This window comes from Mesorhizobium kamtschaticum (assembly GCF_056174585.1).
Genome location: NZ_CM149691.1, coordinates 1,410,461 through 1,523,029, shown reverse-complemented (window position 1 = coordinate 1,523,029; position 112,569 = coordinate 1,410,461). Strand labels below are relative to the sequence as shown.

The 112,569-nt window shown below is 63.7% G+C and carries 108 protein-coding genes, 1 tRNA gene and 4 pseudogenes (2 of these 113 only partly in view); 61 read left to right on the top strand and 52 right to left on the bottom strand.

Features of this window, described 5'->3' with window-relative positions:
- Positions 1–3, bottom strand: the start of a protein-coding gene (leuS, locus tag AC0V7N_RS07415) for a leucine--tRNA ligase (protein ID WP_496627775.1). The gene continues 2,637 nt to the left of window position 1, outside the view; 3 of the gene's 2,640 nt are visible here — the first part of the coding sequence; the start codon lies at positions 1–3; the stop codon falls past the left edge of the window.
- Positions 4–159: 156 nt separating this feature from the next.
- On the opposite strand from leuS, the gene AC0V7N_RS07410 reads away from it, so the two are divergent.
- A complete protein-coding gene (locus tag AC0V7N_RS07410; protein WP_496627774.1) occupies positions 160–822 on the top strand; it encodes a YggS family pyridoxal phosphate-dependent enzyme in 663 nt (220 codons plus the stop codon).
- A 6-nt stretch (positions 823–828) separates the two neighbouring features.
- Here AC0V7N_RS07410 and AC0V7N_RS07405 read toward each other — a convergent pair whose 3' ends face one another.
- Entirely contained in the window at positions 829–1,983 is a 1,155-nt protein-coding gene (locus AC0V7N_RS07405) for an NAD(P)/FAD-dependent oxidoreductase (RefSeq protein WP_475456085.1), read from the bottom strand.
- A 109-nt stretch (positions 1,984–2,092) separates the two neighbouring features.
- On the opposite strand from AC0V7N_RS07405, the gene AC0V7N_RS07400 reads away from it, so the two are divergent.
- The 5 genes and pseudogenes from AC0V7N_RS07400 (at position 2,093) to AC0V7N_RS07380 (ending at position 4,915) form a co-directional block, all read left to right on the top strand.
- A complete protein-coding gene (locus tag AC0V7N_RS07400) occupies positions 2,093–2,479 on the top strand; it encodes a winged helix-turn-helix transcriptional regulator (protein WP_475456083.1) in 387 nt (128 codons plus the stop codon).
- A 108-nt stretch (positions 2,480–2,587) separates the two neighbouring features.
- Positions 2,588–2,842: a type II toxin-antitoxin system Phd/YefM family antitoxin gene (locus AC0V7N_RS07395; RefSeq protein ID WP_475460235.1), complete on the top strand. Its 255-nt coding sequence runs from the start codon at positions 2,588–2,590 to the stop codon at positions 2,840–2,842.
- Positions 2,842–3,244: pseudogene (locus tag AC0V7N_RS07390) on the top strand (type II toxin-antitoxin system VapC family toxin). Before AC0V7N_RS07395 ends, AC0V7N_RS07390 begins: the two are co-directional and overlap by 1 nt.
- Before the next feature lie 148 nt (positions 3,245–3,392).
- Entirely contained in the window at positions 3,393–4,442 is a 1,050-nt protein-coding gene (locus AC0V7N_RS07385) for an aldo/keto reductase (RefSeq protein WP_475456081.1), read from the top strand.
- Positions 4,443–4,570: 128 nt separating this feature from the next.
- Complete coding sequence (locus AC0V7N_RS07380; RefSeq protein ID WP_475456079.1) at positions 4,571–4,915, top strand: hypothetical protein; 345 nt, start codon at positions 4,571–4,573, stop codon at positions 4,913–4,915.
- A gap of 28 nt (positions 4,916–4,943) precedes the next feature.
- On the opposite strand, the gene AC0V7N_RS07375 is transcribed toward AC0V7N_RS07380, so the two are convergent.
- Positions 4,944–5,669, bottom strand: coding sequence for a neutral zinc metallopeptidase (locus tag AC0V7N_RS07375; RefSeq protein WP_475456077.1), 726 nt, complete (start codon positions 5,667–5,669; stop codon positions 4,944–4,946).
- A 123-nt stretch (positions 5,670–5,792) separates the two neighbouring features.
- Complete coding sequence (locus AC0V7N_RS07370; RefSeq protein WP_475456075.1) at positions 5,793–6,698, bottom strand: LysR family transcriptional regulator; 906 nt, start codon at positions 6,696–6,698, stop codon at positions 5,793–5,795.
- Positions 6,699–6,835: 137 nt separating this feature from the next.
- Here AC0V7N_RS07370 and AC0V7N_RS07365 point away from each other — a divergent pair, with 137 nt between their 5' ends.
- The 3 genes from AC0V7N_RS07365 to AC0V7N_RS07355 are packed head-to-tail and all read left to right on the top strand — an operon-like array spanning position 6,836 to position 10,447.
- On the top strand, positions 6,836–8,029 hold the full coding sequence (locus tag AC0V7N_RS07365) for an MFS transporter (protein ID WP_475456073.1): 1,194 nt from the start codon (positions 6,836–6,838) through the stop codon (positions 8,027–8,029).
- 57 nt (positions 8,030–8,086) lie between these two features.
- Entirely contained in the window at positions 8,087–9,367 is a 1,281-nt protein-coding gene (locus AC0V7N_RS07360) for an SGNH/GDSL hydrolase family protein (protein WP_475456071.1), read from the top strand.
- Between the two features lie 45 nt (positions 9,368–9,412).
- Positions 9,413–10,447 carry an aldo/keto reductase gene (locus AC0V7N_RS07355; RefSeq protein WP_475456069.1) on the top strand — a complete coding sequence of 345 codons (1,035 nt, stop codon included), beginning with the start codon at positions 9,413–9,415 and terminating at the stop codon, positions 10,445–10,447.
- Positions 10,448–10,495: 48 nt separating this feature from the next.
- On the opposite strand, the gene AC0V7N_RS07350 is transcribed toward AC0V7N_RS07355, so the two are convergent.
- Together AC0V7N_RS07350 and AC0V7N_RS07345 are read right to left on the bottom strand one after the other, a co-directional pair.
- Positions 10,496–10,888 (bottom strand): DoxX family protein, encoded by a 393-nt coding sequence (locus tag AC0V7N_RS07350; protein WP_475456067.1) that lies wholly within the window; start codon positions 10,886–10,888, stop codon positions 10,496–10,498.
- A gap of 124 nt (positions 10,889–11,012) precedes the next feature.
- Positions 11,013–11,285: an usg protein gene (locus tag AC0V7N_RS07345; protein ID WP_258588715.1), complete on the bottom strand. Its 273-nt coding sequence runs from the start codon at positions 11,283–11,285 to the stop codon at positions 11,013–11,015.
- A 380-nt stretch (positions 11,286–11,665) separates the two neighbouring features.
- Here AC0V7N_RS07345 and acs point away from each other — a divergent pair, with 380 nt between their 5' ends.
- From acs to AC0V7N_RS07330, 3 genes are all read left to right on the top strand, one after another.
- A complete protein-coding gene (gene acs / locus AC0V7N_RS07340; RefSeq protein WP_496627773.1) occupies positions 11,666–13,543 on the top strand; it encodes an acetate--CoA ligase in 1,878 nt (625 codons plus the stop codon).
- Complete coding sequence (locus AC0V7N_RS07335; protein ID WP_475456063.1) at positions 13,543–14,292, top strand: MOSC domain-containing protein; 750 nt, start codon at positions 13,543–13,545, stop codon at positions 14,290–14,292. The genes acs and AC0V7N_RS07335 overlap by 1 nt, the downstream gene beginning before the upstream one ends.
- 163 nt (positions 14,293–14,455) lie before the next feature.
- Positions 14,456–15,274, top strand: coding sequence for a sugar phosphate isomerase/epimerase family protein (locus AC0V7N_RS07330; RefSeq protein ID WP_475456061.1), 819 nt, complete (start codon positions 14,456–14,458; stop codon positions 15,272–15,274).
- Positions 15,275–15,291: 17 nt separating this feature from the next.
- On the opposite strand, the gene AC0V7N_RS07325 is transcribed toward AC0V7N_RS07330, so the two are convergent.
- The 4 genes from AC0V7N_RS07325 to AC0V7N_RS07310 all read right to left on the bottom strand — a co-directional run bounded on the left by AC0V7N_RS07325 (position 15,292) and on the right by AC0V7N_RS07310 (position 19,542).
- Entirely contained in the window at positions 15,292–16,554 is a 1,263-nt protein-coding gene (locus tag AC0V7N_RS07325; RefSeq protein ID WP_475456059.1) for a class I SAM-dependent methyltransferase, read from the bottom strand.
- Between the two features lie 383 nt (positions 16,555–16,937).
- Complete coding sequence (locus tag AC0V7N_RS07320; RefSeq protein WP_496627772.1) at positions 16,938–17,267, bottom strand: hypothetical protein; 330 nt, start codon at positions 17,265–17,267, stop codon at positions 16,938–16,940.
- Complete coding sequence (locus AC0V7N_RS07315) at positions 17,267–18,361, bottom strand: pilus assembly protein TadG-related protein (protein ID WP_496627771.1); 1,095 nt, start codon at positions 18,359–18,361, stop codon at positions 17,267–17,269. Before AC0V7N_RS07315 ends, AC0V7N_RS07320 begins: the two co-directional genes overlap by 1 nt.
- Before the next feature lie 311 nt (positions 18,362–18,672).
- On the bottom strand, positions 18,673–19,542 hold the full coding sequence (locus AC0V7N_RS07310) for a transglutaminase-like domain-containing protein (RefSeq protein WP_475456055.1): 870 nt from the start codon (positions 19,540–19,542) through the stop codon (positions 18,673–18,675).
- Positions 19,543–19,708: 166 nt separating this feature from the next.
- Between AC0V7N_RS07310 and AC0V7N_RS07305 the strand changes: the two genes are divergently transcribed.
- Positions 19,709–20,374: an HAD-IA family hydrolase gene (locus tag AC0V7N_RS07305; protein ID WP_475456053.1), complete on the top strand. Its 666-nt coding sequence runs from the start codon at positions 19,709–19,711 to the stop codon at positions 20,372–20,374.
- 154 nt (positions 20,375–20,528) lie between these two features.
- Here the strand turns inward: AC0V7N_RS07305 and AC0V7N_RS07300 are convergent, their stop codons facing one another.
- A complete protein-coding gene (locus AC0V7N_RS07300; protein ID WP_475456051.1) occupies positions 20,529–20,750 on the bottom strand; it encodes a DUF1674 domain-containing protein in 222 nt (73 codons plus the stop codon).
- 105 nt (positions 20,751–20,855) lie between these two features.
- Here AC0V7N_RS07300 and htpX point away from each other — a divergent pair, with 105 nt between their 5' ends.
- The 4 genes from htpX (at position 20,856) to purH (ending at position 26,816) form a co-directional block, all read left to right on the top strand.
- Entirely contained in the window at positions 20,856–21,875 is a 1,020-nt protein-coding gene (htpX, locus tag AC0V7N_RS07295; protein WP_475456049.1) for a zinc metalloprotease HtpX, read from the top strand.
- Entirely contained in the window at positions 21,872–23,254 is a 1,383-nt protein-coding gene (locus AC0V7N_RS07290; RefSeq protein ID WP_475456047.1) for an RsmB/NOP family class I SAM-dependent RNA methyltransferase, read from the top strand. Before htpX ends, AC0V7N_RS07290 begins: the two co-directional genes overlap by 4 nt.
- A gap of 136 nt (positions 23,255–23,390) precedes the next feature.
- Positions 23,391–25,115, top strand: coding sequence for a heparinase II/III family protein (locus tag AC0V7N_RS07285; RefSeq protein WP_475456045.1), 1,725 nt, complete (start codon positions 23,391–23,393; stop codon positions 25,113–25,115).
- Between the two features lie 84 nt (positions 25,116–25,199).
- Positions 25,200–26,816, top strand: coding sequence for a bifunctional phosphoribosylaminoimidazolecarboxamide formyltransferase/IMP cyclohydrolase (gene purH, locus AC0V7N_RS07280; RefSeq protein ID WP_475456043.1), 1,617 nt, complete (start codon positions 25,200–25,202; stop codon positions 26,814–26,816).
- A gap of 152 nt (positions 26,817–26,968) precedes the next feature.
- Here purH and AC0V7N_RS07275 read toward each other — a convergent pair whose 3' ends face one another.
- On the bottom strand, positions 26,969–28,345 hold the full coding sequence (locus AC0V7N_RS07275; protein ID WP_496627770.1) for an MFS transporter: 1,377 nt from the start codon (positions 28,343–28,345) through the stop codon (positions 26,969–26,971).
- Between the two features lie 280 nt (positions 28,346–28,625).
- The gene (locus AC0V7N_RS07270) at positions 28,626–33,416 is read right to left on the bottom strand and encodes an NAD-glutamate dehydrogenase domain-containing protein (protein ID WP_496627769.1); all 4,791 of its coding nucleotides are present in this window, start codon (positions 33,414–33,416) and stop codon (positions 28,626–28,628) included.
- 136 nt (positions 33,417–33,552) lie between these two features.
- Here AC0V7N_RS07270 and AC0V7N_RS07265 point away from each other — a divergent pair, with 136 nt between their 5' ends.
- A complete protein-coding gene (locus tag AC0V7N_RS07265) occupies positions 33,553–34,116 on the top strand; it encodes a peroxidase-related enzyme (protein ID WP_475456041.1) in 564 nt (187 codons plus the stop codon).
- 136 nt (positions 34,117–34,252) lie between these two features.
- Complete coding sequence (locus AC0V7N_RS07260) at positions 34,253–34,579, top strand: YciI family protein (RefSeq protein ID WP_475456039.1); 327 nt, start codon at positions 34,253–34,255, stop codon at positions 34,577–34,579.
- A 9-nt stretch (positions 34,580–34,588) separates the two neighbouring features.
- On the opposite strand, the gene AC0V7N_RS07255 is transcribed toward AC0V7N_RS07260, so the two are convergent.
- Positions 34,589–35,203, bottom strand: a complete 615-nt coding sequence (locus tag AC0V7N_RS07255; protein WP_475456037.1) for a LysE family translocator — start codon at positions 35,201–35,203, stop codon at positions 34,589–34,591.
- A gap of 171 nt (positions 35,204–35,374) precedes the next feature.
- Here AC0V7N_RS07255 and AC0V7N_RS07250 point away from each other — a divergent pair, with 171 nt between their 5' ends.
- Together AC0V7N_RS07250 and AC0V7N_RS07245 are read left to right on the top strand one after the other, a co-directional pair.
- Positions 35,375–36,202, top strand: coding sequence for an alkaline phosphatase family protein (locus AC0V7N_RS07250; protein ID WP_475456035.1), 828 nt, complete (start codon positions 35,375–35,377; stop codon positions 36,200–36,202).
- A 429-nt stretch (positions 36,203–36,631) separates the two neighbouring features.
- Positions 36,632–37,258: a DUF1062 domain-containing protein gene (locus AC0V7N_RS07245; RefSeq protein ID WP_475456033.1), complete on the top strand. Its 627-nt coding sequence runs from the start codon at positions 36,632–36,634 to the stop codon at positions 37,256–37,258.
- Positions 37,259–37,320: 62 nt separating this feature from the next.
- Here AC0V7N_RS07245 and typA read toward each other — a convergent pair whose 3' ends face one another.
- Positions 37,321–39,150 (bottom strand): translational GTPase TypA, encoded by a 1,830-nt coding sequence (typA, locus tag AC0V7N_RS07240; RefSeq protein WP_258588694.1) that lies wholly within the window; start codon positions 39,148–39,150, stop codon positions 37,321–37,323.
- 196 nt (positions 39,151–39,346) lie between these two features.
- Here typA and AC0V7N_RS07235 point away from each other — a divergent pair, with 196 nt between their 5' ends.
- Positions 39,347–39,631, top strand: coding sequence for a hypothetical protein (locus AC0V7N_RS07235; RefSeq protein ID WP_475456030.1), 285 nt, complete (start codon positions 39,347–39,349; stop codon positions 39,629–39,631).
- A 57-nt stretch (positions 39,632–39,688) separates the two neighbouring features.
- On the opposite strand, the gene AC0V7N_RS07230 is transcribed toward AC0V7N_RS07235, so the two are convergent.
- On the bottom strand, positions 39,689–41,263 hold the full coding sequence (locus AC0V7N_RS07230) for an alkaline phosphatase D family protein (protein ID WP_475456028.1): 1,575 nt from the start codon (positions 41,261–41,263) through the stop codon (positions 39,689–39,691).
- A 135-nt stretch (positions 41,264–41,398) separates the two neighbouring features.
- Entirely contained in the window at positions 41,399–42,682 is a 1,284-nt protein-coding gene (locus tag AC0V7N_RS07225; protein WP_475456026.1) for an MFS transporter, read from the bottom strand.
- 73 nt (positions 42,683–42,755) lie between these two features.
- Here AC0V7N_RS07225 and AC0V7N_RS07220 point away from each other — a divergent pair, with 73 nt between their 5' ends.
- The 3 genes from AC0V7N_RS07220 (at position 42,756) to AC0V7N_RS07210 (ending at position 44,535) form a co-directional block, all read left to right on the top strand.
- The gene (locus AC0V7N_RS07220; RefSeq protein ID WP_475456024.1) at positions 42,756–43,373 is read left to right on the top strand and encodes a TetR/AcrR family transcriptional regulator; all 618 of its coding nucleotides are present in this window, start codon (positions 42,756–42,758) and stop codon (positions 43,371–43,373) included.
- A 97-nt stretch (positions 43,374–43,470) separates the two neighbouring features.
- Positions 43,471–43,914: a hypothetical protein gene (locus AC0V7N_RS07215; protein WP_475456022.1), complete on the top strand. Its 444-nt coding sequence runs from the start codon at positions 43,471–43,473 to the stop codon at positions 43,912–43,914.
- 27 nt (positions 43,915–43,941) lie between these two features.
- Positions 43,942–44,535, top strand: a complete 594-nt coding sequence (locus AC0V7N_RS07210) for a hypothetical protein (RefSeq protein ID WP_475456020.1) — start codon at positions 43,942–43,944, stop codon at positions 44,533–44,535.
- A 265-nt stretch (positions 44,536–44,800) separates the two neighbouring features.
- Here AC0V7N_RS07210 and ppa read toward each other — a convergent pair.
- The 6 genes and pseudogenes from ppa to AC0V7N_RS07180 all read right to left on the bottom strand — a co-directional run bounded on the left by ppa (position 44,801) and on the right by AC0V7N_RS07180 (position 49,384).
- A pseudogene (ppa, locus tag AC0V7N_RS07205) lies at positions 44,801–45,333 on the bottom strand (inorganic diphosphatase).
- A 200-nt stretch (positions 45,334–45,533) separates the two neighbouring features.
- Positions 45,534–46,040 carry a GNAT family N-acetyltransferase gene (locus tag AC0V7N_RS07200; RefSeq protein WP_010912199.1) on the bottom strand — a complete coding sequence of 169 codons (507 nt, stop codon included), beginning with the start codon at positions 46,038–46,040 and terminating at the stop codon, positions 45,534–45,536.
- Positions 46,041–46,184: 144 nt separating this feature from the next.
- Positions 46,185–46,823, bottom strand: coding sequence for a TPM domain-containing protein (locus AC0V7N_RS07195; protein WP_475456016.1), 639 nt, complete (start codon positions 46,821–46,823; stop codon positions 46,185–46,187).
- A 4-nt stretch (positions 46,824–46,827) separates the two neighbouring features.
- Entirely contained in the window at positions 46,828–47,667 is an 840-nt protein-coding gene (locus AC0V7N_RS07190; protein ID WP_475460233.1) for a TPM domain-containing protein, read from the bottom strand.
- A gap of 55 nt (positions 47,668–47,722) precedes the next feature.
- Entirely contained in the window at positions 47,723–48,568 is an 846-nt protein-coding gene (locus AC0V7N_RS07185; protein ID WP_475456014.1) for a TPM domain-containing protein, read from the bottom strand.
- 177 nt (positions 48,569–48,745) lie between these two features.
- Positions 48,746–49,384 (bottom strand): LemA family protein, encoded by a 639-nt coding sequence (locus AC0V7N_RS07180; RefSeq protein WP_172222459.1) that lies wholly within the window; start codon positions 49,382–49,384, stop codon positions 48,746–48,748.
- Positions 49,385–49,546: 162 nt separating this feature from the next.
- Here AC0V7N_RS07180 and AC0V7N_RS07175 point away from each other — a divergent pair, with 162 nt between their 5' ends.
- From AC0V7N_RS07175 to AC0V7N_RS07150, 6 genes are all read left to right on the top strand, one after another.
- On the top strand, positions 49,547–49,798 hold the full coding sequence (locus tag AC0V7N_RS07175; RefSeq protein ID WP_475456011.1) for a hypothetical protein: 252 nt from the start codon (positions 49,547–49,549) through the stop codon (positions 49,796–49,798).
- A gap of 13 nt (positions 49,799–49,811) precedes the next feature.
- On the top strand, positions 49,812–50,696 hold the full coding sequence (gene pdxY / locus AC0V7N_RS07170; RefSeq protein WP_475456009.1) for a pyridoxal kinase PdxY: 885 nt from the start codon (positions 49,812–49,814) through the stop codon (positions 50,694–50,696).
- Positions 50,693–51,463 (top strand): DUF429 domain-containing protein, encoded by a 771-nt coding sequence (locus AC0V7N_RS07165; RefSeq protein ID WP_496627767.1) that lies wholly within the window; start codon positions 50,693–50,695, stop codon positions 51,461–51,463. The genes pdxY and AC0V7N_RS07165 overlap by 4 nt, the downstream gene beginning before the upstream one ends.
- 147 nt (positions 51,464–51,610) lie before the next feature.
- On the top strand, positions 51,611–52,255 hold the full coding sequence (locus AC0V7N_RS07160; RefSeq protein ID WP_027060457.1) for a carbonic anhydrase: 645 nt from the start codon (positions 51,611–51,613) through the stop codon (positions 52,253–52,255).
- A complete protein-coding gene (locus AC0V7N_RS07155; RefSeq protein WP_475456007.1) occupies positions 52,252–52,686 on the top strand; it encodes a nuclear transport factor 2 family protein in 435 nt (144 codons plus the stop codon). The genes AC0V7N_RS07160 and AC0V7N_RS07155 overlap by 4 nt, the downstream gene beginning before the upstream one ends.
- 100 nt (positions 52,687–52,786) lie before the next feature.
- Positions 52,787–54,841: a M3 family metallopeptidase gene (locus AC0V7N_RS07150; RefSeq protein ID WP_475456005.1), complete on the top strand. Its 2,055-nt coding sequence runs from the start codon at positions 52,787–52,789 to the stop codon at positions 54,839–54,841.
- 161 nt (positions 54,842–55,002) lie between these two features.
- On the opposite strand, the gene AC0V7N_RS07145 is transcribed toward AC0V7N_RS07150, so the two are convergent.
- The 4 genes from AC0V7N_RS07145 to AC0V7N_RS07130 form a co-directional block, all read right to left on the bottom strand.
- Entirely contained in the window at positions 55,003–56,475 is a 1,473-nt protein-coding gene (locus AC0V7N_RS07145; RefSeq protein ID WP_475456003.1) for a M81 family metallopeptidase, read from the bottom strand.
- 81 nt (positions 56,476–56,556) lie between these two features.
- Positions 56,557–57,381 carry a carbohydrate ABC transporter permease gene (locus AC0V7N_RS07140; RefSeq protein WP_032932166.1) on the bottom strand — a complete coding sequence of 275 codons (825 nt, stop codon included), beginning with the start codon at positions 57,379–57,381 and terminating at the stop codon, positions 56,557–56,559.
- Positions 57,378–58,247 carry a carbohydrate ABC transporter permease gene (locus AC0V7N_RS07135; protein WP_475456000.1) on the bottom strand — a complete coding sequence of 290 codons (870 nt, stop codon included), beginning with the start codon at positions 58,245–58,247 and terminating at the stop codon, positions 57,378–57,380. The genes AC0V7N_RS07140 and AC0V7N_RS07135 overlap by 4 nt, the downstream gene beginning before the upstream one ends.
- A gap of 155 nt (positions 58,248–58,402) precedes the next feature.
- On the bottom strand, positions 58,403–59,635 hold the full coding sequence (locus AC0V7N_RS07130) for an ABC transporter substrate-binding protein (RefSeq protein WP_475455998.1): 1,233 nt from the start codon (positions 59,633–59,635) through the stop codon (positions 58,403–58,405).
- Positions 59,636–59,817: 182 nt separating this feature from the next.
- Here AC0V7N_RS07130 and AC0V7N_RS07125 point away from each other — a divergent pair, with 182 nt between their 5' ends.
- From AC0V7N_RS07125 to AC0V7N_RS07115, 3 genes are all read left to right on the top strand, one after another.
- A complete protein-coding gene (locus tag AC0V7N_RS07125; protein WP_475455996.1) occupies positions 59,818–60,588 on the top strand; it encodes an SDR family NAD(P)-dependent oxidoreductase in 771 nt (256 codons plus the stop codon).
- A 2-nt stretch (positions 60,589–60,590) separates the two neighbouring features.
- Complete coding sequence (locus tag AC0V7N_RS07120; protein ID WP_475455994.1) at positions 60,591–61,658, top strand: ABC transporter ATP-binding protein; 1,068 nt, start codon at positions 60,591–60,593, stop codon at positions 61,656–61,658.
- Between the two features lie 65 nt (positions 61,659–61,723).
- The gene (locus AC0V7N_RS07115) at positions 61,724–62,605 is read left to right on the top strand and encodes a MurR/RpiR family transcriptional regulator (RefSeq protein WP_475455992.1); all 882 of its coding nucleotides are present in this window, start codon (positions 61,724–61,726) and stop codon (positions 62,603–62,605) included.
- Between the two features lie 199 nt (positions 62,606–62,804).
- Here AC0V7N_RS07115 and AC0V7N_RS07110 read toward each other — a convergent pair whose 3' ends face one another.
- Both AC0V7N_RS07110 and AC0V7N_RS07105 read right to left on the bottom strand, forming a co-directional pair.
- Positions 62,805–63,116 (bottom strand): DUF167 domain-containing protein, encoded by a 312-nt coding sequence (locus AC0V7N_RS07110; protein WP_475455990.1) that lies wholly within the window; start codon positions 63,114–63,116, stop codon positions 62,805–62,807.
- A 7-nt stretch (positions 63,117–63,123) separates the two neighbouring features.
- Positions 63,124–63,420: a YggT family protein gene (locus AC0V7N_RS07105; RefSeq protein WP_475455988.1), complete on the bottom strand. Its 297-nt coding sequence runs from the start codon at positions 63,418–63,420 to the stop codon at positions 63,124–63,126.
- Positions 63,421–63,566: 146 nt separating this feature from the next.
- Between AC0V7N_RS07105 and AC0V7N_RS07100 the strand changes: the two genes are divergently transcribed.
- The 5 genes from AC0V7N_RS07100 to AC0V7N_RS07080 all read left to right on the top strand — a co-directional run bounded on the left by AC0V7N_RS07100 (position 63,567) and on the right by AC0V7N_RS07080 (position 67,086).
- A tRNA-Ala gene (locus AC0V7N_RS07100) sits at positions 63,567–63,642 on the top strand.
- 318 nt (positions 63,643–63,960) lie between these two features.
- A complete protein-coding gene (locus AC0V7N_RS07095; RefSeq protein WP_475455986.1) occupies positions 63,961–64,710 on the top strand; it encodes a helix-turn-helix domain-containing protein in 750 nt (249 codons plus the stop codon).
- Positions 64,711–65,121: 411 nt separating this feature from the next.
- Complete coding sequence (locus AC0V7N_RS07090; RefSeq protein ID WP_475455984.1) at positions 65,122–66,180, top strand: SagB/ThcOx family dehydrogenase; 1,059 nt, start codon at positions 65,122–65,124, stop codon at positions 66,178–66,180.
- 67 nt (positions 66,181–66,247) lie between these two features.
- Complete coding sequence (locus AC0V7N_RS07085; protein ID WP_475455982.1) at positions 66,248–66,499, top strand: hypothetical protein; 252 nt, start codon at positions 66,248–66,250, stop codon at positions 66,497–66,499.
- Between the two features lie 269 nt (positions 66,500–66,768).
- The gene (locus tag AC0V7N_RS07080; protein WP_475455978.1) at positions 66,769–67,086 is read left to right on the top strand and encodes a hypothetical protein; all 318 of its coding nucleotides are present in this window, start codon (positions 66,769–66,771) and stop codon (positions 67,084–67,086) included.
- Positions 67,087–67,092: 6 nt separating this feature from the next.
- Here the strand turns inward: AC0V7N_RS07080 and AC0V7N_RS07075 are convergent, their stop codons facing one another.
- From AC0V7N_RS07075 to AC0V7N_RS07060, 4 genes are read right to left on the bottom strand one after another with little or no spacing between them, the layout of a single operon-like run.
- Positions 67,093–68,040 carry a TonB family protein gene (locus AC0V7N_RS07075; RefSeq protein WP_496627765.1) on the bottom strand — a complete coding sequence of 316 codons (948 nt, stop codon included), beginning with the start codon at positions 68,038–68,040 and terminating at the stop codon, positions 67,093–67,095.
- On the bottom strand, positions 68,037–68,504 hold the full coding sequence (gene exbD / locus AC0V7N_RS07070) for a TonB system transport protein ExbD (RefSeq protein ID WP_475455974.1): 468 nt from the start codon (positions 68,502–68,504) through the stop codon (positions 68,037–68,039). Before exbD ends, AC0V7N_RS07075 begins: the two co-directional genes overlap by 4 nt.
- Before the next feature lie 7 nt (positions 68,505–68,511).
- Positions 68,512–69,498 (bottom strand): tonB-system energizer ExbB, encoded by a 987-nt coding sequence (gene exbB / locus AC0V7N_RS07065; RefSeq protein WP_475455972.1) that lies wholly within the window; start codon positions 69,496–69,498, stop codon positions 68,512–68,514.
- Between the two features lie 57 nt (positions 69,499–69,555).
- Complete coding sequence (locus tag AC0V7N_RS07060) at positions 69,556–70,341, bottom strand: ATP-binding cassette domain-containing protein (RefSeq protein WP_475455970.1); 786 nt, start codon at positions 70,339–70,341, stop codon at positions 69,556–69,558.
- Positions 70,342–70,514: 173 nt separating this feature from the next.
- On the opposite strand from AC0V7N_RS07060, the gene AC0V7N_RS07055 reads away from it, so the two are divergent.
- From AC0V7N_RS07055 to AC0V7N_RS07030, 6 genes are all read left to right on the top strand, one after another.
- Positions 70,515–72,725, top strand: coding sequence for a TonB-dependent siderophore receptor (locus AC0V7N_RS07055; RefSeq protein WP_475455968.1), 2,211 nt, complete (start codon positions 70,515–70,517; stop codon positions 72,723–72,725).
- 25 nt (positions 72,726–72,750) lie between these two features.
- Positions 72,751–73,617, top strand: coding sequence for an ABC transporter substrate-binding protein (locus AC0V7N_RS07050; RefSeq protein WP_475455966.1), 867 nt, complete (start codon positions 72,751–72,753; stop codon positions 73,615–73,617).
- Positions 73,614–74,687, top strand: a complete 1,074-nt coding sequence (locus AC0V7N_RS07045) for an iron chelate uptake ABC transporter family permease subunit (protein ID WP_475455964.1) — start codon at positions 73,614–73,616, stop codon at positions 74,685–74,687. The genes AC0V7N_RS07050 and AC0V7N_RS07045 overlap by 4 nt, the downstream gene beginning before the upstream one ends.
- Complete coding sequence (locus tag AC0V7N_RS07040; RefSeq protein WP_475455962.1) at positions 74,648–75,616, top strand: iron chelate uptake ABC transporter family permease subunit; 969 nt, start codon at positions 74,648–74,650, stop codon at positions 75,614–75,616. Before AC0V7N_RS07045 ends, AC0V7N_RS07040 begins: the two co-directional genes overlap by 40 nt.
- A gap of 100 nt (positions 75,617–75,716) precedes the next feature.
- On the top strand, positions 75,717–77,441 hold the full coding sequence (locus AC0V7N_RS07035; protein WP_496627764.1) for an ABC transporter transmembrane domain-containing protein: 1,725 nt from the start codon (positions 75,717–75,719) through the stop codon (positions 77,439–77,441).
- A 34-nt stretch (positions 77,442–77,475) separates the two neighbouring features.
- Positions 77,476–78,147: a cysteine hydrolase family protein gene (locus AC0V7N_RS07030; protein ID WP_475455958.1), complete on the top strand. Its 672-nt coding sequence runs from the start codon at positions 77,476–77,478 to the stop codon at positions 78,145–78,147.
- 21 nt (positions 78,148–78,168) lie between these two features.
- Here the strand turns inward: AC0V7N_RS07030 and AC0V7N_RS07025 are convergent, their stop codons facing one another.
- Together AC0V7N_RS07025 and AC0V7N_RS07020 are read right to left on the bottom strand one after the other, a co-directional pair.
- A complete protein-coding gene (locus AC0V7N_RS07025) occupies positions 78,169–79,110 on the bottom strand; it encodes an LLM class flavin-dependent oxidoreductase (protein WP_475455956.1) in 942 nt (313 codons plus the stop codon).
- Between the two features lie 137 nt (positions 79,111–79,247).
- Positions 79,248–79,403, bottom strand: coding sequence for a hypothetical protein (locus AC0V7N_RS07020; protein ID WP_010912229.1), 156 nt, complete (start codon positions 79,401–79,403; stop codon positions 79,248–79,250).
- A 288-nt stretch (positions 79,404–79,691) separates the two neighbouring features.
- Between AC0V7N_RS07020 and AC0V7N_RS07015 the strand changes: the two genes are divergently transcribed.
- Positions 79,692–80,459, top strand: a complete 768-nt coding sequence (locus AC0V7N_RS07015; protein ID WP_475455954.1) for an SDR family NAD(P)-dependent oxidoreductase — start codon at positions 79,692–79,694, stop codon at positions 80,457–80,459.
- A gap of 16 nt (positions 80,460–80,475) precedes the next feature.
- Here the strand turns inward: AC0V7N_RS07015 and AC0V7N_RS07010 are convergent, their stop codons facing one another.
- The 7 genes and pseudogenes from AC0V7N_RS07010 to AC0V7N_RS06980 all read right to left on the bottom strand — a co-directional run bounded on the left by AC0V7N_RS07010 (position 80,476) and on the right by AC0V7N_RS06980 (position 88,272).
- The gene (locus AC0V7N_RS07010) at positions 80,476–81,420 is read right to left on the bottom strand and encodes an ABC transporter permease (RefSeq protein ID WP_475455952.1); all 945 of its coding nucleotides are present in this window, start codon (positions 81,418–81,420) and stop codon (positions 80,476–80,478) included.
- Positions 81,417–82,473 (bottom strand): annotated as a pseudogene (locus AC0V7N_RS07005) (ABC transporter permease). Before AC0V7N_RS07005 ends, AC0V7N_RS07010 begins: the two are co-directional and overlap by 4 nt.
- Entirely contained in the window at positions 82,473–83,963 is a 1,491-nt protein-coding gene (locus tag AC0V7N_RS07000; RefSeq protein ID WP_475460231.1) for an ABC transporter ATP-binding protein, read from the bottom strand. The pseudogene AC0V7N_RS07005 and the gene AC0V7N_RS07000 overlap by 1 nt, the downstream one beginning before the upstream one ends.
- Positions 83,964–84,225: 262 nt before the next feature.
- Complete coding sequence (locus tag AC0V7N_RS06995; RefSeq protein WP_475455948.1) at positions 84,226–85,257, bottom strand: BMP family protein; 1,032 nt, start codon at positions 85,255–85,257, stop codon at positions 84,226–84,228.
- A 153-nt stretch (positions 85,258–85,410) separates the two neighbouring features.
- A complete protein-coding gene (gene pcaF, locus AC0V7N_RS06990) occupies positions 85,411–86,616 on the bottom strand; it encodes a 3-oxoadipyl-CoA thiolase (RefSeq protein WP_475455946.1) in 1,206 nt (401 codons plus the stop codon).
- A 1-nt stretch (position 86,617) separates the two neighbouring features.
- Entirely contained in the window at positions 86,618–87,418 is an 801-nt protein-coding gene (locus tag AC0V7N_RS06985) for a CoA-transferase subunit beta (protein WP_475455944.1), read from the bottom strand.
- Complete coding sequence (locus AC0V7N_RS06980) at positions 87,415–88,272, bottom strand: CoA transferase subunit A (RefSeq protein WP_475455942.1); 858 nt, start codon at positions 88,270–88,272, stop codon at positions 87,415–87,417. Before AC0V7N_RS06980 ends, AC0V7N_RS06985 begins: the two co-directional genes overlap by 4 nt.
- 120 nt (positions 88,273–88,392) lie before the next feature.
- Between AC0V7N_RS06980 and AC0V7N_RS06975 the strand changes: the two genes are divergently transcribed.
- On the top strand, positions 88,393–89,163 hold the full coding sequence (locus AC0V7N_RS06975; RefSeq protein WP_475455940.1) for an IclR family transcriptional regulator: 771 nt from the start codon (positions 88,393–88,395) through the stop codon (positions 89,161–89,163).
- A 7-nt stretch (positions 89,164–89,170) separates the two neighbouring features.
- On the opposite strand, the gene AC0V7N_RS06970 is transcribed toward AC0V7N_RS06975, so the two are convergent.
- Genes AC0V7N_RS06970 through AC0V7N_RS06955 form a run of 4 tightly spaced genes read right to left on the bottom strand, consistent with a single transcriptional unit; the run spans position 89,171 to position 94,086 of the window.
- Positions 89,171–90,469, bottom strand: coding sequence for an NAD(P)/FAD-dependent oxidoreductase (locus AC0V7N_RS06970; RefSeq protein ID WP_475455938.1), 1,299 nt, complete (start codon positions 90,467–90,469; stop codon positions 89,171–89,173).
- A 2-nt stretch (positions 90,470–90,471) separates the two neighbouring features.
- On the bottom strand, positions 90,472–91,848 hold the full coding sequence (locus tag AC0V7N_RS06965; protein WP_475455936.1) for a glutamine synthetase family protein: 1,377 nt from the start codon (positions 91,846–91,848) through the stop codon (positions 90,472–90,474).
- Positions 91,849–91,853: 5 nt separating this feature from the next.
- The gene (locus AC0V7N_RS06960; protein WP_475455934.1) at positions 91,854–93,137 is read right to left on the bottom strand and encodes a glycosyltransferase; all 1,284 of its coding nucleotides are present in this window, start codon (positions 93,135–93,137) and stop codon (positions 91,854–91,856) included.
- 10 nt (positions 93,138–93,147) lie between these two features.
- Positions 93,148–94,086 carry a GntR family transcriptional regulator gene (locus AC0V7N_RS06955; RefSeq protein ID WP_475455932.1) on the bottom strand — a complete coding sequence of 313 codons (939 nt, stop codon included), beginning with the start codon at positions 94,084–94,086 and terminating at the stop codon, positions 93,148–93,150.
- A gap of 251 nt (positions 94,087–94,337) precedes the next feature.
- On the opposite strand from AC0V7N_RS06955, the gene AC0V7N_RS06950 reads away from it, so the two are divergent.
- From AC0V7N_RS06950 to AC0V7N_RS06910, 9 genes are all read left to right on the top strand, one after another.
- Positions 94,338–95,402, top strand: a complete 1,065-nt coding sequence (locus AC0V7N_RS06950) for a polyamine ABC transporter substrate-binding protein (RefSeq protein WP_475455930.1) — start codon at positions 94,338–94,340, stop codon at positions 95,400–95,402.
- A 349-nt stretch (positions 95,403–95,751) separates the two neighbouring features.
- Positions 95,752–96,588, top strand: a complete 837-nt coding sequence (locus AC0V7N_RS06945; protein ID WP_475460229.1) for an ABC transporter permease — start codon at positions 95,752–95,754, stop codon at positions 96,586–96,588.
- A 183-nt stretch (positions 96,589–96,771) separates the two neighbouring features.
- On the top strand, positions 96,772–97,563 hold the full coding sequence (locus AC0V7N_RS06940; protein ID WP_475455928.1) for an ABC transporter permease: 792 nt from the start codon (positions 96,772–96,774) through the stop codon (positions 97,561–97,563).
- On the top strand, positions 97,560–98,633 hold the full coding sequence (locus tag AC0V7N_RS06935; RefSeq protein ID WP_475455926.1) for an ABC transporter ATP-binding protein: 1,074 nt from the start codon (positions 97,560–97,562) through the stop codon (positions 98,631–98,633). Before AC0V7N_RS06940 ends, AC0V7N_RS06935 begins: the two co-directional genes overlap by 4 nt.
- 12 nt (positions 98,634–98,645) lie before the next feature.
- Complete coding sequence (locus tag AC0V7N_RS06930; RefSeq protein WP_475455924.1) at positions 98,646–99,920, top strand: glycosyltransferase; 1,275 nt, start codon at positions 98,646–98,648, stop codon at positions 99,918–99,920.
- 238 nt (positions 99,921–100,158) lie between these two features.
- A complete protein-coding gene (locus tag AC0V7N_RS06925) occupies positions 100,159–100,509 on the top strand; it encodes a cupin domain-containing protein (protein WP_475455922.1) in 351 nt (116 codons plus the stop codon).
- A 16-nt stretch (positions 100,510–100,525) separates the two neighbouring features.
- Positions 100,526–100,867: a cupin domain-containing protein gene (locus AC0V7N_RS06920; RefSeq protein ID WP_475455920.1), complete on the top strand. Its 342-nt coding sequence runs from the start codon at positions 100,526–100,528 to the stop codon at positions 100,865–100,867.
- A gap of 21 nt (positions 100,868–100,888) precedes the next feature.
- On the top strand, positions 100,889–101,233 hold the full coding sequence (locus AC0V7N_RS06915) for a cupin domain-containing protein (protein ID WP_475455918.1): 345 nt from the start codon (positions 100,889–100,891) through the stop codon (positions 101,231–101,233).
- Positions 101,234–101,253: 20 nt separating this feature from the next.
- Positions 101,254–102,762 (top strand): aldehyde dehydrogenase family protein, encoded by a 1,509-nt coding sequence (locus AC0V7N_RS06910; protein WP_475455916.1) that lies wholly within the window; start codon positions 101,254–101,256, stop codon positions 102,760–102,762.
- On the opposite strand, the gene bla is transcribed toward AC0V7N_RS06910, so the two are convergent.
- Positions 102,674–103,693 (bottom strand): class A beta-lactamase, encoded by a 1,020-nt coding sequence (gene bla, locus AC0V7N_RS06905; RefSeq protein ID WP_475455914.1) that lies wholly within the window; start codon positions 103,691–103,693, stop codon positions 102,674–102,676. The two genes, AC0V7N_RS06910 and bla, sit on opposite strands and share 89 nt — an antisense overlap.
- Before the next feature lie 105 nt (positions 103,694–103,798).
- Between bla and AC0V7N_RS06900 the strand changes: the two genes are divergently transcribed.
- Positions 103,799–104,689: a LysR family transcriptional regulator gene (locus AC0V7N_RS06900; RefSeq protein WP_475455912.1), complete on the top strand. Its 891-nt coding sequence runs from the start codon at positions 103,799–103,801 to the stop codon at positions 104,687–104,689.
- 36 nt (positions 104,690–104,725) lie between these two features.
- Here AC0V7N_RS06900 and AC0V7N_RS06895 read toward each other — a convergent pair whose 3' ends face one another.
- From AC0V7N_RS06895 to AC0V7N_RS06875, 5 genes and pseudogenes are all read right to left on the bottom strand, one after another.
- Positions 104,726–105,487, bottom strand: coding sequence for an SDR family NAD(P)-dependent oxidoreductase (locus AC0V7N_RS06895; protein ID WP_475455910.1), 762 nt, complete (start codon positions 105,485–105,487; stop codon positions 104,726–104,728).
- A gap of 10 nt (positions 105,488–105,497) precedes the next feature.
- Positions 105,498–106,311: pseudogene (locus AC0V7N_RS06890) on the bottom strand (ABC transporter permease).
- Positions 106,311–107,174 carry an ABC transporter permease gene (locus AC0V7N_RS06885; RefSeq protein WP_475455906.1) on the bottom strand — a complete coding sequence of 288 codons (864 nt, stop codon included), beginning with the start codon at positions 107,172–107,174 and terminating at the stop codon, positions 106,311–106,313. Before AC0V7N_RS06885 ends, AC0V7N_RS06890 begins: the two are co-directional and overlap by 1 nt.
- A 64-nt stretch (positions 107,175–107,238) precedes the next feature.
- Positions 107,239–108,402 carry an ABC transporter substrate-binding protein gene (locus AC0V7N_RS06880; RefSeq protein WP_475455904.1) on the bottom strand — a complete coding sequence of 388 codons (1,164 nt, stop codon included), beginning with the start codon at positions 108,400–108,402 and terminating at the stop codon, positions 107,239–107,241.
- A gap of 6 nt (positions 108,403–108,408) precedes the next feature.
- Positions 108,409–109,518: an ABC transporter ATP-binding protein gene (locus tag AC0V7N_RS06875; RefSeq protein ID WP_475455902.1), complete on the bottom strand. Its 1,110-nt coding sequence runs from the start codon at positions 109,516–109,518 to the stop codon at positions 108,409–108,411.
- Between the two features lie 115 nt (positions 109,519–109,633).
- Here AC0V7N_RS06875 and AC0V7N_RS06870 point away from each other — a divergent pair, with 115 nt between their 5' ends.
- From AC0V7N_RS06870 to AC0V7N_RS06855, 4 genes are all read left to right on the top strand, one after another.
- The gene (locus tag AC0V7N_RS06870) at positions 109,634–110,449 is read left to right on the top strand and encodes a response regulator transcription factor (protein ID WP_475455900.1); all 816 of its coding nucleotides are present in this window, start codon (positions 109,634–109,636) and stop codon (positions 110,447–110,449) included.
- 254 nt (positions 110,450–110,703) lie between these two features.
- Positions 110,704–111,585 (top strand): metal ABC transporter solute-binding protein, Zn/Mn family, encoded by an 882-nt coding sequence (locus tag AC0V7N_RS06865; protein ID WP_475455898.1) that lies wholly within the window; start codon positions 110,704–110,706, stop codon positions 111,583–111,585.
- Positions 111,582–112,376 carry a metal ABC transporter ATP-binding protein gene (locus tag AC0V7N_RS06860; protein ID WP_475455896.1) on the top strand — a complete coding sequence of 265 codons (795 nt, stop codon included), beginning with the start codon at positions 111,582–111,584 and terminating at the stop codon, positions 112,374–112,376. Before AC0V7N_RS06865 ends, AC0V7N_RS06860 begins: the two co-directional genes overlap by 4 nt.
- Positions 112,360–112,569 carry the start of a metal ABC transporter permease gene (locus AC0V7N_RS06855; RefSeq protein WP_475455894.1) on the top strand. Its footprint extends 600 nt past the window's final position, so only the first 210 of its 810 coding nucleotides appear in the window; its start codon is at positions 112,360–112,362; the stop codon falls past the right edge of the window. The genes AC0V7N_RS06860 and AC0V7N_RS06855 overlap by 17 nt, the downstream gene beginning before the upstream one ends.

Below are 112,569 nucleotides of genomic sequence, written 5' to 3'. Positions count from 1 at the left end.
CATGGGACGTTTTTCACTTAAAAGCAGGCGCGAACCGCGCGCGACTGGCTCGGCGGTTCAGGGAATGTGGTCCGGGTGTTCACCATGGTTTGGCAAACCCGTCAACCATATGGGCATCGCGGCGGCTAAAAACGCGAGTCAAAACAGCGGGATTTGCATATGGGTGACACCGTTCAGCAGTTTTTCGCGGTCAAGGCGAAGATCGCCGCCGCCGAGCAGGAGGCCCGCGGCGCGGCTGGCGCGGTGACGCTGGTGGCCGTCTCCAAGACCTTTGACGCCGCCGACATCCAGCCGGTGATCGAGGCCGGCCAACGCGTCTTCGGCGAGAACCGCGTCCAGGAGGCGCAAGGCAAATGGCCCGCGCTGAAGCAGGCCTTTGCCGATATCGAACTGCATTTGATCGGCCCGCTGCAATCGAACAAGGCCAAGGAGGCGGTGGCGCTGTTCGACGTCATCGAGACGGTCGACCGCGAGAAGATCGCCGCCGAACTCGCCAAGGAAATCTCAAGGCAAGGCCGTGCCCCGAAACTCTATGTCCAGGTCAACACCGGTTCCGAGCCGCAGAAGGCCGGCATCGAACCCCGCGACGCCGTAGCCTTCGTCGCCCGCTGTCGCGATATCCACGGCCTCGCCATCGAAGGCCTGATGTGCATTCCGCCGGCGGATGAAAACCCCGGCCCCCACTTCGCCTTGCTGGAAAAACTTGGGCGTGAGGCCGGCGTCGCCAAACTGTCGATGGGCATGTCCGGCGACTACGAGACAGCCATCGCCTTCGGCGCCACCAGTGTGCGGGTTGGCTCGGCGATTTTTGGTAGTCGGTAGATCACGTTAGAGCGAGAATATTTTCGCATAATTCGGCACCAGCATGTGCTCGGCTTTTACTTTGCGGACAAGCCACGACCACCGCGTGTGGCCAAACAAGGGAAGTTGCGCAACGCCGGTTCGGCTACCTAGCGTTACGACCATCGTCGGATCACCGGTCCGTGGTTTGTAGGACAGAGAGGGCGCCTTGCCAGCCAGAATGGAGCGGATGTTGGCGGCTGCGACCTTGACGTGTCCCCTGATGTGAAACGCCATCTTGTTTTCAGCAAGATCGGTAACGTCGCCGAGCGCAAAGATGGTTGTTTCTCCTTTCACCCGGAGGTCCGCTGCCACCTTGACGTGGCCGTCCGGTGTGAGCCGGCTGGCAAAGTTTTGCTTCATGAAGGCAGTGTTCGGCCGCCCTCCAACGCACAGTATTGCGAGGTCGTACGCGATGACCTGACCAGCGTCGGTGGTGACCTCGCCACTGCCAGCAAACACGTCTTGCAAATTGGACAAAAGCCCATCGATGCGCTGTCCCGTCAGGATCGTCACACCTCGCTTTTCCAGAATGGCAGCGGCGCGAGCAGCCGCGGCTTCGGAAGTGCCTCGCAAGATGCGTGGCTGGGATTCGACCAATGTGACATGCTTGTGCGGCCATGCTTCGGTAATCTCACCGGCGACTTCGACACCAATAGGCCCGCCGCCGATTAGAAGAATGCGCTCGGCGCCTGCAAGGCGGTCATGGAACCGCTGATAGAACGCATGGCGGTCGGCACCGCTCCCCTCCTGGCCGCGCACCAGTTCGTTGGCGAAGCGGTTCCCCGTGGCCAGGACGGCAGCCTTCCCGGTGACGAGAAGCCTCCGGCCGGAAGCGTCTTCGACGATACCGCCCTCGCCGGTAAGCTCCGTCAGGCGAGCGGCGACATGATCGACTCGAGGAAGAGCCTTTGCAAAGGGCATGATGGACTGCCTGGAGAAGTCGGGCTTCACCAGATTGCGCGGTGCAGCCATCGACACTTCGAAATAATCGAGCGGATCGACCAAGATCACCTTGACGGTGGCGGACAATTGCCGCGCGAGGAGAGCTCCGGCAATGCCGCCCCCGTAAATGACGACCTCGCCAACCTTTCGCTCCCCGACACGCTCTTCGTTTGCCACTTCCACGCTCACGTCCTTCACCTGTTCGCTCGTTGAATGAGGACGGCAAGGCCAATCCCTTTACCGCTGCAAATTTTGTGATCTAATATTGAATTGGCAAGTAGGATGATTTTTATGGTATAGGATGAAAATGCAGACCATTGAGGAAATGACGGCTTCAGCGCCTGCCGAAGAGTGTCGCGGACAGCCAATGGAGCGCTTCCACGCCGCGATGCGGATTCTGACGGGGAAGTGGAAAGGCGAGATTCTCTGGCAACTCGTTCACGGCAGGCGGCGCTTCGGCGAGTTGCGACGAGCAATACCAGGCATCACGCAACACATGCTCACCGCGCAGTTGCGCGATCTCGAGCAAAACGGGCTTTTGATCCGCACTTGCTACGCCGAAGTGCCGCCGCGTGTGGAGTACGAACTCACATCCGTTGCACTCGCCCTTCGACCCGTTTTCGACGAGATTATTCGTTGGTCTGAAAACCATGCCGCGCGGCTGAAACTCGACGCCTTCGACACTCGATCCTAGCCAGGACGGCCATGGGCCGACATCACGGAGATGGCTTGGCAGCGTCACCGGCATTGTCGCCGAGCTGCTTCAATGCTGTATCTAGCCAAGCTAGCTAGGAAGAATTCAATGAACTGGCACCTTCAGGACGCGAAGAACAATTTTTCCAAGGTGGTTCAGCGTGCACGCAGCGAGGGACCGCAGACGGTGACGTTGCGCGGCGAACGTGCTGTCGTGATTCTCTCCGCCGAGGATTACGACCGCCTGGCTGGAAAGAAAAAGTCGTTGGCCGAGTATCTTTTGACGGGTCCGGTTTGGGACGATGATTTCGCCGAAGAGGTCAACCGCCGATCGGAGACGATGATCCGGGACGTCGATCTCTGATGTATCTGCTCGACACGAACATCGTTTCGGATGTGCAGAGGCGCCTGGCCAAGCCAACTGAGATGACTGGCTTCGGTGGATCCAACATAGGTGAGCCGCAGCATCATTACCCTTGGTGAGATCGAGCGTAGGATCATCAAGCTACGCAAGGTCGACTCCGAAAAGGCAACACGCCTCGATCTGTGGCTACGGGAGCTTCGGCGGGACAATTCCGACCGTATACTTGCTGTCACGGAAGATGTCGCGCTGGCTTGGGGCCGCATCACCGCCGGCCGTACACGAGGCAGTGCCGACACGCTCATCGCGGCCACCGCACTTGTCCATGATCTCATTCTTGTGACGCGCAACGTCGCGTATTTTGATGATACAGGCGTGACGGTGCTCAATCCCTGGGACGCCTAACCCAATTGTTTTCCGTCTCGAAGCGTCTCATCGGCGCTGATGCCTACATCGTTGGGCCAATCCAGAAGCGTCATTGCACCACCACTAGAAACGAAACGTTCCGTTCCTATTTGTTTTGTGTCATCAAAATTCTCCTGGAGCCTTCGCCATGCGTTATAACCAGCTTGGAAATACGGGGATGTTCGTCTCCGAACTCTGCCTCGGCACCATGACCTTCGGCGCCGCCGGCCAGAATGCCCAATGGGGCCTGATCGCCAGCCTTGATCAGAAGGGCGTCAACGAAATTGTCGGCCGCTCGATCGCCGCCGGGGTCAATTTCTTCGACACGGCCGACGTCTACTCCTTCGGTGAGTCCGAGCGACTGCTCGGCCAGTCCCTCAGGGACCTCGGCGTCAAACGTCCGGACGTCGTCATCGCCACCAAGGCGCACGGCGCCACGGGCGACGGGCCGAACCAGCGCGGCTCGTCGCGCGGCCATATTATGGATGCGGTCGATGCCAGCCTCGAACGGCTGCAGCTCGACCATATCGATCTCTATCAGCTGCACGGCACCGACACCGTCACGCCGATCGACGAGACGCTGCGGGCGCTCGACGATCTCGTTGCCAGCGGCAAGGTCCGTTATGTCGGCGTCTCGAACTGGGCGGCGTGGCGCATCGCCAAGGCACTCGGTATCGCCGACCGCAAGGGTTTTGCCCGCTTCGAGACCATCCAGTCCTACTATTCGATCGCCGGCCGCGACCTCGAGCGCGAGATCGTGCCTTTGATCAACGAGGAAAAGCTCGGCCTGATGGTGTGGTCACCGATGGCCGGTGGCCTGCTCTCCGGCAAATACGGCCCCGGTGCGCCCGGCAATGGCGAGGGCCGCCGCGCGTCCTTCAACTTCCCGCCAGTCAATGAAGACCGTGCCTGGGCGGCCGTCGCCGTCATGCGCGAGATTGCCGCCAAGCACGGCGTCAGCGTTGCCACGGTGGCGCTCGGCTATGTCCTGGCCAAGCCTTTCGTGATGAGCGTCATCATCGGCGCCAGCCGCATGGACCAGCTCGAACAGAACCTTGCCGCCACCGAAGTGAAGCTCGACGCGGACGATCTCGCCAAGCTCGATGAGGTCAGCGCGCTGCCGTCCGAATATCCCGGCTGGATGCTGGAGCGCCAGGCGGCTGGCCGGCGCCCGGCGCCGTTCGTGCCGAAGGCGTAATCCGTCTTCGGCTCGACGCGATTTTCCGTTTTTCCGTAAGCCGCGCGTCCCTTCGGGCGCGCGGCTTTTTCGCGCTTCATCAAGGCCGCAGGGGTCGCCTTGTACCGGACACGATTGCAGCTACCATCATGACGCCGGAGCAACATACCGGGATGTCAGGGGCGATGATGGCACCATCCGCTGAGCAATTTCGAGACAGAATTGTCGCGATCATGGCTGATCGCCAAGCCGCGGCTTCTGCCAGCCCTTACGATTGGAAAGTCTGCGTCGGCGCGGTGAGTGCCGCGCAAGCCGAATTCGAAAAGGTCGTCGTCGCCGGTACGGCGCATGACTATGGAGCCGCCGTCATTGCTCGCTTGGAGCGGCTGCGGGACGCATATTACGACCCGGATGGAGAATACACCTCCGGGCGATCGGACATCGGGACCGTCATTGAACAGATCAGGAAAGCACTGAAGACTATCGGCGAGTGATCACTCATCCGACAGGCCGGGCTCCGCATCAAAGCGGATTGCTGGAGGTGTCGCAGTCCGCGATCGTCTTTCCAGCAAGGCCCCGGCCAAACCAGCGGATACGCTGTTGCGATGTGCCGTACCTTTTTGCGTTCGGGTCTTTGGAGGCATTGGCGGGCTGATCGTCTCCGAGAGATCGAAGGAGTTCCCTGGCCTCAGTCAGATCGGTGTCTTCCAGCAGGTGCTGGTCCCAGACATAGCGGCTCCATAGGCCGGCAAAGCAGTCGGCTTGGAGCTCCACCTGTTCCGATCGGATGATGGCGGCTTGCTGGTCGCCGGCGGTGACAGCCGCGTGCGGAACACCAGAGATGTTCTGCACGTGATGCGCAACCTCCCGGGCGACAATCAACGCCTTGGCGAAATCTCCCGTCAAACTGATCTGTTGAAGCTCGGGGAACGCCGGATCGAGATAAATCTTGTGGTCTGCCGCGCAGTACAATGTCCCTGAAACAGGGCCGCATGCGGTGGCGATAGTGCCGGTATACAGCACCAGCTTGGGCTCCTCATAGGTCGATCCGCCGGCTTCGAAGGTGACGCCCCAGAAATCCTCGGTTTCAGCCAAAGCCACGGAAAGGAGCTGCTTGACGTCATCCGGTTGGGCGTTTGGAGCGGGCGTCGCAGCTGTCGAGACCTCGGCTGCCTCGGAGATCGTTGAAGCATGCAGCCATGTCGCGATGGCAAGCAGGAATGCCGTGACCAAGGACAAGCGGACCAATTCACGCCTCCTGAATTGCCAACGCTCCCGGAGCCTGAGCGCCGAGGCGCCTGCGATGACCGGACGGGAGTCCATATCCCGCCCCTGTTGGATTGTCGAACAGACCTTGAAAGCCGCGCTTCGTCAGAGCCGCGCAGTCTCGGCCAGGAAATCGAGAAAAGCCCGCACCCGCGCCGGCAGGTGCCGGCCCTGGCCGACATAGACGGCGTGGGTCGCCTCCTCGTCGCCCGGATTGAAATCCTCCAGCAGCGCCGCCAGCCGCCCGGCGGCGATATCGTCCGCCACGTGCCAGCGCGCCAGCCTGGAAATGCCGGCGCCGGCCAGCGTCATCAGCCGCATCGCCTCGCCGTCCCCAACCAGCGTATTGCCGGTGATCGGGACAATGATGGCGCGGCCCTCGGCGTCGCGGAACGGCCAGCCGTCTATATGCCTGACGAAGCCGAAGCCCATGCGGTTGTGGCTGTCGAGATCGGCCGGCGCCAACGGTATGCCATGCGTTTCGAGGTAGGAGGGTGCCGCAACCACGACCACCGGGCTCTGCCCGAGCTTGCGCGCCACCAGCCGGGATTCGCCGAGCGGCCCGGCGCGGATGGCGACATCGGCGCGTTCGGCCATCAGATCGATGACGCTGTCGGTCAGCACCAGATCGATTGATATTTCGGGGTAGCGTTCGAGGAAACGTGGCAGCAGCGGGATCAGCCGGTGCACCCCGAACGGCACATAGGTGTTGACGCGCAGCCGCCCGCGCGGTGCGGCACCCGCCGCCGCCTCACGCTCGGCCGCCGCCATATCGGCCAGGATGCGCAGCCCGCTGTCGTAGAACGCCGACCCTTCCGGCGTCAGCTGCAACTTGCGCGTCGAGCGGCTGACCAGCCGCGCGCCAAGCCGGGCTTCCAGCCGCGCGATCAGCTTGCTGACCGCCGACGGCGTCATGCGCAACGCCCGTGCCGCGGCCGAGAAGCTCCCCGCCTCGACGACCCGGACAAAAACTTCGATCTCGCCGGAGCGGTTGATGTCGGATCTCGCCATCTGTGAATCTATTTCACAGAAAATGTGCCTAGCGCAAGTCTGGTTCACAATGCATGGCGACACGATCTTTCGGGTCGGGGCGCGGGTTGGATAAGGCGCTCGTCGCCTTAACGGCCGTCTTCGAACTGGAAACCGCCATGCCTCTAGCTCTCTACGCCCTCGCCGCCGGTGCCTTCGGCATCGGTGTCACCGAATTCGTCATCATGGGTCTGCTGCTCGATGTCAGCAAAGACCTCGGCGTCTCGATCTCGGCCGCCGGCCAGCTCATTTCGGGCTATGCGCTCGGCGTCGTTATTGGCGCGCCCTTACTCACCATCGCCACCGGCAACTGGCCACGCAAGACCGTGCTGCTGGCGCTGATGGCGATCTTCACGCTGGGCAATCTCGCCTGTGCGCTGGCCCCCGACTACTGGACGCTGATGGGCGCCCGCATCATCACCGCCTTTGCCCATGGCACCTTCTTCGGTGTCGGCTCCGTGGTCGCCACCGGCCTGGTCGCGCCCAACAAGAAGGCTTCGGCGATCGCATTGATGTTCACCGGGCTTACCATCGCCAACATCCTCGGCGTGCCCTTCGGCACCTGGCTCGGCCAGGCCTTTGGCTGGCGTGCGACCTTCTGGGCAGTGACCCTGGTTGGCCTGGCGGCCTTCGCCGTCATCCTTGCTCTGGTGCCGCGCAGCCAAGAGGCACCCGAGAAGAGTGATTTGCGCGCCGATCTTGCCGTGCTGCGCCGTACGCCCGTCCTGCTCGGCCTCGCCACCACCGTGCTCGGCTATGCCGGCGTCTTCGCCGTCTTCACCTACATCGCGCCTTTGCTGACCGAGATCAGCGGCTTCAAGGAAGCGGCCGTATCGCCGATCCTGCTCGTCTTCGGCGGCGGTCTCATCGCCGGCAACCTTGCCGGTGGCAAGGTCGCCGACCGCTGGCTGGTGCCGGCTGTGCTCGGCAGCCTCGTCGTGCTGGCGCTGGTACTGGCAACCATGAGCTTTGCCATCCACAGCCAGGTCATGGCCGTCATCTATGTCGGCCTGCTCGGGGCCGCCGCCTTCGCCACCGTGGCGCCATTGCAGATGTGGGTGCTGGACAAGGCGCAAGGCGCCGGCCAGAGCCTCGCCTCATCCTTCAACATCGCCGCCTTCAATCTCGGCAACGCCGCCGGCGCCTGGCTTGGCGGCGCGGTCATCGCCCATGGAATGGGGCTCGGTTCACTCACCTGGGTCGCCGCCTTGCTGCCGGTCGCGGCCCTTGGCGTGGCGGGATTGGCACTGCGTCTCGACAGACATGAAGAGCGGCTGGTCCCGGCGGCTGCGCGCCCCGCATCCATAGAGTGACCTTCCGGAATCCGTCCCGACGGACGCCATGAGATCAAAACCAGAGAGGAGACACCTATGCCACATCTTGTCCGCCGTACCATCCTCACCCTTGCGACAAAGCGCCTGACCCTCGGCGCGTTCGCCTTGGTGGCTACGTCGATCGTCAACCCCGCGATGTCAGGAGAAAGACAGGACTGGGTCGGCACCTGGACTGCCAGCCCGCAACCGACATGGGGGCCCGACTTCGCCTTGCCGGTGAAGATAGCGCCGAAGCTTGAGAACCAGACCATACGCCAGACGGTCCGCACCAGCATTGGTGGCAAGCAATTCCGCATCGTGCTGTCGAACGAATATACCAACACGCCGATTCAGATCGGTGAAACGCATGCCGCGATTGCTGGCGAGGGTTCGAAAATCGTCGCCGGCACCGACCACGTCGTGACCTTCGGCGGCCAGACCAAGGCAATAGTTCCGGCGGGTGCGCCTCTGGTCAGCGATCCGGTGGACCTGCCCCTCGACACCTTGAGCCACCTGTCCATATCGATCTATCTGCCTCGGGCGACGCCGATATCCACCTTCCACTGGGACGGCAAGCAGACCGCCTATATCGGCGACGGCAATCAGACGGCTTCCGATACGATCGCCGCCGCGCAAACCACCGATGCGCGCATCCTGGTCAGTGAAGTTCTCATCGATGCGCCGACAAATCATGGGGCGGTGATCGCGATCGGCGATTCGATCACCGACGGCAATGGCGCCACGCTGGACGGCGACAATCGCTGGCCGGACTTCCTGGCAAAGCGTCTCGCTTCGAAGCATATTGCGGTGCTCAACGCGGGCATATCAGGCGCGCGGCTGCTCGATGACGCGATGGGTGTGAAGGCGTCGGCGCGCTTCGACCGCGACGTGCTGGCCCAGCCAGGCGCCAGGGCGGTGGTGCTGCTCATCGGCATCAACGACATCAGCTGGCCCGGCACGCCCTTTGTGTCTGGAAAGTTCCTGCCATCGCTGGCAGCACTCACCAACGGTTATCTTCAGCTCGCCGCCCAGGCGCACGCCCACAATCTCATCATCCTCGGCGGCACGCTGACACCTTTCGAGGGCACACTGAGCGGCACGCCGCTCGAGGGCTACTACACGCCGGAGAAGGAAGCGTTGCGCCAGAAGGTCAACGACTGGATCCGAACCAGTGGCGCCTTCGATGCCGTCGTCGACTTTGACCAGCTGCTTCGCGATCCCAAGCATCCGACACGGCTGCTGCCGGAATTCGATTCCGGCGACCATCTGCATCCGGGCGAGAAGGGAAACCGCGCCATGGCCGAGGCCATCGACCTTGGCCAACTGATCGGGAACTGAGCAGACCGGCACCTGACTTGGAATTGCAATTGAAAGGATAAAACCATGGATTATCGACGTCTCGGCGCATCGGGCCTGAAAGTGCCCGCACTCTCATTTGGCGCGGGAACCTTTGGCGGCTCCGGCCCACTCTTCGGCGCCTGGGGCAACAGCGACGCCGTCGAAGCGCGGCGGTTGATCGACATCTGCCTGGAGGCGGGCGTCAATCTGTTCGACACCGCCGACGTCTATTCGAACGGCGCTTCCGAAGAGGTGCTCGGCGAAGCGATAAAAGGCCGCCGCGATGCCGTTCTGATCTCGACCAAGACCTCGCTGCCGATGGGCGACGGCCCAGCCGACTACGGCTCTTCGCGCTCGCGGCTGATCAAATCCGTCGACGCCGCGCTGAAGCGCCTCGGCACCGACTACATCGACCTGTTGCAACTGCACGCCTTTGATGCGGGCACGCCGATCGAGGAGGTGCTGTCGACGCTGGACGAGCTCGTGCGTTCCGGCAAGCTACGCTATGTCGGCGTCTCCAACTTCTCCGGCTGGCAAGTGATGAAGTCGCTGGCCGAAGCCGACAAGCACGGCTACCCGCGCTACGCCGCGCATCAGGTCTACTATTCGCTGGTTGGCCGCGACTATGAGTGGGAGCTGATGCCGCTCGGCCTCGACCAGGGCGTCGGCGCGCTGGTGTGGAGCCCGCTAGGCTGGGGCCGCCTGACCGGCAAGATCCGCCGCGGCCAGCCTCTGCCGGAAAAGAGCCGGCTGCATGACACGGCAGATTTCGGTCCGCCCGTTGACGATGAACACCTCTACCGGGTCATGGATGCGCTTGACGCGGTGGCGCAGGAAACCGGCAAGACCGTGCCGCAGATCGCCATCAACTGGCTGTTGCGGCGCCCGACCGTTTCCTCGGTCATTATCGGCGCCCGCAACGAGGAACAACTGCGCCAGAACCTCGGCGCCGTCGGCTGGTCGCTGACGCCGGAGCAGGTGAAGAAACTCGACGCGGCAACCGAAGTCACCGCGCCCTACCCGTACTTCCCCTATCGCCGCCAGGAAGGTTTCGCCAGGCTCAACCCGCCGGCGGTCTGACATCTCCTGCCTGGGTCGTGTCGCGCACGGCCCAGGCCCCGGCGTGCCCTATCCCCAGATCGGCCAAAGTGCCGGCTGGCCGCTGCCGATCAGGACGATGACGATCAGGCAGACGATCCACAGCGCCGGATATTCCCAGCCACCGCCTGCATTGGTGAACCAGAAACCATTCTTGCCGTGAACGAGCACGATTGTGCCCAGCATGAGGGGAATGAGCAGGATGGCCGCCAGCCGCGTGGCCACGCCGAAGATCAGGCCAAGCCCGCCGGCCGTTTCGGCGGCGATGGCGATCAAGCCGAAATAACCGGGCACGCCGAGCGACTGGAAATAGTCGGTTGTGCCCTTGGGCGTGAAGACGAAGTATTTCAGATAGGCATGGGCAAGAAAAAGGCCGCCGACACTGAGACGAAGCAGCAGCGCGGCATAGTCGAAAGCGGTCATGTCCGTTCTCCCGATCGCGGACGCCGCCCTGGGCACCCTGCCTTGCCGCGCCGCCCACAAAGGATAGCCGACGGCCGCTTTGCTGTCGCCGCACGAGAATGGAAACAGACCGTCTGCGGCAGCGTCAGTGCAGGACGAACTCGCCGTCCACCTTGCGCCATTCATTCGGCGCGATCAGCTTCTGGTGCGTGTAGACGACCGAATGCAGCGGCCCGTCGAGCTCGGCCTTCCAGAATTCGATGAACTTGATCAGCACCGGAAACTTCGGCGCCAGGTCGTAATCCTGCCAGATGAAGCTCTGCAGCAGGTGCGGATGATCGGGAAAATGATAGAGAATCTTGGCCGTGGTCAGGCCATAGCCTTTGAGCATCAGGTCCATTTCGGAATGGTCGCGCATGGCGGTCCCCAAATTGAGTCTCCTTTCCTCCCGACGTCAGATTGTGCGCGCCGTTGCTTAACTGTCTATTGATTTTTCCTGATCGAAACAGGCTTTTCGACGCGAAAACATACAGTTAGCAGCGAACTAAGCCGAGTGCTGACAACGGATGACAATGCCCCTGCGGCATCCCGCCGCGCGAATCCAACGTCTAATGTTGCCGTCAGGGCGGAACTGGTAATAATGCCGCCGAATTCGCGGCTGCTTCGCCGCGATCCCGCCGGCGTTTCAAGCCGGCGGATTGGTTCGGGAGGAAAATCAGGAATGTCCGAGGTTCATGTCCATCGCGTCCAGCCGGCGTGGAAGAAGAATGCGCTGATCGACAACGAGACCTACCTCAAATGGTATGCCGACAGCATCAAGAACCCGGACAAGTTCTGGGCAAGCACGGCAAGCGCATCGACTGGTTCAAGCCCTTCAGCAAGGTCAAGAACACCTCCTTCGACGGCAAGGTCTCGATCAAATGGTTCGAGGACGGGCTGACCAACGTTTCCTACAACTGCATCGACCGCCACTTGAAGAAGCGCGGCGACCAGACCGCCATCATCTGGGAAGGCGACAACCCCTACGACGACAAGAAGATCACCTACAACGAGCTTTACGAGCATGTCTGCCGGCTCGCCAATGTGATGAAGAAGCACGGCGTCAAGAAGGGCGACCGCGTCACCATCTACATGCCGATGATCCCGGAAGCCGCGTATGCGATGCTCGCCTGCACGCGCATCGGCGCCATCCATTCGATCGTCTTCGGCGGCTTTTCGCCCGATGCGCTGGCTGGGCGCATCGTCGACTGTGAATCGACCTTCGTCATCACATCGGATGAGGGCCTGCGCGGCGGCAAGCCGATCCCGCTGAAGGAGAACACCGACAAGGCCATCGACATCGCCGCCAGGCAGCATGTAATGGTCAAGAACGTCATTGTCGTGCGCCGCACCGGCGGCAAGATCGGCTGGGCGCCCGGCCGCGACCTCTGGTATCACGACGAAGTCGCGACGGTGAAGGCCGAGTGCAAGCCGGAGAAGATGAAGGCCGAGGATCCGCTGTTCATCCTCTACACCTCGGGCTCGACCGGCAAGCCGAAGGGCGTGCTGCACACCACCGCCGGCTACCTCGTCTATGCCTCGATGACGCACCAATATGTCTTCGACTATCATGACGGCGATATCTACTGGTGCACCGCCGATGTCGGCTGGGTCACCGGCCACAGCTACATCGTCTATGGCCCGCTCGCCAACGGCGCCACCACGCTGATGTTCGAAGGCGTGCCGAATTACCCGTCGCAGTCGCGCTTCTGGGAAGTCATCGACAAGCACAAGGTCAACATCTTCTACACCGCGCCGACGGCGTTGCGCGCGCTGATGGGCGCCGGCAACGATCCGGTGACGAAGACCTCGCGCAAGTCGCTGCGTGTGCTCGGCTCAGTCGGCGAGCCGATCAACCCCGAAGCCTGGGAGTGGTATTTCAACGTCGTCGGCAACGGCAAGGTGCCGATCGTCGACACATGGTGGCAGACCGAGACCGGCGGCATCCTGATCACGCCGCTGCCCGGTGCCACCGATCTCAAGGCCGGCTCGGCGACGCGGCCGTTCTTCGGCGTCAAGCCGCAGCTGGTCGACGGCGAAGGCAAGGTGCTGGAGGGTGCGGCCGACGGCAACCTCTGCATCACCGATTCCTGGCCCGGCCAGATGCGCACCGTCTATGGCGACCATGACCGTTTCGTGCAGACCTATTTCTCCACCTACAAGGGCAAGTACTTCACCGGCGACGGCTGCCGGCGCGACGCCGACGGCTATTACTGGATCACCGGTCGTGTCGACGACGTCATCAACGTCTCCGGCCACCGCATGGGCACGGCCGAAGTCGAATCGGCGCTGGTCAGCCATGACAAGGTCTCGGAGGCCGCCGTCGTCGGCTATCCCCACGACATCAAGGGCCAGGGCATCTACAGCTATGTCACCTTGATGAAGGGCGTGGAGCCGACCGAGGAGTTGCGCAAGGAGCTCGTCGCCCATGTCCGCAAGGAGATCGGCGCCATCGCCTCGCCCGACAAGATCCAGTTCTCGCCCGGCCTGCCAAAGACCCGTTCCGGCAAGATCATGCGCCGCATCCTGCGCAAGATCGCCGAGGATGATTTTGCCGCCCTTGGCGACACCTCGACACTCGCCGACCCGGCCGTCGTCGACGACCTCATCGCCAACCGGCAGAACAAGAAGGGCTGATGCGGGACGAGGCGGCATTGAGCTCTGTCACCCAGTTGTGGCGCTATCCGGCGAGTTCGCTCGCCGGCGAGCGTCAGGACGCCGTCGTGGTCGGACCGGCGGGCATGGCGGGCGACCGCATGTTCGGCCTGGTCGATACCTCGGACAACGAGATCGCCCGGCCCGACCGCGAGGCGAAATGGCACAAGGTGCCGCGCATCCGCACCCGGCTGGCCAATGACCGCGACCTGGAGGTCGCCATCCCCAACGGCGACTGGCTGAGCGCACCCAGTGCGGAATGCGACCGCGCCATATCGGCCTATCTCGGCTTCGCTGCCTCGATCCGGCCGTTCGGCCGGGAGAACGCGCCGCCGGCCTATGCCGGCCCGATCACCGCGGCCCGCTATACCAAGGCACCGATCCATCTCTTGACCACGGCCTCGCTGGCGCGCCTGAATGCGCTGCATCCGGATGCCGCCGCCGACCCGCGCCGCTTCCGCCCCAACATCGTCGTCGACATGGCAGCGGTCGAAGGCTCGTTTCCGGAGACGGAATGGATCGGCCGCAAGCTGGCGATCGGCGAATTGCTGCTGACGATTTCCGAACCATGCCGCCGCTGCGGCTTCACCATCATCAGCCAGGACGGCTTCGAGCACGATCCCGGTATCCTGCGCAATTTGGTCCGCCACAACGCCCACAATCTCGGCGTCTATTGCACGGTCGACCGGCCGGCCCGCGTCGAGATCGGCGCGCCGATGCGCTTCGTCTAAATCATACCGCCAACGCCAGGCCACTTGGCGGCGGCATGATCCCTGCACCTCGCGGCAGGCTTGGCGCAGCGTGTAATACGCATGACAGAAAACGGCGTCATACAGCCTCGGCGCGATCCGTCTTGCCGCCCGACATCTTGAAATCTCACCGATCGGAGTACCGATGACTTCCCTACCCGTTCTTGGCGCTGCCATGACGCTCGCCGACCTCGAAATCCATCGCGACTGGCTCTTCGAAAAACAGCGTGACCTGGAATTGCAGAGCTTTGTCGAGGCCAGTGTTCTCAACGGCGACTGGGCACCGCTCGCCGCCCGCGCCAACAAGCTTCTCGACGGACATGAAGGGCGGCTCGGAATTCACGGGCCTTTCTGGGGCTTCACCATTGCCTCGCAGGATCCCGATATTCGCGATGTCGTCAGCAAACGTCTGGTCCAGGGCATCGAGGTCTGCGCCGCCATCGGCGCGACGCATATGGTCGTTCACAGCCCCTATACGACCTGGTCCTACAACAATCTCGACAACAATCCCGGCGAGCGCGAGAAAATCGTCGAGTATTGCCACCTCACTCTACGCGATGCCGTCAGGCAGGCCGAGAACATCGGCTGCACAATGGTCCTGGAAAACATCGAGGACAAGGATCCGCATATTCGCGTGGCGTTGGCCGACAGCTTCAACTCCCCCGCGGTCGCCGTCTCGATAGACACTGGCCACGCCTATTATGCCCATGGCTCGACCGGTGCTCCGCCGGTTGATTACTATGTGCATGCTGCCGGCAACCGCCTGCAACACATCCACCTGCAGGATGCCGACGGCTACGCCGATCGTCACTGGAGCCTCGGCGAAGGCACGCTTCCATGGCGCTCGGTCTTTGCCGCGCTGGCCAAGCTCGAAAGCAATCCGCGCCTCATCATCGAGATCAGGGACAAGTCCAAGATCCCCGCTTCGGCGGCTTACATCGCCTCTCTTGGCATCGCCGAGTAGTCTACCGCGAGTCCGCGCTATCGGTACAAATCCGCCCGCGTCGGCGGCAGACCGCTCGGGCCACGCGCGCGCTTGGTGACGACGGTCTGGAAAATCTGCGCCGAGCCGCGATCGAAGGTGATCGAACAGCCGGTCAGGTAAAGCAACCAGAGCCGCGCCTTGGGCTCGCCGACCTCGGCGATCGCCTCGTCGAAGCGGGCCTGCAGGCGCTCGGCCCACAGCCTGCAGGTACGGGCATAATGCTCGCGCAGATTCTCGACATCGGCGACGAGAAAACCGTGCGCCTCGAGATTGCCGAGCGTCATGCCGATCGTGTCGACCTCGCCGCCGGGAAAGATGTATTTGATCAGCGCCTTGTATTCCGCGCCCTTGCGCAGCGTCTTGCGCGTGCCGCCCTTGCCGCGCCTTGTGATGGCATGATGCAGGTAGACGCCGCCCGGCTTCAGCAGCCGGTGGACGGTCGAGAAATAGGTGGCGTGATTGGCGAGGCCGACGGCCTCGAACATGCCGATGGACGAGATCTTGTCATAGCTGCCGTCAAGCTCGGTGTAGGACTTGATGTCGATGGTGACCTTGTCCTCCAGCCCCTCGGCGCGGATGCGCTCGCGCGCCAGCCGGGTCTGCTCCTCCGACAGCGACACACCATGGCCGATGGCGCCATAGTGCTTCGCGGCATGGATCAGCATCGCGCCCCAGCCGCAGCCGATGTCGAGCAGCCGGTCACCCGGCTTCAGCCTCAGCTTGCGGCAGATATGGTCGAGCTTGTCCTTCTGCGCCTGGTCGATGCCATTGGCGAAATCGGTGAAATAGGCGCAAGTGTAGACCATGCGCTCGTCGAGGAAGAGCCGGTAGAAGGCGTTCGAAATGTCGTAGTGATGTTCGATCGCCTGCTTGTTCGACCCGCTGACGAAAGGATTGCGGCCGGCCAGATCGGCTCGTTTCGTCATCTGTCGTCGCGAGAACAGAACGGCGGGCAGGTCGCGCAGGATCGCCAGCTTCGGCAAAGCCTTCAACCTCAGCTTGCCCTTCGAAGGCAAGGCGTAGAGATCGAACAGCGAGCCGTCCTCGACGTCGATCGTCCCGGAAATCCACATTTCGAGCAGCGTCGAGAAATTCGGTCGGCGGGCCAACTGCCAGACGATGTCCTGATCGTTGATGGCAAGCACCGGACCACTGGCGGGACCGATCCGTTCCCCGGTCCACAACCTGACAGCAAAGCCCGGCTTAAGCGCCTCGATCACCGTTCGAACGATGCGCGCGGCTCTTTCGGTGGCGTCCATGGTCCCCTCCCGTGACCCGATAACGCCATGTTGTCTGTTTGGGCCGTGGATCGCAAGCCGAAGCGTGCGGATCTGGCTGGACGCCTTTTTCAGTCAGGCATCTTGTCATTTGCTGCAACGCACCCCATCATGAGGATGTGTTCAACAAATCGAAAGGAGGTGATCCGATGTCGAGTGATTTCGTTTTCCAGAACGTGGCCTCAGCGGATTGCACTTTCGGGAAGCAGTCTTCCCGTTAAGGCGCGAGATGCGCGGCGGGCGACCTCTCGGGTCGCCGCCATAGGCCGCGCCATGGACGGAAACACGGAAGGCCGCCGGCTTCGAAAGAAGCGGCGGCCTTTTCCTTTGGCCAACGGCGCCGAGGACCATCTGGCGTTCAAGATTCACTTGGCGATGGTCAGCCGCTCGATGTTCTGCACGATGGCATTGAACGCCTCGTTCAACTCGGAACCAGTGGCCGCCTCGTAATAATGTTTCAGGTTTGACGTGTCCGCGGTCGAGCAATCCTGAAGCACGCTCTTTGCCTGATCCCGCTCGGTCGATGTCATCGATGGATCGTCGAGGTCGAAGCCGATGGTGAAGATCTCGATGCCGTCGCGCTTCATGTTGTCGCAAATGCTTTCGGCATTGCTTCGTGACATCTGGCCGGCATTCTGCGATCGGGGGGCGCCGCGCCCGCCGGCAAAAGCCGTGTTGAACTGGCCGTCCGTCATCAGGATCGCGACCTTGCCGACTTTCCTGTTGTCGAAATTGGCGGGGCCGGCGCCAGCCTGGCGTCGACTATGGTCGAGCGCCAGGAGGGTGAAAGCATGTAATAGCCCCATTGCACGGCGATGCCGCCTGCGGTCACACCACCGGCCTTGAAACTCGCGATCGTGCTCAGCAATTTCTGCTTGTCGGCCGACAGCGGAATGAGTTCCGGCTTCGGGCAGCTTCCCATGCGATCGTCACGATTGACCTTGGCGAGATAGGTCTTGCCCTGATTGTTCAGGCGCGGCGTCGACGGCCCATCGGACGAATAATCGGCATAGCCGTCCTTGTCCTTGCGCTCGGTGGCGCAGTTGTCCGGCCGCGTGGGCGCCGATGAGCCCACCGGGATCGGTGTGTCCACTGGTGGCGGCAGATTCAAACCTCCTGCCTGCTCGACGAAAACGCTGTCCGCGAGGCCGCCTGTATTCACCGCTTCGGCATAGGGAACAATCGCCACACGCACGCGCGGGTTTTTCGGATCGATGTTGTTGTCGAGCAGGTTCTCGACAGCCGTCGAAGCGGCGGCTTGCAGGTCGCCGATCTTGTCGGTTTTTGCCCACCAGTTGGCGGCCATCGATCCGGTCACATCGAGCATCATCGCCACCTCGATGGTCTTGTCCGAATAAAGCGATGTGGTCGACGCCGTCACGCGTTTCGTGTCGCCCATGCCGAAAATCGGGAAAAACAGAGCGACATCGACATGGACGTCCGCCTGCACCGTATTGGCGGTCCTGTCGACGATAAGCTTGTCGAGCACGACCTGGTCGGGCTGCAGAATGCCCGCCGTGCTGTTGGCCACGAGAAAGTTCTGCACCGCCTTGTTGGCGTCGGCTTCCTTGATGACGCCGGTCGTCAGGTCGCGTGCCGTCGACGTCACCGCAGCGTCGACCACGCCCTGCAGGCTCGATTTCGCATTGTAGAGCTGCGAGATGTTGACCGAAAAGCCGGCGGCTAGCGCCAAGACCGAGGCAGCAAAGCCGAACAGGACCGCGAAATTTCCACCGCGATCTCTGGCGAACCCGCCGACCGCGTGAACAAGACCCCCGTAATTTCGCATCCTACAGCCTCCACATGCCTCGGCCTCGTCGCCGCAATGAGGGCGATGCAGGATTCCAGCCGGACGACGCTGGTTATGCGCCTGAACCGAGCTATCAATCTCAACACATTGTTTTTGTTGGATTTCGCCGCGTGCAAAGGTGAACGACTGGTAAACGGTAAACCGCGGTTTCCGCCGTGTTTACGGACCGCTTACCATGCTCGAATCCGGGCAATCGCGGAATGCTCCGCGACGTCCTGTTGCGGCACAGGGTCTATGTCCCGAAGCGGAGCAACTGTCCCGAAACTACAGGCGCAAAACGGTATCAAGGACTAGGCGAGCATCTGCGCGCTGGCCGTTCGGTCGATGCCGTGATGGGGCGGATTGAACAGATTGCCTTCCTGTTCATAGGTCCACACCTTGAACAGGCTGAGCCGGTGTGGGCCGAAGCTGTGCAGCAAGGGCACGTCGGTGGCGTCGCGGCCGCGCGCGATGACGACGCGGCCGGTCCGGGGCCGGTTGTGGCGTGGATCGAACGTGTACCACTTGCCGTCGAGGAAGACTTCCATCCAGGCCGAGAAATCCATCGGCGCCGGATCGACCGGCACGCCGATATCGCCGAGATAACCGTTCACATAGCGCGCCGGAATGTTCATGCAGCGGCAGAGCGTGATCGCCAGATGAGCGAAGTCGCGGCAGACGCCGACCCGTTCCTCATGCGCCTGCGCCGCCGTGCGCGTCGAACGGGCATAGCCGTAGCCGAACGACAGCCGGTTATGGACATAGTCGACGATCGCCTGCACCCGCGCCCAGCCGGAGGGAAGATGGCCAAACAGCTGCCAGGCGAGGTTGCTGAGATGATCGGTCTCGCAGTAGCGGCTGCCAAGGAGATAGCCGAGCACCTCGTCGGGCAATTCGGCCACCGGCACTTCCCTCGCCAGCGTGTTGACCGCATCCGTCTCGCCGCTGTCCTCGACCACCGCATCGTAGAGGATGCGGAAGGTGCCGGCCGGCGCGATGAAGCGGCGGCAGCCATTGCCATGCAGATCATGGTAGAGCTTGGTCGGCACCGATGGCGAGGTCAACACCCGGGTCTGCCGCTTGATGTCGGCCTGCCTGTCCTTGTGGATCTCGAGCAGCGAAATCACCGGAGTGGCCTCGATGCATTCGATGGAGATTTCGTAGCCGAGCCGGATCAGCATTGCAGGTCCCCTTCGATCGTCACGGAAAACAGTTTTGCTCAAACGTCACAAAGTGGCCGTGGTTCCCTGGATCGTCCTAAAATACGCCTCTTGCCTTTCCATGTCAGCGCCTTGACGTTACGGTTGTGTCCTCCCTCGACACACTCCCCGGATTTCAAGGAAAATCATGTTTGCTGGCAGAAAATTCGCCGCCTTCCTCTTCGACATGGACGGCACCCTCATCAATTCCATCGCCTCGGCGGAGCGGGTGTGGAGCGATTGGGCACGGCGCCATGACCTCGACGTCGCCGCCTTCCTGCCGACGATCCACGGCGTGCGGGCGATCGAGACCATCACCAACCTTGCCCTTCCAGGCGTCGACCCGGCGCATGAGGCCGACCTGCTGCTGCAGGCCGAAGCCGCCGATCTGGACGGCATTGTCCCGATCCCCGGCGCCGTGGCGTTTCTCAAGGCGCTGCCAAGCGAAAGCTGGGCGATCGTAACCTCGGCGCCACGCTCGTTGGCGCTTGCACGCATGCAGGCTGCCGGCATTCCTGTCCCTGCGGTCATCGTTGCGGCGGAAGACGTTTCCCGTGGCAAGCCGGCCCCCGACTGCTTCCGGCTGGGCGCACAACGGCTCGGCGTCGATGCGCGCGATTGCCTGGTGTTCGAGGATGCCCCGGCCGGCATCGCGGCGGCCGAGGCCGCGCAAGCCGCGGTCATGGTGATCAGCGCCACACACTCGCATCCGGTGCAAACGCCACATGCCGCGATCGCTGGCTACGACAATGTCGGCATCACCATCGACGAGCGCGGCTGGCTCGCGCTGGAGCCACAGCGCAACGCCGCTTGAGCAGCACTGGCCAGGGTGCGCTGAGATTCAGGTCAGGCCGAGCCGAAAACGGTGGCTTCCGAGAACCGGAGCGGAGAGTACTTTTTGTATGTGAGCACCGGAAGCGCAGGAAGCCGCCGTTTGCAGGCCGGCCTCACCTGAATATCAACGCACCCTAGAAGTCGCTGGTCAGGCCTTTGATCTCCCAGTCGCCGTAGCGGCCGGGCTCCTTGCCGCCACGGCCGCCGATCTCCTTCGGCAGCGCGGCTTCCTTCTCGCGATACTCGGTGCGCCGGGCTTCGGCCTCGGCCAGCGCCCGTCGCGCGGCGGGGGTCAGTTCCTTCGGCGAGGCGTCGCCATCGGTTTCAGCGGGCGTTTTACTGGCTTCGTCGGTCATGCGATATTCCCCACGGATTGAAACAGGGGCAGGCGTTTCCCATCATATAGCGATGAACCCGCAGGGATCGACCCCCTTTCACCACCGGTTGGACAGGAGCAGACGATGAACACTTTGCGCACCGCCATGCTTCTTGCCGCGATGACGGCGCTGTTCATGGGCGTCGGCTTCCTGATCGGCGGTTCAGGCGGCATGATGATCGCATTTGTGATCGCCGCTGGCACCAATCTGTTCAGCTACTGGAACGCCGACAAGATGGTGCTGTCGATGAACCGTGCCGTCGAGGTCGACGAGAAGAACGCGCCCGAATACTACGCCATCGTCCAGGCGCTGGCCAAGCAGGCCGGGCTGCCGATGCCCAAGACCTATCTGATCGACAACCCGCAGCCGAACGCCTTTGCCACCGGCCGCAACCCGCAGAACGCGGCGGTCGCCGCCTCCACCGGCCTGTTGCAGCGGCTGACCCATGAAGAGGTCGCGGCCGTCATGGCGCACGAGCTCGCCCACGTCCAGCATCGCGACACGCTGACCATGACCATCGTCGCCACCTTTGCCGGCGCCATCTCGATGCTCGGCAATTTCGCCTTCTTCCTCGGCGGCAACCGCGACAACAACCCGTTCGGCTTTGTCGGCGTGCTGGCGGCGATGATCGTGGCGCCGTTTGCCGCCATGATCGTGCAGATGGCCGTCAGCCGCACGCGCGAATACGAGGCCGACCGGCGCGGCGCCGAAATCTGTGGACACCCGCTGTGGCTGGCATCCGCGCTTGACAAGATCGCCCGTGGAGCAGAACGCATCCCCAACCCCGATGCGGAGCGCAATCCGGCGATGGCGCATCTCTTCATCATCAATCCCCTTCACGGCGAGCGCATGGACAGTCTGTTCTCCACCCACCCGAGCACCGACAACCGCATCGCCGCGTTGCAGGAGATGGCGCGACAGATGGGCGACGGTGCATCGCGGCCGGCGCCGCGCCAGGCACCCGCGCCGCGGCAGGCCGAGGAACAACAACCGTCCGGCCCGTGGGGCCAGGCAGCGCAGTCCGAGCAGCCGGCCGAACCGGCCGAACCGAGGGCCAATCCGTGGGGTCGCAACCCGACCGGGCCCAAAGGCCGGTGGTCGTGAGCGTGGGGACACCTCGGCGCACAGGCTCAGGCGATCAGGATCATAAAGACGGCGGTGAATTCGTCGCCGGTCTCGCCGCCCGCAAGGCGGCGGCGCGCCTGCTTGCCGCCGTCATCGATGCCAGGACGCCGCTCGACGGCCTGACCGACCACGAGAACGGCCACCCGCAATACAAGGCGCTCGATTTGCGCGACCGTGGCCTGGTGCGCGCCATCCTGGTCACCGCGCTGCGCTTCCGCATGACTATTACTGGGCTGCTGGCGCGGCGCCTGGAAAAGCCACTGCCGCCCAACGCCACCGCTTTGTCGCACATACTGCATGTGGCGGCGGCGCAGATCCTGTTCCTCGACATTCCCGACAGCGCCGCTGTCGACCTTGCGGTGACGCATGCCAAGTCCGATCCGCGCACGCAGCGCTTTTCCGGCCTCGTCAACGGCGTGCTGCGCACGCTGGCGCGCGCCAAGGACACGGAACTGCCCGCCGCCCTTGCCGCGACCGACGAAGCGCCAAAATGGTTTTCCGACCGGCTGAAGGCCACCTATGGTGCCGATAAGGCCAGGCAGATCCTCGAATCCCATCGCGTTGAGGCGCCGGTCGATTTCTCGGTCAAGGCCGATCCGGAATTCTGGGCCGAAAAACTCGGCGGCATCGTCTTGCCTACCGGCACGGTGCGCGTGGAAAATCTTGCCGGCGCCGTCACCGAACTGCCCGGCTTCGCGGAAGGCGCCTGGTGGGTCCAGGATGCCGCGGCCAGCCTGCCGGCTCGGCTGTTCGGCGATGTCACAGGATTGCGCGTCGCCGATCTCTGCGCCGCACCGGGCGGCAAGACCGCGCAACTCATTCTCGCCGGCGCCAAAGTCACCGCGGTCGACACCTCGAAGAACCGGCTGGCGCGGCTGGCGCAGAATCTCGAGCGCCTCGGCCTGTCGGCCGACATCGTCCAGGCCGACCTCATCAAATACGAGCCGGAAGAACTGTTCGACGCCGTGCTGCTTGATGCGCCGTGCTCGTCGACCGGCACGGTGCGCCGGCATCCCGACGTGCCATGGACCAAGACGGCCGCCGATGTCGAAAAGCTCGCCGACCTGCAAAAGCGGTTGCTCGCCCGCGCCGTCACGCTGGTCAAACCCCGCGGCCGCATCGTCTTTTCCAATTGTTCGCTCGATCCGCTCGAAGGCGAGGAGCTTTATCGCGCTTTCCTCAAAGGGACGCCGGCGGTGGTTGACGATCCGCTGCGGCAAGGCGAGATCGCCGGCATCGATTCGTTCCTCACGCAACAAGGCACGCTGCGCACCACCCCTGCCGATCTCGACCTCGGCGCGCCGGAGCGCTCGGGCCTGGATGGCTTCTTCGCGGCGCGCATACGACGAGCCGGCTAAAGGCTTAACCGACCGAATTTACTGACTTTTTTAGGGAGGGTATGGGGCACCGGCCCCCTTCCCAGGAATTCGCCTTCGCACGAGTCGTTCAATCATGTAAACTCGGCGCCGGGGTACAGGACGACCAGGAGGGCTTTTGGCACTCGTTGCCAGCAACACGACGCGTCTTTGGACGCTTGTCGCGAAGGAGTTCTGGCGCAAGACGCGCCGGCGCCTGCGTGCCGGGCCGGTCTATCGCTGGCGCTATTCCGGCCGTACGCCCGAACGTGTCCTGATCGCGCCACCGGACCTGCGCCTCGCCGACCCGCAGATCGCGCTTGAGATCTATTACGGCCGTTATCCCTTGTCGGGGCATCTGGTCGAAACCGGCGGCAAGTCGCCTTTCCAGATCAACGTGCCCAATCATGGCTGGCAGAAGACGCTGCATGGTTTTCGCTGGCTGCGCCACATGCGCGCCGCCGGCACCGAGCTTGCCGCCGCCAATGCGCGTGCGCTGGTGTCCGACTGGATCGCCATGCATGGCAACAACATTGCCGGTATCGCCTGGGAACCCGGAACGACGGCCAAGCGCATCATCGCCTGGCTGCAGCATTCCTCCGTGGTGCTGCAAGGTGCCGAATTCCCCTTCTATCGCGCCTTCCTGAAATCGCTCGCCGTCCAGATCCGCTATCTCAGGTCGATGGCGCGCGAAATGCCCGACGGCAAGGACCGGCTGCGCGCCCGCATCGCGCTGGCCTTCGCCGCGCTCTCCTTGCCGGCACCGGCTTCGGCGCTGCGCGGCGCCACCCGCAACCTGGCCGAGGAGCTTAACCGCCAGATCCTCGCCGATGGCGGTCACATCTCACGCAATCCGATGGCGGTGCTGGAAATCCTCGCTGACCTTTTGCCGCTGCGCCAGACCTATGCCAACCAGGCGGAGACCCCGCCGCAGGCGCTGATCGGCGCCATCGACCGTATGCTGCCGGCGCTGCGCTTCTTCCGCCACCAGGATGGCAGCCTCGCCCGCTTCAATGGCATGGGCGCCACCATCCATGACCGCATCGCCACAATACTGCGCCATGACGACACCGCCGGCGCACCGCTGCTGCACGCGCCGCATTCGGGTTATGAGCGGCTGTCGATGGGCGGCGTCACCGTCATCGCCGACACCGGCCTGCCGCCGCCGGTCGACGTTTCCAACGCCGCGCACGCCGGCTGCCTTGCCTTCGAACTGTCCTCCGGCCGCCAGCACTACATCGTCAATGCCGGCATCGACACCTATGGCGCCGCCGAGTTCCGGCCGCTCGCCCGCGCCACCGCCGCGCACTCGACCGCCACCATCAACGATACTTCTTCGGCACGCTTCAGCCATTCGATACGGGTCAACGACCTGCTTGGCTCGCCGCTGATCGGCGGCCCGCAGCATGTGCAGTGCAAGCGCATCGACCAGAAGGGCGTCCAGGGTTTCATTGCCCGCCATGACGGCTATGTCCCGCGTTTCGGCTTCCTGCATGAGCGCGAACTGAAACTGTCGTCGGACGGCAATGTGCTGGCCGGCAGGGACCGATTCCAGCGCCCCGGCAATGCAGCGATCCGCAACAATGGCCGCGACTTCATCACCGTGCGCTTTCACGTCCACCCCGACATCACCCTTTTGCAGGACGAGCACGACCGCCTGGTGCTGACCGCCGATCAGGCCGACAGCTGGGTGTTCACCTCTGGCGAAGTGGTGCCCGAGGTCGAGGAATCGATCTATTTCGCCGGTCTTGGTGGCCCTCGCCGCAGCCGCCAGATCGTGCTTGCCTTCAAGGCCTCCGACGTGTCCGAAGTCCACTGGCAGCTGACGCGCACCAGCATCGCCGGTTATCCCGAAAACAACTGAGGCGGCCTAGGCCGGTTTGATTTCCTGATGTCATGTGCTACGGCGCGGGCATCCACCACACCAGCCGTGAAAGGCCGCCAGCCCATGGCCGTCGCCGCCAAGAACATTCCCGCTCCGAATCTAGTTCCCGTCCGCCGTGCCTTGCTCTCCGTTTTCGACAAGACCGGCCTCATCGACTTCGCCAGGGCATTGGCCGCGGCCGGTGTCGAGCTGGTCTCGACCGGCGGCACCGCCAAGGCGATCGCCGAGGCGGGGCTGGCGGTACGCGACGTCTCCGAGCTCACCGGCTTTCCCGAGATCATGGATGGCCGCGTCAAGACGCTGCATCCTTCGGTGCATGGCGCGCTGCTTGGCGTGCGCGACGACCCCGAGCATGCGGCGGCAATGCGTAAACATCGCATCGAACCCATCGATCTCCTCGTCTCCAATCTCTATCCGTTCGAGGAAGTCCGTCGCTCCGGCGCCGACTATGCCGCGATCGTCGAGAACATCGACATTGGCGGCCCGGCAATGATCCGCGCCTCGGCCAAGAACCACGCCTATGTCGCCATCGTCACCGACCCCGGCGACTACGCCTCGGTATTGAACGCGCTGGAGATGAACATCGGCTCGCTGTCGCTGGACTTTCGCAAGAAGCTGGCGGCCAAGGCCTTTGCCCGCACAGCCAGCTACGACGCGGCGATTTCCGGCTGGTTCGCCGAGACGCTGGAGATCGAGCATCCGACCTGGCGCGCCTTCGGCGGCAGGCTGACCGAGGTGATGCGCTACGGCGAGAACCCGCACCAGAGCGCCGGCTTCTACGTCAATGGCGACAAGCGGCCGGGCGTTGCCACAGCGCGGCAGTTGCAGGGCAAGCAGCTCTCCTACAACAACATCAACGACACCGACGCCGCCTTCGAACTGGCCGGCGAGTTCGATCCTGCCCGCTCCGCCGCCGTCGCCATCATCAAGCATGCCAACCCGTGCGGCGTCGCCGAAGACACCTCGCTCAAGGTTGCCTACGCCAAGGCGCTGGCCTGCGATCCGGTCTCGGCCTTCGGCGGCATCGTCGCTCTGAATCGCACCCTCGACGCCGAGGCGGCGCAGGAGATCGTGAAAACCTTCACCGAGGTCATCATCGCGCCCGATGCGACCGACGAGGCGGCGGCAATCATCGCGGCGAAGAAGAACCTGCGTCTGCTGGTTACCGGTGGCTTGCCCGATCCGCGCTCGCCCGGCACGACGGTCAAATCCGTGTCCGGTGGCATGCTCGTCCAGGGCCGAGACAACGCCGTGGTCGACGACCTCGAACTGAAAGTGGTGACCAAGCGGGCGCCGACGCCGGCCGAAATGGCCGATCTCAAATTCGCCTTCCGCGTCGCCAAGCACGTCAAGTCGAACGCCATCGTCTACGTCAAGGACGGCGCCACCGTCGGCATCGGCGCCGGCCAGATGAGCCGGGTCGATTCCTCGCGCATCGCCGCCCGCAAGGCGCTCGACGCGGCGGAAGCGGCCGGCATGGCTGAACCGCTCACCAGGGGCTCGGTGGTCGCCTCCGATGCCTTCTTCCCCTTCGCCGACGGCCTGCTTGCCGCAGTCGCAGCCGGCGCCACCGCCGTCATCCAGCCCGGCGGCTCGATGAACGACAAGGACGTCATTGCGGCGGCCGATGAGCATGGCATTGCGATGGTGTTTACGGGCGTGAGACATTTTAGACATTAGCGCCGGCGGAGAGGCGTTCTGAGAATTCGCTCCGCTGAGTCGGATGGCGTGGGTTTCGAGAACCGGAGCGGAGCGGACATTCAAGTCCGTGAGCACCGGAAGCGCAGAAACCCGCGTCAGGCGGCCAGCGGAGTAGAATTATCGAACGTCTCTCACTCCGCCGGCTGATCCGCCGGATAGGGCGTGCGAACCAAAATCGCCATGCCGATCGCCAGGAACAGGATGATCACCGCCATGCCCAGCCGCGCAGAATCGCTGAGCGCGGTGATGGTCGCCACCAGGAACGGCGCCAGGAAGCTGGTCGCCCGGCCGGCCAGTGCATAGATACCAAAGTAACGCCCGGATTCCGCCGCCGTGACGCTGCGCGCCATGTAGGAGCGCGACGACGCCTGTACCGGGCCGAAGGCCAGCCCAATCAGCAGGCCGTACATGATGTAGGCCTTCTCGGACGCCGTGCCGAACAGGCCGCCCGAATCGGTGGTCGAGAGCTGGATCAGGCCGAGCAGCGTGAAGCCCGGGCCGGTCGAGACGACGCCGACGGTGGCGACGGACAGCATGACCAGCGAAATCATCACCACCGCCTTGGAGCCGAGCGCGGTGTCGAGCTTGGCGGCGATCCAGCAGCCGAAGATGGCGACGACATTGAGAATGATGCCGAACATGCCGATCTCGGTGATTGACCAGTGGAACATGCCCGCCGCGAATGTGCCGCCGAGCGCCAGCAGCGCGTTGACGCCGTCCTGGTAGATCATGCGGGCGACCAGGAAGCGGAAGATGCCGCCGCGCTTGCGCACCTCGGCCAGTGTCGATCTCAATTCCGACAGGCCCTCGCGCACCGCCGGCCCGATCGGAATGCCCTTGATGGCATCGGGGGTGAAAAAGAACATCGGCAGGATGAACAGGAAGTACCAGCCGGCCGACAGCGGCCCCGTGGCCCGCGCATCCTCGCCGAGCTTCGGGTCGAGCCCGAACAGCGGGTCGATGCCGATGATCGTCTTGCCGGTCTCCGGCGAGCCGGCGAGACAGGTGACGACGAAGATCAGCGCGATCATGCCGCCGAGATAGCCGAGGCCCCAGGCCGTGTTGGAGATGCGCCCGATCTCGCTCTTCGGCACCAGCCGCGGCATCATGGAGTCGTTGAACACGGTGGAGAATTCCGCCGCCACCGAGGCCAGCGAGAACAGCGCCACCACCAGGAACAGGTTCGAGCCGGGCGCCGCGAACCACAGCAGGATGAGACTGCTGATCTTGATCGCGGCGAAGAAGGCAATCCACGGCTTGCGTGGCCCGGTCTGGTCGGCGATCGAGCCAAGGATCGGCGACAGTATCGCGATGACCAGCCCGGCTGCGGCAATGCCGTAACCCCAGACGGCCTGGCCGGTGTTGGGATCGCTCGCCATGCGAGAAACGAAATAGGGACCGAAGATGAAGGTGGTGACGACCGTGAAGAACGGCTGCGCCGCCCAGTCAAAGAACATCCATCCCCAGATGCCGCGCCCGGATGCACGCTGCACTGCTACCTCGGCCATATCCCCTCCACTCGCCTCATGTCGCTGGCGGTTCGCGCCATGTCTGCATGTTTTCCGATGGTCATGCAAACGAACAAGCGTCGCGCCGCCGTTCATTGCTCTTGGGTTCCTCGCCCCCACGGGAGTGGGGGAGGGGTGGCTCGGCGAAGCCGAGACGGAGAGGGGGAATGCGCCGTCCTATCTCAAGAAAGGTCTTCACCCTACGAAGCCCCCTCTCCGACCGCTTCGCGGCCACCTCTCCCCCGCTCTGGCGGGGGCGAGGAACCCAAGCTTTCGAGCCTCACATCCCCGTCAGATCGCTCATCAGCCCGGAGGCCACCGACAGCCGCGACACGGTGATGTCGCCGCCTTCGGTCAGCGCTTGCAGCCGCTCGCGGATGCGCGCCACCCGCTCGCCACCGGCTTCCAGCCAGGCCGCGACCGGGTCCGCCGTCTTGGCATGGCCGGTGAGTGCCGCCACCGCGATGCCACGCCGTGCAGCACCAATCGTGTCGGTGGCGCGCGACAGGGCAAGCTGGTCATAGTAGTCCGACGGCGTGATCGAACGCGCCGCGTCCTCGACACGCGGGATGCGGAAGGCATCGCTCACCGCAAAGAACGCTCTTGCCGCGGCGACGATGTCGGCATTTGCCATCCGCGCGGTCAGCGCGATGTCGGGGATCAATTCCGCCACCTCGCTCAGCGCCAGCTGTTCGGCGAGTTTTTCCGGCGCGCCGGCCTTGAACAGTCCATGCCGCTTCTCCTCGATCCGCTCGCGCGAGAAGGCCGGCAGCAGCGAAGCGAGCTTCGGCTCGAGCGCCTTGCGAGCGTCCTGTAGTTCAGCAATGCGCTGCCCGAGCGGGGCCGTGCCGGCGTCGTTCTTCAGATACCAGCCGCTGGTCACATAGATCAGCCGGCTCACCATCTGGTAGAGGTCGAGCTGCACCTGGCCGTCGATCTGATTGTCGAGCGCGTCGATCTCGCGGTAGAGCGCCGGCAGCGCAAAGCCGTCGCGCACCACGGCGAAGGTGCGCACCACATCGGCGGCGGTGCGGCCAGTGGCTTCCTGCAGCCGGTTGACGAAGGACGGGCCGCCGCGGTTGACCAAATCATTGGCGATGACGCGGGCAATGATCTCGCGGCGCAACCGGTGGCCGTGGATTTCGGCGGCGTATTTCTTTGCCATCCGGTCGGGGAAATAGCCCATCAGGTCGCGGTCGAAATGCGCATCATCCGGCACGTCGCTGGCGACGATGTCGGAAAACAGCACGATCTTGGCATAGGCAAGCAGCACGCCTAGCTCGGCCCTGGTCAGCGGCTCGCCGCGCACCTCGCGCTCGGCGAGGGCGGCCGGTGACGGCAGCGTCTCGACCACACGGTCGAGCAGGCCGCGCGCTTCCAGCGCCGTCATGAAACGGCTCTGATGCGCGATGTCGGCAAGACCGCGCTTGCGGGCGATCGAAAGCGCCAGCGTCTGCTGATAGTTGTTGGACAGCACCAGCCCGCCGACCTCGTCGGTCATCTCGGCCAGCAGCTTGTTGCGGGCCGGACGCGTCAGCGATCCCTTGCGCATGGCCGAGGCCAAAGCGATCTTGATGTTGACCTCGACGTCGGAGCAATTGACGCCGCCCGAATTGTCGATGGCGTCGGAGTTGCAACGCCCGCCATTCATGCCGAACTCGATGCGCGCCCGCTGCGTCACGCCGAGATTGGCGCCCTCGCCGATCACCTTGGCGCGCACGTCGAGCGCTGTGATGCGGATGGCATCATTGGCGCGGTCGCCGACCTCGGCGTTGGTTTCGGTCGATGCCCGCAAATACGTGCCGATGCCGCCGAACCACAACAGGTCGACCGGCGCCTTGAGGATGGCGGTCATGATCTCGACCGGCGTGGCGGTCGTCTTGGCCAGGCCGATCGCTGCCGCTGCCGCGGCCGGCAAGGTGATCGACTTCTGGCTGCGTGAGACGATGACGCCGCCTTCCGACAGCTTGCTCTTGTCATAGTCCTGCCAGCTCGAACGGGCGAGCGCGAACATGCGCTCGCGCTCGGCCATCGAGGCCGCCATGTCAGGATCGGGATCGATGAAGATGTCGCGATGGTCGAAGGCGGCGATCAGCCTTGTCTGCGGCGACAACAGCATGCCGTTGCCGAACACGTCACCCGACATGTCGCCGACACCGACGACGGTGAAGGGCGAGGTCTGGATGTCACGGTTGATCTCGCGGAAATGCCGCTTGACCGCTTCCCAGGCGCCCTTGGCGGTGATGCCCATCTTCTTGTGGTCATAGCCGGCGGAGCCGCCGCTGGCGAAGGCGTCGTCGAGCCAGAAGCCATGCTTCTCCGAGATGGCGTTGGCGGTATCGGAGAAGGTCGCCGTGCCCTTGTCTGCGGCAACGACGAAATAGGGATCGTCCTGGTCGCGCCTGATGACGCCGGCCGGCGGAATGACGCCGTCCAGGCCGATATTGTCAGTGATCGACAGCAGGCTGGAGACAAAGTTCTTGTAGGCCGAGGTGCCGGCCTCGAAGATCGCATCGCGGCTGCCGCCCGCCGGCAGGCGCTTGGGGAAGAAGCCGCCCTTGGCGCCCACCGGCACGATGACCGCGTTCTTGACCTGCTGCGCCTTGACCAGGCCGAGCACCTCGGTGCGGTAGTCCTGGGCGCGGTCCGACCAGCGCAGGCCGCCACGCGCCACTGGGCCGAAGCGTAGATGCAGGCCCTCGACCTCGGAACCGTAGACGAAAATCTCGCGCCACGGCCGGGGCGCCGGCAGTCCCTCGACCGCCTGCGATTCGAGCTTGATCGCCAGCGACTGGCCTTTCTCTTTCGTATCGGCAACGAAATGATTGGTGCGCAACGAGGCCTCGATCAAATTGAGGTAGCGGCGGATGATGGTGTCGTCATCGATGTTGGGCACATCTTCCAGCGCATCCTTGATCTTGGCCTTGAGATGCTTTGCCGCCACCACGCCTTCGCCCTCGGCCGTCGGGCCAAGCCGGGCGATGAACAGCGCATGCAGGCCGCGCGCGATCTCGGGATAGCGGTTGAGCGCCGCAGCGATGAAATCCTGGCTTTGCGGAATGCCGACCTGCTGCAGGTAGCGGCCATAGGCGCGCAGGATGGTGATTTCGCCGGACCACAGGCCGGCGGTCTGGGCCAAGCCGTTATAGCCGTCATTGTCGACGTCGCCGCGCCACACCGACAGGAACGCGTCCTCGAACAGCGCGCCGCCATCGCTAAGGTCGATCGGTTTGCCGTAGCTGTTCTCCAGTTCCATGTCGTGGATGAAGACCAAGCCGGACTGCTCGTCGCCGACCTCGAAGGTGCGCTCGCTGATGACGCGGAAGCCGATGTTTTCCAGCACCGGCACACGCCGCGACAGCGCAACCGGGCTGCCATGGTGATAGATCTTCAGCGCCGCCTGATGCGGCTTCTGCTCGGCATGGCGATAATAGTCGATGGCGATCGGATTGCCGGCGCTGATCTTGGCGATGCGCCCGGCGTCAGTCAGCGCCACCGCGGCGCTGAACGAGTCGCGGTAGCTTTCCGGCAGCCTTGCGGCAATTGCCTTTAGCGCCTGATCGCCGCCACCGGCGTCCGCCGCGTCGGAAAGGGCGTCTTCCCAGGTCCGCACGATATCGCGGATCGCCGCCTCGATCGTCGCCTGCTCGACCTTCGGCGTCTTGCCGCCGGAGCGGCCGATGATGAAATGCACGCGCGCCAGCCCGCCTTCCGGGAAGGCCGGGTAATAGGCCGACAGCCGGCCCTCGAACACGGTTTTCAGATAGGCGCCGATCTTCTCGCGCACGACGCTGTCGTAGCGGTCACGCGGCACGAAGACGAGGATCGAGACGAAGCGGTCGAACTGGTCGGCGCGCACCAGCGCCCGAACGCGCGGCCGCTCGATCAGGCCGAGAATGGCCGCGGCGTGCTTGCGCAGGATCGGCACCGGCACCTGGAACAATTCGTCGCGCGGATAGCTCTCCAGCACGTTGATCAGCGCCTTGCCGGAATGGTCGTGCCGGTCGAAGCCGGACTTGGCGATGATGGTTTCGGCCTTTGACCGCAGATACGGGATCTTCATCACCGAGCGCGTGTAGGCGGTCGAGGTGAACAGGCCGACGATGCGCAATTCGCCGGATAGCACGCCCTTGGCGGTGTAGGTCTTGACGCCGATGTAATCGAGATAGATGCGGCGGTGCACGGAAGACTTGGCATTGGCCTTGGTAACGATCAGCGGCTCCGGCCCATGCAGAAAGGCGCGGATTTCGGGCGTAGTCGTCACCGCTTCGGTGCCGCGCCGCAGCACCAGCACGTCGGGATCGCTGAGGATGCCAAGGCCGGGCTTGTCGGCGCGCTCCAGATTGCCGCTTTCCTCGCCGCCGGTGTATTTGAACTCGCGCATGCCGAGGAAGGTGAAATTGTCGTCGCGCAGCCATTCCAGGAAGGCGATCGCCTCGGCGACGCTTTTTTTGTCGAGCGGCACCGCCGAATAGCGGAACTCCGAAATCGCCTGGTCGAGCCGGGCCAGCATCGGCCGCCAGTCGTTGACAGCGGCATGGACCTGCCCGAGCATCTTGCGCAGCCGCTCGGTCAAGCCGTTCGCCGCCTCCGCCGTCAGCCGCGGGATATGGACGTGGATGACGCTCAGCCGGTCATGATTGCCGTCTTCCTTGGCGAAATTGCCGTCGCCAAGGATTTCGTCGACACCGCTTTTGCCATGACGAACGGTGATGACCGGGTGGGTGACCAGGGTCGGTTCGCCTGATGTCTCGGTGATCTCGCCGAGGATGGAATCGAACAGGAACGGCATGTTGTCGTTGACGACGGTGATGACCGTGACCGGCCGGCCCTCGCGAACAACGCCCGAATCGGTCTCGACGGCGACGACGCACTCGCCCTTCTTGTGTCCGGCGACGGCCTGGCCGGCGAGTTCGGCGGCGCGTTCGAGGTCGGCCACTTCATAGGTGGCGATGTCTTCGGCCGGTGCCCGAGCAAGCAGGTAGTCGGCGAGCCTGGCTGGCCTTTCATCCGTCTTTGTCGCTGATGTGGCTTTTTTCTTCGGCTTAGCTGCGGATTTCACGCTGGCCATGACGCTATTCCCTCCCGTCGAATGCTTTTACGACTATCGTAGCAGATGACCGCTGTTTGGCGACAAAGGTTTGACGGCTTGCCAAGAATTATCGGAATTCGGCGGCAGGCCACCGCCCAAAGAGGAGAAATGCCCCATGACCGGCAAAATCACCGCGCTCGATCTGGCCTCAGGAGAGCTAAGTGACGCAACAAAAGCCTATTTCGCCAATTGCGAGGAGAAGCTCGGCCTGGTTCCCAACGTGCTCAGGGCCTACGCCTTCGACGACAAGAAGCTGCGCGCCTTCACCGACATGTACAATGATCTGATGCTGGGTGAGTCCGGCCTGTCGAAGCTGGAACGCGAGATGATCGCGGTCGCCGTCTCCTCCATCAACCACTGTTATTACTGCCTGACCGCGCATGGCGCCGCGGTGCGCCAGCTGTCCGGCGACCCGGCGCTGGGCGAGATGATGGTGATGAATTTCCGCGCCGCCGATCTGTCACCGAAGCAAGCCGCAATGCTCGAATTCGCCGTCAAGCTGACCGAAGCGCCGGCGAAGATCGTTGAAGCCGACCGGGTCGCGCTGCGAAAGGCCGGCTTCACCGACCGCGACATCTGGGACATCGCCTCGACAGCAGCGTTCTTCAACATGTCGAACCGGGTGGCCGCGGCAATCGACATGCGTCCGAACGACGAGTACCACGCCATGGCAAGGTAGCGGATCGCAGCTACCGCTCGACGCACCATATATTAGCAATCGCGCATTCTCGTTGCTTGTTTGTCGGTTTGGTCCGATGATCGGCGCGCGGCATGACCGCATGCCGGTTCGATGCCGCTCATCAAGGGAGGAGAACATGGCGAAGTTTCTCTACGTCTATCACGGCTCCGGCGAGATGCCGACGAGCGATGCCGAGCAAAAGGCGATGACCGACGCCTGGACAGGCTGGTTCGGAAAACTGGGCTCGGCTGTTGTCGACCCGGGCAATCCGGTCGGCATGTCGAAGACCGTCCTGCCCGGTGGCAAGATAGAGAACAATGGCGGCAGCAACCCGACCGGCGGCTACTCCATCATCGAGGCCAAGGATATCAACGACGCCGCCGAGAAGGCCAAAGGCTGCCCGATGCTGGCCATGCCAAACTGCAACGTCGAGATCGCGCCGATCATCAATATGATGGGCTGACGCTTCGCCTCAGGATCGTGCCGCGATCGCCGCGGCAGCGCCGGCCATCGTCGTGGCGCTGACGCGGTTGGCGATCTTCATGGCGCGCTTGCTCTTCAACAGCTTGCGCGCCTGCGAGGCGGCGAGCACCCAGGCGAGATCGATGGCGATCAGCACCACGGCCATGGTCGCCGTCAGTTCGACCCAGCCGACGATGCTGACCGACGCAAGATCGATGATCGTCGGCAACAGCGCCAGATAGAACATCATGATCTTGGGGTTGCCGAGCGTGACCGCCATGCCGGCAAAGAACAGTTTTATCGCCGAATCCTCGCGCGGCATCTCGCCTGCGTTTGCCTCGACCGGCGCGTTCCACATCTTGAAAGCAAGCCAGGCGAGATAGGCGACACCCACCCATTTCACGACGACAAAGGCGAAGTGAAAAGTCTGCGCCACGACAGCCAGTCCGAACACCGCCAGCGACAGCCAGATGCCCTCGCCGATCCACATGGCGAGCAGGAAGGGGAACACGTCACGAAAACCCTTCGAGATGACGCGCGCGACCAGTGCCGCGATCGACGGGCCGGGCGAACCGGCGGCGACGAACAGAGCGGCGGCGAAGATCAGGAGCGGGGTGAGGTGCATGGCACTGCCTTCCAAGCGGTTGAAGGGTGGACGATATCCGATCGATATCACCGCTTGCAACGTCGGTGGCAGCAGATCCCAGGCCGGCTCCACGTTCGGCCATGCCCTTGACTGCCATGCCTGACTTGCAGTCAGGTCGATCTTGCCGAGCAGGCGGGAGGAGGAGTTTTCGTGGTTGTGCAAAGTTGGCGCACGGTCGTCCGACGGTTCTTCATGCTGGCTGTCCTGGTAGCCAGCATGGCGCTGAGCGGAGCGCCTCAGGCCGTAGCATCGTCGAGGAAGCCGCCGAAATATGATCACGTCGTTGTCGTGATCATGGAGAACCACACCTTTGAGCAGATTTCTCTGGCGGGACGAGCGGCTCCCTATTTGAATAAGTTGGCAAAGGGCGGCGCGCTGTTCGATCGATCCTACGGGGTTGCTCACCCCAGCCAACCCAATTACTTCGCGCTGTTCAGCGGCTTGACACAAGGCGTCCATGATGACGGCATGCACAGCTTTGCAGCGCCGAACTTGGCCGCTCGTCTTCGGGCTCACGGCAAGACATTTACGGGCTACGTCGAAGCCGGATCGCCGCGAAAACATAATCCTTGGGAATCGTTTGCCGACGCGAAGGGATTTGAGAAGTCTCTTGCCCGCCTCCCTCGCGACTACGCGAAGCTACCATCCGTCAGTTTCGTGATCCCCAATCTCGAAAATGACATGCATGACGGCACAATAGAGACAGCTGACACCTGGTTGAAAACGCACCTTGGAGGCTACGCCGCCTGGTCGAAGAAAAACAACAGCCTTTTGATAGTGACTTTCGATGAAGACGACTACCATACGGAGAATCATATATTCACTGTATTCTACGGATCTGGAATGAAATCAGGACGCTACTCCGAAAAGATCGATCACTATTCGGTCTTGCGAACCATCGAAGACATAGAAAGCATACCCCCCTTGGGCACCAGCGTCATCAGAAGGGTGATCGCAAGTGGCTGGAGCCGACGATAATTCGCGCTGGCACCGATCGCCGGCGTCGTCGCCGGTCGCCCCCCCGTCGCCTCGACAATTGGTCGTCTCCAGACCAGTTGGAAGCCATCATTCGTCTGAAGCCACTGGCACCCTTGCAGCCCCCATTGGCTACGGCTAGAAGACCCACCGCGAAACAATTTCGAGCTTCATTTTGCCTCAGTAACCGCCGGTCTCGTCAACTCCCCGGACACCCTTGCATGGCGCCGCGTTCGTGGTGCCTGTTTTATGTTCACGTGTTCTTCTGGGCGGCGGTTCGAGACCGGTTTGGCACTGCTGAACCGCTGTCGCGCGCTTTCCGCCAGCGACACCTGACTTCAAAATCTCCGCAGCCACCCGCCACGCCGCGCCCGCATGGGCATCTCGATAGTGCCGACCTGATGAACTTCCCGACGGGAAGGGCTTACCGGCATGTCTTCTACTCTGCGTATCCACTGGGCGATCACGCCTGCAATCGCACCTCAACCGCTGATCAACTGCAATCGCTGCGGCGGCGTGAAGGCCTATCGCTGCAGCGGCAAATTCCGCGTCAACGCCAACGGCAAGCGCATCGACGTCTGGCTCATCTATCGCTGCGTCGATTGCGACAATTCCTGGAATTTCGGCATTTTCGAACGCTGCAACAGACGCGACGTCGAGCCGGCGCTGCTGCAGGCGCTCGAAAGCAATGATCCAGGGCTGGCGCGGCGCCATGCCTTCGACATCGTCGCCTTGCGCAACCAGGTGGGGCGTGTCGAGGAGTTTGCCGATGTCGCCGTGCACAAGCGGTTGCTCGGCGGTGTCGGGGAAAGCGCGGCGGCTCTGGAACTCCAGCTTGGACTGGAAATCCCGACGTCGCTCCGGCTCGACCGTCTGCTTGCCAATGAACTCGGCATTTCGCGGTCGCAGCTTCAGGCGCTGGAGGAGCGGCGCCTGCTGATCGTCGATCCGGACGGAGCCAAAGCCCTGCGCAAACCGGCCCGCGCGAAAACAACGATCCGCATCGACCTGGCCGGCGAGCCGGATCACCAAGCCATCATCCGCGCGGCCGGCGCGTGAACGAGAGAGGGGCGAAGCATCAGGTGCTCCGCCCCTCTCTCACACAATCAGAAGTCAGAAAATTACGCCGCGCCGACAACCTTGGCCGACTTCTCGAAACGCTTGCGCTCGTTCGGGTCGAGATAGAGCTTGCGCAGACGGATGGTCTTCGGCGTCACCTCGACCAGCTCGTCGTCCTGGATCCAGGCCAGCGCGCGCTCCAGCGTCATGCGGATCGGCGGGGTGAGCTTGACCGCCTCGTCCTTGCCGGCGGCGCGGATGTTGGTCAGTTTTTTCCCCTTCAGGACATTGACCTCAAGGTCATTGTCACGGGAGTGGATGCCGATGATCATGCCCTGATAGACCTTGACGCCCGGATCGATGACCATCGGGCCGCGGTCTTCCAGGTTCCACATGGCGTAGGCCACAGCCTCGCCCTGTTCGTTGGAAATCAGCACGCCATTGGTGCGGCCCGGCAATTCGCCCTTGTAGGGCTCATAGGCATGGAACAGCCGGTTCATCACGGCGGTGCCGCGCGTGTCGGTCAACAGTTCCGACTGGTAGCCGATCAGGCCGCGTGTCGGCGCGTGGAAGACGATGCGCTGGCGGTTGCCGCCGGAGGGGCGCAGTTCGACCATCTCGGCCTTACGCTCCGACATCTTCTGCACGACGATGCCGGCATGCTCTTCGTCGACGTCGATGACGACTTCCTCGACCGGCTCCAGCAATTCGCCGTTCTCGCCCTTCTGCATGACGACGCGCGGACGCGACACGGCGATTTCAAACCCTTCGCGGCGCATCGTCTCGATCAGCACGGCCAGCTGCAATTCGCCGCGGCCGGAGACGAAGAACGAATCCTTGTCGGGCGATTCCTCGATCTTCAGCGCGACATTGCCTTCGGCTTCGCGCAACAGGCGGTCGCGGATGACGCGGCTGGTCACCTTGTCGCCCTCGGTGCCGGCGAGCGGGCTGTCGTTGACGAGGAAGGACATGGTGACGGTCGGCGGATCGATCGGCTGCGCATGCAGCGCCTCGGTCACCGCCAGGTCGCAGAACGTGTCGGCGACGGTGCCCTTGGACAGGCCGGCAATGGCGACGATGTCGCCCGCCTGGGCTTCCTCGATCGGCTGGCGCTCGAGGCCACGGAAAGCCAGGATCTTCGAGATGCGGCCGGTTTCGATCTGGGTACCGTCATGGTGCAGCACCTTGACCGCCTGGTTCGACTTCAGCGTGCCGCTCTCGATGCGGCCGGTGATGATGCGGCCGAGGAACGGGTTGGCTTCCAGGATGGTGCCGATCATGCGGAACGGGCCGGGATGAACGGTCGGCTCCGGCACATGCTTGATGACGAGATCGAACAGCGGCGCCAGGCCCTGATCCTTCGGGCCCTCGGGGTTCTCGGAGACCCAGCCATCGCGGCCCGAACCGTAGAGAATTGGGAAATCAAGCTGGTCGTCGGTGGCGTCGAGCGCTGCGAACAGGTCGAACACCTCATTGACCACCTCGACATGGCGGGCGTCCGGACGGTCGATCTTGTTGATGACGACGATCGGCTTCAGGCCGACCTTGAGCGCCTTGCCGACGACGAACTTGGTCTGTGGCATCGGCCCTTCGGCGGCGTCGACCAGCACGATGGCCGAATCCACCATCGACAGGATACGCTCGACCTCGCCGCCGAAATCGGCGTGGCCGGGCGTGTCGACGATGTTGATGCGCGTGTCCTTCCAGTCGACCGAGGTCGCCTTGGCCAGGATGGTGATGCCGCGTTCTTTTTCGAGGTCGTTGGAATCCATGGCGCGTTCGGCGACGCGCTGGTTGTCGCGGAAGGAGCCGGATTGCCGCAGCAATTGGTCGACGAGGGTGGTTTTTCCATGGTCGACGTGCGCGATGATCGCGATATTACGGATTTTCATGTTCTGGTCTCGGAAGCGTTGCAGGCAGCAGGCCAAAGGCGCTGCCTCTTTCGGTTGCGCGGCTCATACAGGGTTTTTCGCAGTTGCGAAAGAGGACGCGCGACACCAAATACTCATCAAATCTTAAGCATCTGCGTGTGAGATGATTTTGTTAACCAAGGCGGGAACCTTTCAGGGCCCGGGCAGTTCGACCATCATGACCGATAAACTCAACCGATTTTGGCCACTCATCGCTTCGGTGGCCTTTGCCTTGCTGCTGGCGGCCAATGCCGCGCAGTCGGCTGCCGCGACGCAGAAGGGCGCGCGCGCTGTTACACAGTCCGACACCCAGACGGCCGAGCAGACCTTTGCCGATGCGCCTGATGGCGTTGACCCGATGGTGACGGGACCGGTCAGCACCGCCTTCAAGCAGAGACAAGCCAGCGCCAACTGCGACAGCGCCGTGTGGCCAAACATTCCGATGGTCTGCTACCCGGACTAACGACAGGCGCGCTCCCCTTGAGCGCGCAATAGTCGCTACTCCGACCAAGATGCGCGCTTACGCGGACCGGACGGGGTCAAGCGTGACCTTGTAGAGTTCGTTGTCGTCGCGATCCATCAGCCTCACCGTCATCTGCTCGGTTGCGCCGCTGATATCGACAAGGCCGAAGAACTGCAGCCCGGCGGACGGCGGCAGGTTCTGGCCCTGCTCGGCGGTCGGCGCCTTGATGAATTTCAGCTCAGGCCCAAAAGTCATGTCGAGATCGTTGGGACCGAAGGTGCCGGCATGGATCGGGCCGGAGACGAACTCCCAGAACGGATTGAAATCCTGGAACTGCGCCTTGTCGGGGTTGTAGTAATGAGCCGCCGTGTAATGCACATCGGCGGTCAGCCACACCGTGTTGGTGATGCCGGCGTTCTTGATGTAGCGCAGCACATCGGCGAATTCGAGTTCGCGGCCCTTCGGCGCGCCATTGTCGTTGTTGCTGACAGCCTCGAAGCCGACCTTCTTCGCAGCATCGTCCCAGACGACGAGGCTGAGCGGCATGTCGGCGGCGATGATCTTCCAGGTCGCCTTGGAGTTCGCCAGTTCCCGCTTCAGCCACTTGGTCTGCTGTTCGCCGATCATGCGCGACTTCGGCGTCAGCGTTTCCTCCAGATCCGGGCCGTTCGGCCCGCGATAGGAGCGCATGTCGAGGAAGAACACGTCGAGCAGCGGCCCGTAGGGGATCTTGCGATAGACGCGGCCGGGTTCGGACGGCTCGTAGCGGATTGTCGTCATCTCGTGGAAGGCGCGCGCCGCGCGGGCCGCCAACACGTGGATGGATTTTTCCGTATAACGGTTGTCGGCGCTCAGATCCTTCGAATCCGACCAGTTGTTGAGCACTTCATGGTCGTCCCACTGATAGAAGGTCGGGCATATGGCGCTGAGGCCCAGCACGTTCTTGTCCATCATGTTGTATTTCCACTGGTCGCGGTATTCGTCCAGCGTTTCGGCGACCTTACGCTTGCCGTCGATCAACACGACGTTCTTCCATTTGCCGCCGCCGGGCAGGTCGACCTCGTCCTTCATGGCTCCATCGGCATAGATGGTGTCGCCCGAATGCAGGAAGAAATCGGGTGTGTGCTTGCCGATGGTGGCGTAGGTCTTCATGCCGGTTTCATCGATGCCCCAGCCCTGGCCGGCGGTATCGCCCGACCAGGCGAACTTGACGTCGCGTTTTGAGGCCGGCGCCGTGCGAAAGCGGCCGACGATCGGCTCGGAAACGACGTTGATGTCAGCAAGATCGGCCGCAATCATCCGGTAAAAAATATCCTGGTCGGAGGCGAGGTCGGTGAGCAGCCGCTTCATCGTGTAGTCGCTTGCCGGCGACGTATCGAGCGGCGCCAGACGCGCTGCGTTGGCGAAATTCTCTGTCGACGACACTTCTAACATGACACGCGACGGGCGGTCCGTGCGCGTCCACACCATGCCGCTGGTGGCGTCGACATCGCCAGACTGGACACCATGGGTGAAGGCAGGACGCTGGCTGGCGCGGGAGTAGTAGGGTAGCGCGAGACCCGAGGCGCCGAGCAGACCGGCAGCGCTCGCGGAGCTGACAAAGGCGCGGCGGGTCAACGAGAGCTTGTTCATGGCTGTCTCCTGGATGGCTTTGAACGCAGCCATCAAGGTCCAGCCTCAATGTTTCAGGGGCATCTCGAAACCATGAAGTTTTGATAACAGCCAACGCCTTTCCTTCTCCCCTTGCGGGAGAAGGAGGCCGGCGGTCTACGCAGGCTGCGGTTCCTGATCGAAGGCCGGCCGGCTGGTGTTGATCAGCAGTGAGATGCAAGCCGCAGCGATGGCCGTCATGCCGGCGATCAGGAAGGCCAGCTCGTAATTGCCTTGCAGCTCGCGCATGGTGCCGCCGAAGGCTGCCGCGGTTGCAGCCCCCACCTGATGGCCAGCGACGATCCAGCCGAACACGATCGGGCCGCTGCGGTCGCCGAAGGCTTCATTGGCGAGCCGCAGCGTCGGCGGCACGGTGGCGATCCAGTCGAGGCCGTAGAGCACTGCGAAGATGATGAGGCTGGTCGCCGAGAAGCCGGAATAGGGCAAGTAGATCAGCGACAGGCCGCGGATGGCATAGTAGACGCCGAGCAGCTTGCGCGGGTCGAAACGGTCGGTGAGCCAGCCCGACAGCGTCGTGCCGATCAGGTCGAAAATGCCCATCATCGACAGCAGGCCGGCAGCCTGCACCTCGCCGATGCCCATGTCGCCGCAGAAGGCTATCAGATGCGTGCCGACCAGGCCGTTGGTGGTGAAGCCGCAAACGAAGAAGGTGGCGAACAGGTACCAGAACACCCTTGTGCCGGCGGCGCGGCGCAGCGTGTTGAGCGTATGCGCCAGGAAATTGCCTTGCGATGCCGGCGATGTCGGCGGCACGTCATCGGCCTCGGCGCCATAGCGCACCATGCCGATCGAGGCCGGCCGCTCCGGCACCAGCAGCCAGACGAACGGTATCATGGCCGCCGTGGCGATCGCGACCGCAATGGCAACCGGCTGCCAGCCGCCCGATTGCGCCAAAGCGGCGATCAGCGGCAGGAACACCAGCATGCCCGACGCGCTGGAGGCCGACATCAGCCCCATGACGAGACCGCGATTGGTCTTGAACCAGCGATTGACGATGGTGGCGCCAAGCACGCTGGCGACGGCGCCGGAGCCGATGCCGGAGAAGACGCCCCAGGTGATGAAGAGATGCCAGGGCTTGGTCATCAGCAGGCTGAGCGCCGTCGAGCCCGACATGATCACCAGCGAGGCAAGCAGCGTGCGGCGCAACCCGATCCTTTCCATCAGCGCGGCGGCGAACGGACCGGTCAGACCATAGAGCAGGATGCCGACGCCGGCGGCCAGCGAGATGACGTCGCGCCGCCAGCCGAAGCTGTTCTCGAGCGGCAGCATCATGACCGAGGGGGCGGAACGAAGCCCGGCCGCGACCAGCAGGCAGAGGAAGATGACGCCGACCACGACGAAAGCGTAGCGCTGGCCAAAGGGACGAGATTGAGCTATCATGTTACTGACCGGTACGTTGCAGGGTGGGAGCATGTATACGTACCGATCGGTAACACGTCAATCGAGTCACATGATGCCAACGGACAAAAATATTGAACTGACCATCAGCGAAGGTCATGCATCGGCGCCACCCAAGGCCGCCAAGAAGATCCTCGACGTCGCCTATGACCTGTTTTATCGACGGGGCATCAGGGCGATCGGCGTCGACGAGATCGTCAAGCGCGCCGGCGTCACCAAGCCCAGCCTCTATCGCAGCTTTCCCTCCAAGGACGAATTGGCCGCTTCCTATCTCCGGCAATACGATCTTGAATATTGGGAGCGTTTCGACGAGGCAGTGAACGCCCATCCCGGTGACCCGCGCGCGCAGATCGAGGCTTTCCTGACCCGCATCGGCAAGCGCACGCAAGTGACGGACTATCGCGGCTGCGGCATGACCAATGCGGCGGTCGAGTATCCCGAACACAGCCATCCGGCCCGCGTCGTCAGCGAGGCCAACAAGCAGGAACTGCGCCGCCGGCTGCGCGCCATGGCCGCCGCGATGGGGGCAGAAGATGCCAATACGCTGGGCGATGGCCTGCTGCTCCTCATCGAAGGCGCCTATATCAGCGGCCAGTTGTTCGGCCTCGGCGGACCGGCGCAGTCGGTCGCCCGCAACGCCGACCTGCTGATCGAAGCGAGCTTGAAGAAATAGGCCTCTTGCACCCCATTCCAACCGGTCGCAATATTACCGTCATGCTCGTGACCTGTTGAGAATTGGCGATAGCGACTTGAACCTTGCTCGGAAATTTTTGGACGATATCGAAAAGATGTTCCTGATCCACTATTGGAGAAAGGACCTGATCCGCTACGTGAGACAAGGCGGCCGGGGCGGCCTAGAGTCGATAGTCGAGCAGGAAAAGAGGGACATTGCGACGGTCCTCGACCTGAACGAGTACACCGTCAAGGAAGCCGTCCTACGCAGGTTGCTTTTCTTGATTCTCATCTCGTCCGTTATCGTGCATTTCATCGGCAAGGAGCCAAGATTTAGCCAAACGGCAGACATCCTGACCATATCGATATCGGCATTCGCTTTGGTGTTTTTATACTTGGATGCTTTTGTCCCCGTAGTCCTGCTTGCCGTCAGCGCGTCGCTACTCGCCATCTGCTGGATGGACTACCAAACGTTCGTTGCCTCCACATGGTTCTCTGCGTTGTGTGCCCTGTACTTTTTTGCAAGGCTCAGATCCAGATAGCTACTTGGTCAAAAGGGATTGTCAGCTATGCGTGCTCTCTTGATCCCGCTTGCCGTTGCCGGCCTTTGCCAGGCAGCTCACGCCGGCGACATTTCCAGCGCCTACACCGACCTCGACTCGAAGAAGGACTGCGTGACCTACGCGCAGGCCGGAGAGGGCGACGGCGACTGGGCCGATCTCGCCTGCTCCGGCTATCGCGGCTATCCCGTGCTGATCGCCTATGATGACGCTCGCGAGTCGCTGTTCTACGGTTTTCCGCCCGGCGGCGACATGACATCCGCCTGGGAGAGTTTTTCAGGCTTCAATTCGTCCGGCGCCAAGGTCGAATGGCGCATCGAAACCAATGGCGACAAGGCCGTGCCCTTCGCGGTCATCCACCGGCGTACGATCAGCAATGCCGAGGACGAGAACAAGTCGACGGACGTGCTGCTCGTTGCCAAGGTCGGCCAGATGGATGCGCGAGAAAGCTGCACGGTCGGCCTTGTCCTGGCCACCGGCAACCCGCAAGCCAACGACCAGGCGCGAAAACTCGCCGACGAGAAGGCGCGAACCTTCGCCTGCGGCAAGGACCGGCACACCGTCATCGGCAATGTGCCGGCCTTCGGCCGGGTCGATAACTAAGCACCTCAGCGATTGGCCGAAGCGCCCATCACTTCGTCATCCACGGGCGAAGCAAGGAGCGTAGCGACGCGGCGCAGACCCGAGGATCCATGCCGCGACATCAACACCGCCGCAACGGTGCGGAATTCTGTTCCGCCCCGCACTTCACCCGGTGTCACGGCATGGATACCAGGGTCTCCGCGACGCCGCTTCGCGGCTGCTCCGCCCTGGTATGGCGAAGCTGAGAGGCTTCGCCAAACCTACCTAGGCCGTGCGAGGCTCGGCCTTATTTGGCCGCCTTCGCCCGCGCGATCGCGTCGACGATCATCTTCTTGGCATATTTGGAATCGTGCCAGCCTTCGATCTTGACCCATTTGCCGGGTTCGAGATCCTTGTAGTGCTCGAAGAAGTGCTGCACCTGCTGACGCGTGATTTCGGGCAAATGCGTGTATTCGGTGACGTTTTCGTAGCGCAGCGTCAGCTTGGGCGACGGCACCGCGATGACCTTCTCGTCCTGGCCGGCATTGTCTTCCATCACCAGCACGCCGATCGGCCTGACATTGATGACGCAGCCCGGCACCAGCGCGCGCGTGTTGCAGACCAGCACGTCGATCGGATCGCCGTCACCTGACAGCGTGTGCGGCACGAAGCCGTAATTGCCGGGATAACGCATCGAGGTGTGCAGGAAGCGGTCGACAAACAGCGTGCCGGCCTCCTTGTCCATCTCATACTTGATCGGCTCGCCGCCGATCGGCACTTCGATGATGACGTTGATGTCCTCAGGCGGATTTTTCCGATGGCTATGGCTTCAATGCGCATGGTTTGTCCCTCTCTCGGTTGGGGAGGAGATAGCGGGCGGCGCAGAATGGCGCAATGCGGCGAATCGTATTCGCGGACGTCAGGCGAGACGCGATGCCATCCGACGCGTTCAATCATCGGCACAAGATGTTTCAGCGTCGTGATTTCACTGGGACACACGCGGCGTATCGGCTTTGGCCTCCGCGATCATCCCCAGACTGTCATTCCCAGACGAAGGCGACCTTCTTCAGCGCTTTCTGCTCGAAGATCTCGACACCCTCGGCGACATCGCGGCCGCCGGCGCCGGCATAGAAGGCCAGCGCATTCTGATTGTCTTCCAGCGCCCACACCACCATGCCCTTCAGGCCATGATCGGCGAGCCGCGCCCTGGCTGCCGAAAACAGCCGCCGGCCGAGACCGATGCCCTGATATTCCGGGCGCAGGTACAATTCGTAGATCTCGCCTTGCTGTTTGAGCTCCCGGGCGCGGTTCTTGCCGATCGTCGCATAGCCGGCGATCGTGCCGCCGATTTCGACGACCAGCACGGTGGCGGCGCGGCGAATCGCATTCGCCCACCAGTCGGCGCCGCGACGGTTGATCATCGATGTCAGCGTGCGGTGCGGAATGATGCCGGAATAGGCGCCGCGCCAGGCTTCCAGGTGCACTTCGGCAATCGCGCCAGCATCGCGCGGGTCGGCTTTTCGGATGTCGATCGTCAGCGTATTCATGATTTGTTAACCATAAACCCGCATCGCCCGATTGCAAGAGTTCCGGACGGTCAGCCGAGCGCTTTCTCACAGCCGATCCTGACATTGCTGACATCGGGCAGAGCCCGTCCGGAAGCAGGCCGGTGGCGTCTACAGACAGGCTTTTCAGATTTCGACGAGGTGGTCGTCCAACTCGTTGGTATCGCCTGTGGTGACCGGGAAATGCTCGGCCAGCACCGCCCCCACCTGCTCGATCGCCTTGACGAAACCGTCGGCAAGCAGGTCGTCGCCGGCGTGCGCCGTGAGATCGCGCACCACACCGTCCCAGACATGCTGGCCGACCTTGGCGTCGATGCCCGAATCGGCGACCACCTCGGCATAGCGTTCGGCGATCGAGACGAAGACCAGCACGCCGGTGCGCGCCGTGGTGCGGTGGACGTTGCGGGCGAGGAACTGCTTGATCGCATTGGCGTGCGCCGCCTGATAGCGTAGCCGCCGTGGCACCATATGGATGCGCAGGCCGGGCAACGCCCATAACAGGGCCAGCACGCAGGCCAGCGCCAGCAATTGAGCGATGACGAAATGCGGCAGCCGGATGGTGAGCCACCATGCCTCCAGCCCATAGGCGACGGCGAGGCTGACGACCAGCATGCCAAGCGTCGCCATCAAGGCGGCGGGGGCGAAATAGCCGTCGCTGGCATGCGCCACGACGCAGTAGATCTCGCCGTCGGTTTTGGCCTCGGCAGCACGGATCGCATCGGCGATGCGCTCATGATCCTGCGGGCTGATCGGTCGTGTTGCCATTGTCTCACCAGCTTCCTGAAGAACCGCCACCGCCGGACGAGCCGCCGCCGTCCGAAAATCCGCCGCCGCTGCTTGACCCGGACGACCAACTGCTGCCGGAGCTTCCCGACGACCAGCCGCCATCCGACGAACCTGACGTCCAGCCGCTGCTGCCAGACGATCCGCTTGGCCCGCGACCGTAACGAAACGTCATGCCCAGCCATCTATACACGCCCGGCGACAGCTTGGTGCCGAACATCGGCGGCAGGAACGCCATCGCGATGCCGCCGAAGAACATCGTGCCCCACAGGATCAGGAACACCGCGAAGATTGGGTCGATGGGGGTGCTGCTGTCGGCGGGATTGCGCTTGCCGCGCGCTTCGAGCTCTTCGGGATTGCCCTGCAGCACCATGACCATGTCGTCGACGGCCTTGGAGATACCACCGGAGAAATCGCCGGCGCGGAACGCCGGCACCATGTCGTTTTCGATGATCAGCTTGGTGTGCAGGTCGGTCAGCGTACCTTCCAGCCCATAGCCGACCTCGATGCGCATCTTGTGGTCGTTCTTGGCCACCAGCAGCAGCACGCCGTTGTTTTCACCCGCCTGGCCGAGTTTCCAGAAACGGAACAGCCGGTTGGCGTAGGGTTCGATCTCCTCGCCGTCGAGGCTGGGGATGGTGGCCACGACGATCTGGTCGGAGCCCTTCTTCTCGAAATCGGCGAGTTTTTGCGTCAGCGCCGCCTTGGTCCCGGCATCGATGATGCCGGCATTGTCGACGACCCGTCCGGTCAGGACAGGCAGTTCGGCGGCGAAAACCGAAAAGCAGGACAACAGCAGCGCCAGCGCGGCCAGGAGAGCATGCATCGCCGGGTTGAAATGGCCAGGCCTCAACAGGCTGATGGTGCGTGTCGTCATGCCGTCACCAGCTTCCCGAGGAGCCGCCACCGCCGGACGAACCGCCGCCGCCGGAAAACCCACCGCCGCCGCCACCCGAAGACCAGCCACCTCCAGAACTGCCCGAGGACCAGCCGCCGCTTGAGGAGCGCCGTCCGGGCTCGAAGGTCATGCCGAGCCAGCGATAGCGTCCGGGCCCGAGCTTCTGGCCAAAGATCGGCGGCAGGATGGAGGCGGCGATGCCTCCGAAGAAGATGATCGCCCAGATGCCGATGAACACCGCGAAGAACAGATTGTCGGTGTTGATTGGCGGCTGCTGGTTGCGTTCGCCGCGCGCTTCCAGCTCTTCCGGGTTGCCTTCCAGCACCATGACCATGTCGTCGACGGCCTTGGAGATGCCGCCGGAGAAATCGCCGGCGCGGAAGGCCGGCACCATGTCGTTTTCGATAATCAGCTTGGTGTGCAGATCGGTCAGCGTGCCTTCCAGCCCGTAACCAACCTCGATGCGCATCTTGTGGTCGTTCGGCACGACCAGCAGCAACACGCCGTTGTTCTCCTTGGCCTGCCCGAGTTTCCAGAAGCGGAACAGCCGGTTGGCATAGGGCTCGATCTCCTCGCCGCCGAGACTGGGTATTGTGGCAACGACGATCTGGTCGGAGCCCTTGGTCTCGAAGTCGGCGAGTTTTTGCGTCAGCGCAGCTCTAGTCCCGGCATCGATGATGCCGGCATTGTCGACGACGCGGCCCGTGAGCGCCGGCAGGTCGGCGGCGAAGGCGGTTAGGGGGAGGAAAAGGATGCTGGCAAGAAGGCCAAGAAGGGTGAGGTAAGCGCGAGGCCCCCCTCTCTGTCCTACCGGACATCTCCCCCTCAAGGGGGGAGATTGGCGGCTTCGTTGCCGGCTCCCACTTTGAGAGGTTGAAGATTGGCGAAGGCCTGGGCCACGGCTGATCTCCCCCCTTGAGGGGGAGATGTCCGGCAGGACAGAGGGGGGTGTTTGCACGCCAGCGGTCCGTCTTGTGGCAAAGAGACGCTCAGCCGATTTCGCGAATTACCCACCCTGCTTCGTGCCGAAATCGACCTTCGGCGGCTGCATCTTGTCTTCGTCGACGGTGAAATTGGCGTAGGGCTCGTTGCTGCGGAACCAGAAGGTCGCCCACAGCACAGACGGGAAGGTCTTCAGCGTCAGATTATAGTCCCTGACCGCCTGGATGTAGTCGCGCCGCGCCACCGCGATGCGGTTCTCAGTGCCCTCGAGCTGGGCCTGCAGCGCGAGAAAGTTCTGGTTGGCCTTGAGATCAGGATAAGCCTCCGACACAGCGATCAGCCGCGACAGCGCGCTGGTCAGCCCAGCCTGGGCATCCTGGAACTTCTTGAGCGCTTCGGGATCCTTCAGCGTTTCCGGCGTCACCGTGATCTGCGTTGCCTTGGCGCGGGCCTCGACCACCGCGTCGAGCGTGTCCTTTTCATGCGAGGCATAGCCTTTGACCGTCTCGACCAGATTGGGGATGAGGTCGGCGCGGCGCTGGTACTGGTTCAGCACCTCGCTCCATGCCGCCTTGGCGTTTTCCTCCGCCGTCGGGATCGTGTTGTAGCCGCAGCCGGCAAGCAACGGCAGCACGATTGCCATCATCAGGAAGGCGGGCAGCGTGCGGAATGTCGATGGTCGAGCAAGGCGCTGGGCAAGCATGATGGGGTCCCTCGGTAGAAGTTGCATGCGAAGCATTACCACAATCAGCGCGCAAGAAAACGGCCTCGACCTCTGGCGCAGGCCCGGCATCCATTGCCTGTCGCAAGGCCCTGTGATTGGCCGCGCGAACGCGGTAAGGTCCGGTTAAAACGGGACATCATCATGGCGGAACGCCACGACAGCGAGAGCGAATCGCGCCGCATCCTCGAACGCGTTGCGCGCGAGACGGATCCGTCCGGCACCTCGTTTGTGGCGCGGACCACGAAAGGCGTGCGCGACCACGTCTCCGCCGCCGATGCCGATCGCGACGATCCGATCGAAGTCTGGGGCACCCGCATTGGCCGAACACTCGGCCTGCTTCTGACGCTGGGCCTGATGGTCTGGCTCGTGCTTTACGTCATCCGGGGCAGTTAGGAATCAAAGAACAATGAGCGCCGAGCAAACCGACGCGCCGCGTGCGGTCATCGTCATTTCCAGCCATGTCGTGCGTGGTTCGGTCGGCAACCGTGCCGCCGTGTTTGCGCTGGAGACGCTTGGATTTCCGGTCTGGGCCGTGCCCACGGTGACGCTGCCCTGGCATCCCGGCCACGGGCGGGCGACGCGCATCGTGCCGCCACTCGACCAGTTCAAGGCGCTGATGGCCGATCTCGAGCGCGCGCCATGGCTGGGCGAGGTCGGCGCCGTGCTGTCGGGCTATCTCGGCGAAGCCGGCCAGGCCGAGGCCGTCGCCTCGCTGGTCGCCTCAGTCAAGGCCAGGACGCCGGATGCCGTCTATATCTGCGATCCGGTGATGGGCGATTCCGGCGGCCTCTATGTGCCCGAGCCCACCGCCGCCGCCATGCGCGACCGGCTGATGCCGATCGCCGACATCGCCACGCCCAACCGCTACGAGCTGGAATGGATGGCCGGCGTTCCCTTGCCCGATTTGAAATCCGTGATCTCGGCCGCACTCCACGCCGGACCGTCGACCATGCTGGTCACCTCGGCACAGTCGATGATGATTGGCGGCACCGGCAATCTGCTGCTCGACGGCACCCAGGCGCTGCTGGCCGAACACCGTCTGATCGACAAGCCGCCGAATGGCCTGGGCGATCTGACGGCGGCCGTCTACCTCGCCCGCATCCTCTCCGGCCAGCCGCCCGTCAAGGCGCTGCAATCGACCACGGCGGCGGTCTACGAGATCCTGGCACGCACCGCAAAACGCGGCGGCGACGAGCTGCAGCTCGAAACCGACGCGCAGAGCCTGTCGCACCCGATGGCCATGGTGCAGCTGCGCCACCTCACGCATCCGGGGCGGGACCGCCGGGCGTGACATCGACGAAGGTCGTGCTGGTCGGCGCCGATGGCTGCAAGGCCGGCTGGATCGCCGTGCGGCGCAATCCCGGCATGGCGCCTTCCGTCGAGGTTTTTGTCAGCTTCGCCGCGCTGCTCGCGGCAAATCCCGATGACGCCATTGTCGCCGTCGATATGCCGATCGGTCTGCCGGAGTTCTCAAGTAAGGGCGGCCGCGGACCGGAAGCGCTGGTGCGCCCGCTGCTTGGCGCACGCCAGTCCAGCGTGTTTTCCATCCCATCCCGCGCCGCGCTCTATGCAGACACCAGCGACTTCACCACGATCGAGGCCTGGTACGCCGCTCATAACAGGGCAAGTGAGGTGGCCAGGGCCACATCCGATCCGCCGCGCGGCGTTTCGATCCAGGCCTTCGGCATTTTCTCGAAAATTCGCGAGATCGACACCTTGCTGATCGCACGCCCCGATCTGCGCGGACGCGTCTTTGAATCGCATCCGGAAGTCGCCTTCTGCCGCCTGAACGGCGGCCAGGCCATGCAGCTGCCGAAGAAGATCAAGGGCAGCGTCAACCCGACCGGCATGGCGGAGCGCAAGGCGCTGCTGTGCCGGCACGGCTATGACATGGGCTTTCTCGACCAGCCGCCGCCGCGTGGCGCGGCCGCCGACGATTTCCTCGATGCGGCCGCCATGATGCTGATCGCCGGCCGCATCGCCGGCGGCACGGCCAAGCCATTTCCGGACCCGCCACTCGCCGACGGTTTTGGCATACCGGTTGCCATCTGGGCGTGACAGCGTCGGCCGACGTCGCGCTTTGGCGCACGGCATTTATGGCCAGCACCCACAATTCTGCATTGCTCGCGACAGGCTTTTACCGTTAGAGCCTTTCTCGACCGCAAAGAGCTGCCGCCTCCAACCCCGGAAAGGCCTTAGCCGCCCATGCCTCATCTTCCCGACCATCTCCTCGCCGGCTACCGCAATTTTATGAATGGCCGCTACCTCACCGAGAGCGGCCGCTATCGCGAGCTCGCCCGCGAGGGGCAGGCCCCGGAAACCATGATCGTTGCCTGCTGCGATTCGCGCTCGGCCCCCGAAGCGATCTTCGACGCCGGCCCGGGCGAACTCTTCGTGCTGCGCAATGTCGGCAATCTGGTGCCGCCCTACGAGCCGGATGGCGAGTTCCATTCGACGTCGGCCGCGCTCGAATTCGCGGTGCAGAGCCTCAAGGTCAAGAACATCGTCGTCATGGGCCACGGCCGTTGCGGCGGCATCCGCGCCGCGCTCGACCCGAATTCCGCGCCGCTGTCCCCCGGCGATTTCATCGGCAAATGGATGAGCCTGATCGCGCCAGCCGCCGAAACCGTCTCCTCCAGCACCTTCATGACGGCAACGGAGCGCCAAACCGCGCTTGAACGCATCTCGATCCGCTACTCGATCGCCAACCTCAGGACCTTTCCTTGCGTCTCGATCCTCGAGGGCAAGGGGCGGCTGTCGCTGCATGGGGCCTGGTTCGACATCTCGACCGGCGAGCTCTGGGTGATGAACAAGGAGACCGGCGATTTCGAGCGGCCGGTGCTGGAATGAACGGAAAGGCGCGCCAGGTGATGAACGTCCGGTCGGTCGTTTTCACGGCCGCCGCACTGCTGGTAGCGATCATTGCCGCCCGCGCCGATGACGGCGCCATCATCAGCCGCTGGTATTCGGCGCTGCTGGTCGCCGACCGCACCGAACTCGCCGACCTGCTCGCCGACGATGTCCGCATCAAGCTCGATGACCTCGGCGTCGTTCAAAGCAAGCAGGAGTTCATCGCCTCGCTCGACGAATGGAAAGGGGCCGTTGCAGGTGCCGCGATCCGCCACCGCATCGAGAAGAGCGAGGGCGGCGTCACCACGGTGATCGCCTGCTACGATTTCCCCGACAATGACATGCTGATGCAGGAAACCTTCGCGGTGGCAAACAACCGCATCACCGCCAGCTCGCAGGCGGCAATCGCCGAAAACTGCGAGGGCTACTGACGAAAACCTGACCGTCGGCGCGGTTGCGCGCGGCAAACCAGCGCCCTACATCGGTGGTGACCCACCCCTTCCCCTCGCCGTCATATCCGAAAGACAGCTCATGACTTCCAAAAAAGCCATCGATCTCGCCGCCCACCCGCTGACCACGTGGCAAGGGCCGCTCGGCCTGCCCGACTTTGCCCATATCGGCGACGACGATTTCTCCCCGGTCTTCGACGCGGCGCTGAAGGCGCATGAGGCCGAGATCGAGGCGATCGCCGGCAACACGGATGCAGCGACCATCGAGAACACGCTTGAGGCACTGGAACTCGGTGGCGAGGCGCTCGATCACGTCTCGTCGATCTTCTGGTGCCGCGCCGGCGCTTACACCAACGACACCATCCAGGCGCTGGAGCGCGACATCTCGCCAAAAATGTCCAGGCATTTTTCGGCGATCTCGATGAACGAGAGATTGTTTGCCCGCATCGACGACCTCTACCAGCGCCGCGAGAGCCTGGGCCTCGACGCCGAGACCTTGCGGGTGCTGGAGAAGACCTGGAAAGGTTTCGTCCGCTCCGGCGCCAAGCTCAATGCCGACGGCAAGAAGCGGTTGGCGAAGATCAGCGAAGAGCTGTCCTCTCTCGGCACGACCTTCGGCCAGAACGTGCTCGCCGACGAACGCGACTGGGCGCTGTTCCTCGACGAGACCGACCTTGCCGGCCTGCCCGGCTTCGTGAAGAGTTCGATGGCCGAAGCCGCCGAGATGCGCGGCCAGAAAGGCCGCTATGCCGTCACTTTGTCACGCTCGATCTACGAGCCGTTCACGACCTTCTCGGAACGCCGCGACCTGCGCGAGATCGCCTTCCGCGCCTTCACCATGCGCGGCCAGAATGGCGGCGCCACCGACAATACGTCAGTTGTGCGCGACATGCTGAAACTGCGCGCCGAAAAGGCAAAACTGCTCGGCTACGCCTCCTTTGCCGCGCTGAAACTCGACGACACCATGGCCAAGACGCCGAAGGCGGTGCATGCGTTGCTCGACCCGGTCTGGGAAAAGGCGCTGGAAAAGGCCGCCGCCGACCAGAAGGAGTTGGAGCGGCTGGCGGCGGAAGCCGGCAGCAATGAAAAATTCGCCGCCTGGGACTGGCGCTTCTACCAGGAGAAGCTGCGCGCGGAAAAATTCGCTTTCGACGAGGCGGAGCTGAAGCCGTATCTGCAGCTCGAGCGGGTCATCGACGCCTGCTTCGACGTGGCGACCAAACTCTTCGGCATCACCTTCGAGGAGAAAAAAGGCATTGCCGCCTGGCACCCCGACGCGCGTGTCTTCGTGGTGAAAAACGCCGACGGCAGCGAGCGCGGCCTGTTCCTCGCCGATTATTTCGCGCGGCCGTCAAAACGCTCCGGCGCCTGGATGAGCGCGCTGAAGTCCGGCTACAGACTGGGTGGCGGCTCGAAGCCGGTGATCTACAACATCATGAACTTCGCCAAGCCGCCGGCGGGCGAGCCGGCATTGCTGTCGGTCGACGAGGCGAAAACGCTGTTCCACGAGTTCGGCCATGCGCTGCACGGCATGCTGACCGACGTGACCTGGCCGTCGGTTGCCGGCACCTCCGTCAGCCGCGATTTCGTCGAACTGCCCTCGCAGCTCTACGAGCACTGGCTGACGGTGCCGGCGGTGCTGGAAAAGCACGCTTTGCACGTCAAGACCGGCAAGCCGATGCCCAAGGCGCTGCTCGACAAGATGCTGGCCACGCGCACGTTCGGCGCCGGCTTCGCCACGGTGGAATTCACGTCCTCCGCCTTGATGGACATGGCCTATCACGCGCGGCCCGACGCCCCGGCGGAGCCGCTTCGTTTCGAAGCCGAAACGTTGGCAAAACTCGATATGCCCGACACCATCGTGATGCGCCACCGCACCCCGCATTTCGGCCATGTCTTCTCCGGCGACGGCTACTCGGCCGGCTACTACTCCTACATGTGGTCGGAAGTGCTCGATGCCGATGCTTTCGCCGCCTTCGAGGAGACCGGCGATCCCTTCAACCCGGCGCTGGCCGAACGGCTGAGAAAGAACATCTATGCCGCCGGCGGCTCGAAGGACCCGGAAGAGCTCTACACCGCGTTTCGCGGCAAGATGCCTTCGCCCGAAGCGATGATGGTGAAGAGGGGGCTGGTGTAGCGCGGATAGTCTCCCCCATCGAGGGGGAGATGGCCGCGAAGCGGCCAGAGGGGGTCGGTCCGACTGGGCTCGGCCTCCTGCGGCAGATGCAGGTTGGCGCTCTACGCGAGAGGACCCCTCTGTCGCCTTCGGCGACATCTCCCCCTCTAGGGGGGAGATTATCACTTCCACGGATCCGCCACCCTAGGCCACACCGGCCGCGTCAGCTTCTTGTAATCCGTCACCGCCGGATTGCTCGGATAGGAACTCGGCGCCGTGACATAGATGATCTCGGCGGCGATCGGCTCGAAGCCGGCATAAAAATGGTTGGTCGACTTGATCAGCAAGATATCCTTGCTCATCGGATCGACGCCGATGTTGGAAAAAATGTCCGGCTCGAAGGTCTGGGTGCGGTTGGTGTTGAGGATGATGTCGACCTCGGTGCCTTCGATGCGGACCAGCGCGGTCGGCCCGAGCGTCACCCGGCTCGGCCCGAAACTCTGCCAGCCCTCCGCAACGGCCTTCAGCACCTTGACGCGGGCGTCGATCGGCTCGCCCGCCAATGGCCCGGCCTTGCCGCCGAAGCGCAGATCAATGACGGCGCCCTCGCCCGCCGCCTGACAGAAGGTCACGGCGATCGGATCCCAGATCGTCGCCACGCCGACATTGTTTAGCCGACGTTCCAGCATGGCGCGCAGCACCACCGTGCCGTCGCCGGCAACGCCGCCGCCCGGATTGTCCCAGATATCGGCGATGACCACCGGTCTGTCCTGCCTTTCCGCACGCACCGCCAGCGCCCGGTCGATGCCGTCGGCGGTGTTCAGCATCGTCATCGCCGTCTTTTCGCGCAGTGCGTAGAGCTCGCGTCCCAGCCGTTTCGCCAGCGCATCGCCCTTGGCCTTGTCATTGTCGGTGACAACCAAGATGCGTGTGCCCATTTCCGGCACGTCGGCGGCCATGAAGCCGTGGATGACCGAGACCGACAGCACGCCGTCCTTGCCGTGCAGCGCCTTGATGCGGTCGACAAAGGAGCGCATCGGCTCGCGGCTGGTCGGCAGCACCTGGATCATGCGGCAGTCGAACGTCGAGATGACGGGTTTGATCTCGCCCCGCGCCGCGGCCAGCCCAAGCTCGACGACATGTTCGCCGCGTTCGTAGAAATCGGTGTGCGGGAATTCGAGGAAGTAGGCCATGATATCGGACGCCGCCACGCGCTTCGGCGTCAGATGGCTGTGCGGATCGAACTCCGAGGCGATCACCACGCCGGGCCCGACAATTCCGCGCACACGTTCCAGCAGATCGCCCTCGCAATCGTCATAGCCCTGCGCCACCATGGCGCCATGCAGGCCGAGAATGACGGCGTCGACCGGCAGAGCCGCTTTCAACTGGTCGAGGATTTCGTCGCGCAGCGCCTCAAAGGTCTGCCGCTGTACTAGGCCGCCCGGCTCCGCCCAGGTGGCGGTGCCTTCGATGACGGTCAGGCCCTCTCTTGCCGCGCGCCGGCGCAAGGCGACGATCGGCGAGGAGCACAGCGTCGGTGTCTCCGGATGCTTGCCTGGCCCGGCATAGAACGCCATCTCGAACGAGGCCCGGTCGGTCGGCACCGGCGAGAAGGTGTTGGTTTCCGTCGCCAGCGAGGCGGTGAAGATGCGCATGAAAGCTCCGTGGTGGACTTTTTGTTTTTCGCAATTCCGGGCGGAAAACCGCTACACGCTTTCCTGGAATTGCTGGGATTGCTATTTGACCGCCCCGAGCGCCAGCCCCCGGACGAGGTAGCGCTGCAGCCAGATGAACAGGATCGCCACCGGCAGCGTCGCCAGCAGCGTCGCGGCCATGACGTGATGCCACTCGATTGTGTAGCGGCCGGCGACCAGCGAGAACACCTGGATCGGCAGCGTGTAGCTCTCCTGGCTGCGCAGCATGGTCAGCGCGACAACGAATTCGTTCCAGGCGTTGATGAAGGTGAAGATTGCGGTCACCGCGATCGCCGGCAGGCAGAGCGGCAGGAACACCTTGCGCAGCGTCAGCCAGCGGCCGGCGCCTTCCATCCAGGCCGCCTCCTCGAGATCGCGCGGAATGGTGTCGAAATAGCTCTGCAGCATCCACACCGTGAAGGCGACGTTGAAGGCCATGTAGATGAAGCCGAGCGCCGTCGTCGATTCGACCAGCCCCCAGGCGGCCATCAGCCGAAACAGGCCGAGCACCAGCACGATCGGTGAGATCATCTGCGAGATCAGCAGGAACTGGCGGAAGGCACCATAGCCGGCAAAGCGAAAGCGCGACATGGCGTAGGCTGCCGGGACCGAGATCAAGATGGCGCCGACGGTGGCGATGATCGAGACGTATAGCGAATTGGCCAGCGCCTGGCCGAAGCCGGTCGCAACCCACATGTCGGAGAAATTCGACCAGCGGAACTCGCTCGGCCACCAGGTCGGCGACAGCACCTCCTGCCTTGGCTTGACCGCAGTCAGGAACATCACCGCGAAGGGAAAGATCGTCACCACGATCAGCGGCGCCAGCAGCAGCCAGGCGATGACAGTCCGCTTCAGCTTGCTTGTCATGCGCGCTGCTCCCGCATGGCGAGGCGTACATAGATCATGGTGAAGACCAGCAATATGGCGAACATCACCAGCGACACTGCAGACGCCTCCCCCAGTTTGCCGATGCGGAAGGCGAGCTTGTAGAGGTGGGTGACCAGGATGTCGGTCGAGTTGGCCGGCCCGCCCTGCGTCATCACCCAGATGATCGGGAACGAATTGAAGACGTAGATGGTGTTGAGCACGATGGCGATGTTGATGAACGGTTTCAACAGCGGAAAGGTGATCTCGCGGAACTGCTGCAGCGGCGTGGCACCCTCAAGGGCAGCCGCCTCGTAGAGATCGTCCGGGATCGACGACAGGCCGCCGAGGAAGATCGTCGTGGTGAACGGCACCGTCACCAATATGCCGATCAGCACCTGCATCGGAAAAGCGGTACTGGCCTGCGCCAGCCACTGGATGTTGTGGTCGATGATGCCGAGGCCAAGCAGCGCCGAATTCAGCATGCCGCTTTCGCCGCTCAGCGCCCAGCGCCAGACCACCGCGGTCATGGTCAGCGACACCGCCCAGGGCAGCATGATGATGACACGGGCGATGCCACGGCCGTAAAAGTCGGTGTTGAGGATCATTGCCACCGGCACCGACAGCAGCAGCGCGCCGCCGACCACTAGCACGGTCCATAAACCGGTACGCCAGAGTGCTGCGACAAAGTCAGGATCGGCGGCGAGTGCCGCGAAATTGGCAAGGCCGCTGAACTCGCGCAACTGGCCGAAGCGGTTGACGTCATGCGTCGAGATCTGGATCAGATCCCAGACCGGCCAGAAGATGACGACCGCCGCCAGGAACAGGCTGGGCAAGGTCAGGAGATAGGGCAAGAAGCGATTTTGCATCGGCTGGCCTGCGCCTCGGCGCGTGGATCAGAAGTTTCTATGCGAATTTCGGATCCACCGCACCAGGCGGGAAACCAAGGGAGTGGCGCGCCCAGCCTGAGTCTGGGGCGCGCCACGGGCGCAGGGAGATACGCCCTATTTCTTGAGCATGACCGCTATTTCTTCAGCACTGCATTGGCCTTGGCCGCCGCCTCCTTCAGGCCTGCCTCGGGGTCGCCGCCGAGATAGATCTTCTGCATGGCGTCCGAGGTGATCTGGGCGACTTCTTCCCAGCCCGGGATGACCGGCGCGAAGCGGGCGTCGGGCAGCAGCGCGGTGAAGGCGGCCAGATCGGCATTGTTGACGTAGTAATCCATCTTGGCCTCTTCCTTGTTCACCGGCAGGAAGCCTTCGCCTTGCGTGAACTTGGCGCGCTGCTCGGTGGTGAACAGGAAGTCCATCAGCTTCCAGGCCTCATCCTTGTTCTTGGAGTTCTTGAACATGATCATGGAATCGGTGACGCCATAGGTGCCGCGCGCACCGGTCGGACCAGCCGGAATGGCGGCGACGCCATATTTCAGGCTCGGTGCCTCATCCTTGATCTGGTTGGACAGGAAGGGCGCGGTGATCATCATGCCGACCTTGCCCTGCTTGAACAGGTTCTGCACGTCCTCGCGGTTGTTGGAGGTGACGCCCGGTTCGGTCAGCCCCTCGTCGATCATCGACTTGTAGAGCTTGGCGGCTTGGAGCGCGCCCGGCGTGCCAAGGCCCGACGTGCCGTCCTTGTTGAGGATTTCGGTGCCCTGCGACCACATCGCATAGTAATAATAGACGTCGGTCTCGATCTCCTTGCCCTGCAGGCCGAAACCGAAAGTGCCGGAACCAAGCGCCTTGATCTTGCGGGCATCGTCCTGCAGCTCGGTCCAGGTCGCCGGCGGCTTGGCGATTCCGGCCTTCTCGAACAGCTCCTTGTTGTAATACATGGCGCGCGCCGAGGCGGCGATCGGCAGGCCGTAGGTCTTGCCGCTCATGATCGAAGGCGACAGGAAGGTGTCGATGAAGCGGCCCTTGAATTCGGGCGTGATGTAACCGTCGAGCGGTTCGGCGACGTCCTGCTGGACGAAGTCGATCAGCCAGCGTGTGCCGATGATCGACAGATCCGCATTGGTGCCGGCGGTGATGTCAGTGGTCAGCTTCTGCAACAGCACATCCCACGGCACGACTTCGAACTTGACTGTGATGCCGGGGTTCTTCGCCTCGAATTCCTTCTTGACCGCTTCGAAGTAGGGGCCGGTCTTGGCGCTGTATTCGGCGACGGTGACGCGCACTTCACCCGCCTCCGCCTGCGCCGCGAAGGCCAGCATGCTCATTCCGGCCATCAGGCCGGCAGTCCATTTGGCAAGGCTCATCTGATCTCTCCCATTTGTTCCCGGTATTTGCGCTCCTTGTGCCGATGGCTGACACAAGATTTATGTGACTTTCCTACATTATCGAGGAATTTACGGCATGCAAGCGGATTATCGTGTTGCTTAATTACATTCCATTCATTAGCCTGCCGACATCTGCCTGACCTGCCGGAGGAGCGAGCGCCGTGGTTTCGAAAGCCGAATTCGAGGGCCGCACTGTCGTCGTCACCGGTGCCGGCGGCGGCCTTGGCTCGGCAATCGTCGCACTTCTGGCCGGAAGGGGCGCACGGGTGGTCGGCTGCGACCAGTCGCAGGAGGCGCTGGCGAGCCCGCACCTCGCCTCGCGCCATGTCTTCAACCTTCTCGACCGGGCTTCGATCGAGGCGGGAATCGCAGCCGTGCTCGACAAAGACGGCGTTCCCGACATCCTGATCAACAATGCCGGCTGGACACGCGCCGAGACGATCTCCGCACTCAACGCCGACAAGATCGAGCACGAGCTCGACCTCAATTTGACCGGGGTGATGACTTTCGCCGACCCTATTGTGAAGGCGATGGCGGCACGCGGCTCCGGCAGCGTCGTCTTCATCTCCTCCGTCAACGCCATCGCGCATTTCGGCAACCCTGCCTATGCCGCGGCCAAGGCCGGCATCAACGCCTATGCCAAGTCGATCGCCGTCGAGCTCGGCCGCAGTGGCGTGCGCGCCAATGTGGTTTGCCCCGGATCGATCCGCACCGCCGCCTGGGACCATCGCCTGGCCAAGGACCCGGAAATCCTGGGCAAGCTCAAGCGGCTCTATCCGCTCGGCCGCATCGTCAACGCCTCGGAAGTGGCGGAAGCCGTGGCTTTCCTTGCCTCGGACCGGGCATCGGGCATAACAGGCGTGGTGATGCCCGTGGACGCCGGGTTGACCGCCGGCTGCCTGCCGTTCATCGACGACATATTGGGAGCGTGATCATGACCGACGTCCTGTTTCGCAACCTGTCGAAATCCTTCGGTCAGCACAGGATCCTGGAAAACATCAGCCTCGACATCAAAAGCGGTGAGTTCGTGGTGCTGGTCGGCCCGTCCGGCTGCGGCAAGTCGACCCTGCTGCGCATGTTGGCCGGCCTGGAGACAATCACATCGGGCGATCTGCTGATCGGCGGCGTGCGCGCCAACGACCTGCCGCCGCAGCAGCGCAACATCGCCATGGTGTTCCAGTCCTATGCACTGTTCCCGCATCTCAAGGCATCAGACAATATCGGCTTCGGCCCAAAGATCCGTGGCGAGAACCGCGCGGCGATCGACCAGAAGGTCAAGAAGGCGTCCGGCGTCCTCAACCTCTATTCCTATCTCGACCGCTATCCGCGCCAGCTCTCGGGCGGCCAGCGCCAGCGTGTCGCCATGGGCCGCGCCATCGTGCGTGAGCCTTCGGTGTTCCTGTTCGACGAGCCGCTCAGCAATCTCGACGCGCAATTGCGCGTGCAGATGCGCACCGAGATCAAGGCGCTGCACCAGCGGCTGAAATCGACCATCGTCTATGTCACCCATGACCAGATTGAAGCCATGACCATGGCCGACCGCATCGTCGTGATGGATCGTGGCCAGATCCAGCAGGTTGGAGCGCCGCTGGAACTCTATGACCGGCCGGCCAACAAGTTCGTCGCCGGCTTCCTCGGCTCGCCGTCGATGAGTTTTGTCTCAGGCGCCCTCAAGTCGACGTCTGACAAAAGCTGGTTCGAGTCGGCCGGCGGCGGCCGGCTTGCGCTTGCTAGCAAGGCGGTGCCGGCAGGCAGCGCCGTGGAGGCCGGGATCCGGCCTGAGCACTTCATCATCGGTGAGGCCACCGACGCCATGGCAATCAAGGTGGATGTCGTCGAGCCGACCGGCTCGGAAACCCATGTCTATGGCGCCATCGGCACTGACACGGTGCGCGCCGTGTTCCGCGACAGGGTGCCAGTCAGGCCGGGCGATGTGCTGCCGGTCTCGGTCGATCCCGGCAACATCCATCTGTTCGACAAGGCGACGGGGCTGCCGCTATAACGCCTACCCCTGCGAAGGCAATGGCATGAAGACGAAGCGACCAACATGAAGACGAAAACACGGGCATGAAGACGCCGGCCGACATCATCACGCGGCTGCAGCTGATGTCGCAGGACGGCACCAAGTCGGATCGCCGGCTGGCCAGCCTCGTGCTCTCAGATCTCGACTTCGCCTCCAAGGCGGCGATCTCGGAGATTGCCGCGCGCGTCGGCGTCAGCGAACCGACGGTGACCCGCTTCTGCCGCAATCTCGGCTGCGAGGGGCTGCGCGATTTCAAATTCTACCTGGCGCAGGCCATCGCCATCGGCGGCCAATATTTGTCGCCAGAGCCGCTGAGCCGCGACGCGCGTGAGCAACGTATCGCCACCGCCATCACCGAAGCGGCGATCTCGGCCATCCAGCGCGCCAGCGAGAACCTCGACATGACGACGCTGGTCGCCGTCGCCGAGCGGCTCGCGACGTCAGGCAATGTGCTGTGCATCGGCTCCGGCGGCATCTCCTCGATGATGGCGACCGAGATGCAGAACCGGCTGTTTCGGCTCGGCCTGCCGGTGCTGGCGCAGATCGACGGCCAGTTGCAGCGCATGTACGCCGCCGTCGCCACATCGGAAACCACGCTGGTCGCTTTTTCGGTGTCCGGCTATGCGCGATCGGTCATCGAGGCGGTGCAGGTCGCCCAGCAATATGGCGCCACCACGGTCGCCATCACGGCACCCGATTCGGCACTGGCCAAGGCCGCCGACACAGTCATCCACCTGCAGCCGCTCGAGGACGGCAACATCTACAAGCCGACATCGTCGCGCTATGCGCTGCTGGCGATCGTCGACATGATCGTGACATCGGTTGCCGAGACGCGCGGCCCGAGGGTGCTGGAGAATTTGCGCCGCATCAAGCAGAGCGTGAACACGCTGAAGGTCGACGATCCAAGGCTGCCGCTGGGCGATTGAAGACGAACCGGGGTGATCACGTCGGGCAAAGGCCCCCTCATCCGGATTGCCAACCGAATTGCGAAGGGCAATTCGGGACAATCCGACCTCTCCCCGAGGGGAGAGGAGTACGGGCGCCGACGCCTTTCTCTTCTCCCCTGCGGAGAGAAGGTGGCCGCGCAGCGGCCGGATGAGGGGGACGCCCTCAACAATCCGGGCGCTACCGGCCGAGCGCCTCAACGTGCTGCGCCAGCGCCTCCGGATCACCCGCTATGCTCAGTGTCTTGAGCCGGGCCGTGCCGCCGGCAACAACCGAAACAGCGGATGCCGGCACGCCGAACGCCTTAGCGACCAGCTTCTCCAGCGCTTGATTGGCGGCGCCGTTTTCCGGTAAGGCGCGGACCCGCGCCTTCAAATGGCTTCGCCCGTCCGCCAATGTTTCGACGCCTTCAAGCCTGTCCACGGAAGATTTCGGCGTCAGCCGCACGAACAGATCGATGCCGTTCTCGCGGATGCGGAACGGCGCGCTCATGCAGCCGTCAAGCGCCCAACAACAGCGGCGCTATCGTGGTGAGAATGAACTGCCTGAGGAAGAACAGGATCAAGAGCAGGATGATCGGCGAGATGTCGACGCCGCCAAGATCCGGCATAAAGCGGCGGATCGGCCGTAGCGCCGGCTCGGTCAGCCGATAGAGCATGTTGCCGATGCTGCCGACGAACTGGTTTTTCGAATTGACGACGTTGAAGGCGTAGAGCCAGGAGAAGATCGCGGAGGCGATGATGACCCACCAGTAGAGGTCGAGCGCCATGACGATGGTTTGTATGAGGGCGAGCATGCCGGTCTCCAATTGTTGCCGACATGTAGCCATTGCACGCCAAACCGGCAAGGGCCGGCAGCCGACGCGCCAGGCAACAAGGATTTCGGCAAAACGCCGCCTTGACAGAAATCCGCCGCGCCCGATAAATGCGCCATCCGTTGGACGGGGCTGTAGCTCAGCTGGGAGAGCGCGTCGTTCGCAATGACGAGGTCAGGAGTTCGATCCTCCTCAGCTCCACCATCGGAACAATCGGTTTTCCGCTTTTCTGCCAGGGCGCAAGCGCCGTTCCACGCATCGCGACGCGGCGCTCAGCGCCAATGTCCCCAAAAAAAGCCATAGGCGATTTCGCGATCTCCGGGGCAAGGCAATTGTCAATTGGACTTATGGCGATGGCCGCCCGCTGGATCCGCGCTATTTTTTTTGCAAGCGGTCCCATTAGACTGGCGCTCTCAAATCAGTTTTTTCTGTGTGTTGTGACAAGGCGTTTCGGCGGGGGCGACCGAAGGCGCTATATGGATTCCGAGTCGGAATGAAGAAGTCGCCTGCGAAAGCAAATACGTGTCCATTCGCGAGAACCTCGCTGCAAATCTCAGACGGCTCTGTAAGGACCATGCCTCCGTTAGCGCGGTATGCCGTGAGTTGGGTATCAACCGCACGCAGTTCGAGCGGTACCTGCAGGGGCAGACCGTTCCGAACAAAGCCACGGCCAAACTGATCTGCGACTACTTCCGCATCGATGAAGCCGAACTGTACCAGGACCCTGGTACCCCTGAGCCCATGGCTCCCGGCCTGCCGCCGATTTCCGAAAGCCTGTTCAACCAGATGATCCGCCCACCCGCCCCATCGATCGCGGGCGGCACCTATTTCACCTACTTTTCGATCCCGACCCGTTCCGACCTCCTGATGCGGTCGGTGACCTTCGTGCGTCGCGAGGCCGAACTGGTCACATTCCGCCGGGTCACCGGATGGTCGGAGCGCCGTGGCTCGACATGGGCGCGGGCGCGCGGCAACCACTATGGCGTGGCGATCTCGCGCCTGAACTGGATCTATTTCAGCGGCGTCAACCGTCGCCAGACCGGCGAACCTTCCCTGATCTCCGTGCAGTGGGCTCCCATCTCCGAGCCGGTGCTGACGGGCAAGGCCATGCTTCTGACCGAGGCTGGGCCGGCATTCGTGTCGGTCATCATGCGGCAGGATATGTCCGGTATCCGGCCACGGCATGCGATCCGCATGGCGCATGTCGTCAGGCTTGACGACCCGGGCATCGATCAACTCGTCGTCAGCCTCGCCCGGGACGGGCTGGGCTAGCTGATCGGTTACGCTAAATAAGAATAAGAGTATCCCGAAAAAGCGTATGCTAGCGATTGCCTACTCCATATTTGAGCAAAATCGATATTTTAGACTTTATCGACAAGAAAGATATTTTAGATCACGTTGGCTTTACTACAATTTTAACAAACCATTAACTCTTTCGACCTTACCTTTCCTCTCGCGGATCCCGGTGTGGGGATCTTTCAACAGATCCCATAGGGGGGTCGGGAAAGGGACAAAATGGCCAAGAAAGTAACCAATGCCCCGAAGCTGACGGTCGCCGCGGGCACGCAGACCGTCTTCTTCTCGCAGGGCATGCACTACAACAAGCGCTGAAGTCGTTCGGCGCCGATGGGCTTTCGCCTGTCGGCGCCTCACATTCACAAAACGGCATTCAGCATCATGAAAATGCGCTCTTCAAAAACGCTTGTCTTCTATCCCGGGACCAACAAGGTCACGGCCTGCAACTTCCTGACCAGAAGCGTCTTCGAATGCAGCCCCGAGGTGATCGGCCTTCTTGCATCGTGGGACGAATGGGCCTCCACGGCGGAAATCGCACGCGCCCACGGATGGTCGAAGTCCGACCTCAATGCCGTCGTCCCGCAATTGCTTGATTTTTCTGCCCTGGTCACCGCCGGCTCGCCGTTGGCCGAACAGGAAACAAAATTTTCCGGACAGTGGAACTGGGGCATCCCGACCGCGCTGATGCATTTCTGCGTCCAGGACGCAGAGTTCATGACCATTGAACAGGCCGAGGCACGCCAGATCGAACGCGCCGGTCACGCCGCGCAGCCCGACCTCGTGCTCAAGAATGCCACCGGCGCCATTGCGCTGCCGAATGCACTCGACGACAACGAGCTTCTGAGCCTGATGGCGCGGCGCCGCACCAACCGCACCGCGGCCGCGCCCACCATCACCGCCCAGCAGCTCTCCGACTGCCTGTTCGCCGGCATGGGCATTACCGGCGAGACCCGCAATTGCGTCGGCGCCCTGCCGCTGGGCATGACCCCTTCGGGCGGCGCCCGGAACCCCTACGAGGCCTATGTGGTTGCGCTTGGCGTCGAGGGTCTGGAGCCCGGCGTCTATCATTATTCCGCCGCCGATCACGACCTTGGCAGGATCTCGGCCAACCATCTGCCGAAGATCTCCGAACTGGTCGGCGGACAGGACTGGGCTGATGCCATGCCTTGCCTGATCCTGCTTTGCGCCAGGCTCGACCGCACCATGTGGAAATATGAGGATGCCAACGCCTATCGCGTCGTGCTGATCGAGGCCGGCCATATCGGCCAGAACATGATGCTGGCGGCGACCAGGCATGGCCTGTCGGCCTGCCCCACGGCAGCGCTCAGCCATTCGGCGATCAAGCGTCTTCTCGGCCTCGACCGCCTTACCGACGCACCCATCTATGCGTTGACACTCTCGACCCCGGAACCAAGCCCGCATTCGGCGGGTCAGTCGATTAATTAGCCATCTTATTATGTCCAGTGCAACCAGTACGCGTTCCCTGAGTTCCACTAGATGACAGGAGAAGAACGTGCCAAATCAGACCCTACGTCAGTCAGAGATCGATAGTCTTCAATATATCGCATCGATGAGCAATGAGCTGGTGCAGATGGCCGAAGCAAGCCGTTTTCCCATGATCTCCTATCTCTTGGGCATGGCCTATGCCGAAGCCTTCGATGTCCTGCGCGGCGCGCGGCCGGCAAGGCATGCGCAGCTCAGCGGCAACCCGATGCATCCCAAGCCGAATGCAAAGGAAAGCCACGCTCAGCCAAGGAGAGCGTAGCGGATGCAACCGTCAGCCTTGTGCGCGCCGGCCGGCTCGCGGCCGAACCGGTGGAGACACTGTGTGCGCTGCAAAGCCTGCTGCCCCCTCCTGAAAAAGGCCGCAGCCGACCTTGATCGCCCCAACACTGTCTACTGGTTCGAGCAGGCCGACGCAGAGCTCGCCAACATCATCAGGGGTCGGCCATCCGACACCGCCGCGATCCCTGCCTTGATCGCCAGCAGCCCGCAAAATTCACATTGAGCATAAAGACTGAGGGGGACCCGCCAATGAACATGATCGCACCCATCAGGAGCGCCGACGCCAGGGACAGCGTCTTCGGTCGGCTCCAACTCCTGATCGGCAGCCGGCCGGCATCGCCGGATGCCGCGCGCCTCGAGGCCCGGCACCTGATTTCCCTGGCGATGGCCGACACCTGGCAAGCCGACAGCCTCTGGGGCGCGGCGGACGCCTTTCATGTCCATTTCGACTTCATGATGCAGACCATCGAGATCAATGGCGCCGACGACCCGAACCTCAGGACGCTGCGTACGAAATGCCGCTTCTACCTGGAGCAGGTCGAAGCGCTGTGCCAGTCGATGAGCTGAGCCGCACTAATCCCGCAAATTGAACACGAACGGCGCCGTGCGGCTGACGCGCGACCCGAGTTCCGGCGGCGGTGCCGGCACCGTTGCGCCCTGCAGCACGGCGAGTGCAGCGCGGTCGAGGTCAGCATCGCCTGAAGAACGGGCCACGCGGGCCGATAGCACCCGGCCGGATGCATCCACCGTGAAGGTCACGTTTACATTGCCCTGCGCGTGCCTGGATTTCGCGGCGCTGGGATAGCGCTTGTGCCGATTGATCCATGCCGTCAGCCGGGATTCCCACTTGGCCGGGCTGACGCCTGAGACCCCGGCCGCCGATTTCGGCGCGGCCGCCCTGGCCGCCGGCTTTGTCTCCGCGCTTGCGGTGGCGACCGTCTTTGCCGGCTCGGCCTTTTCTTTCTTTGGCTTTGGCTTGGGCCTTTCGACCGGCTTCTTCGCCTTGGCCTGGACCGGTTTCTTATCCTTGGCCTCCTCGACCGGCTTTGGCTGCGGCAGCGGAACGGCAACCTCTGGCGTCACGGCCTCGACGACGTCGGGAATGACCTCATCCGGGGGCTGATCGACCGGTTCGGCCTCGGTTGTCTCTGTCGGCTCGGTCTCGTCGGGCGGCACCGTGTCCGGTGGCTCGACGGTCGGTTCGGCTTGTTCAATCACTTTCTCGGGCTCGGCCGCAGTGACCTTTTCGGTCTCCTCGACGGGCTCGGTCTGGTCGGGCAGCGCCGCATCCAGCATCGCGGCCTGTTCGGGCACTGCCGGCGTCACCACCATCGGCGCCATTTCGATCACTGGGGCCGGCGGCGGCCCGCCATCCGTCTCGATCGGACTGAAGCTCTGCACCGCATAGGCGACCGCGACGTGGGCGCCAAGCACCAGCACCGCTGCCCCTGTCCACAGGCCAAGATCGCGCCAGCCGAAGCGCGACAGCTGTACCGTGGGCAAGGCGGCGGACTGCGTCATGGCACGGCCGCTCCCGCTGGGGCGGGTGCCGGGGCGTCGGCCGTGGGCGCCGTCTCCAGGCCGACCAGCGCGATCTTCAGATAGCCGGCGCCGCGCAACAGGTTCATCGCCTCCATCAGGTCGCCATAGGCGACCGCCTTGTCGGCGCGCAGGAAGATGCGCGTCTGCTTGTCGCCCTTGGTCCTGCTGTCCAGCGTGGCGGCAAAAGCTGGGCGCGGCACGGTGTCATTGCCGATCGCCAGCGTGAGATCATCCTTCAAGGTCAGGAACAGCGGCGTTTCGGGCCGGGGCGCGGGTGTTGCCGTCGAGCCCGGCAGGTCGACATTGACGTCCACCGTCGCCAGCGGTGCGGCGACCATGAAGATGATCAGCAGCACCAGGATGACGTCGATGAAGGGCGTGACGTTGATCTCGTGACTCTCCTCGAGATCGTCGTCCATGGTTTGTCGGATTCTGCTTCCCATGGCGTCGCTACTCCGCCGCCAGCGCCGTCGCCGGCGCGACCGTGCGGAAATCCAGGTCGCGGCTGACCAGCCTCTCGACGCCCGCCGAGGCATCGGCGACGATCTGACGGTAGCCGGCTATCGAACGGGCGAAGACGTTGTAGATCACCACCGCCGGAATTGCCGCGACGAGGCCCATGGCGGTGGCGAGCAGCGCTTCGGCGATGCCCGGCGCGACCACGGCCAGATTGGTGGTCTGCGCCTGTGAAATGCCGATGAAGGCGTTCATGATGCCCCAGACCGTGCCGAACAGGCCGACGAAAGGCGCGGTGGAGCCGATCGTCGCCAGCACGCCGGTGCCGCGCGACATGCGCCGCGACGCCGCCGCCTCGATGCGCGACAGCCGCGAGGCGACCCTTTCCTTCAGTCCGTCACCGCCGACATGGTCGAGCGCACCGGCCGAGAGTGCAGCCTCTTCCTCCGCCGCCCGCACCAGCAGCGCGCCGGGACCGCCGCTGCGGTCGAGCGCGCGGCTGGCCTGCTTCAGCGTCGCGGCATCGCCGATCGCGCGCACGGCACGGCTGATGCGCAGCTTGCCGCCAAAGATCTCCAGCGATTTGGCCAGCCATATCGTCCAGGTGACGAGCGAGGCGAAGGCCAGTCCGATCATCACCGCCTTCACGATGATGTCGGCGGCCATGAACATGCCCCACGGCGACAAATCGTGCGGCAGGTTCAGCTCCATCGCCCCTGCAGGTCCGGCCCCAGCCGGCGCTGCCGCGGCCGGCTGGCCGCCGGGCTGGGCGGGCGCCACCGTGGCCGGTGCCGCCGCCGGTGTAGCGGGTGTAGGTGTGGTGGATACCGGTGCAACGGGCGCAGCAGGTGCCACCGCTGCCGGCGCGGCAGGGGCCTCGGCCGCCGGGGCAGCGCCGGCCGGTTGCTCCTGGGCCGTGGCGCTACCGCCCGCCAGGATCACCGATGCGACCAACGCCGCCAACAAACGAGTTCTAGACAACAGCTTCTTCCTTGTTCTCACAGCGGCCAGCCGCTTCCGTCACCGCATCAAATCTCGTCACTGCACATAGCCGACGGGTTGGCCGGTGACCGGGTGCGCGAACACGCCCATCTCCACGCCGAAAATGCCCTTGAGCACGTCGCCCCGCATGATTTCGCCTGGTGCGCCGCGGGTCAGCAGCTTGCCGTCCTTGAGCGCGATCAGCTCGTCGCAATAGCGCGCCGCCATGTTGGGATCGTGCAGCACCACGACGACGCAGAGGTCGCGTTTGCGGCTGAGCTCCTTGACCAGCCCCAGCACCTCGACCTGATGGGCGATGTCGAGCGCCGCGATCGGCTCGTCGAGCAGCATGACGCCGGCATTCTGCGCCACCAGCATGGCGAGCCAGGCGCGCTGCCGTTCGCCGCCGGACAATTCGTCCACCAGCCGGTCGGCGAAACCGTCCATATCGGTCAGCGCCAGCGCCTCCTCGACATGCCGCCGGTCTTCCGCGCTGAAGCGGCCAAGCGCGCCATGCCAGGGGTAGCGCCCGAGCGTCGCCAGTTCGCGCACGGTGAGGCCCGTTGCGGCCGGCGTCGTCTGCGGCAGATAGGCAAGCGCACGGGCGAGCTCGCGGGCGCCCCATTGCGGCAACGGTCGCTTGGCAAAAGTGATGGCACCCGAGCTTGCCGGCTGCTGACGGGCCAGCAGCTTGATCAGCGTCGACTTGCCCGAACCATTGTGGCCGATCAGCCCATAGACGCGCGAGCGCTGCAATTCGAGCGAGACCGGACCGAGCAGCGTCCGCTCGCCGACGGCAAACCGCACCGCGTCGATTTGAAAGGCAGTCTCAGCTCCAGCCATGATTTTCTCCAGGTCGGCCGGCCGCATTTCCAATTTCTGGCCTCGGCGGTCCAATGTCCGGTTGACTATGAAACATGACCTTACTAGTCAACATTGAAGATGACTGCAACAATCAACAAATCGTCGTGGCAGTCGATATCGCGGCGAAATTCGCAAAAGCAGGGGTGCAGCGGATGATCAGTGGACGGGAACCAAGCTGGCGAAATGGACTTGCGCGCAAAGGCCTGCTGATCGCAACGACAGCGCTGCCGGCCCTGTTGGGCTGCGGTCATGCGCTCGCCCAGGACGAGGCCACCACGCTTGATCCGATCAACGTCCAGGACCGAGTCGAGAGCGCCTTTGGTCCGGTCAAGGGCTATGTCGCCAGCAAGGGCTCCACTGGCACCAAGACCGACACGCCGCTGATCGAGACGCCGCAGTCGATCTCGGTGATCACCAAGGACCAGATCAAGGCGCAGGCCGTCGACAATCTCGGCGGTGTCCTGCGCTACATGCCCGGCGCCACCGGCGATCTCTACGGCACCGACAATCGCGGCCTCGGCCTGCAACTGCGCGGCATTTCGAACGCCAATGGCGTCTTCTACAGGGATGGGCTGCAGCTAAAGGAAAGCAATTTCACGCTCTTCACCGCGCTCGATTCCTACGGCGCCGAGCGTTACGAAGTGTTGCGCGGACCGGCATCCGTGCTCTACGGCCAGGCAAGCCCCGGCGGCATCATCAACTATGTCAGCAAGCGACCGACCGAAGAGACCCTGCGCGAGGTCGAATTCGGCGGCGGCGGCTTCAATCACTATGAAGGCAAGTTCGATTTAAGCGGCGCGGTCAACGCCGACAAGTCGCTGCTGTTTCGCCTGACCGGCGCTGCCCATATGGGCGACACGCAGACCGACTTCGTCAAAGGCGACCGCATCTTCATCGCCCCGGCGATCACCTGGCAGCCCGATGCCGACACCAGCCTGACCATCCTCGCCAACTATCAGCGCGACCGCTCGGGATGGGCGATGCAGTACCTGCCTGCGTATGGCACGGTCACGCCGAACAAAGAAGGCAACTTCCTGCCGAACAGCATGTTCGTCGGCGAACCAGGCTTCGACAGTTACAACAATGATCAGGCGTCGATCGGTTACGAGTTCGAGCACCGTTTCAACGAGACGTGGCAGGTCCGCCAGCATGCTCGCTATGTGTACCTGACCCATACCGAGGAAGGTGTTTTCGGCGCCGGGCTGGAGGACGAGACTGCCGAACCCGGAACTCCGCTCTATGGCAAATATTCCCGCTACGCCGATGCCGGCGGCACCAAGCTCAGCGGCGTGACCATCGACAACCAGGCGCAGGCCGATTTCGACACCGGCCCGCTCGCCCACACACTGCTCGTCGGTCTCGACTACAAACGCTACACCTACCGCGACTATGCTTCGTCAGCCGACGTCGGAACGATCGACATCTTCAACCCGGTCTATGGCAGCCCGGTCACCGGTTTGACCCCCTATAACGACACAGACACCACCCAGCAGCAGGTCGGCCTCTATGCGCAGGATCAGATCAAGCTGGGCAACTGGCGGCTGACGCTGGGCGGCCGCCAGGACTGGGCTGACGCCAAGGTCTACGACAATCTGGCCGGCGGCTACATTCCCGAGCAAAAGGACAACGCCCTCACCAGCCGGGCGGGCCTCGTCTATCTCGCTGACAATGGCCTTGCCCCTTACGTCAGCTATTCCGAATCGTTCCAGCCGGTGGCCGGCGCGGACAGCAACGGCACGCTGTTCGTGCCCGAGACCGGCAAACAGTACGAGATCGGCCTGAAATACCAGCCGGTCGGCTGGAATTCCTTTATCACCGCTTCGGCCTTCGACCTGACGCGGCAGAATGTCGTGCGCTATGGCGGCACCGGTCGCCCCGACGACATCTTCCAGACCGGCGAGATCCGCTCGCGCGGCATTGAGCTGGAAGCTGTGGCGAGCCTTGATTCCGGCGTCGACCTGAGGGCCGCCTATACCTATCTCGACACCAAGATCACCAGCCCGACCAGCATCAACGACGACGGCACAAGCAACCAGGGCAACACGCCTTTCGGCGTCCCGACGCATTCGGCTTCGCTGTGGGCCAATTACACCTTCATGAGTGGCAAATTGGAAGGTCTCGGCCTGGGTGCCGGCGTCCGCTATGTCGGCTCGACCTATGGCGACGATGCCAACACGTTCAAGGTTCCATCGGTCGTGCTCGCCGACGCGGCCGTGCATTACACCTGGCAGAACGCAACGCTGAGCTTCAACGTCAGCAATCTGTTCGACAAGCGCTATGTCGCCTCCTGTTTCTCCTCGGGCTTCGGCTGCTTCTACGGCGAAGGCCGCAGGATCAACGGTTCGGTGAAATACACATGGTAGAAGCGATGTGGCGGGCCGGGCCAAAATGGCGGCGCTGACACGGCGCCAATGTCTGGCTGGCCTGGCCACGACTGGCCTTGTCCTGCAGGGCGCCATGGCGCGTGCCGCGGCACCAACCCGCATCGTCTGCCTGGAATGGACATCTGCCGAAATGGTGGTCTCGCTCGGCGCGGCGCCGATCGCCGTCGGCGACACCAGGGGCTATGGCGACTGGGTACAGGGTCCGGCATTGCCGCAAGCCACGATCGACCTGGGGTCGCGCAGCGAACCCAATCTCGAACTGCTCCGGGAATTGCGGCCGGACATGATCGTCGGCGCCTATGGCTATGGGCTGGACGAGAGCAGCTTCACCAGGCTGGCGCCGACCTTCAACGTGCCCTTCTACAGCGGCAAGGCCGCACCCTATGAACAGGCGCGAGAGGTGACGCTGCAGCTTGGCGAATTGCTCGGTCGCGGAGCGGAGGCCAGCGGCCTTATCGAGCGCGTCGAAGCCTCGATCGCACAGGTACGCACCTCCCTGGCGCAAAAGCCGCAAAAGCCGCTCTGCGTCGTCAGCCTGTTCGACGACCGCCATGTCCGCGTCTACGGCGCCGGCAGCCTGCTGCAGGATGTTCTCGACCGGCTCGGCCTCGTCAATGCCTGGACCGGCGCCACCAATGAATGGGGGTTTTCGACCGTCGGCATCGAGCAACTCGTCGCTGTCGGCGATGCCCGGCTGATCTCGCTCGACCCGATTCCGCCGCACATAAAAATCCGGATTGCGCGCAGCTCGCTCTGGGCCAGCCTGCCTTGCGTCAGGAATGGCCACGTGCGGACCATCCCGCCGGTCTGGCCGTTTGGCGGGCTCGCCGCCGCCGGGCGTTTCGCCAGCTTCATGGCCGCGACGTCATGACATCCTCCACCTTGCCACTGACGCAGCCGAGGGATGGTCTCGGGGCGCTCGTCCTGCTGGTGATCGCGCCGGCGGCCCTGGCGCTGGTATTGACCGGTTTCGACCTCGCTCATTTGCTGCCGCGAGGTCTGTGGTTGGCCGCGCTCAATGCTCCCGATACATCCGATCCGGCACAGCTACTCTACCGCTATGCCTTCCTGCCGCGCCTTGCCGTCAGTGTGCTGGCCGGCGCGGCGCTCGGTCTTGCCGGCGTCATCATGCAGCATGTGCTGCGCAATCCGCTGGCCGAGCCAACCACGATCGGCACCAATGCCGGAGCGAGCCTCGCTCTGGCGGCCGCCACGCTCTACGCCCCATGGCTGCTGGAAGGGGGCCGCGAAGGCATCGCGCTGGCTGGCGGTGCGCTCGCCACGCTAGCCGTCTTCGCGCTGGTGCGCGGACGCAGCTTCTCGCCGGTGTCGATCATCATCGCCGGGCTCATCGTCAGCCTCACCTTCGGTTCGGCCGGCGCGCTGCTGATGGCGCTCAACCGCGAATACACCGAGGAGCTGTTCATCTGGCAGAGCGGCTCGCTGGTGCAGAATGGCGACGCCGCCGTCATCAGCCTGGCGCCGGGACTGCTTGCGGGCATCGGCATCGCCTTCTTCCTCTGGCATCCGCTCCGTCTTCTCGATCTCAGCGACGATGGCGCCACTGCGCTCGGCGCCCAGCCGGCGATCATCCGCCTTGCCGGCATGGCGGTCGCCGTCACGCTCAGCGCGCTGGTCGTCGCCGAGGTCGGCGTCATCGGTTTCGTCGCGCTGGCCGCCCCGACGCTGGCGCGGCTGGCCGGTGCGCGCACGCTTGGCCGCCGCATGTTCTGGTCACCGGCTGTCGGCGCTGCCTTGCTCTGGCTCACCGACCGGCTGGTGCAGCATCTGCCATTCACTGCCGAAATACCGGCCGGCACCGCAACTGCCTGTTCGGCGCGCCGCTGCTGCTGTTTCTGTTGCCACGGATGCGAACCGTGCCCGAGGCACAGGCGGATATCGTGTCGTCAGCGCGCCTGTCGAGAAACGGACTGCCGTTGATCATAGGTCTTCTGGTGCTGGTCCTCGCCGTCGCTGTCGCCATCGGTTTCGGCCGTGGCGCCGGCGGCTGGCACTGGATCTCGTCAGTGGATCTGATGGAGCTGCTTGCCCTGCGCGTGCCCCGCGTCGCCGTTGCCCTGTCGGCGGGCGTCCTGCTTGCCGTCGCCGGCACGCTGATGCAGCGCATGACCGGCAACCCGATGGCCGCGCCCGAAGTGCTCGGCATTTCCGGCGGCGCGTCGTTTGGTGTGCTTGCGCTGCTGTTCATGAGCGCCAGCTTCGACCGCAACGCGATGCTGGGTGCTGCCCTTGCCGGCGCGCTGCTGGCGCTGGCGATCGTCGTGCTGGTCGGGCGGCGCAATGCCTTGTCGCCGCAGCGGCTGCTGCTGGCCGGCGTCGCGGTGGCGACGATCGCCTCGGCTTTCGCCTCCCTGCTTCTGGCCAGCGGCGATCCGCGCATGGACTTCCTGCTCGCCTGGCTGTCGGGGTCGACCTATCGCGCGACATCCGCCGATGCCATCACCGCCGTAGCGGTTGCCATCCTGGTCCTGGCGCTGGCGCCGCTGACGGCGCGCTGGCTCGACATCATGCCGCTTGGCGAAACCACCGCGCGCGGCCTTGGCCTGCGTCTAGGGCGGGTTCGCGCCATCCTGCTCGCGCTCACCGCGCTTGCGACGGCAACCGCGACATTGGTGATCGGGCCGCTGAGTTTCGTCGGCCTGATGGCGCCGCACCTTGCCCGCATGATTGGCTTTCGCCGCGCCGTGCCGCAGCTTCTGGCCTCGGCGATAGCAGGCGGACTGATCCTGGTTGCCGCCGACTGGGCCGGCCGCACGCTGATCTTCCCCCGGCAGGTGCCGGCCGGCCTCATCGCCGCCTTCGTCGGCGGCCCCTATTTCATGGTGCTGATGTGGAAAGGCAGGCAATGAAGTCCGCGCTGGCATATTGCCGCCCATGCGCTGCCGATTGTAAGGAGCGCCCAGCGATGACGGCTGGCACAGCCCTCAAGACAGCCTGCGGTTCACCTCGATGATCAGACGTTTCCTATCCTACTACGCGCCCTGGAAGGGTCTGTTCGCGCTCGACTTCTCCTGCGCCGTGCTGGCCGGCCTGCTCGAGCTCGGCTTTCCCATGGCGGTGCGCACCTTCGTCGACCAGCTTCTGCCGCACCAGGACTGGACGCTGATCATCATCGCCTCGGTCGGCCTGTTGCTGATCTATCTGCTCAACACCGCGCTGATGGCTGTTGTCACCTATTGGGGCCACATGCTCGGCATCAACATCGAGACCGAGATGCGGCGCAAGAGTTTCGACCATCTGCAGAAACTGTCGTTCCGCTTCTACGACAACCACAAGACCGGCCATCTCGTCGGCCGCGTCACCAAGGATCTGGAGGAGATCGGCGAGATCGCCCATCACGGCCCCGAAGACCTGTTCATCGCCATCATGACCTTCGCCGGCGCTTTCGTGCTGATGTTCACGGTGAACATGCATCTGGCGCTGATCACGGCCGTAATCGTGCCTGTGATCGCCTGGGTGACCATGCGCTATGGCGATCGCATGGAGCGCAACTGGCAGGCGCTCTACGGCCGAGTCGGCGATTTCAACGTGCGCATCGAGGAGAATGTCGGCGGCATGCGCGTCGTCCAGGCCTTCGCCAACGAAGAGCATGAGCGCATGCTGTTCGCGCATGACAACCAGCGCTACCGCCAGACCAAGCTCGACGCCTACCGCATCATGTCGGCCTCGAATTCGCTGAACTATATGGGCATCCGGCTGATCCAGCTCGTGGTGATGATCGCCGGCAGCTATCTCGTCATCATCGGAGGGTTGAGCAATGGCGGCTTTGTCGGCTTCCTGCTGCTGGTCGGCGTCTTCGTGCGGCCGATCGAGAAGATCAATTCAGTGATCGAGACCTATCCCAAGGGCATTGCCGGTTTTCGGCGCTATACGGAACTGCTCGACACCGAACCCGACATTGCCGACCGGCCCAGCGCCGTCGCCGTCAGCGGCCTCAAGGGCGACATCGAATACCGCAATGTCAGCTTCGGCTATGGCGACGGCAAGCCGGTGTTGAAGGACGTCAACCTGACGATCCAGGCCGGCGAGACCATCGCCTTCGTCGGCCCGTCCGGCGCCGGCAAGACCACCATCTGCTCGCTGCTGCCGCGTTTCTACGAGGTCAGCGCCGGCCAGATCAGCATCGACGGCATCGATATCAGGGACATGACGCTCGCCTCGCTGCGCGGACAGATCGGCATCGTCCAGCAGGACGTGTTCCTGTTCGGCGGTTCGGTTCGCGAGAACATCGCCTATGGCCGGCTCGGCGCCTCCGACGAGGCGATCGCCGACGCCGCACGGCGGGCGCAGCTCGACGGCATGATAGCAGGCCTGCCGGCCGGCTATGACACGATCATCGGCGAGCGCGGCGTCAAGCTGTCGGGTGGCCAGAAGCAGCGGCTGGCGATCGCCCGCATGTTTTTGAAGAACCCGCCGATCCTGATCCTCGACGAGGCGACCTCGGCGCTCGATACCGAGACTGAGCGCGAGATCCAGAGGGCGCTGGCCGAGCTTGCCGAGGGCCGCACCACCCTCGTCATCGCGCACCGGCTGGCGACGATCCGTGGCGCCGACCGCATTGTCGTCGTCTCGGAATCGGGCATCGTCGAGCAAGGCTCGCACCAGGAGCTGATCCATGCCGACGGCGCCTATCGGCGCCTTCATGACGCCCAGCATCTGGTGTCGGCGCATTGAACGATTATGGTTGGTCGAGAACAGGGAGCCAATAATGATCAAGGCAACGCCCTTCGACTATCCCTATGACGGCAGGCTGGTGGCCGAAAACACCGCACTCATCGTCATCGACCTGCAGCAGGATTTCCTGTCGACGACAGGCTATTTTGCCAAACAGGGATACGACCCCTCGCCGCTTCGGGCGATCCTGCCCACCGTGAACCGGCTGATATCAGCCGCGCGCAAGGCTGGCGTCAGGGTCATCCACACCAGGCAGGGTTACCGCGCCGACATGGCCGACATGACGCCTTACGAGAAATGGCGCCGCAAGCGCTCCGGTCTCGACGGCACCGACATCCTGCTGCGCTCGGGCGCCGGATTCCAGATTGTCCCGGAGATCGATGTCGCGCCTGACGACATCATCGTCGACAAGACCTGCAACAGCGCCTTCACCTATACGGACTTCGAGCTTGTGCTGCGCGCACAAGGCATCACGCATCTGATGTTTTCCGGATGCACGACCGATGTCTGCGTCCACACCACGCTGCGCGAGGCCTGCGATCGCAATTTCCAGTGTCTGACGATCTCGGATGCCTGCGCCAGCGGCGACAGACAAGCCCACGAGGCGGCGCTTCACATGGTGACGATCGAGGACGGCGTCTTCGGCGCGTTGGCCGATTCAGCCGCCGTCATTGACGGCCTGTCGCGGCTTGGCGACGGGCGTTAGACTGCAGGAAATCGACGGGCTTCAGCCCGTCGCCCGCGTCTCCAGCCCGGCGCGAGGCGCATAGGCCCCCGGCTGGAAGGCATCATGTTCGCGCCGCGCGAGCGAATTGCGCAGCAGGGCGATCGTTTCCCGGCCGACTGTGGCGATCTCCCGCAGCGTGTCGACGCCGACGATCATGAATTCATCGATCCCCAGCCCGGCATAGGCAAGCAACGACAAGGCGACCTGAGCCGGCGGCCCCGACAGGTCGACCGCCTTTTGGCCCGTGGCGGCAGCGCCGCGGTGAATCCGCACCGGCAGCGCGAAGCGCAGCTTGCCCGCCCGGCCATGTTCGGCCGCGGCACCGCGCACGCGCTCCATCAGCTGCCGGACTTCATCGATCGAGCCCGGCGTCAGTTCGAAGACATCGGCATGCCGGCCAGCCACCTTCAGCGCCGTTCCGGACTGTCCACCCATGCGGATGGTCAGATCGGCGCCATGCGGGCCCTTGCGCGGCACATAGCCGCCCTTGATGCTGTAGAACGCGCCTTCATGATCGAAAGGCCGGTCGTTCGACCATAGCCGCTTCAAAAGCACCAGATATTCATCGATACGCTGCCAGATAACCGTGTGCCCGACCGGCCGTGACTCGGCGTCGTCATCGTTCAACGGCTCGCTGATCATCCTGAGCGCCAGCCGTCCGCCGCTTTTCGTGTCGATCGATGCCAGCTGGCGGGCCGCCACCGTGGGCTCAACCACGCCGGCCCAGTGGGTCAGCACGACCTCCAGCGATGAGGTGCGATCCAGCACCTGGGCGGCAAGATCCATATTGGTCAGCAGTCCGGCCGGATCGTCGACGACGATCTTCTGGAAGCCACCATCCTCGATCAGGCCGAGCTTGGTCGCCGTCTCGGCAAAATCATAGAAAAAGGGAGTGGCGGCAGCGGCGGTCTTGCCGGGGACATGCGTGAATTCGATCGGCATTGTCATCTCCTCCATCTCTGGAATCATGGATGCGGTGAAATTCGAACCACGGCCGCGCACAAACGCACCGGGATCCGGTTCATTCAACTCCGATTGCTTGATACAGCGGGGAAACTGACCCGTGTCGACCTGGTGCTTTAGGGAATAAGGCCCAGAACAACGGCCCCGGTGAACACAAACGCAAGGGCAAAGACGAGATAGGCGAACGCTCCGGCATAGGCCGGGCGAAAGGTCTGGGCATTGGCCAGCCTCTGGCCGCTGCTGTCAGTCTGAGCGTTCTGGATATAGGACATATCGACCTCCGTCTCGCCCGTTAATCTATAAAACTTGTAGACTTTGTCGATTGCTATTTTCTGGCATTTATTGGAACGAATTTCTCCTTGTCGGAATAGAAAGAGTATTTCTTACCGGGATTTGGCCCGTCCGGGGCTGTTCAGCTGGCGCAAAAAGCCAGCCGGATCACTGGTTTGCGGTGGTTTCGGCAAGGAATTCGCCGTCGCCGGTTGCTCGCTTGGCCATCCGGAGCGCAAGCGATAGCCTTGGGCGAAAACAAAACCACTGAAACGGGACGGGAGTAAAAAATGGGCGAAAGACTGGCCGGCAAGGTTGCCATCATTTCAGGTGGCGCGACGGGCATGGGCGGGGCGGCCTCGGAGCTGTTCGCCGCCGAAGGCGCCAAGGTGGCGATCATCGACCGCAATGGCGAAGCGGCGGCGGCCACGGCGGCAGCGATCCGCGCGCGCGGCCATGTCGCCGAGTATTTTGTCGCCGACGTGTCCGATGAGGCGCAGGTCGAGACGGCGGTGAAAGGCGCGACGGAGAAACTCGGGCCGGTCACGGTGCTGTTCAACCATGCCGGCACCATCGTGATAAAGCCGTTCCTCGAAACGACGGTTCAGGAATGGGATTGGCTGCACGCGGTCAATGTGCGTTCGATGTTCCTGATGACGCGTGCCGTGCTGCCCGGCATGATCGCGGCCGGTGGCGGCTCGATCGTCTGTACCTCGTCGATCTCGGCGGTGGCGGCGACGCCAATGGAAGTGCTCTACGACACCACCAAGGGCGCCTGCCACATGTTCGCCCGTGCCATCGCCGTCGAATTCCGCGACCGCAACATCCGCTGCAACGCCGTCTGCCCCGGCTTCATCCGCACACCGCACGGCCTGCGCGAGGTCGCCGACCTCGGCCGGCTCGGCGTCGACGTCTCCGATGCTGCGCTGGCAGCGCAGCAGGGCCGCATCGGCGAGCCGGAAGAGGTGGCCAAGGCAGCGCCTTACCTGGCCAGCGACGAGTCCAGCTTCGTCAACGGCACACATCTGTTCGTGGATAATGGTTTCACGGCGATGTGAGGCGTCCTAGGGGCAGCTACCGCTCTTCGCGTCGGAACGGCTTCAACAACGCCGATGGCGCCACCGCGTTGCGCGACATCACAGCCATGGCGACGATGGTGAAGATGAAGGGCAGCATCAGGAACGCCTCGTAGGGGATATGTCCGAGCCCGCTCGCCTGCATGCGCAGTTGCAAGGCATCGACGAAGGCAAACAGCAGCGCGGCCCCTGCCGAGCGCCACGGATCCCAGCGGCCGAACACGACCAGCGCGATCGCCACCCAACCGCGCCCGGAGACGACGCCGAAGGTGAAAGCGTTGAACTGCGCCATCGACAGGAAGGCGCCGGCGAGCCCCATCAAGGCACCGCCGAGAATGACGGCCTGAAAGCGCGTGGCAATGACGCCGACACCGGCAGAGTCGGCCGCGCGAGGGTTCTCGCCGACCATGCGCACCGACAGGCCCCACGGCGTGCGGTAGAGCACGAAGGCGGCGAGCGGTATGGCGATTATCGCCATGTAGACCAGCGCGAACTGGTTGAACACCGCCGGCCCCAGAACCGGAATGTCGGAGAGGACGGGTATCGGCAGCGTCTGAAACCCCTTGATACTTGGCGGCACAGATTGCTGGCCGAAGATCAGCCGGTAGAGGAAATAGGCGAGGCCCGACGAGAACAAAGTGACGCCGATGCCGCAGACATGCTGGCTTAAGCCCAGAGCCACAGTGAACAGCGCATGCAGCGCGCCCATCAGCATGCCGGTCAGCACCGCAACCAGCACGCCGAGCCACAAGCTGCCGCTGAGGCTGGTGGCGGTGAAGCCGGTCATCGCGCAGAGCAGCATGATGCCTTCGATGCCGAGATTTAGCACGCCGGCGCGCTCGGAAAACATTTCGCCGAGGGTGGCAAAGGCCAAAGGCGTGGCAATGCGGATGATGGCGGCCAAAAAGCCGACCTGAAAAATCTGTTCGAACACCGCGCTCATCGGGCAGCCCCGACGCGGCGAACGCGATAGGCGGTGAACAGCAGCGCCACCAGCATGGCAAGCAGCGCGGTGCCCTGGATGACGTCGCTGAGGAAGGCCGGGACGCCGGTCGCGCGCGACATCGCCTCGGCGCCGGTCATCACGGCGGCAAGGAAGATCGCGGCCGGTACGACGCCGAGCGGGTTGAGCCGCGCCAGCATGGCGACGACGATGCCGGAATAGCCGTAGCCCGGCGAGATGTCGCTCATCACCTGGAAATGCACGCCGCCGACTTCGCCGACGCCGGCGAGCCCCGCCAGCGCGCCGGACAACAGCGCGGTCGAGAGCAGCACGCGTTCAACATTGATGCCGCCATATCTTGCCGCTTCCGGGTTCTCGCCGGTGACCCTGATCTTGAAGCCGAGCGTCGTGCGCGCGATCAGGAACCAGATCAAGGGTGCGGCGATCAGCGCCACGACGACGCCGAGATGCAGGCGCGTGCCTTCGATCAGCACCGGGAAATTGGCCGAATCCTCGATCGGCGGCGAGATCGGATAGCCGCTGAAACTATCCTTCCACGGCCCTTCGATCAGCGCCATCAGCGCATAGTAGATGACCGAATTCAGCAGCAGCGAACTGACGACATCATCGACCTTGAATCTTACCCGCAGCGTCGCCGGCACCAGTGCGACGGCGGCACCCGCCGCGGCACCCGCCACGGCCATCAGCAACATGGCGAGCGGCCCCGGCATCGGGATGGCGCCGACAAAACAGCTGGCGACTGCACCGGCGAGCAACTGCCCCTCGGCGCCGATGTTCCAGAACTTTGCCCGGAAGGCGACGGCCACGGCCAGCCCGGTGAAGATCATCGGTGCCGCGCGCACCAGTGTTTTCGGTGATCGCGTAGCTGTCACCGAGGGATGCCGTGAACATCACGCCATAGGATTCGAGCACGCCGGCGCCGGCCAGCGCGATCAGGCCGCTGCATAGGACCAGCGTGGCGCCGATCGCCAGCAGGGGCAGAGCGAGATTGAACCAGGCGGGCGTTGACGTCCGGACTTCCAGGCGAAACATCAGCTATGACCCTCCGCCCCGGTCATCAACAGGCCGAGCCGCGCGATCGTCGCATCGGCGCTGTCGAGCGTGCCGACGATGCGGCCCTCATACATCACTGCGATGCGATCACAGAGCACCAGCAGTTCTTCCAGATCCTCGCCGATGACGATGATGCCGCAGCCCTTGGCCCGCATGTCGAGGAATTTTTCGTGGATGAAGCGTGCCGCCCCGATGTCGAGGCCGCGCGTCGGCTGTGACACGATCAGCACCTTCGGGTCGAAGGCGAGTTCGCGCGCCAAAAGCGCTTTTTGCAGATTGCCGCCCGACAGCGCGCCGGCGCGGGTCATCGGCCCGGGACACCTGATGTCATAGGCCTTGATCTGCGCCTCGGCGAAAGCGCGGATGGCATCCGGCTTGAGCAGGCCCTTGGCTGAAAAGGCGGCGGTGCCGATGCGCGGCAGCACCATGGAATCGGCGAGCGGCAAATTGGTGACCAGCCCTGTGGTCATGCGGTCTTCCGGGATGCGGCCAAGGCCAAGCGCCTGCACCTCACGCGGCGAGAACCGGCTGACCTTCTGGCCGGCAATCGCCATCCGGCCGGCATCGGGCGCACGCACGCCGGAGATCACCTCCGCCAGCGCCCGCTGGCCATTGCCCGAGACACCAGCGATGCCGAGGATTTCGCCGGCGCGAACGGCAAGCGACACGTCGCGCAGCACAGTGCCTGCATGGTGTGAGGTGGAAATGCCGTCGAGCGTCAGCACATCAGCACCGGGCGTCGACGGCCCCCTTGCCGGCGGCACGATTTCGTGGCCGCACATCAGTTGCGCCATTGCAGCCGATGTCGTGTTGGCCGGGTCATCGACGCGGCCGGCGACGCGGCCAAGCCGCAGCACCGTGCAGCGATGCGTCAGAGCCCGCACCTCGTTAAGCTTGTGCGAGATGAAGATGATGCCGAGACCCTGCGCCGCCATCGAACGCAACGCCGAAAACAACCCGTCGACCTCGCTCGGCGCCAGCACCGCCGTCGGCTCGTCGAGGATCAGCAGTTTTGCGCCGCGAAACAGCGCCTTGACGATTTCCAGCCGCTGCTGCTCCCCGACCGACAACGCCGAGACCGGCAGGTCGGGATCGAGCGTCAGCCCATGCTGGCGGCTGATTTCGGCGAGACGCGCCAACCCGCCGGCACGGTCTAGCCGTCCCGATTTGCCCGGGATGCCGATGAGCAGGTTTTCCAGCACCGTCAGCCGTGGCGCCAGATGAAAATGCTGGTGCACCATGCCGATGCCGGCGGCCAGCGCATCGGCCGAACTGGTGATCCGCACCGGCCTGCCCTGGATGAGGATTTCACCGGCATCCGGCGCATAGGCGCCGAACAGCACATTCATCAGCGTCGTCTTGCCGGCGCCGTTCTCGCCCAGCAGTCCGAGGATCTCGCCAGGCGCCACGCTGAGGTCGACAGCCTCGTTCGCCTTGACGGCGCCGAAGCTCTTGGTGATGCCGCGCATTTCGATGAGTGGGGCGGGCGTCGGCAAGGATACTCCTGATCGGAATTGGCTTTGCTTTGTTTGACAGGGATGCGCTGCACCCCCCTCTGGCCTGCCGGCGATCTCCCCCTCAGGGGGGAGATCGGACGTCATTTCGGCTTTCGACAGTTTTCCTAGGTCGAAAGAAAAGTGGCGTGGGTGAAGCTGCCAATCTCCCCCCTTGAGGGGGAGATGTCCGGCAGGACAGAGAGGGGCGCTTAGCACCGCCCCTAAAAACTGGCCCTCAATCCGAAACCGGCGTGTTCTCGTCGACATCCACCCGGAAATTGCCTTCCAGAATCTCGGCCTTCTTCTTCTCGACCAGATCCTTGACATCCGCCGGCAGCGTCTTGTCGAACTTGTGGTAGGGGGCGAGATAGGAACCGCCCTTGGCCATGCGCGAGAAATCGCCATAGTCCTGCGCGGTATAGACGCCGGCCTTGACCAGTTTGATCGCCTGCTCGACGGTCGGATACATGTCCCAGACCGGGCCGGTGATGACCGTATCGGGGCCGAGGCTCGACTGGTCGGACATGTTGGAGATGGCATAGATCTTCTTCTCGACCGCCGCTTCGATGACACCGAAGCGCTCGGCATAGATGACGTCGACGCCGGCGTCGATCTGCGCCACCGCCGCTTCCTTGGCCTTGGGCGGATCGAAGAAGGAGCCGATGAAAGCGACCTTCTTCTTGATGTTCGGATTGACCTCCTTGGCGCCGGCAAAGAAGGCGTTGACCAGCCGGTTCACTTCCGGAATGCCCATTGCCGCCACGGCGCCGACCGTGCCCGATTTCGACATCTTGCCGGCGATCATGCCGGAGAGATAGGCGGGCTCGTGGATCCAGTTGTCGAAGACGCCGAAATTGGGTTCAGCGGGACCAGCACCCGAACCGAACAGCCAGGCGGTCTTCGGGAACTGCTTGGCGGTGCGGCGCGACTCGCGCTCGGCGGCGAAGGCATCGCCCAGCACCAGCTGGTAGCCGCCTTGCGCATATTCGCGCATGACGCGGCTGAAGTCGGCGGTCTGCACCTTTTCAGACCATTTGTAGTCGATGCCGAGTTCCTTCTGCGCCTTCTGCAGGGCGACATGGATCTGGTTGTCCCATGGCTCCTCGATCGGCGTGGCGAAGATCGCCGCCACCTTCAGCTTCTTGTCCTTGGCGAAGGCGGCGCCAGGCAGCATCGCCGCCGCGAGACCCAGCGCGCCGAGTTCCAGCACGTTGCGCCGCGAAATCCCTTCGCGTTTTATCTGGAATTTGTTCTTCCGGTTTTCCATTGCATTCCCCTCTGTTCGACAGCCGTGTCGAGCCGGCTGTTCCTAGAAATGTCAGACGGGGAACTATGGAACGGGTGCAGACTTTTGTCCACATGGTCAAATTTGGTGGGCCTGATCAGATCTCCGATCTGGCCAACCGAGAAAGGGTCTTGCTCAGGCCCGTTCAAGCGCGATGGCGATGCCCTGGCCGACGCCGATGCACATGGTGGCCAGCGCATAGCGGCCGCCGCGTTCGCGCAGCTCCAGCGCGGCCGTGCCGGAGATGCGGGCGCCCGACATGCCCAAGGGATGGCCGAGCGCGATGGCGCCGCCATTCGGGTTTACGTGCGGCGCGTCCTCGGCAATGCCGAGCTGGCGCAGCACGGCGATGCCTTGCGAGGCAAAGGCTTCGTTGAGCTCGATGACATCGAACTGTTTCGGCATCAGGCCAAGCCGCGCGCAGAGTTTTTGCGTTGCCGGCGCAGGCCCAATGCCCATGATGCGTGGCGCAACGCCGGCGGCGGCTCCGCCGAGGATGCGAGCGATCGGCGTCAGGCCGTATTTCTTCACCGCTGCTTCGGAGGCGACGATCAGCGCCGCCGCCCCGTCATTGACGCCGGAGGCATTGCCGGCGGTCACCGTGCCGCCTTGCCGGAACGGCGTCGGCAATTTGGCCAGCGCCTCGACCGTGGTGCCCGCGCGGGGATGTTCATCCTTGCTAACAACAACCGCATCGCCCTTGCGCTGCGGGATGGTCACCGGGGTGATTTCCTTGGCCAGCCTTCCATTGGCTTGTGCCGCGACCGCCTTGTCCTGGCTGCGCACGGCAAAAGCGTCCTGGTCGGCGCGTGACACCGAAAAATCCTCAGCAACGTTCTCGCCGGTCTCCGGCATCGAATCGACGCCATATTGCTTCTTCATCAGCGGGTTGACGAAGCGCCAGCCGATCGTGGTGTCGTAAATCTCGGCATTGCGCGAAAACGCCGCGTCGGCCTTGGGCATGACGAAGGGCGCCCGGCTCATCGATTCCACACCGCCGGCGATCATCAACTCCGCCTCGCCCGCCTTGATGGCGCGCGCGGCGATGGTCAGCGCATCCATGCCCGATCCGCACAGGCGATTGACGGTCGAGCCCGGGATTTCCTTCGGCAGACCAGCCAGCAGCAGCGCCATGCGCGCCACGTTGCGATTGTCCTCGCCGGCCTGGTTGGCGCAGCCATAGACAACGTCGTCGACCGCCTGCCAGTCGATGCCGGCATTGCGCTCGGCCAGCGCCTTCAGCGGGATGGCACCGAGATCATCTGATCGTACCGAGGACAAGGAACCGCCAAAGCGGCCGATCGGCGTGCGGATGTAGTCGCAAATATAGGCCTCGGCCATGTCATGCAGCCTTTGCTTTTCCGGTACCCTCATGCGCCGCCTTGGTGCGGGCCTGCAGGTCGCGCAATGTCGTGAGTTCGAGTTCGCTTGGCGCCGGTGTTTCGTCAAGCGTATCAGTGAACTTAACCACCCAGCCACAGCTGTCCTGCACCTGCTGGCGCGAGACGCCGGGGTGCAGCGACACAACGGTGAATTCCTTGGTCACCGGGTCCGGCTTCCAGATGGCGAGGTCGGTGATCAGCAGCGTCGGGCCAGCGGTGTCGATGCCGAGGCGCTTGCGATGGTCGCCGCCCTCGCCATGGCCGAAGGAGGTGAAGAAATCGATTGTCTCCACCATGCCGCGCTTGGTCTGCGCCATGGTGATGTAGATCTCCTTCGACGACGTCGCGATCTCCGGCGCGCCGCCGCCGCCGGGCAGCCTGGTCTTCGGGTGAAAATAATCGCCGATGACCGTGGTGTTGATGTTGCCGAACTTGTCGAGCTGGGCCGCGCCGAGGAAGCCGATCGAAATGCGGCCACCCTGCAGCCAGTAGCGGAACATTTCCGGCACGGCGACGGTGGTGACGGCGGTTTCGCACAATTCGCCATCGCCGATCGACAGCGGCAGCACGTCGGGCGCGGTGCCGATCGTGCCGCTCTCATAGATCAGCGTGATATCAGGCGCATGCGTCAGCCGCGCCACGTTGCAGGCGGCCGACGGCGCGCCGATGCCGACGAAGCAGACATCGTCATTCCGCAGCGCACGGCTGGCGGCAATCGTCATCATCTCGTTGGGGGTGAAATCCAGCTGATTGTCGCTCATGCCGCTTTCCTCAGATGCTCGACGCGGCCAGCGAAATCGTCGGCGCTCTTTTCAATGACATTCGCCTGCATCCAGGCCTGGAACTTCTCGCGGTCGGCGGCGATGTCGTCCCATTCGAGGTAGGAGGCATTGTCGCGCGCGTAGTAGCCATGCGCGTAGGACGGATGCGACCCACCGGGCACGACCGAGATCGCCGCTATGGTCCAGCGCGGCAGCACGGTCAGATTGGGATGCAGGTCGTCGAAATTGTCGACCACTTCCTCGACCGTCACCACGGCACGCCTCGCCGCCAGCACCGCCTCCTTCTGGATGCCGATGATGCCCTCGACCAGCACATTGCCTTTTTTGTCGGCCTTCTGCGCATGGATGAAGGTGACGTCGGGCCGGATCGAGGGAACAGCCGCCAGCACCTCGCCGGTGAACGGACAGGTGACCGACTTGATGTTCGGATTGACCGCCGCAAGCCCGGCACCACGATAGCCACGAAACACCGCGCAAGGCAGACCGGCGGCGCCCGCCTCATAGGCGTTGGCCATCCCGGCGTGGCTATGCTCCTCGACCTCGATTGACCGGGGGAACCCGTTTTCGATGGCGTCGCGGGCGCGCCGCAGCAGGCCGACGCCGGGATTGCCGACATAGGAGAAGACGATTTTCTTCGCCATGCCCATGCCGATCATCTGGTCGTAGATCAGGTCCGGCGTCATCCTGATCAGGGTCAGGTCGCGAAATCCCTGGCGGATCGCCTCATGCGCGGCGGCTGTCGGGATCAGATGGGTGAAGCCCTCGAAGGCGACGGTATCGCCGTTGTTCAAATTCTCCGCAACGGCCTGCTTGAGCGGCAGGAACTTGACCATTGTAACGGCTCCCAGTCCAAAAGTTCGTATTGCGAACTTATGTTTTGTATGCGAAACTTTCTACGCTGAGGGAGGTCCCGGAGTCAATCCTGACGACGATGCCATTTCCGCGGAGGTGAGATGGACGAAGAGGCCGCTTCCCGTGACCATGTCGGCTCGCTCGAGCGCGGTCTTGCCGTCATGGAGATCCTCGCCCGCCATCCCACCGGCATGACTCTGACCGAAATGGCCGATGAAGCCGGCCTGACCCGCGCCGGCGCCCGTCGCTTTCTGCTGACGCTTGTCGCCACCGGCTATGCCACTCAGGACGGCCGTATGTTCTCGCTGTCGCCACGCCTGCTGACCGTTGCCCGCACATGGCTCGGTGGCGGCTCTTTGTGGAGCTTTGCCGCGCCCATCATGCGTGCTGTTGCAACGCAGCTAAACGAGGCCTGTTCGGCGGCAATCCTGTCAGGCCAGGATGTCGTCTATGTCGCCCGCATTCCCGGTCGCCGCATCCTCAGCGTGTCGCTCGATGTCGGTACCAGGCTGCCGGCCTATTGCACGTCGATGGGCCGCATGCTGCTCGCTGGCCTGACGCCAGAGGAACTCGACAAATTTCTGCACCAGGCGACCATAGAGAGGCGGACCCCGAAGACGATCACCGACATCAGGTTGCTGGCGGACGCCATCGGCAAGGCGAAAGCGGACGGCTTTGCCATCGTCGACGAAGAGCTGGAGCTCGGCCTGCGCTCGATCGCCGTGCCGATCCGCGACCGCGCCGAACGCACAGTCGCGGCCATCAACGTCTCGACCCAGTCGGCGCGATTTTCGGTCGCGCAGATGGAGCGGGAAATCCTGCCCGCGCTGCTTGAGGCCAGGCAGCGCATCGAGGATTTCTTTGTAGTCTAGGCCGACCTCAATGCTTGATCCGATCCCGCATCGCATACCACAACATGCCCAGCACATAGAGCGGACCGCGCAGCGCCGTGCCGCCGGGGAACGGCATCGGGGTCAGCGTCGAGAACAAATCGAGCCGCGAAGCGTCGCCGGTGATCGCTTCGGCGAGCAGCTTGCCAGACAGCGTCGACAGGATGACGCCCTTGCCGGAATAGCCATGCGCGAAATAGACCTCGCCATAGTGCCCGACATGCGGCAGCCTGGATGTCGTCACCGACACCAGTCCGCCCCAGGCGTGATCGATGCGGCAACCGTTGAGCTGCGGAAACGTCGCTTCCATATGCGGCCGCACGAAGCCGGCAATATCGGCCGGTGGCGACGGCGTGTAGCGCTCGCCGCCGCCGAACAGCAGGCGTCCATCCGCCGACATGCGGTAATAGTTGACGACGAAGCGTGTGTCGGACACCGCGACATTGGCCGGGATGACGTTGCGTTTGCCTTCCAGCGGCTCGGTGGCGACGATGTAGTTGCCGACCGGCATGATGCGGCTGTTGACGCGCGGCTCCAGCCCATTGAGCAGCGCATCGCCCGCCAAGACGACATGCTTGGCCCGGACCGAACCCTTTGCCGTCGAGACCCGGATCGAAGGCTCGCGCTCGAGCTTCACCGCCACCGAATTCTCATGGATGACGACGCCGGCGGCCACCGCCGCGCGGGCAAGGCCAAGCGTGTAGTTCAGCGGATGCATGTGGCCGCCCAGCGGCTCGTACATCGCCCCATGGTAAGGCGTGTCGACCTTGGCCCGGGCGTCCGCCGCCGACAGGATCTCGACATCGCGGAATTTCATCACGCTCTCGAGGCATTTGGCCTCTTCTTCCAAATCCTTGAGATCGGAGCCGTTGACCGCGCCGACCAGATGGCCGGTCAGCCTCACATCGCAATCGATGGCGTGGCGCTCGATGATGCCGAGCACCAGCCCGCGTGCTTCGAAGGCAAGGTCGAACAGCACCTTCGCCCGCTCCGGCCCGTAGAGCTTGACCAGGCCCTTGGCGCCCTTGCGCAGGCCGGGGATCATCTGGCCGCCATTGCGCCCCGAGGCACCCCAGCCGATCTTGCCGCCTTCGAGCAGCACCACCTTCAGGCCGCGCTCGGCGGCGTGAAGGGCGGCGGACAGGCCGGTGCAGCCGCCGCCGACCACCACCAGGTCGGCCTCGACATCGCCGACAAGCGCCGGATGGTCCGGCGCCGGATTGGCGGTGGCGACATAGTAGGATTTGCCGATATCGAGACCGGAATTGAAACCTGTTGAAGATGCCATGATCACACCTTCAACAGCAAATGGTCGCGTTCCCAGCTCGTCACCACGCTCTGGAACAGGTCGAGCTCGACGCTCTTGACGCGCAGATAGGTCTGGAAGAAATCCTCGCCGAGCAGTTGCCGCACCGGGCCGCAGGCCGTGAAGCGATCGAGCGCCTCCTCCATGGTTTTCGGCAGCGTGCTCTTGATCTTGTAGGCGTTGCCCGAGGCCTCGGCCGAGCGCGCCAGCTTCTGTTCGACGCCGAGATAGCCGGCCAGCAGCGAACCGGCGATCGCCAGATAGGGATTGGAATCGGCGCCCGGCAGGCGGTTTTCGACCCGTCGCGCCGCGCGGCCACCGGCCGGCACCCGCAGGCCGCAGGAGCGGTTGTCGTGCGACCACTCGATGTTGGCCGGCGCGCTGTGGTTCGGCCTTATGCGGCGGAACGAATTCACGTTCGGCGCGAACAGCGGCATGATCTCGGGCACGTACTTCTGCAGGCCGCCAATGAAATGGCCAAACATCTCGGTGTCGGCATCGTCATTGCTGGCAAACAGCGCATTGCCCGCCTCGTCGACAACAGACATGTGCAGATGCATCGAACTGCCCGCCTGCGCCGCGATCGGCTTGGCCATGAAGGTGGCGTGCATGCCGCATTGCTGTGCTGCCTGGCGCGTCAGCCGCTTGAACAGCAGCACCTGGTCGGCAAGCGGCAATGCGTCGCCATGCAGGAGATTGATCTCCAGCTGCCCCGTGCCGGATTCATGGATCAGCGTGTCGAGCGCCAGCCCGGCGGCCGCGGCATAGTCATAGACGCGGCGGATCACCGGCTCGAACTCCTCCAGCGCCGCCATGTCATAGGGATGCTGCACGCCCTCGGCACGGCCATTGCTGCCGATCGGCGCCGTCAGCGGCTTGTCCGGATCGGGGTTGGGCGCGGTGAGATAGAATTCGAGTTCCGGCGCCACCACCGCCCGCCAGCCGCGCTGACGATAGAGATCGAGCACGGCGCGCAGCACATGGCGCGGCGAGGCCATCCATGGCCTGCCGTCCATGTGGAAGGCGTCGGCGAAGACATAGGCCTTGCCAGCACCCGCACCCGGCGCCAGGCAGAGCGTCGAGACATCAGGCACCATGCGCATATCCGGGTCCGAATAGGCAAAACCCTCGTCGATCGAGCCGGAATAACGGCCATCGATGCTGACCAGGAAGGCGCTGCTCGGCAGATAAAGCGCGCGGTCTTCCAGCGCCTTGAGAAATTTGGCCGTCGGCAGCGCCTTGCCGCGCAGCACGCCGTTCATGTCGGGCACCAGGCACTCGACCTCGTTGATGCCGTGCTGTGCCAGCCAGACCTTGGGGTCGTTGGAGATCGCAACGGTATTCGTGTTCTTGTCGGGCATGTCGTTCAAGTCCGTATCAGAGAGAGTATGGCTTGCGCGGCCATTTCGGTTCCGGGTTTCAGCGCCATCTGGGCTGCATTGTCCCTCAGGCGGGCGCGCATGGCGTCATCGGCCAGCAGGCTGAGAATGGCTCTCTCCAATACTCCTTCGGTCCAGCCGTCACGGCCGATATGGTCGCCGGTGCCGGTCTCTTCGGCGCGGCGCGCATTGTCGTGCCCGTCCCAGCAATAGGGCATGATCAGCGACGGCACGCCGAAACGCAGCGCCTCGCAAAAACTGTTGTTGCCGCCGTGGTGGATGAACAGGTCGGATTTCGCCACCACGGAGGGCTGCGGAAACCAGGCGTCGAGATAGACATTGTCGGGAACCGCCCGATAGGCATCGCGCAGGCCGCCGACATTGACGATGAAGCGCGCCGGCAGCCTGTCGAACACGGCCAGCATGCGCTCGATCAACCCGACATCCATGGCGCCGAGGCTGCCGAAGGCGACATAGACCAGCGGTCCGCCATTGCGTGGAAACACCGGCACCTCGAAGGGCCCTTCCGACCGCACGCAGCCTTCAAGGTAGACGAAACGCTGCGGATCAAGTGGCTCGGCCCGCTCACGCCGCACGATCGCTGGCGTCAGCAGCAGATTGAGGTCGGGCGAGCTTTCCAGGAACAGGCCCTTGGGCAATGGCGCCAGGCCGGCATCCGCGCGAAAACGGTTGAAGCGGTCATGCGCCGGCGCCGAGGCCGAGAGATAGCGCGCCTCGAATGCCGCGCGTTGCGGGTCATCGGCGCCCATTCCCGAGAGATAGGGCGGCACTTCAGCATCCGGCAACTCCGTCTCGGCGCAGGAAACGACGCGCACCCAGGGGCAGCCGGCGGCGGCGATCGCCGGGAACATGATGACATTGTCGAGCACCACCGCGTCTGGCTTCAGCCGCGCCAGCAATTGGCGCAGCGGCGCCTCGGCATTGACGGCTGTGTCGACGATCGCTCGCCAGGTCGGCGCGACATAGGTTTCGAGCTGGTCGATTGGGCTCAGCCGGAAATGCGGCAGGTGCCGGCGCACGAAGGCCTGCCAGTAGCTCTGGCGCTCGCTGTCGCTCAGCGGCTCGTCGGTCGGCAGCTGGTATTCCTGGAAACCATAGTCGGCAAAGACGCCGGAGAAGCCGGCATGGCAGATGAAGACGGGCCGCGCACCCTTGGCACGCAGGGCCTGCGCGATGCCGACGCAATTCAACGCGGCGCCGAAGCTTGCTTCGGGAAACAGCGCGATGGTCGGGCTGGCTTTACGCGTCAATTAATCCTCGTCATTCCGGCCGGCTGATCATGCCGAACAGCGCGGGGGCGCCGCGGCTGGCCGCTTGCGGTCGCTGGTTGCGGGAGAGCCGCAGGTGGATGCGAAGCAGATCGGCAGCCACCTCATACTGCCGGCTTTCGAGATGGTCGAGTATGTTCAGGTGTTCCAGCAAGGATTGCCGCAGCCGGAAGACGTTGACGCCGGCATAGATGCCGGGCAGCCGGCGCAGCCTGAGGTGATCGGCCAGCGCGTCAGTGACGAAACGGTTGGCGGAACCCTCGGCGATCATGCCGTGAAAATCCATGTCCAGCCGCTGGAATTCGCGCGTGTCGAACGCGGCATCCGGCAGCGCCGACAGCGCATCCATGCCCTGCCGCAACGCCGCCGCCCGTGCGCCGTCCAGCCGAAAGCCAGGTGTCAGGATCGCAGCGGGTTCCAGCAGCAGACGGAACTCGTAGCTTTCGCCTTGCGCTTCCGGATCATCGGGCGTGCGGCGGAAAAGCCAGGACTGGCCCGGCGCACGGTCCAGCAGATTCTCTTCCGTCAGTTTATTAAGTGCTTTTAGTACCGTCTTTCTCTCGGCACTGTACCGCCGCATCAACCCTGCGGCGGTCACCGTCTGATCCAATCGCCGCGCCGACCGGTCGCGCAGGATCGCTTCGGCGAGCTCGTCTTCCTCCGCGGCGGGCAATTCGGCTGATAGGACCGACTGCGCGGTAAGGTCGACGGCCAGATGATAGCCGGTATCGGCCTCCCAGCGCACGACACCCCGTTCCGCCAGCAGGCTGAGTGCTGCCCGCACCGGTGTGCGCGAAACATTGCACAGCGAGGCGATCTGCTGCTCCGGGAGACGCGTGCCGGGTTCGAAACCGCGCTGGCGCGCCACATCCAGGATGCGCTGCGCCAGATCGAGATGGTTGGTGCGAGGTCGTCGGGCTACGGCTTGCATGACTCGTCTCGGCGGATGGATGGAGCCTTATTGGTTTGGCCGATCGCCGGCACAAGCGCAATCGGCCAGATTCCTCGGTCGCCCAGATTCCTGGGTCGCTCGACAAATTATGGATTGACGTACTTTTTTCTGCAATAGTACTGTCAGTGCAATCGGCAACAAAAAGACCGAGGGAACGGATCGGAGCAGCGGCATGGGTCGCGCCGGGTCCAAAGACAGAATTCGACGATCAACCGGAATGGGAGTCTGCCATGACCGCTACCAGCCCGCGGCGCCGTGCGCTCAAGCTATCTTCAATCGCTCTCGGCCTTGCCCTGGCGCTGTCGGCGCCGGCGATAGCCGCCGACCTCGTCATCTCCAACTGGGACGGCTACATGGCGCCCGATGCCATGGCCGCGTTCAAGACCGCCACCGGCGTCTCCGGCGAAGTGGTGGTGCACGCCACCAATGAGGAGATCATGGGCAAGCTGATTGCCGCCGGCGGCAAGGGTTACGACGTGGTCTTCGTCTCCTCGCCCTTCGCCGAAGTACTGAACAAGCTCGGCCTGACCGAGCCGGTGGACCACGCCAAGATCCCCAACCTCGCCAACCTTTATCCCGAAGCGACCAAGCTCCCGCACGATGTCGGCAACACCTTCTCCGTGCCCTACACCTGGGGCACGACCGGCCTCTGCTACCGCTCGGACCTGGTGAAAATAGCGCCGACGAGCTGGAGCGACCTGCTCGCGCCTTCCGACGAGTTGAAGGGCAAGACCACCATGCTGGCGACCGATCGCTGGCTGCTGGCTGCCGGTCAACTCGACAAGGGCTTTTCGGTCAACGAGACCGACCCGGCCAAGATGGCCGAGGTCAAGGACCTCTTGATCTCGGCCAAGAAGACCTTACTCGCCTATGACGACACCACCTTCTATTCCAAGCTGGTGTCGGGCGAGGCGCTGATGGTGCAGGCCTGGGATGGCTGGTGCAATTACGGCATCGCCGAGAAGCCGGAGATCAAATACGTCATCCCGAAGGAAGGTTCGGACCTCTGGGTCGACACGATGGTGGTGATGAAGGCTTCCGAGCACAAGGACGACGCCTTCAAGTTCATCAACTTCATGCTCGACGCCAAGAACCACGCCTGGGCGGCACAGAACATCGACTACAAGGTGCCGAACAAGCCGGCGATGGAAAGCTTGCCGGCCGATTTCCTGGCCAAATTCCCCAACATGGCGATGCCGGTGGCCGACCTCGTCAAGTTCGAGCAGCTGCGCGACGTCGGCGAAGCCCAGCGGGACTATTCGAAGATCGTCAGCGAGATCAAGGCCGCGCAGTAAATCGGTTCCTGGAATCAAGCTTGCGTTCCGTGTCGCCCCCCTCTGGCCTGCCGGCCATCTCCCCCTCAAGGGGGGAGATTGGCTGGATCGCGGCCTGTCGCCAATCTCCAGCGCAGCGCCCCCTCATCCGGCCGCTTCGCGGCCACCTTCTCCCCGTGGGGGAGAAGAGGAAAGCGCCGACGCTGGCCACCTCCTCTCCCCTCGGGGAGAGGTCGGATAGCCCCGAATTGCCCTTCGCAATTCGGTTGGCAATCCGGGTGAGGGGGCAGCTGCCAGGACACCATTTCGATGCAGTTGAGATGATCGGCAGGGGTGCCGCGTGACACGCCCCTCCCGTTCCTCCCTGCTGATGGCCCCGGCGCTGGTCTGGTTGACCGCGCTGATGGTGGTGCCGTGCGCGCTGGTGCTGGCGCTCGCCTTCTTTCGGCGCGGCATCTATGGCGGCATCGACTACACCTTCACGCTGGAGAATTTCGGGCTGGTCTTCGACCCGCTCTATGCCGGCATCTTCCTCAATTCGGCGCGCATCGCCGGCACCGCAACACTGATCGCGGTGGTGATCGGCTATGCCGCCGCATACGCCATCGCGGCCGCACCGCGCCGGTGGCAGCCGGTGTTCCTGTTCTTCGCTGTGCTGCCGTTCTGGTCCAACTACCTGATCCGCACCTATGCCTGGATCGTGCTGCTCAACCGCGAAGGCCTGATCACGCAGCTGCTGCGCTGGTTCGGCTACACCGGCGAGCCGCCGTCGATGCTCTATACCGAAGGCGCCGTCATCGCCGGCCTCGTCTACAACTATTTGCCCTTTGTCATCCTCGCCTGCTACGCGCCGCTGTCACGCCTCAACCCGGAACTGGCCGAAGCCTCGCGTGACCTCGGCGCCTCGGCAGCCACGACATTCCGCCGTGTCATCCTGCCGCTGACAGTGCCCGGCATCGCCGCTGGCGCGGTCTTTGTCTTCGTGCTGTCGATCGGCAATTTCGTCACCCCGGCGCTGCTCGGTGGCGGTCGCTTCCAGATGATCGGCAATCTCGTCTACGACCAGTTCCTGACCGCCAATGACTGGCCGTTCGGCGCCGCCTTCGCCATGGCGCTGATCGCCATCATGCTCCTGGTGCTGATGGCGCAGGCGATGGCAGCCAATCGCGCCTCGGGGCGGACAACATCGGGAGGCACCGATGGCTGATGGCACCTCCCTTGCCTTCTCCCAGTTCACGGGGAGAAGGTGCCCCGAAGGGGCGGATGAGGGGCGGCGCCAACCTTTGCCACCCTCAGCGCTGCCCCTCATCTGCCTGCCGGCATCTTCTCCCCGCGAACGGGGAGAAGGACGCTGCTCACCCGCTCGCCTCCAAACTATCGGGGGCCTGCGATGATGCCGTCATTTGCCCGCACCCTCAGCATGCGGACGATCCTCGTCCTCGTCTTCGCCTTTCTCTACATCCCGATTGCCGTGCTGGTGGCGCTGTCGTTCAACGAAGGCGGACTGCCGACCGCATGGTCGGGGTTTTCGCTGAAATGGTATGTCTCGCTGGCCCATAATTCGGCCATCCTGTCCGCCGCGCTCAACACGCTGATCGTGGCGCTGGTCTCGACGGCCATCGCCACCTTGCTCGGCACGCTGCTGGCGATCGGCGTCGAGATGCGCCGACAATATGGCAAAGGCCTCGAAGCGCTGATTTTCGCGCCGATGATCATTCCCGACATCGTGCTGGCGATCGCGCTGCTGTCGTTCTTCTCCATGCTCAACCTGACCATGGGCCTGCACACCATCATCCTTGCCCATGTCGTATTCAATCTTGCCTTCGTCTGCTCGGTGGTGCGCGCACGGCTGAAGAGCTTTGATTGGTCGATCGTCGAGGCCTCAGCCGACCTCGGTGCCTCCGCCATCACCACCTTCCGGCGGGTGACCTTGCCGGTCATCGCGCCGGCGGTGATGGCCGGCGCGCTGCTCGCCTTCACGCTGTCGGTCGACGAATTCATTATCGCCTTCTTCACCGCTGGCGCCGGCCGCGCCTCGACGACGCTGCCGATGCAGATCTACGCGATGATCCGCTTCGGCATCACGCCGGAGATCAATGCGCTGGCGACCATCGTCATGGCGGTCTCGATCACCGCGCTGACCCTGTCGCAACGGCTTAACCGTGGGATCATCGGCCAATGAGCGAACCTCGCACGCTGCTGGCCATCGATCACGTGTCGAAGAACTTCGGCCGCGTCACCGCCGTCGACGGCATCTCGCTCGATATCAGGGAGAACGAATTCTTCGCGTTGCTCGGCCCGTCCGGCTGCGGCAAGACCACGCTCTTGCGCATGCTCGCCGGCTTCGAGACGCCGAACGACGGCCGCATCCTGCTCGACGGCAAGGACATCGCCCGGACCCCGCCCAACAAGCGGCCGGTCAATCTGATGTTCCAGTCTTACGCGCTGTTCCCGCATATGAGCGTCCGCGCCAACGTCTCCTACGGCCTGGAGATGGAGCGCTTGCCGGCTAAAGAAATCCGGTCCCGCGTCGACGCCATTCTGGCAACGACCGAACTTGTCCCGTTCGCCGACCGCAAGCCGGAGCAATTGTCCGGTGGCCAGAAGCAGCGCGTCGCGCTCGCCCGCGCCCTGGTCAAGCGTCCCCGCCTGCTGCTGCTCGACGAGCCCCTCGGCGCCCTCGACAAGAAGCTGCGCGGCGCCATGCAATTGGAACTGAAGCGCCTGCAGCACGAGGTCGGCATCACCTTCGTCATCGTCACCCACGACCAGGAAGAGTCGCTCGTCATGGCCGACCGCATGGCGGTGTTGAAGGACGGCAAGTTGCTGCAGTGCGACACGCCGCACGCGATCTACGAACATCCCGCCGACCGTTTCGTCGCCGACTTTATCGGCGTGATGAATTTCGTCCCGGGCAGGGCGTCAGCCGATGGCGTGATAGCGGCCAACGGCGCGCGCATTGCCGGCAAGGTTCCCGCGGTGCTTTCGCCCGGTGCTTCCGCTGTCGCGTCGGTGCGGCCCGAGCGCATCCGGCTGTTCCCTTCAGCCGAGACAGCCAACCGCACCACCGGCACGGTCGAGGCACTGGCGTACCACGGGCTAGACCTGCAGTTGCATGTCCGCACGCCGCTGTCGCCAAAACCGTTCCTGGTGCGCGTCACCGCGGATGCCGCCGACCGCCGGCCGGTGTCATCGGGCGACCAGGTCGAGCTCGGCTGGGATGCCGCCGATGTCAGAATTTTTGAGGAATAGAGGAGAAGCCTGATGGCGCAGAAGACGATCGCGTTTTTTCCCGAAGCGGCCTACGGCCCGGCACTCAATTCCGTCGGCATCGCGCAGGCGATCGAGGCGCGCGGCCACAAGGCTGTGTTCCTGTCGGACCCTGGCTTCGTCGAGGTCTACAGAGGCTATGGTTTCGAGGCGCATCCGGTAAACCTGTCGGAGCCAATGCCGCCCGAACAGATGGCCAAGTTCTGGGAGGATTTCATCAACGGCCACATCCCCAACTTCCGCAAGTCGCCCTACGATCAGGTCGACAATTATGTGAAGGATTGCTGGACCGCGATCGTCGACAGCGCCAAATGGGCGCAGAAGGACCTGCCGCGCGTGCTGGCCGCCATCAAGCCTGATGTCATCTGCGTCGACAACGTCATCCTGTTCCCAGCGATCAAGCAATACGGCAAGCCCTGGGTGCGCGTCATCTCCTGCTCGGAAAACGAGATCGAGGACGAGGACATCCCGCCGCATCTCTCCGGTTGCGGCGAAAACGACCATGCCGGGCATCAGCGCTATCGCGATCACGTCAACGCGGTCATCAAGCCGATCCATGACGACTTCAACGCCTTCCTCACCGCCAACAATGAGGCGTCCTATCCGATCGGCCAATTCTTCGAGGCCTCGCCCTATCTGAATCTTCTGCTCTATCCCGAAGCGGCAAAGTTCAAGCGCCGCCATCCGCTCGATCCGGCGAAATTCCAGTATCTGGAAGGCTGCGTGCGGCAGGAGAAACCTTTCGCTGTACCGGCCTTCGCTGAGAATAATGACGGCCCGCTGCTCTATGTCTCCTTCGGCAGCCTCGGCGCCGGCGATGTCGAGCTGTTGAAGCGCATCATCGCCACTCTCGAGCAGACGCGCTACCGCGCGCTGGTCAATGTCGGCGGCTACAAGGACCAGTACACGGATGTGCCCGGCAACGTCATCGTCGAGAGCTGGTTCCCGCAGCCTTCGGTGATCCCGCAGGTCGACGCCGTCATCCACCATGGCGGCAACAACTCGTTCACCGAGTGCCTCTATTTCGGCAAGCCGGCCATCATCATGCCCTATGTCTGGGACGGCCATGACAATGCCACCCGCGTCGAGGAAACCGCCCACGGCTTGGGCATGCCGCGCTACGACTGGAACGATGGCGAGCTGGTTGCGAAAATCGAAACATGCCTGACCGATCCGAAGATGAAGGCCAAGCTGGCGAAGACATCGGCACAGATGCACGCGCAGAATGGGCCTGAGAAGGCGGCTGGGTTGTTGGAGGCTCTGCTGTGAATGCGATGTTTGAAATGCCGAGCCAAGGCACCCCCCTCTGGCCTGCCGGCCATCTCCCCCTCAAGGGGGGAGATCGGCTGTCACCCCCGCTTTCGCCAATCGCAAAGGTGGTAAGGAATGCGCCACCGCAGAAACTGCCAATCTCCCCCCTTGAGGGGGAGATGTCCGGCAGGACAGAGGGGGGCCTCGTAGAGCGGCGACGGATCGGCGTTCAGCATCATGATCGTGGAGCACGCTCATGACCTCCTCCGCCCCGCACCTATACCAGGCATCCACCCGCGCCGATCTCGTCGACTGGGGTGCCCAGCCAGACGTACTGGACGGCGCCTCACACTCCACCGGCAAGCTCGTGCACAAGGGGCCGAACAACCAGCCGGAATCCGGCATCTGGGTGTGCACGCCGGGCCGCTGGCGGCTCTCGATCCCGCGCGATGAATTGTGCCATTTCGTCGCCGGCCGTGCGACCTACCGCTCGGATGTCGGCGAAGTGATAGAAGTGTCAGCCGCGACCGTGGTCATGTTCCCCGCCGGCTGGACGGGCGAATGCACCGTGCATGAGACCATGCGCAACGTCTACATGCTGGCCTGAACAACGGAGCTACCACATGTCGACACCGCATTGGCCGCAGGCCGCGAACGTGGAACTGGAGGATTGGGGCGCGGGCAGCAACACACTTGCCGGCGCGCCGCGCGCCTCCGGCAAAATCCTGTCGCAAAACCCGGATGGGTCGAGCGAATGCGGTCTGTGGTCCTGCACGCCGGGCACGCGCAAGGTCACCTTTGCCGCCGACGAGTTCTGCCATTTCCTGTCGGGGCAAGGCAGCTATGTCCACGACAATGGCGAACAGATTCCGGTCGCGGCCGGCACGCTGGTTTTCTTTCCCGCCGGCTGGACCGGCATCTCCATCATCACGCAAACGCTGACCAAGGCCTTCATGTGCCGGTGAGCCTTTTTCAAGGAAATCGATATGACCACGCCTGTTATGAAATCCCCTCTCGCCATCACCGACCTCGTTGACTGGGGCGTCATCCCGACCATGATCGAGGGTGAGTCCCACACCTCTGGCAAGCTGCTCTACAAGGGGCCGGAAGGCCGTTCCGAATGCGGCCTGTGGGTCTGCACCCCAGGCAAATGGCACTGCCACGTCACCCGCGACGAGTTCTGCCACTTCCTTGAGGGTCGCTGCACCTATGTCCACGAATCCGGCGAGGTCATCGAGATCGAGCCGGACACGGCGGCCTTCTTTCCGCAGGACTGGAAGGGTGTCTGCACCGTCCATGAGACGATCAAGAAGGTCTACATGATCCGCTGAGCGGACCTGAAAGGACGACCATGGATTTCGCCCCTGACCGGCCGACCTTCTTCGTCAACCCGGATTACCGGCCGATGGTTGGCACGACCAAGCCGGTGATCGACCCGGCCACGCTGGAAACCGTCGGCGCCATCACCGCGGCCAGCGACAGTGAAATCGACGCCGCACTCACCGCCGCGGCCAGGGCGCAGGCTAGCTGGAAGAAACTCGACGCCAAGAGCCGGGCAAAGCATCTGCATGCCGTGGCCAACGCCATCGAGGCCGCCGACTTCACCCGTTGCGCCGAACTGATGGTGCGCGAGATGGGCAAGCCCTATCCGGAAGCGATCGGCGAGATCGCCAATTGCGCGCCGATCTTCCGCTACTATGCCGAGATGGCGCGCGACGATGCCGGCAAGATCGCCGGCACGACGCAGGCCGGTTCGTTCCAGTACGCGCGCTATGAGCCGTACGGCGTCTCGGTCCACATCATGCCCTACAACTTCCCGATCCTGCTGATGTGCTGGACCGTTGCGGCGTCGCTTGCCGCGGGAAATGCCTGCATCATCAAGCCGGCCGAGGCGACGACGCTGTCGACGTTGGACTACATGGCCGTGTTCCGCTCACTGCCGGAAGGGCTGGTTTCCTGCCTGCCCGGCGGCGCGGCGACCGCGCAGGCGCTGATCACTTCCGACCGCACCCATGCCGTTGCCTTCACCGGCTCGGTCGCCGCCGGCAAGGCGGTTGCGGTGGCCTGCGCCGAACGCATGAAGCCGTGCGTCATCGAGGCCGGTGGCAGCGATCCGCTGATCATCAGCGAGCACGCCCCGCTTGAGGTCGCCGCAGCCGGCAGCGTCACCGCCGCCTTCCACCTCACCGGCCAGGTCTGCACCTCGGCCGAGCGCTTCTTCGTCGTCGATGCCGTGCATGATCGTTTCGTCGAGCTGTTTGCCGAAAGGACGCGGGCGCTACGCATCGGCAACGGCATGGACAAGACCGAGATCGGACCGCTGGTCAGCGAGGCTGCCCGTGCGAAAGTCATGCGGCTGGTCGACGATGCGATCGCCAATGGCGCCAGGGCGATCACCGGCGGGCGGATTCCGCCGGCGCACAATGTCGGCTGGTTCTACGAGCCGACCATCCTCACCGGCGTCACCCCTGATATGGCGATCGTGCGCGAAGAATGCTTTGGCCCGGTCGCCGCCATCTGCCGGGTGAAAGATTTCGACGAGGCGATCCGGCTTGCCAATGACAGCCCGTTCGGGCTCGGCGCTTCCGTCTTCACAACCGATCTCGCCGAAGCGCATGAGGCGGCCGAACGGCTTGAGGCCGGCATGGTCTGGGTCAACAACCCGCTGATCGACAATGACGCCTTGCCCTTCGGCGGCTGGAAGGCATCGGGCCTCGGCCGTGAGCTCGGCCGCCAGGGGCTCGACGCCTTCCGCCGCTCGAAGATGGTGATCATCGACCACAAGCCCGCAATCCAGGACTGGTGGTACCCATACCCCGACAGCTGGTTCCGCGAGACCGGCGGCCGCAAGCACGTATGAGAGATGCAGCGCGGCGCAGCCGCGCCGCTCGACAAGGTTTACGCCTCGATCGCTTCGACAGCGCCCGCGAGACGGAAGCAATCACCGCGTTGCGCTTGGCCAGGCTCTGCTTGGTGCCGGTCAGGTAAACCGACATCAGGATCGGATTACCCGACGCCGGCCAGATGACGGCCGCGTCATTGGTGCTGCCATGCTCGCCTGTGCCGGTCTTGTCGCCGCATTTCCAGCCCTTCGGCAATCCTGCCCCGATGCGGTCGTCGCCGGTCTTGTTGGCCACCAGCCAGTCGACAAGCTGCGCCCGGCTCTTTTGCGACAGGCTGTCGCCAAGGGTGAGGCGTTCGTAATCGTCGACCATCGCCAGCGGCGAGGTCGTGTCGCGCGGGTCGCCCGGCACGGACTCATTCAGCTCGGGCTCGATCCGGTCGAGCCTGGTCACCGTGTCGCCGATCGAGCGCAGATAGGCGGTCAGCAGCGCCGGCCCGCCAAAGGAGTCCAGCAGCAGATTGGCGGCGCCATTGTCGCTGACCGTCACCGCGGCTTCGCAAAGCTGCGCCACCGTCATCGCGTCGCCGGCGAATTTCTTGGTCGTCGGAGAGTTCGCGACGACGGCGTCGTTCGGGACCTCTATGCTGCGATCGAGCTGTTCGATGCCGCCGTCGACGCGGTGCAGGATGAGCGCCGCCGCCAGCGTCTTGAAGGTGCTGCACATCGGAAACAGCTCATTCTCGCGATAGCCGAACTGTGTTGTCGTCCCGGCGATCCGGCATGCCACGCCGAGTCGTCCACCGCTTTTCGCCTCAAGCTGCCTTATTTTCGGCGTCAGCCCATCAAATTTTGTCGGGCTCGTCGCCGCCTTCGCCATCGCGCCAAGCGTGATGGGGACCGTCAAAACCACCGCGAGACCACCGATGAAACTGCGTCTGCTTGTCATGTCCACACTCTCTGTTGCCCCGCGCCGCAGAACTGGACCCGATCCGGCGCCATCGCAAACGAGTAAACGTCGCCTCCGCCACAAGAAAAACTAGGGCTGGGTCCGATGAAGCGATCGCACCTCCCGCTGAACGGCCTGCGCGCCTTCGAGGCCGCCGCCCGGCATCTCAGCTTCACCGGCGCCGGCCTCGAACTGCGTGTCACCCAGGCCGCCGTCAGCCACCAGGTCAAGGGCCTTGAAGAGGTGCTTGGCGTCAGGCTTTTCCGCCGGCTGCCGCACGGGCTTGCCCTGAGCGAAGAGGGCGAGGCCTTGCTGCCTGTGCTGAGCGATGCCTTCAATCGGATCAGCGTCACGCTCGACCGCTTCGAGGGCGGCCGCTTCCATGACATCGTCACCGTCGGCGTCGTCGGCACCTTCGCCTCGGGCTGGCTGATCCCTCGTCTTCCGCTGTTCCACCGGGCCTATCCGGACATCGAACTGCGCATCTCGACCAACAACAACCGGGTCAATCTCGCCGCCGATGGCCTCGACTTCGCCATCCGCTTCGGCGACGGCTCCTGGCAAGGAACCGACAACACGCCGCTGCTATCAGGCTCGTTCTCACCGGCCTGTGCGCCCGACATCGCGGTACGCCTGCGCGACCCCTCGGATCTCGGCCGCGAAACGCTGCTATGCTCGTACCGGGAAGACGAATGGCTGCGCTGGTTCGAGGCAGCGGGACGCCATTGCCCGCCGATCAAGGGCATCGTTTTCGATTCCTCCGTCACCATGGCCAACGCCGCCGTCCAGGGCGCCGGTGTGGCGCTGCTGCCGGTCTCGATGTTCAGCCGCGAGCTTGGCTCCGGCCAGCTGGTGCAGCCCTTTGGCAGCACGGTCGATGTCGGCCGCTACTGGCTGTCGGCGCGGCGCAGGCGCCAAGACTCGCAGGCGATGACGACCTTCGCCGATTGGCTGAAAGCAGAAACGGCTGGGAGCAATTCCAGGAAAAGTGTGTAGCGGTTTTCCGTCCGGAATTGCGCCAAAAAGCAGGGGTCAGCCGATGCTCTCGCCGCCGTCGATCACCAGCGCCTGGCCGGTCATGAAGGATGATCTATCGGAGACGAGGAACAGGATCGCCTCGGCGATCTCCTCCGCGCTGGCCCAGCGCCCCATCGGGATCTTGGTGCGGACATAGGTTTCGATCGCCTCGCGACCACCCATCTGCGCGATGAAGGGTTCATTGAACGGTGTGTCGACCCAGCCCGGGCAAAGCGCGTTGACGCGCACATTGTGCCGGGCATAGTCGAGCGACATCTGCCGCGTCATCGCCACCACCGCGTGTTTCGATGTGGCGTAGGCGATCATCTCGCGGTCGTAGAACACGCCCGAATTGGAAGCCGTGTTGAGGATGACGCCGCCGCCTTGCGCAACCATCGACGGCATGACGATCCGCGCCGCCAGGAACTGCGCCCGCACATTGACCCGCCACGAGGCATCCATGCCTTCGGTCCCGACCTCGGTCAGCGTGCCGCCGACCTGGATGCCGGCATGATTGTGCAGGATGTCGATGCGACCATATTTGCCGAGCGTGCCGGTAATCAGCTCGTCCACCGCCGTGTCGTCCGAGACGTCGGTGGCAATCGCCTCCGCCTGCCCACCCGTCGCGCGGATGTCGGAAGCCGCCGCCTCGCCGCTGGCCTGATCCCTGTCGGCGATGACGACCACCGCGCCTTCCCTGGCCATGATCATGGCGCCTGCGCGGCCGATGCCGGAACCGGCGCCTGTCACCACGGCGATGCGGTCTTTGAGGATCATGATGCGGCTTTCAGTTGGACGGCTTGCGCTGGCGCAATTGCCACTGGGCAAGCACCACGAGCAGGACGGAAGCGACGAGCACGATCGTCGCGATGGCGTTGATCTCCGGCGTCACGCCGCGCCGGGATCGACGCGAAGACATAGATCGGCAGCGTCGTCTGCGCGCCGGCGACGAAGAAGGCGACGATGAAATCGTCGAAGGAGAAGGTGAAGGCGAGCAAGAAGCCGGCGACCACCGCCGGCATGATCTGGGGCAGGACGATCGAGCGGAACGTCGTCAGCGGCGTCGCGTAGAGATCGCTCGACGCTTCGACCAGATTGCGGTCGAGGCTGCCAAGGCGCGTGCCGACGATCATCGTCACCAGCGCCATCGAGAACAGGCCATGCGCGGCGATGATCGAACCGTAGCCAAGCGACAGCTTGGGCGGCTGATCGTTCGGCCAGATCGAGGCGAGGAACGGATTGACCACGCCAAACAGCTGGACGAGCGCGACCAGCGTCGAGATGCCGATGACGACGCCGGGAACGACGATCGCCGCACCAAGCAGCGCGTCGAAGATTGCGCGAGTCCTGACGCCGACGCGCGCCAGGCCGAGAGCCGCTGCCGTGCCGCACACCGCCGCCAGCAAGGCGCTGGTGGTGGCGATGAACAGGCTGTTCTTCAGCGCCTCGACAAGGAACGGGTTGGACAGCGCCGTGCCGTACCATTGCGCCGAAAAGCCGGTGAACTCGCTGGCATGGCGGCCGGCATTGAACGAGAACAGCACGACCAGCGCGATCGGCAGATAGAGGAAGGCAAAGACGGCGGTGACGAAGGCGCGCATCAGATCAGGTCCACCCGGCGTGCGCCCGAGACCCGGGTCGAAATGCGGTTGGCGGCAATCAGCACCACCACCGAAACCGCCACCAGCGTGATCGCGATGGCCGATCCGAACGGCCAGTTGCGCGATTGCAGGAACAAATCGACCAGCGCATTGCCGATGAAGAACACCTTGCCGCCGCCAAGCAGCGTCGGGATCAGGTACTCGCCAAGCAGCAGGATCATCACCAGCGAGAAGCCGGTCATCACGCCCGGCAGCGACAGTTTTAAGGTCACCCCGAGAAACGTCGATAATGGCGTAGCGCCGAGATCGGCGGAGGCTTCCAAGAGCCTTCGGTCGAGCCGCTCGAGGCTGACATAGATCGGCAGGATCATCAGCGGCAGATAGCCATAGACGATGCCGAGCAGCACGGCGCCCGGCGTATTGATCAGCCTGACATCCTCGATGCCGACAAAAGCGAGCAGCGCTGGGATGCCGCGCCCGCCCAGAATGTACATCCAGGCATAGGTCCGCATCAGAAGGCTGGTCCAGAACGGAATGACGACCAGCGCGAGCAGGATCAGCCGCCAGCGCGCAGGCGCTCGCAAGGCAAGGTAGTAGGCGACCGGATAGGCGACCAGCAGACAGGCGAGCGCGCCCACCGGTGCCAGCACCATCGTGTTCCAGAACGCGGTCGCCCGCGCCGGAAGGTTGGCATATTGCGCGAAGGTGAAGGCGGCCTGATAGCCGCCCTCCGGCGCTCGCTCGCCGACGCTGAACACGGCAATCGCGATGAACGGCAGCACCAGGAACACCACCAGCCATACTGTTGCCGGAGCAAGCAGCAAGGCGGTCAGGAAATTGTGCCGAAATCTGTTGCCGTGCATTGAAAACCGCCCCGATGCCGGCGGGCATCGGCCCGCCGGTTTTGTCTCTACGTCAGGCCAGCCCTCAAGCCGACTTGAAGCGCGCCATCAGTTCGGCGCGGCCCGGATCGGTCAGCGTTGCCGCCGCGCCGAATTCCAGCGGCGTCAACAAATCCGCCGCCGGATAGAGGATCGGATTGTCGAGCACTTCCTTGGGCAGCAGCTTGTTGACCCGCGCATCGGTCGAGGGTGCGCCATTGGCCAAGTGCTCCTTCACCGCGACCTGCGGGTTCATCAGATAGTTAAGCAAGGCATAGCCCGCCGGCTTGTTCGGCGCGTCCTTCGGGATGGCATAAAAGTCGGTCCAGATCTCGCCGCCTTCCTTGCCCAGAACATAGGCGATCTCGGGAATGTCGCGATGCAGCTGCGCGCCGTCATTGGTCCAGCACATGGTCATCCAGGCGTCGCCCGCGCGCATGCCCGGCTGATAGTCCGACGAGACCGCGAACAGATGCGGCTTGACCTTCAGCAGCAGTTCCTCCGCCTTGGCGAGTTCGTCTGGCTTGAGCGAGTTGAACGAGTAGCCATAGTACTTCAGCGCATTGCCGATTGTGGTCAGCTGGTAATCGTGCACCATGGTGCGGCTGTCGCCCTCGGCCATGGCGGTGTCCCAGAATTCCTTCCAGCTCGTCATCGGCTTGGTCAGCTTCTTGGTGTTGACGGCAAAGCCTGTCGTGCCCCAGTTCTTCGGCACGGCATAGGTCACCTTGTCGATCGTGCCTTCCGAGGTGAAGCGCGGGTCTTCCTGCGTGCCGTCGAAATTCGGCAGCTTGGCCATATCGAGCGGCTCGATGATGCCGAGCTTCTTGTAGGTCGAGATCGTGTAATTGGTCGGCACGAACAGGCTCCAGCCCGAGGCGCCGGCCTGCAGCTTGGCCAGCATCTCCTCGTTGGAGCCGAAGACGTTGACCTCGACGGCGACGCCGGTGTCCTTCTTGAAATTCTCGAAGGTCTGCGGATCATGATAGTTCGGCCAGGTGGCGATCGACATGCGGTCGCCAAGGTTTTCCGCGGCAAAGGCCGGCGTCGGCATGATGCCGATCTCGCGCGCCATCACCGCCGTCGCGATGCCAAGGCCGGTGAGGCCGAGGAAATCGCGGCGGCCGATCGAGCCGCGCTTCAGGCGCATCAGCTGGTCGACGAATTTTTCGGGGCTTATCGGCAGTCCGTCACGATATGATTTCGACATGTTTGGTTACCCTCTGGTTGGTCCGTTGTTCTTGGTCTCCGAAAACGCCAGCGGCGTTCCGGTGGCATAGCCGATGGCGACGGGTTCACCCGGCTTGAAGAGGTTGCCTTGGCCGATCAGATGGTCGGTCTTGGCCAGCAGCGTTCCGATGCCCTGGACCTCGATGGCGTATTCCGCTGTCGAGCCCAGGAAAATCCGGTTGCGGACGATGCCCTTGAACGGGCCGGTTTCCGGCGCGCCAAGGCTGAGCGATTCAGGACGCAGGCTGACCGAGACAGTCTCACCTTGCTGCAAGGCGGTTCGTTTGCGCGCCGCAATGACGGTGCCGTCCGCCAGCGCCACGTCGACCAGATCGCCTGAGTGTCCGGCGACGGTGCCGCTCAACAGATTGGTTTTGCCGACGAAATCGGCGACGAACAGATCGGCCGGCTCGTCATAGATCTCGCTCGGCTGGCCGAGCTGGACGATGCGCCCGCCATTCATGACGCAGACGAAATCGCTCATCGACAGCGCTTCCTCCTGGTCGTGGGTGACCAGAACGAAGGTGATGCCGATCTCGCGTTGCAGGTTCTGCAGCTCGATCTGCATGTCGGTGCGCAGCTTCTTATCGAGCGCCGCCAGCGGCTCGTCGAGCAACAGCACCGCCGGCTTGTTGACCAGCGCGCGCGCCAGCGCGACACGCTGCTGCTGGCCGCCGGACAGTTCGTGGATCTTGCGGCGGCCATAACCGGCAAGCCGCACCATTTCGAGCGCCTCGCCGGCCCGCTGGCCGATCTCGCGCGACGCCAGCCGCGGCCGTGCCTGGCGCAGCCCGTAGGCGACGTTGTCCTCGACATCGAGATGCGGGAACAGTGCGTATTGCTGGAACACCATGTTGACCGGCCGCCGGTAGGGCGGCGTGCCGGCCATGTCCTGGCCGCGGATGAAGACCTGACCCTCGCTCGGCTGTTCGAAGCCGCCGATCATGCGCAGGCAGGTCGTCTTGCCGCAGCCGGACGGCCCGAGCAGGGCGACGAAAGCGGAGGGTGGAACAGAGAGATCGATGCCGCTGACCGCGGTCACCGCGCCATAGCGCTTGGTGACGCCGCGAAACTCGATGTCGGGCACTGCGGTCAAAGGCTGCGGGCTCCAGCAACAGGGCTATTTCGAAACGCTACCAGAGCCAATGGCAGCTAGTATATACCTCGCAGGTGGTATATCTGATCTATTTTATCGTTTAAGGGGGTAGGGATTGAGTGCATCCCGCAGCGACGAATACAGCCGGCTCGCCACCCTTGTCGCGGCGACGCGGGAAACGGTCGGCGACCTGTTCGGCAAGGCGATGGTCGACTGGTTAAAACAGCATGTCAGCTTCGACCACTGCGTGATCTTCGGCTATCGCGGCGCCTCACGACCGCCGCTGCTGTTCGAGACCTTCTCGCCGGCCGAGAGCCACGTCTTCGTCGCGCTCTACCAGGAGGGGCCTTATCTGCTCGATCCGTTCCACCACGCGGCGGTCGAGCGCAAGGAAGGGTTTTGGCGCATGCGGGAACTCGCGCCCGACCGCTTCTATGCCAGCGAGTATTTTCGCTCCTATTACAGCCAGACCAGGCTGGCCGAAGAGGTCGGCTTCTTCGTGCCTTTGCCCGGCAAGGATGCGCTGGTGCTGTCGCTGATGCGGCTGCGCGCCTCAGGCCCGTTCGGCACCGCCGATGCCAGGCTGCTGCGTGACATGGCACCGGCGGTGATCGCCTTCACCCAGTTGCGCTGGCCCGCCCTTCCCGCCGACGAGCCGGCCGAGGCGAAACAGGACCAGGCGATCGCTGCGGTCAACGAGTTTGACCGTGCCCATATCTGGAAGAGCCTGTCGCTGACCCCGCGCGAAAAGCATGTCGTCGACCTGGTGCTGCAGGGCCATTCGACGGAATCGATCGCCCGGGCGATGCGCATCGTGCCGGGGACGGTGAAGGTCCACCGCCGCAACATCTACCGCAAGCTCAAGATCAAGTCGCAGGCCGGCCTGTTCGCCCGCTTCGTCGAGATCATCGACGCGCGGATAAGGAATTGAACGGCCGGATGCGTCCGTGCTGATGGACCGCATGCCTCGGCGATGAGCGGAGACATCAATCGCTTCCGCCAATCCCGAATGATTTGCCATGCTGACCGAGGTCACGGTTTTGTGTTCGCCAGACGTTGGAAAGTTCCATTGATCGTCTCGGATTTCTACCGTAAACGTTATACTGTTACCGTTACACTATAACGTGACACCGACACGCATGGCGGCGGACTGTCTCTGCCCCAGATTTCCCAAGGAGACCAAGGATGCGTTCCGTTCCCTTTCTGGCCGCGCTGCTGGTTGCCGCGCCGCTGCTGATCGGCACTGCCGCCCGGGCCGAAGACAAGCTCAATGTCGTCGCGGCCGAGAATTTCTATGGCGATCTCGCCCGTCAGATCGGCGGCAGCCATGTCGCCGTCACCAGCATCCTGTCCAATCCCGACGACGATCCGCATCTCTTCGAGACCAGCCCGTCGACGGCGCGCACCATCGCCGATGCCAAGGTCATCATCTACAACGGCGCCGACTACGATCCGTGGATGGACAAGTTGCTGTCGGCCTCGAGCAAGCCGGACCGCACGACCATCGTTGCGGCCGACCTGATCGGCAAGAAGTCCGGCGACAACCCGCATCTCTGGTACAACCCGGCGACGCTGCCGGCGGTCGCCAAGGCGCTCGCCGCCGATCTGTCGAAGCGCGATCCCGCCAACGCGGTGCACTACGAAGCCAATCTGAAGCAATTCCAGGCCTCGCTCGACGGCATCGACAAGGAAATCGCCGACGTCAAGAAAACCTACGCCGGCACCGAGGTGACCGCCACCGAACCGGTGTTCGGCTACATGGCGGAAGCGCTGGGCCTCAAGATGCTGAACTATGATTTCCAGGTGACGGTGATGAACGACGCCGAGCCGAGCCCGACGCAGGTTGCCGCATTCGAAAACAGCCTGAAGGACGGTTCGGCCAAGATCCTGTTCTACAATTCGCAGGTGACCGACGAGGCGACGACCCGGCTGCTCGACCTCGCCAAGCAGAACAAGGTCACCGTCATAGGCGTCACCGAAACGGAGCCGGCCGGCAAGACGATCCAGACCTGGTTCAGCGGACAACTCGACGAGGTCCAGAAGGCGCTCGCAGCCCGCACGCAATGAGCGCTGTCGCATTCGACCGGGTGACGCTGACCTATGGGGGGCGTCGGGTTCTGTCCGACGTCTCCCTTTCCGTTCCGCAAGGCGCCTTTGTCGGTCTTCTCGGTGCCAATGGCGCCGGCAAGACGACGATGCTGCGTGCGATCCTCGGCCTGATAGAGCCGTCGGGCGGTACCATCTCAGTGCTGGGTGGGCCGCCAAAGCGCGGCAATGCTGATATCGGCTACATGCCGCAGGCGCGGCGCGCTTTGACCCATATGGGGATCAGCGGCCTAGACTTCGTGCTGACAGCGGCCGGCGGCCATCGCTGGGGTTGGCCGGTTGCTTCCGCCACCGAGAAGGAAGCCGCCTGGAAGGCACTCGAAGCGGTCGAAGCAAGCGACCTCGCCCGGCGTCCGCTGGCCGAGCTATCCGGTGGCGAGCGCCAGCGCATCCTGATCGCCCAGGCGCTGATCGGCGACCCGCAACTGCTTCTGCTTGACGAGCCGCTGATCAGCCTCGACGCGGCGCACCAGCGGACGATCATCGACCTCGTGCATGAGATCGGTGAACGTCTCGGCATCGCCGTGCTGTTCTGCTCGCACGAAATCAATCCGCTGCTGCGCGCCGTCGATCGCGTGCTCTATCTCGGCAACGGCAAGGCGGCGATCGGCAGCGTCAACGAGGTGATCAACGGGCCGGTGCTGTCGAAACTCTACGGCACGTCGATCAATGTCGTGCGGGTCGCCGGGCGGATCTTCGTCATGGCCGACGATGTCGAACTGGAAAGCGGGGTGCATGTTCACGATGTTTGACTATGAATTCATGCGCAACGCCTTCTATGCCTGCACGATCGTCGGCATCGTCGCCGGCGCGGTCGGCTATTTCCTTGTGCTCAGGGGCCAGACTTTCGCCGGCCACGCGCTTGCCCATGTCGGGTTCCCTGGTGCCACCGGTGCCGGCCTGATCGGGCTGTCGCCGTTCTTCGGCCTGACCGTGTTCACCGTC

Coding starts and splice junctions, on each gene's coding strand:
- AC0V7N_RS07410 (WP_496627774.1), top strand. CDS start 160: ATGGGTGACACCGTTCAGCAGTTTTTCGCGGTCAAGGCGAAGATCGCC.
- AC0V7N_RS07400 (WP_475456083.1), top strand. CDS start 2,093: ATGCAGACCATTGAGGAAATGACGGCTTCAGCGCCTGCCGAAGAGTGT.
- AC0V7N_RS07395 (WP_475460235.1), top strand. CDS start 2,588: ATGAACTGGCACCTTCAGGACGCGAAGAACAATTTTTCCAAGGTGGTT.
- AC0V7N_RS07385 (WP_475456081.1), top strand. CDS start 3,393: ATGCGTTATAACCAGCTTGGAAATACGGGGATGTTCGTCTCCGAACTC.
- AC0V7N_RS07380 (WP_475456079.1), top strand. CDS start 4,571: ATGACGCCGGAGCAACATACCGGGATGTCAGGGGCGATGATGGCACCA.
- AC0V7N_RS07370 (WP_475456075.1), bottom strand. CDS start 6,698: ATGGCGAGATCCGACATCAACCGCTCCGGCGAGATCGAAGTTTTTGTC.
- AC0V7N_RS07365 (WP_475456073.1), top strand. CDS start 6,836: ATGCCTCTAGCTCTCTACGCCCTCGCCGCCGGTGCCTTCGGCATCGGT.
- AC0V7N_RS07360 (WP_475456071.1), top strand. CDS start 8,087: ATGCCACATCTTGTCCGCCGTACCATCCTCACCCTTGCGACAAAGCGC.
- AC0V7N_RS07355 (WP_475456069.1), top strand. CDS start 9,413: ATGGATTATCGACGTCTCGGCGCATCGGGCCTGAAAGTGCCCGCACTC.
- AC0V7N_RS07350 (WP_475456067.1), bottom strand. CDS start 10,888: ATGACCGCTTTCGACTATGCCGCGCTGCTGCTTCGTCTCAGTGTCGGC.
- AC0V7N_RS07345 (WP_258588715.1), bottom strand. CDS start 11,285: ATGCGCGACCATTCCGAAATGGACCTGATGCTCAAAGGCTATGGCCTG.
- acs (WP_496627773.1), top strand. CDS start 11,666: ATGGTATGCCGACAGCATCAAGAACCCGGACAAGTTCTGGGCAAGCAC.
- AC0V7N_RS07335 (WP_475456063.1), top strand. CDS start 13,543: ATGCGGGACGAGGCGGCATTGAGCTCTGTCACCCAGTTGTGGCGCTAT.
- AC0V7N_RS07330 (WP_475456061.1), top strand. CDS start 14,456: ATGACTTCCCTACCCGTTCTTGGCGCTGCCATGACGCTCGCCGACCTC.
- AC0V7N_RS07325 (WP_475456059.1), bottom strand. CDS start 16,554: ATGGACGCCACCGAAAGAGCCGCGCGCATCGTTCGAACGGTGATCGAG.
- AC0V7N_RS07320 (WP_496627772.1), bottom strand. CDS start 17,267: ATGACGGACGGCCAGTTCAACACGGCTTTTGCCGGCGGGCGCGGCGCC.
- AC0V7N_RS07315 (WP_496627771.1), bottom strand. CDS start 18,361: ATGCGAAATTACGGGGGTCTTGTTCACGCGGTCGGCGGGTTCGCCAGA.
- AC0V7N_RS07310 (WP_475456055.1), bottom strand. CDS start 19,542: ATGCTGATCCGGCTCGGCTACGAAATCTCCATCGAATGCATCGAGGCC.
- AC0V7N_RS07305 (WP_475456053.1), top strand. CDS start 19,709: ATGTTTGCTGGCAGAAAATTCGCCGCCTTCCTCTTCGACATGGACGGC.
- AC0V7N_RS07300 (WP_475456051.1), bottom strand. CDS start 20,750: ATGACCGACGAAGCCAGTAAAACGCCCGCTGAAACCGATGGCGACGCC.
- htpX (WP_475456049.1), top strand. CDS start 20,856: ATGAACACTTTGCGCACCGCCATGCTTCTTGCCGCGATGACGGCGCTG.
- purH (WP_475456043.1), top strand. CDS start 25,200: ATGGCCGTCGCCGCCAAGAACATTCCCGCTCCGAATCTAGTTCCCGTC.
- AC0V7N_RS07275 (WP_496627770.1), bottom strand. CDS start 28,345: ATGGCCGAGGTAGCAGTGCAGCGTGCATCCGGGCGCGGCATCTGGGGA.
- AC0V7N_RS07270 (WP_496627769.1), bottom strand. CDS start 33,416: ATGGCCAGCGTGAAATCCGCAGCTAAGCCGAAGAAAAAAGCCACATCA.
- AC0V7N_RS07265 (WP_475456041.1), top strand. CDS start 33,553: ATGACCGGCAAAATCACCGCGCTCGATCTGGCCTCAGGAGAGCTAAGT.
- AC0V7N_RS07260 (WP_475456039.1), top strand. CDS start 34,253: ATGGCGAAGTTTCTCTACGTCTATCACGGCTCCGGCGAGATGCCGACG.
- AC0V7N_RS07255 (WP_475456037.1), bottom strand. CDS start 35,203: ATGCACCTCACCCCGCTCCTGATCTTCGCCGCCGCTCTGTTCGTCGCC.
- AC0V7N_RS07245 (WP_475456033.1), top strand. CDS start 36,632: ATGTCTTCTACTCTGCGTATCCACTGGGCGATCACGCCTGCAATCGCA.
- typA (WP_258588694.1), bottom strand. CDS start 39,150: ATGAAAATCCGTAATATCGCGATCATCGCGCACGTCGACCATGGAAAA.
- AC0V7N_RS07235 (WP_475456030.1), top strand. CDS start 39,347: ATGACCGATAAACTCAACCGATTTTGGCCACTCATCGCTTCGGTGGCC.
- AC0V7N_RS07230 (WP_475456028.1), bottom strand. CDS start 41,263: ATGAACAAGCTCTCGTTGACCCGCCGCGCCTTTGTCAGCTCCGCGAGC.
- AC0V7N_RS07225 (WP_475456026.1), bottom strand. CDS start 42,682: ATGATAGCTCAATCTCGTCCCTTTGGCCAGCGCTACGCTTTCGTCGTG.
- AC0V7N_RS07220 (WP_475456024.1), top strand. CDS start 42,756: ATGCCAACGGACAAAAATATTGAACTGACCATCAGCGAAGGTCATGCA.
- AC0V7N_RS07210 (WP_475456020.1), top strand. CDS start 43,942: ATGCGTGCTCTCTTGATCCCGCTTGCCGTTGCCGGCCTTTGCCAGGCA.
- AC0V7N_RS07200 (WP_010912199.1), bottom strand. CDS start 46,040: ATGAATACGCTGACGATCGACATCCGAAAAGCCGACCCGCGCGATGCT.
- AC0V7N_RS07195 (WP_475456016.1), bottom strand. CDS start 46,823: ATGGCAACACGACCGATCAGCCCGCAGGATCATGAGCGCATCGCCGAT.
- AC0V7N_RS07190 (WP_475460233.1), bottom strand. CDS start 47,667: ATGCATGCTCTCCTGGCCGCGCTGGCGCTGCTGTTGTCCTGCTTTTCG.
- AC0V7N_RS07180 (WP_172222459.1), bottom strand. CDS start 49,384: ATGCTTGCCCAGCGCCTTGCTCGACCATCGACATTCCGCACGCTGCCC.
- AC0V7N_RS07175 (WP_475456011.1), top strand. CDS start 49,547: ATGGCGGAACGCCACGACAGCGAGAGCGAATCGCGCCGCATCCTCGAA.
- pdxY (WP_475456009.1), top strand. CDS start 49,812: ATGAGCGCCGAGCAAACCGACGCGCCGCGTGCGGTCATCGTCATTTCC.
- AC0V7N_RS07160 (WP_027060457.1), top strand. CDS start 51,611: ATGCCTCATCTTCCCGACCATCTCCTCGCCGGCTACCGCAATTTTATG.
- AC0V7N_RS07155 (WP_475456007.1), top strand. CDS start 52,252: ATGAACGGAAAGGCGCGCCAGGTGATGAACGTCCGGTCGGTCGTTTTC.
- AC0V7N_RS07150 (WP_475456005.1), top strand. CDS start 52,787: ATGACTTCCAAAAAAGCCATCGATCTCGCCGCCCACCCGCTGACCACG.
- AC0V7N_RS07145 (WP_475456003.1), bottom strand. CDS start 56,475: ATGCGCATCTTCACCGCCTCGCTGGCGACGGAAACCAACACCTTCTCG.
- AC0V7N_RS07140 (WP_032932166.1), bottom strand. CDS start 57,381: ATGACAAGCAAGCTGAAGCGGACTGTCATCGCCTGGCTGCTGCTGGCG.
- AC0V7N_RS07135 (WP_475456000.1), bottom strand. CDS start 58,247: ATGCAAAATCGCTTCTTGCCCTATCTCCTGACCTTGCCCAGCCTGTTC.
- AC0V7N_RS07130 (WP_475455998.1), bottom strand. CDS start 59,635: ATGAGCCTTGCCAAATGGACTGCCGGCCTGATGGCCGGAATGAGCATG.
- AC0V7N_RS07120 (WP_475455994.1), top strand. CDS start 60,591: ATGACCGACGTCCTGTTTCGCAACCTGTCGAAATCCTTCGGTCAGCAC.
- AC0V7N_RS07115 (WP_475455992.1), top strand. CDS start 61,724: ATGAAGACGCCGGCCGACATCATCACGCGGCTGCAGCTGATGTCGCAG.
- AC0V7N_RS07110 (WP_475455990.1), bottom strand. CDS start 63,116: ATGAGCGCGCCGTTCCGCATCCGCGAGAACGGCATCGATCTGTTCGTG.
- AC0V7N_RS07105 (WP_475455988.1), bottom strand. CDS start 63,420: ATGCTCGCCCTCATACAAACCATCGTCATGGCGCTCGACCTCTACTGG.
- AC0V7N_RS07090 (WP_475455984.1), top strand. CDS start 65,122: ATGCGCTCTTCAAAAACGCTTGTCTTCTATCCCGGGACCAACAAGGTC.
- AC0V7N_RS07080 (WP_475455978.1), top strand. CDS start 66,769: ATGAACATGATCGCACCCATCAGGAGCGCCGACGCCAGGGACAGCGTC.
- AC0V7N_RS07075 (WP_496627765.1), bottom strand. CDS start 68,040: ATGACGCAGTCCGCCGCCTTGCCCACGGTACAGCTGTCGCGCTTCGGC.
- exbD (WP_475455974.1), bottom strand. CDS start 68,504: ATGGGAAGCAGAATCCGACAAACCATGGACGACGATCTCGAGGAGAGT.
- AC0V7N_RS07060 (WP_475455970.1), bottom strand. CDS start 70,341: ATGGCTGGAGCTGAGACTGCCTTTCAAATCGACGCGGTGCGGTTTGCC.
- AC0V7N_RS07055 (WP_475455968.1), top strand. CDS start 70,515: ATGATCAGTGGACGGGAACCAAGCTGGCGAAATGGACTTGCGCGCAAA.
- AC0V7N_RS07050 (WP_475455966.1), top strand. CDS start 72,751: ATGGCGGCGCTGACACGGCGCCAATGTCTGGCTGGCCTGGCCACGACT.
- AC0V7N_RS07045 (WP_475455964.1), top strand. CDS start 73,614: ATGACATCCTCCACCTTGCCACTGACGCAGCCGAGGGATGGTCTCGGG.
- AC0V7N_RS07035 (WP_496627764.1), top strand. CDS start 75,717: ATGATCAGACGTTTCCTATCCTACTACGCGCCCTGGAAGGGTCTGTTC.
- AC0V7N_RS07030 (WP_475455958.1), top strand. CDS start 77,476: ATGATCAAGGCAACGCCCTTCGACTATCCCTATGACGGCAGGCTGGTG.
- AC0V7N_RS07025 (WP_475455956.1), bottom strand. CDS start 79,110: ATGCCGATCGAATTCACGCATGTCCCCGGCAAGACCGCCGCTGCCGCC.
- AC0V7N_RS07020 (WP_010912229.1), bottom strand. CDS start 79,403: ATGTCCTATATCCAGAACGCTCAGACTGACAGCAGCGGCCAGAGGCTG.
- AC0V7N_RS07015 (WP_475455954.1), top strand. CDS start 79,692: ATGGGCGAAAGACTGGCCGGCAAGGTTGCCATCATTTCAGGTGGCGCG.
- AC0V7N_RS07010 (WP_475455952.1), bottom strand. CDS start 81,420: ATGAGCGCGGTGTTCGAACAGATTTTTCAGGTCGGCTTTTTGGCCGCC.
- AC0V7N_RS07000 (WP_475460231.1), bottom strand. CDS start 83,963: ATGCGCGGCATCACCAAGAGCTTCGGCGCCGTCAAGGCGAACGAGGCT.
- AC0V7N_RS06995 (WP_475455948.1), bottom strand. CDS start 85,257: ATGGAAAACCGGAAGAACAAATTCCAGATAAAACGCGAAGGGATTTCG.
- pcaF (WP_475455946.1), bottom strand. CDS start 86,616: ATGGCCGAGGCCTATATTTGCGACTACATCCGCACGCCGATCGGCCGC.
- AC0V7N_RS06985 (WP_475455944.1), bottom strand. CDS start 87,418: ATGAGCGACAATCAGCTGGATTTCACCCCCAACGAGATGATGACGATT.
- AC0V7N_RS06980 (WP_475455942.1), bottom strand. CDS start 88,272: ATGGTCAAGTTCCTGCCGCTCAAGCAGGCCGTTGCGGAGAATTTGAAC.
- AC0V7N_RS06975 (WP_475455940.1), top strand. CDS start 88,393: ATGGACGAAGAGGCCGCTTCCCGTGACCATGTCGGCTCGCTCGAGCGC.
- AC0V7N_RS06970 (WP_475455938.1), bottom strand. CDS start 90,469: ATGGCATCTTCAACAGGTTTCAATTCCGGTCTCGATATCGGCAAATCC.
- AC0V7N_RS06965 (WP_475455936.1), bottom strand. CDS start 91,848: ATGCCCGACAAGAACACGAATACCGTTGCGATCTCCAACGACCCCAAG.
- AC0V7N_RS06955 (WP_475455932.1), bottom strand. CDS start 94,086: ATGCAAGCCGTAGCCCGACGACCTCGCACCAACCATCTCGATCTGGCG.
- AC0V7N_RS06950 (WP_475455930.1), top strand. CDS start 94,338: ATGACCGCTACCAGCCCGCGGCGCCGTGCGCTCAAGCTATCTTCAATC.
- AC0V7N_RS06945 (WP_475460229.1), top strand. CDS start 95,752: ATGGCCCCGGCGCTGGTCTGGTTGACCGCGCTGATGGTGGTGCCGTGC.
- AC0V7N_RS06940 (WP_475455928.1), top strand. CDS start 96,772: ATGATGCCGTCATTTGCCCGCACCCTCAGCATGCGGACGATCCTCGTC.
- AC0V7N_RS06935 (WP_475455926.1), top strand. CDS start 97,560: ATGAGCGAACCTCGCACGCTGCTGGCCATCGATCACGTGTCGAAGAAC.
- AC0V7N_RS06930 (WP_475455924.1), top strand. CDS start 98,646: ATGGCGCAGAAGACGATCGCGTTTTTTCCCGAAGCGGCCTACGGCCCG.
- AC0V7N_RS06925 (WP_475455922.1), top strand. CDS start 100,159: ATGACCTCCTCCGCCCCGCACCTATACCAGGCATCCACCCGCGCCGAT.
- AC0V7N_RS06920 (WP_475455920.1), top strand. CDS start 100,526: ATGTCGACACCGCATTGGCCGCAGGCCGCGAACGTGGAACTGGAGGAT.
- AC0V7N_RS06915 (WP_475455918.1), top strand. CDS start 100,889: ATGACCACGCCTGTTATGAAATCCCCTCTCGCCATCACCGACCTCGTT.
- AC0V7N_RS06910 (WP_475455916.1), top strand. CDS start 101,254: ATGGATTTCGCCCCTGACCGGCCGACCTTCTTCGTCAACCCGGATTAC.
- bla (WP_475455914.1), bottom strand. CDS start 103,693: ATGACAAGCAGACGCAGTTTCATCGGTGGTCTCGCGGTGGTTTTGACG.
- AC0V7N_RS06900 (WP_475455912.1), top strand. CDS start 103,799: ATGAAGCGATCGCACCTCCCGCTGAACGGCCTGCGCGCCTTCGAGGCC.
- AC0V7N_RS06895 (WP_475455910.1), bottom strand. CDS start 105,487: ATGATCCTCAAAGACCGCATCGCCGTGGTGACAGGCGCCGGTTCCGGC.
- AC0V7N_RS06885 (WP_475455906.1), bottom strand. CDS start 107,174: ATGCACGGCAACAGATTTCGGCACAATTTCCTGACCGCCTTGCTGCTT.
- AC0V7N_RS06880 (WP_475455904.1), bottom strand. CDS start 108,402: ATGTCGAAATCATATCGTGACGGACTGCCGATAAGCCCCGAAAAATTC.
- AC0V7N_RS06865 (WP_475455898.1), top strand. CDS start 110,704: ATGCGTTCCGTTCCCTTTCTGGCCGCGCTGCTGGTTGCCGCGCCGCTG.
- AC0V7N_RS06860 (WP_475455896.1), top strand. CDS start 111,582: ATGAGCGCTGTCGCATTCGACCGGGTGACGCTGACCTATGGGGGGCGT.